This is a genomic window from Streptomyces sp. NPDC004539, from assembly GCF_040610055.1.
Lineage (GTDB): Bacteria > Actinomycetota > Actinomycetes > Streptomycetales > Streptomycetaceae > Streptomyces.
Genome location: NZ_JBEXLS010000001.1, coordinates 228,078 through 343,420 on the forward strand (window position 1 = coordinate 228,078; position 115,343 = coordinate 343,420).

Annotated in this window: 95 protein-coding genes (2 of these 95 cut by a window edge); 46 read left to right on the top strand and 49 right to left on the bottom strand. The window is 71.5% G+C overall.

The window, feature by feature from the left end:
• The 8 genes from ABZX85_RS00995 to ABZX85_RS01030 all read left to right on the top strand — a co-directional run.
• A protein-coding gene (locus ABZX85_RS00995; protein WP_355861286.1) for an amino acid adenylation domain-containing protein crosses the window boundary here: on the top strand, positions 1–1,303 show its final stretch. The gene continues 2,615 nt to the left of window position 1, outside the view; 1,303 of the gene's 3,918 nt are visible here — the last part of the coding sequence; the start codon falls outside the window, past its left edge; the stop codon is at positions 1,301–1,303.
• 12 nt (positions 1,304–1,315) lie between these two features.
• Positions 1,316–1,534, top strand: a complete 219-nt coding sequence (locus ABZX85_RS01000) for an MbtH family protein (protein ID WP_355861288.1) — start codon at positions 1,316–1,318, stop codon at positions 1,532–1,534.
• A complete protein-coding gene (locus ABZX85_RS01005) occupies positions 1,531–2,211 on the top strand; it encodes an alpha/beta fold hydrolase (RefSeq protein ID WP_355861290.1) in 681 nt (226 codons plus the stop codon). The genes ABZX85_RS01000 and ABZX85_RS01005 overlap by 4 nt, the downstream gene beginning before the upstream one ends.
• 17 nt (positions 2,212–2,228) lie before the next feature.
• Positions 2,229–3,053: an SDR family oxidoreductase gene (locus tag ABZX85_RS01010; RefSeq protein ID WP_355861292.1), complete on the top strand. Its 825-nt coding sequence runs from the start codon at positions 2,229–2,231 to the stop codon at positions 3,051–3,053.
• 139 nt (positions 3,054–3,192) lie between these two features.
• A complete protein-coding gene (locus tag ABZX85_RS01015) occupies positions 3,193–5,691 on the top strand; it encodes a non-ribosomal peptide synthetase (protein ID WP_355862292.1) in 2,499 nt (832 codons plus the stop codon).
• 57 nt (positions 5,692–5,748) lie between these two features.
• Positions 5,749–6,222, top strand: a complete 474-nt coding sequence (locus tag ABZX85_RS01020; RefSeq protein WP_355861294.1) for an SRPBCC family protein — start codon at positions 5,749–5,751, stop codon at positions 6,220–6,222.
• Positions 6,223–6,226: 4 nt separating this feature from the next.
• Positions 6,227–6,793 (top strand): hypothetical protein, encoded by a 567-nt coding sequence (locus ABZX85_RS01025; protein WP_355861296.1) that lies wholly within the window; start codon positions 6,227–6,229, stop codon positions 6,791–6,793.
• Positions 6,790–8,604, top strand: coding sequence for a hypothetical protein (locus ABZX85_RS01030; RefSeq protein WP_355861298.1), 1,815 nt, complete (start codon positions 6,790–6,792; stop codon positions 8,602–8,604). The genes ABZX85_RS01025 and ABZX85_RS01030 overlap by 4 nt, the downstream gene beginning before the upstream one ends.
• Positions 8,605–8,650: 46 nt before the next feature.
• Here ABZX85_RS01030 and ABZX85_RS01035 read toward each other — a convergent pair whose 3' ends face one another.
• A complete protein-coding gene (locus tag ABZX85_RS01035) occupies positions 8,651–10,942 on the bottom strand; it encodes an NB-ARC domain-containing protein (RefSeq protein WP_355861300.1) in 2,292 nt (763 codons plus the stop codon).
• Positions 10,943–11,089: 147 nt separating this feature from the next.
• On the opposite strand from ABZX85_RS01035, the gene ABZX85_RS01040 reads away from it, so the two are divergent.
• Entirely contained in the window at positions 11,090–12,067 is a 978-nt protein-coding gene (locus ABZX85_RS01040) for a hypothetical protein (protein ID WP_355861302.1), read from the top strand.
• 10 nt (positions 12,068–12,077) lie between these two features.
• On the opposite strand, the gene ABZX85_RS01045 is transcribed toward ABZX85_RS01040, so the two are convergent.
• The 6 genes from ABZX85_RS01045 to ABZX85_RS01070 form a co-directional block, all read right to left on the bottom strand.
• The gene (locus ABZX85_RS01045) at positions 12,078–15,902 is read right to left on the bottom strand and encodes an NACHT and WD repeat domain-containing protein (RefSeq protein WP_355861304.1); all 3,825 of its coding nucleotides are present in this window, start codon (positions 15,900–15,902) and stop codon (positions 12,078–12,080) included.
• A complete protein-coding gene (locus ABZX85_RS01050; RefSeq protein ID WP_355861306.1) occupies positions 15,899–16,327 on the bottom strand; it encodes a hypothetical protein in 429 nt (142 codons plus the stop codon). Before ABZX85_RS01050 ends, ABZX85_RS01045 begins: the two co-directional genes overlap by 4 nt.
• 274 nt (positions 16,328–16,601) lie before the next feature.
• Entirely contained in the window at positions 16,602–16,796 is a 195-nt protein-coding gene (locus ABZX85_RS01055) for a hypothetical protein (RefSeq protein WP_355861308.1), read from the bottom strand.
• A gap of 163 nt (positions 16,797–16,959) precedes the next feature.
• Positions 16,960–20,388, bottom strand: coding sequence for an AAA family ATPase (locus tag ABZX85_RS01060; RefSeq protein WP_355861310.1), 3,429 nt, complete (start codon positions 20,386–20,388; stop codon positions 16,960–16,962).
• Between the two features lie 359 nt (positions 20,389–20,747).
• Positions 20,748–21,410, bottom strand: coding sequence for an NAD(P)-binding domain-containing protein (locus ABZX85_RS01065; protein ID WP_355861312.1), 663 nt, complete (start codon positions 21,408–21,410; stop codon positions 20,748–20,750).
• A gap of 221 nt (positions 21,411–21,631) precedes the next feature.
• Positions 21,632–22,321, bottom strand: a complete 690-nt coding sequence (locus ABZX85_RS01070) for an FCD domain-containing protein (RefSeq protein ID WP_355861314.1) — start codon at positions 22,319–22,321, stop codon at positions 21,632–21,634.
• Between the two features lie 47 nt (positions 22,322–22,368).
• On the opposite strand from ABZX85_RS01070, the gene ABZX85_RS01075 reads away from it, so the two are divergent.
• Positions 22,369–23,193: an ATP-binding cassette domain-containing protein gene (locus ABZX85_RS01075; RefSeq protein WP_355861316.1), complete on the top strand. Its 825-nt coding sequence runs from the start codon at positions 22,369–22,371 to the stop codon at positions 23,191–23,193.
• A 49-nt stretch (positions 23,194–23,242) separates the two neighbouring features.
• Here the strand turns inward: ABZX85_RS01075 and ABZX85_RS01080 are convergent, their stop codons facing one another.
• Together ABZX85_RS01080 and ABZX85_RS01085 are read right to left on the bottom strand one after the other, a co-directional pair.
• On the bottom strand, positions 23,243–23,455 hold the full coding sequence (locus ABZX85_RS01080; protein ID WP_055723894.1) for an EF-hand domain-containing protein: 213 nt from the start codon (positions 23,453–23,455) through the stop codon (positions 23,243–23,245).
• A gap of 48 nt (positions 23,456–23,503) precedes the next feature.
• Positions 23,504–24,415, bottom strand: a complete 912-nt coding sequence (locus tag ABZX85_RS01085; RefSeq protein ID WP_355861318.1) for a MerR family transcriptional regulator — start codon at positions 24,413–24,415, stop codon at positions 23,504–23,506.
• Positions 24,416–24,490: 75 nt separating this feature from the next.
• Here ABZX85_RS01085 and ABZX85_RS01090 point away from each other — a divergent pair, with 75 nt between their 5' ends.
• Positions 24,491–25,126, top strand: coding sequence for a GNAT family N-acetyltransferase (locus ABZX85_RS01090; protein WP_355861320.1), 636 nt, complete (start codon positions 24,491–24,493; stop codon positions 25,124–25,126).
• A 4-nt stretch (positions 25,127–25,130) separates the two neighbouring features.
• Here the strand turns inward: ABZX85_RS01090 and ABZX85_RS01095 are convergent, their stop codons facing one another.
• From ABZX85_RS01095 to ABZX85_RS01105, 3 genes are all read right to left on the bottom strand, one after another.
• On the bottom strand, positions 25,131–25,721 hold the full coding sequence (locus tag ABZX85_RS01095) for an ADP-ribosyltransferase (protein ID WP_355861322.1): 591 nt from the start codon (positions 25,719–25,721) through the stop codon (positions 25,131–25,133).
• 87 nt (positions 25,722–25,808) lie between these two features.
• On the bottom strand, positions 25,809–26,972 hold the full coding sequence (locus ABZX85_RS01100) for a hypothetical protein (protein ID WP_355861324.1): 1,164 nt from the start codon (positions 26,970–26,972) through the stop codon (positions 25,809–25,811).
• Positions 26,969–27,787 carry a polysaccharide deacetylase family protein gene (locus tag ABZX85_RS01105; protein WP_355861326.1) on the bottom strand — a complete coding sequence of 273 codons (819 nt, stop codon included), beginning with the start codon at positions 27,785–27,787 and terminating at the stop codon, positions 26,969–26,971. Before ABZX85_RS01105 ends, ABZX85_RS01100 begins: the two co-directional genes overlap by 4 nt.
• 145 nt (positions 27,788–27,932) lie before the next feature.
• Here ABZX85_RS01105 and ABZX85_RS01110 point away from each other — a divergent pair, with 145 nt between their 5' ends.
• On the top strand, positions 27,933–28,367 hold the full coding sequence (locus ABZX85_RS01110) for a hypothetical protein (protein ID WP_355861328.1): 435 nt from the start codon (positions 27,933–27,935) through the stop codon (positions 28,365–28,367).
• Here the strand turns inward: ABZX85_RS01110 and ABZX85_RS01115 are convergent.
• Together ABZX85_RS01115 and glgX are read right to left on the bottom strand one after the other, a co-directional pair.
• The gene (locus ABZX85_RS01115) at positions 28,364–29,761 is read right to left on the bottom strand and encodes a sulfatase-like hydrolase/transferase (RefSeq protein WP_355861330.1); all 1,398 of its coding nucleotides are present in this window, start codon (positions 29,759–29,761) and stop codon (positions 28,364–28,366) included. The genes ABZX85_RS01110 and ABZX85_RS01115 overlap by 4 nt on opposite strands.
• Before the next feature lie 99 nt (positions 29,762–29,860).
• Positions 29,861–32,071 carry a glycogen debranching protein GlgX gene (glgX, locus tag ABZX85_RS01120; protein WP_355861332.1) on the bottom strand — a complete coding sequence of 737 codons (2,211 nt, stop codon included), beginning with the start codon at positions 32,069–32,071 and terminating at the stop codon, positions 29,861–29,863.
• Positions 32,072–32,260: 189 nt separating this feature from the next.
• On the opposite strand from glgX, the gene ABZX85_RS01125 reads away from it, so the two are divergent.
• The 4 genes from ABZX85_RS01125 to ABZX85_RS01140 all read left to right on the top strand — a co-directional run bounded on the left by ABZX85_RS01125 (position 32,261) and on the right by ABZX85_RS01140 (position 36,661).
• Positions 32,261–33,481, top strand: a complete 1,221-nt coding sequence (locus ABZX85_RS01125) for an Ig-like domain-containing protein (protein ID WP_355861334.1) — start codon at positions 32,261–32,263, stop codon at positions 33,479–33,481.
• A gap of 228 nt (positions 33,482–33,709) precedes the next feature.
• Positions 33,710–34,894, top strand: coding sequence for an Ig-like domain-containing protein (locus ABZX85_RS01130; RefSeq protein ID WP_355861336.1), 1,185 nt, complete (start codon positions 33,710–33,712; stop codon positions 34,892–34,894).
• Positions 34,895–35,062: 168 nt separating this feature from the next.
• Positions 35,063–35,830 carry an enoyl-CoA hydratase-related protein gene (locus ABZX85_RS01135; RefSeq protein WP_355861338.1) on the top strand — a complete coding sequence of 256 codons (768 nt, stop codon included), beginning with the start codon at positions 35,063–35,065 and terminating at the stop codon, positions 35,828–35,830.
• 327 nt (positions 35,831–36,157) lie between these two features.
• Entirely contained in the window at positions 36,158–36,661 is a 504-nt protein-coding gene (locus tag ABZX85_RS01140; protein WP_355861340.1) for an ATP-binding protein, read from the top strand.
• Positions 36,662–36,689: 28 nt separating this feature from the next.
• Here the strand turns inward: ABZX85_RS01140 and ABZX85_RS01145 are convergent, their stop codons facing one another.
• The 5 genes from ABZX85_RS01145 to ABZX85_RS01165 all read right to left on the bottom strand — a co-directional run bounded on the left by ABZX85_RS01145 (position 36,690) and on the right by ABZX85_RS01165 (position 41,028).
• The gene (locus ABZX85_RS01145) at positions 36,690–37,409 is read right to left on the bottom strand and encodes a response regulator transcription factor (RefSeq protein ID WP_355861342.1); all 720 of its coding nucleotides are present in this window, start codon (positions 37,407–37,409) and stop codon (positions 36,690–36,692) included.
• Complete coding sequence (locus ABZX85_RS01150) at positions 37,399–38,664, bottom strand: sensor histidine kinase (protein ID WP_355861344.1); 1,266 nt, start codon at positions 38,662–38,664, stop codon at positions 37,399–37,401. The genes ABZX85_RS01145 and ABZX85_RS01150 overlap by 11 nt, the downstream gene beginning before the upstream one ends.
• Before the next feature lie 40 nt (positions 38,665–38,704).
• Positions 38,705–39,556, bottom strand: a complete 852-nt coding sequence (locus tag ABZX85_RS01155) for an ABC transporter permease (RefSeq protein WP_355861346.1) — start codon at positions 39,554–39,556, stop codon at positions 38,705–38,707.
• Positions 39,553–40,458 (bottom strand): ABC transporter ATP-binding protein, encoded by a 906-nt coding sequence (locus ABZX85_RS01160; protein ID WP_355861348.1) that lies wholly within the window; start codon positions 40,456–40,458, stop codon positions 39,553–39,555. Before ABZX85_RS01160 ends, ABZX85_RS01155 begins: the two co-directional genes overlap by 4 nt.
• 174 nt (positions 40,459–40,632) lie before the next feature.
• The gene (locus ABZX85_RS01165; RefSeq protein WP_355861350.1) at positions 40,633–41,028 is read right to left on the bottom strand and encodes a Dabb family protein; all 396 of its coding nucleotides are present in this window, start codon (positions 41,026–41,028) and stop codon (positions 40,633–40,635) included.
• Positions 41,029–41,109: 81 nt separating this feature from the next.
• Here ABZX85_RS01165 and ABZX85_RS01170 point away from each other — a divergent pair, with 81 nt between their 5' ends.
• Positions 41,110–41,742 carry a TetR/AcrR family transcriptional regulator gene (locus ABZX85_RS01170; protein WP_355861352.1) on the top strand — a complete coding sequence of 211 codons (633 nt, stop codon included), beginning with the start codon at positions 41,110–41,112 and terminating at the stop codon, positions 41,740–41,742.
• 50 nt (positions 41,743–41,792) lie between these two features.
• On the opposite strand, the gene ABZX85_RS01175 is transcribed toward ABZX85_RS01170, so the two are convergent.
• From ABZX85_RS01175 to ABZX85_RS01190, 4 genes are read right to left on the bottom strand one after another with little or no spacing between them, the layout of a single operon-like run.
• A complete protein-coding gene (locus tag ABZX85_RS01175) occupies positions 41,793–43,556 on the bottom strand; it encodes an ABC transporter ATP-binding protein (RefSeq protein ID WP_355861354.1) in 1,764 nt (587 codons plus the stop codon).
• Positions 43,553–45,268, bottom strand: a complete 1,716-nt coding sequence (locus ABZX85_RS01180) for an ABC transporter ATP-binding protein (protein WP_355861356.1) — start codon at positions 45,266–45,268, stop codon at positions 43,553–43,555. The genes ABZX85_RS01175 and ABZX85_RS01180 overlap by 4 nt, the downstream gene beginning before the upstream one ends.
• The gene (locus ABZX85_RS01185; RefSeq protein ID WP_355861358.1) at positions 45,265–47,133 is read right to left on the bottom strand and encodes an ABC transporter ATP-binding protein; all 1,869 of its coding nucleotides are present in this window, start codon (positions 47,131–47,133) and stop codon (positions 45,265–45,267) included. Before ABZX85_RS01185 ends, ABZX85_RS01180 begins: the two co-directional genes overlap by 4 nt.
• Positions 47,130–49,631 carry an ABC transporter transmembrane domain-containing protein gene (locus tag ABZX85_RS01190; protein ID WP_355861360.1) on the bottom strand — a complete coding sequence of 834 codons (2,502 nt, stop codon included), beginning with the start codon at positions 49,629–49,631 and terminating at the stop codon, positions 47,130–47,132. Before ABZX85_RS01190 ends, ABZX85_RS01185 begins: the two co-directional genes overlap by 4 nt.
• Before the next feature lie 326 nt (positions 49,632–49,957).
• Here ABZX85_RS01190 and ABZX85_RS01195 point away from each other — a divergent pair, with 326 nt between their 5' ends.
• The 3 genes from ABZX85_RS01195 (at position 49,958) to ABZX85_RS01205 (ending at position 54,686) form a co-directional block, all read left to right on the top strand.
• Positions 49,958–51,988 carry a M4 family metallopeptidase gene (locus ABZX85_RS01195; RefSeq protein WP_355861362.1) on the top strand — a complete coding sequence of 677 codons (2,031 nt, stop codon included), beginning with the start codon at positions 49,958–49,960 and terminating at the stop codon, positions 51,986–51,988.
• Positions 51,989–52,430: 442 nt separating this feature from the next.
• Entirely contained in the window at positions 52,431–54,098 is a 1,668-nt protein-coding gene (locus ABZX85_RS01200; protein ID WP_355861364.1) for a M4 family metallopeptidase, read from the top strand.
• Positions 54,099–54,170: 72 nt separating this feature from the next.
• Positions 54,171–54,686 (top strand): DUF1990 domain-containing protein, encoded by a 516-nt coding sequence (locus tag ABZX85_RS01205; RefSeq protein ID WP_355861366.1) that lies wholly within the window; start codon positions 54,171–54,173, stop codon positions 54,684–54,686.
• Between the two features lie 91 nt (positions 54,687–54,777).
• Here the strand turns inward: ABZX85_RS01205 and glgP are convergent, their stop codons facing one another.
• A complete protein-coding gene (glgP, locus tag ABZX85_RS01210; RefSeq protein WP_355862294.1) occupies positions 54,778–57,342 on the bottom strand; it encodes an alpha-glucan family phosphorylase in 2,565 nt (854 codons plus the stop codon).
• Between the two features lie 250 nt (positions 57,343–57,592).
• On the opposite strand from glgP, the gene ABZX85_RS01215 reads away from it, so the two are divergent.
• The 5 genes from ABZX85_RS01215 to glgB all read left to right on the top strand — a co-directional run bounded on the left by ABZX85_RS01215 (position 57,593) and on the right by glgB (position 67,026).
• Positions 57,593–58,759 carry a S8 family peptidase gene (locus ABZX85_RS01215; RefSeq protein WP_355861368.1) on the top strand — a complete coding sequence of 389 codons (1,167 nt, stop codon included), beginning with the start codon at positions 57,593–57,595 and terminating at the stop codon, positions 58,757–58,759.
• Positions 58,760–58,982: 223 nt separating this feature from the next.
• A complete protein-coding gene (locus tag ABZX85_RS01220; protein ID WP_355861370.1) occupies positions 58,983–61,091 on the top strand; it encodes an alpha-1,4-glucan--maltose-1-phosphate maltosyltransferase in 2,109 nt (702 codons plus the stop codon).
• Positions 61,088–62,806: a maltose alpha-D-glucosyltransferase gene (gene treS / locus ABZX85_RS01225; protein ID WP_355861372.1), complete on the top strand. Its 1,719-nt coding sequence runs from the start codon at positions 61,088–61,090 to the stop codon at positions 62,804–62,806. The genes ABZX85_RS01220 and treS overlap by 4 nt, the downstream gene beginning before the upstream one ends.
• Positions 62,807–62,918: 112 nt before the next feature.
• Entirely contained in the window at positions 62,919–64,544 is a 1,626-nt protein-coding gene (locus ABZX85_RS01230) for a maltokinase (protein WP_355861374.1), read from the top strand.
• An 88-nt stretch (positions 64,545–64,632) separates the two neighbouring features.
• Positions 64,633–67,026, top strand: a complete 2,394-nt coding sequence (gene glgB, locus ABZX85_RS01235) for a 1,4-alpha-glucan branching enzyme (protein ID WP_355861376.1) — start codon at positions 64,633–64,635, stop codon at positions 67,024–67,026.
• Between the two features lie 21 nt (positions 67,027–67,047).
• On the opposite strand, the gene ABZX85_RS01240 is transcribed toward glgB, so the two are convergent.
• The 5 genes from ABZX85_RS01240 to ABZX85_RS01260 form a co-directional block, all read right to left on the bottom strand.
• On the bottom strand, positions 67,048–68,433 hold the full coding sequence (locus ABZX85_RS01240; protein ID WP_355861378.1) for a cytochrome: 1,386 nt from the start codon (positions 68,431–68,433) through the stop codon (positions 67,048–67,050).
• A gap of 54 nt (positions 68,434–68,487) precedes the next feature.
• A complete protein-coding gene (locus tag ABZX85_RS01245) occupies positions 68,488–70,731 on the bottom strand; it encodes a UvrD-helicase domain-containing protein (protein WP_355861380.1) in 2,244 nt (747 codons plus the stop codon).
• A 170-nt stretch (positions 70,732–70,901) separates the two neighbouring features.
• Positions 70,902–71,636: a hypothetical protein gene (locus tag ABZX85_RS01250; RefSeq protein ID WP_355861382.1), complete on the bottom strand. Its 735-nt coding sequence runs from the start codon at positions 71,634–71,636 to the stop codon at positions 70,902–70,904.
• Between the two features lie 131 nt (positions 71,637–71,767).
• Positions 71,768–72,100 (bottom strand): thioredoxin domain-containing protein, encoded by a 333-nt coding sequence (locus ABZX85_RS01255; protein ID WP_355861384.1) that lies wholly within the window; start codon positions 72,098–72,100, stop codon positions 71,768–71,770.
• Positions 72,094–72,507: a MerR family transcriptional regulator gene (locus ABZX85_RS01260; protein WP_355861386.1), complete on the bottom strand. Its 414-nt coding sequence runs from the start codon at positions 72,505–72,507 to the stop codon at positions 72,094–72,096. The genes ABZX85_RS01255 and ABZX85_RS01260 overlap by 7 nt, the downstream gene beginning before the upstream one ends.
• A 319-nt stretch (positions 72,508–72,826) precedes the next feature.
• Here ABZX85_RS01260 and ABZX85_RS01265 point away from each other — a divergent pair, with 319 nt between their 5' ends.
• Positions 72,827–73,567, top strand: coding sequence for a VOC family protein (locus ABZX85_RS01265; protein WP_355861388.1), 741 nt, complete (start codon positions 72,827–72,829; stop codon positions 73,565–73,567).
• A 2-nt stretch (positions 73,568–73,569) separates the two neighbouring features.
• On the opposite strand, the gene ABZX85_RS01270 is transcribed toward ABZX85_RS01265, so the two are convergent.
• Together ABZX85_RS01270 and ABZX85_RS01275 are read right to left on the bottom strand one after the other, a co-directional pair.
• Positions 73,570–74,334, bottom strand: coding sequence for a DUF2127 domain-containing protein (locus tag ABZX85_RS01270; protein WP_355861390.1), 765 nt, complete (start codon positions 74,332–74,334; stop codon positions 73,570–73,572).
• Between the two features lie 77 nt (positions 74,335–74,411).
• Positions 74,412–76,121: an MFS transporter gene (locus ABZX85_RS01275; protein ID WP_355861392.1), complete on the bottom strand. Its 1,710-nt coding sequence runs from the start codon at positions 76,119–76,121 to the stop codon at positions 74,412–74,414.
• 138 nt (positions 76,122–76,259) lie between these two features.
• Here ABZX85_RS01275 and ABZX85_RS01280 point away from each other — a divergent pair, with 138 nt between their 5' ends.
• Positions 76,260–76,922, top strand: coding sequence for a TetR/AcrR family transcriptional regulator (locus ABZX85_RS01280; RefSeq protein ID WP_355861394.1), 663 nt, complete (start codon positions 76,260–76,262; stop codon positions 76,920–76,922).
• Positions 76,923–77,097: 175 nt separating this feature from the next.
• Here the strand turns inward: ABZX85_RS01280 and ABZX85_RS01285 are convergent, their stop codons facing one another.
• Positions 77,098–78,528, bottom strand: a complete 1,431-nt coding sequence (locus tag ABZX85_RS01285; protein ID WP_355861396.1) for a cation:dicarboxylase symporter family transporter — start codon at positions 78,526–78,528, stop codon at positions 77,098–77,100.
• Between the two features lie 123 nt (positions 78,529–78,651).
• Between ABZX85_RS01285 and ABZX85_RS01290 the strand changes: the two genes are divergently transcribed.
• A complete protein-coding gene (locus ABZX85_RS01290) occupies positions 78,652–80,301 on the top strand; it encodes a sensor histidine kinase (protein WP_355861398.1) in 1,650 nt (549 codons plus the stop codon).
• A complete protein-coding gene (locus ABZX85_RS01295) occupies positions 80,298–81,053 on the top strand; it encodes a response regulator (protein ID WP_355861399.1) in 756 nt (251 codons plus the stop codon). The genes ABZX85_RS01290 and ABZX85_RS01295 overlap by 4 nt, the downstream gene beginning before the upstream one ends.
• A 95-nt stretch (positions 81,054–81,148) precedes the next feature.
• Here ABZX85_RS01295 and ABZX85_RS01300 read toward each other — a convergent pair whose 3' ends face one another.
• Complete coding sequence (locus ABZX85_RS01300) at positions 81,149–81,685, bottom strand: hypothetical protein (RefSeq protein ID WP_355861401.1); 537 nt, start codon at positions 81,683–81,685, stop codon at positions 81,149–81,151.
• 46 nt (positions 81,686–81,731) lie between these two features.
• On the opposite strand from ABZX85_RS01300, the gene ABZX85_RS01305 reads away from it, so the two are divergent.
• Complete coding sequence (locus tag ABZX85_RS01305; RefSeq protein WP_355861403.1) at positions 81,732–82,562, top strand: 5'-methylthioadenosine/S-adenosylhomocysteine nucleosidase; 831 nt, start codon at positions 81,732–81,734, stop codon at positions 82,560–82,562.
• A 145-nt stretch (positions 82,563–82,707) separates the two neighbouring features.
• Entirely contained in the window at positions 82,708–84,585 is a 1,878-nt protein-coding gene (locus ABZX85_RS01310) for a tetratricopeptide repeat protein (RefSeq protein ID WP_355862296.1), read from the top strand.
• A gap of 88 nt (positions 84,586–84,673) precedes the next feature.
• Here ABZX85_RS01310 and ABZX85_RS01315 read toward each other — a convergent pair whose 3' ends face one another.
• Positions 84,674–85,699, bottom strand: coding sequence for an ATP-dependent 6-phosphofructokinase (locus ABZX85_RS01315; protein WP_355861405.1), 1,026 nt, complete (start codon positions 85,697–85,699; stop codon positions 84,674–84,676).
• A gap of 249 nt (positions 85,700–85,948) precedes the next feature.
• On the opposite strand from ABZX85_RS01315, the gene pta reads away from it, so the two are divergent.
• The 3 genes from pta (at position 85,949) to pyk (ending at position 90,757) form a co-directional block, all read left to right on the top strand.
• Complete coding sequence (pta, locus tag ABZX85_RS01320; protein ID WP_355861407.1) at positions 85,949–88,039, top strand: phosphate acetyltransferase; 2,091 nt, start codon at positions 85,949–85,951, stop codon at positions 88,037–88,039.
• Entirely contained in the window at positions 88,036–89,244 is a 1,209-nt protein-coding gene (locus ABZX85_RS01325) for an acetate kinase (protein ID WP_355861409.1), read from the top strand. The genes pta and ABZX85_RS01325 overlap by 4 nt, the downstream gene beginning before the upstream one ends.
• 82 nt (positions 89,245–89,326) lie before the next feature.
• Positions 89,327–90,757 (top strand): pyruvate kinase, encoded by a 1,431-nt coding sequence (gene pyk / locus ABZX85_RS01330; RefSeq protein WP_355861411.1) that lies wholly within the window; start codon positions 89,327–89,329, stop codon positions 90,755–90,757.
• A gap of 211 nt (positions 90,758–90,968) precedes the next feature.
• On the opposite strand, the gene ABZX85_RS01335 is transcribed toward pyk, so the two are convergent.
• The 4 genes from ABZX85_RS01335 to ABZX85_RS01350 form a co-directional block, all read right to left on the bottom strand.
• Positions 90,969–92,303 (bottom strand): hypothetical protein, encoded by a 1,335-nt coding sequence (locus ABZX85_RS01335; RefSeq protein WP_355861413.1) that lies wholly within the window; start codon positions 92,301–92,303, stop codon positions 90,969–90,971.
• Positions 92,293–92,880 carry a DUF6114 domain-containing protein gene (locus ABZX85_RS01340; protein ID WP_355861415.1) on the bottom strand — a complete coding sequence of 196 codons (588 nt, stop codon included), beginning with the start codon at positions 92,878–92,880 and terminating at the stop codon, positions 92,293–92,295. Before ABZX85_RS01340 ends, ABZX85_RS01335 begins: the two co-directional genes overlap by 11 nt.
• Positions 92,881–93,011: 131 nt before the next feature.
• Complete coding sequence (locus tag ABZX85_RS01345) at positions 93,012–93,674, bottom strand: DUF6230 family protein (RefSeq protein WP_355861417.1); 663 nt, start codon at positions 93,672–93,674, stop codon at positions 93,012–93,014.
• 627 nt (positions 93,675–94,301) lie between these two features.
• On the bottom strand, positions 94,302–95,279 hold the full coding sequence (locus ABZX85_RS01350; protein ID WP_355861419.1) for a tetratricopeptide repeat protein: 978 nt from the start codon (positions 95,277–95,279) through the stop codon (positions 94,302–94,304).
• Positions 95,280–95,528: 249 nt separating this feature from the next.
• Here ABZX85_RS01350 and ABZX85_RS01355 point away from each other — a divergent pair, with 249 nt between their 5' ends.
• On the top strand, positions 95,529–96,158 hold the full coding sequence (locus tag ABZX85_RS01355; RefSeq protein WP_355861421.1) for a TetR/AcrR family transcriptional regulator: 630 nt from the start codon (positions 95,529–95,531) through the stop codon (positions 96,156–96,158).
• A gap of 72 nt (positions 96,159–96,230) precedes the next feature.
• On the top strand, positions 96,231–96,572 hold the full coding sequence (locus tag ABZX85_RS01360) for a DUF3817 domain-containing protein (protein WP_355861423.1): 342 nt from the start codon (positions 96,231–96,233) through the stop codon (positions 96,570–96,572).
• Positions 96,573–96,575: 3 nt separating this feature from the next.
• Here ABZX85_RS01360 and ABZX85_RS01365 read toward each other — a convergent pair whose 3' ends face one another.
• On the bottom strand, positions 96,576–97,049 hold the full coding sequence (locus ABZX85_RS01365) for a hypothetical protein (protein ID WP_355861425.1): 474 nt from the start codon (positions 97,047–97,049) through the stop codon (positions 96,576–96,578).
• 160 nt (positions 97,050–97,209) lie between these two features.
• Positions 97,210–97,719, bottom strand: coding sequence for a MarR family transcriptional regulator (locus ABZX85_RS01370; protein WP_355861427.1), 510 nt, complete (start codon positions 97,717–97,719; stop codon positions 97,210–97,212).
• A 173-nt stretch (positions 97,720–97,892) separates the two neighbouring features.
• Here ABZX85_RS01370 and ABZX85_RS01375 point away from each other — a divergent pair, with 173 nt between their 5' ends.
• The gene (locus ABZX85_RS01375) at positions 97,893–98,882 is read left to right on the top strand and encodes a glycoside hydrolase family 6 protein (RefSeq protein WP_355861429.1); all 990 of its coding nucleotides are present in this window, start codon (positions 97,893–97,895) and stop codon (positions 98,880–98,882) included.
• A 7-nt stretch (positions 98,883–98,889) separates the two neighbouring features.
• Here the strand turns inward: ABZX85_RS01375 and ABZX85_RS01380 are convergent, their stop codons facing one another.
• From ABZX85_RS01380 to ABZX85_RS01390, 3 genes are all read right to left on the bottom strand, one after another.
• A complete protein-coding gene (locus ABZX85_RS01380; RefSeq protein ID WP_355861431.1) occupies positions 98,890–100,839 on the bottom strand; it encodes a kelch motif-containing protein in 1,950 nt (649 codons plus the stop codon).
• A 2-nt stretch (positions 100,840–100,841) separates the two neighbouring features.
• Positions 100,842–102,611 (bottom strand): cellulose synthase catalytic subunit, encoded by a 1,770-nt coding sequence (locus ABZX85_RS01385; protein WP_355861433.1) that lies wholly within the window; start codon positions 102,609–102,611, stop codon positions 100,842–100,844.
• Positions 102,612–102,782: 171 nt separating this feature from the next.
• A complete protein-coding gene (locus ABZX85_RS01390; RefSeq protein ID WP_355861435.1) occupies positions 102,783–103,685 on the bottom strand; it encodes a matrixin family metalloprotease in 903 nt (300 codons plus the stop codon).
• Between the two features lie 175 nt (positions 103,686–103,860).
• Between ABZX85_RS01390 and ABZX85_RS01395 the strand changes: the two genes are divergently transcribed.
• From ABZX85_RS01395 to ABZX85_RS01410, 4 genes are all read left to right on the top strand, one after another.
• The gene (locus ABZX85_RS01395; RefSeq protein ID WP_355861437.1) at positions 103,861–104,595 is read left to right on the top strand and encodes a hypothetical protein; all 735 of its coding nucleotides are present in this window, start codon (positions 103,861–103,863) and stop codon (positions 104,593–104,595) included.
• A complete protein-coding gene (locus ABZX85_RS01400; RefSeq protein WP_355861439.1) occupies positions 104,592–105,272 on the top strand; it encodes a DUF4166 domain-containing protein in 681 nt (226 codons plus the stop codon). Before ABZX85_RS01395 ends, ABZX85_RS01400 begins: the two co-directional genes overlap by 4 nt.
• Positions 105,269–105,913, top strand: a complete 645-nt coding sequence (locus tag ABZX85_RS01405) for a TetR/AcrR family transcriptional regulator (protein ID WP_355861441.1) — start codon at positions 105,269–105,271, stop codon at positions 105,911–105,913. Before ABZX85_RS01400 ends, ABZX85_RS01405 begins: the two co-directional genes overlap by 4 nt.
• Positions 105,914–105,985: 72 nt before the next feature.
• Complete coding sequence (locus ABZX85_RS01410; protein ID WP_355861443.1) at positions 105,986–106,453, top strand: hypothetical protein; 468 nt, start codon at positions 105,986–105,988, stop codon at positions 106,451–106,453.
• Positions 106,454–106,460: 7 nt separating this feature from the next.
• On the opposite strand, the gene ABZX85_RS01415 is transcribed toward ABZX85_RS01410, so the two are convergent.
• Positions 106,461–106,754: an MTH1187 family thiamine-binding protein gene (locus ABZX85_RS01415; protein ID WP_355861445.1), complete on the bottom strand. Its 294-nt coding sequence runs from the start codon at positions 106,752–106,754 to the stop codon at positions 106,461–106,463.
• Positions 106,751–107,095: a DUF3817 domain-containing protein gene (locus ABZX85_RS01420; RefSeq protein ID WP_355861447.1), complete on the bottom strand. Its 345-nt coding sequence runs from the start codon at positions 107,093–107,095 to the stop codon at positions 106,751–106,753. Before ABZX85_RS01420 ends, ABZX85_RS01415 begins: the two co-directional genes overlap by 4 nt.
• Before the next feature lie 224 nt (positions 107,096–107,319).
• Here ABZX85_RS01420 and ABZX85_RS01425 point away from each other — a divergent pair, with 224 nt between their 5' ends.
• The 4 genes from ABZX85_RS01425 to ABZX85_RS01440 all read left to right on the top strand — a co-directional run bounded on the left by ABZX85_RS01425 (position 107,320) and on the right by ABZX85_RS01440 (position 109,986).
• Positions 107,320–107,952: an AIM24 family protein gene (locus ABZX85_RS01425; RefSeq protein WP_355862298.1), complete on the top strand. Its 633-nt coding sequence runs from the start codon at positions 107,320–107,322 to the stop codon at positions 107,950–107,952.
• Between the two features lies 1 nt (position 107,953).
• Positions 107,954–108,604: an AIM24 family protein gene (locus ABZX85_RS01430; protein WP_355861449.1), complete on the top strand. Its 651-nt coding sequence runs from the start codon at positions 107,954–107,956 to the stop codon at positions 108,602–108,604.
• A complete protein-coding gene (locus ABZX85_RS01435; RefSeq protein WP_355861451.1) occupies positions 108,601–109,401 on the top strand; it encodes an AIM24 family protein in 801 nt (266 codons plus the stop codon). Before ABZX85_RS01430 ends, ABZX85_RS01435 begins: the two co-directional genes overlap by 4 nt.
• 108 nt (positions 109,402–109,509) lie before the next feature.
• Entirely contained in the window at positions 109,510–109,986 is a 477-nt protein-coding gene (locus tag ABZX85_RS01440) for a MarR family transcriptional regulator (RefSeq protein WP_355861453.1), read from the top strand.
• Here ABZX85_RS01440 and ABZX85_RS01445 read toward each other — a convergent pair.
• Both ABZX85_RS01445 and ABZX85_RS01450 read right to left on the bottom strand, forming a co-directional pair.
• Positions 109,983–111,341 (bottom strand): HAMP domain-containing sensor histidine kinase, encoded by a 1,359-nt coding sequence (locus ABZX85_RS01445; RefSeq protein ID WP_355861455.1) that lies wholly within the window; start codon positions 111,339–111,341, stop codon positions 109,983–109,985. The two genes, ABZX85_RS01440 and ABZX85_RS01445, sit on opposite strands and share 4 nt — an antisense overlap.
• Positions 111,338–112,003 carry a response regulator transcription factor gene (locus tag ABZX85_RS01450; RefSeq protein ID WP_355861457.1) on the bottom strand — a complete coding sequence of 222 codons (666 nt, stop codon included), beginning with the start codon at positions 112,001–112,003 and terminating at the stop codon, positions 111,338–111,340. The genes ABZX85_RS01445 and ABZX85_RS01450 overlap by 4 nt, the downstream gene beginning before the upstream one ends.
• 112 nt (positions 112,004–112,115) lie before the next feature.
• On the opposite strand from ABZX85_RS01450, the gene ABZX85_RS01455 reads away from it, so the two are divergent.
• Positions 112,116–112,688, top strand: coding sequence for a PepSY domain-containing protein (locus tag ABZX85_RS01455; RefSeq protein WP_355861458.1), 573 nt, complete (start codon positions 112,116–112,118; stop codon positions 112,686–112,688).
• A 477-nt stretch (positions 112,689–113,165) separates the two neighbouring features.
• Here the strand turns inward: ABZX85_RS01455 and ABZX85_RS01460 are convergent, their stop codons facing one another.
• Both ABZX85_RS01460 and meaB read right to left on the bottom strand, forming a co-directional pair.
• Positions 113,166–114,389 carry an MFS transporter gene (locus ABZX85_RS01460; protein ID WP_355861460.1) on the bottom strand — a complete coding sequence of 408 codons (1,224 nt, stop codon included), beginning with the start codon at positions 114,387–114,389 and terminating at the stop codon, positions 113,166–113,168.
• 206 nt (positions 114,390–114,595) lie between these two features.
• Positions 114,596–115,343 carry the 3' portion of a methylmalonyl Co-A mutase-associated GTPase MeaB gene (meaB, locus tag ABZX85_RS01465; protein WP_355861462.1) on the bottom strand. 209 nt of this gene lie beyond the right edge of the window, so 748 of the gene's 957 nt are visible here — the last part of the coding sequence; the start codon falls outside the window, past its right edge; it ends in the stop codon at positions 114,596–114,598.

Below are 115,343 nucleotides of genomic sequence, written 5' to 3' on the forward strand. Positions count from 1 at the left end.
GTTGGGCGAGGTCGAGGCCGCGCTCTCAACACATCCGGCGGTCACCCGAGCCGCGGCGACGGTACGGGACGCCGGTCCCGGCGAGAAGCGGCTGATTGCATACGTCGTACCCGGCGGGCCGGTCTCCCCGGAGGAGCTGCGGGAGCACCTCGCCCGTGCACTCCCCGCACACATGGTCCCGACCGCGTACGTCACCGTTCCGGCCCTCCCTCGCACCGCGAGCGGCAAGCTGGACCGCAGGTCGCTCCCGGCACCGGACGCGCCCCTCGCCGCGCGGACCGCGCCGCGCACCCCGCGAGAGGAACGCATCCGGGGCATCTTCGCGGAGGTGCTGGGCCTGGACGCGTCCCAAGTCGGCGTCCACGACAGCTTCTTCGACCTCGGCGGTCACTCCCTGCTGGCCCCGCGCCTCACCTCCCGCATCCGGGCGGAACTCGGCATGGAACCTTCACTGCAGGCCCTCTTCGACACCCCGACGGTCGCCGCGCTGGCCCACGACCCCGCCGACAGCATCGCCGGACCAGGCAGCGCTCCCCTCGGCCCGCTCCTCCCCCTACGCGCCCGAGGCGACCGCGAACCCCTCTTCTGCCTCCCGCCCGCGACCGGCCTAGCCTGGGGATTCGCCGGACTCGCCCGCCATCTCGCCCCGAGACGACCGCTGTTCGGCCTCCAGTCGAGCGGACTCCTCCCCGGCGAGGCCCCGTCCGCGACGCTGGCCGGGGCGGTCGCCGAGCACATCGCCCGCATCCGGGAACAACAGCCCACCGGGCCCTACCACTTGCTCGGCTACTCGATGGGCGGACTCGTCGCGTACGAGGTGGCCGTCTCGCTCCAGGCCGCCGGGGAGAAGGTCGCCCTGCTCGCCGTCCTCGACGCCTTCCCCGGCACCTGGATCAAGCACGCACCCCCGGCAAACCGGCCCACCCTGCTGCGGAGCATCCTCACCGTCCTCGGCCGTCCGGCACCTCAAGACCCCCTCACCCACGAGAAGTTCGTCGACCTGGTCCGAAGCGTCCCCGACATGGCGGCCGGACTCACGGACGAGGAACTCGCGGCGCTGGTCGACGTGACGGCACAGAACGGGCGCCTGCTCCAGGAGTTCGCGCCCACCAGCTACGACGGTGACCTGCTCATGTTCACCGCCGCCGGGGACCCCGGCGCCGTACCCGGCCGGGTCGGCGACTGGAGCCCGTACGTCACGGGACGCGTCGTCGACCACGGCATTCCCTGCGCCCACGGGGAGTTGACCCGCCCCGAAGCGCTGGACCGGATCGGCCCCGTACTGGCCGAGCAACTCGCCTAGGAGAGAACAGAGATGACCACCAACCCTTTCGACGACGACTCCATCGAGCACTTCGTCCTCGTGAACGACGAGAACCAGCACTCCCTTTGGCCCGCCTTCGCGGAGGTCCCGGCCGGCTGGACGGTCGTGCACGGCCGGGCGAGCCGGGCGTCCTGCCTGGAGTACATCGAGGAGAACTGGACCGACATGCGCCCGCAGAGCCTTGCCGAAGCGATGGGAGACCGGGCGTGACCAAGCTGATCTGTCTCCCCTACGCCGGGGCCGGGGCCTCCTTCTACCGTTCCTGGTCCGGCGCGGAGTTGGAGATCGTCGCACCTCAACTGCCGGGCCGTGAGCGTCTCATCGACGACGAGCCGTACCGGGATGTGCATCGGGCCATCGACGGGCTGATGAGCCAACTGGACCTCGGTGGCGGACGGTTCGCGCTGTTCGGGCACAGTCTCGGTGCCGTGCTCGCCTACGAGCTGGCCCACCGACTGGTCGGAATGCCCGGTGTCGAGGTGGTCCACCTCTTCGTCAGCGGGTCTCCCGAGCCCGACCTCGGCCGGGAGCGGCGGGCGACCGGCCTGTCCGACGACGAATTCCTTGACCGGGTGGGCGAGTTCGCCGGATACCGGCATCCCGCGTTGGAGGACCCGGAGATGCGGGAGCTGCTGCTGCCGACGCTCCGTGCGGACGTCGAGATGCACGAGAACTACGTCCGCGGCACGAGCCTCCCGCTGGACGCGCCGATCACCGTGTTCCGGGGTGTGGACGACGAGTTGGTCAGCCGGGACGAGGCGTCGTCCTGGTCCAAGGCGACGAGCCGTGCCTTCGACCACGTCGAGATGCCCGGCGGTCACATGTATCTCACCGAGGCGGGGCCGGAGTTGGTCAGCGCCATCGCCGCCCGGCTCAAGTCCGTCTAGCAGTCAGGAAGTTCGGTATGCGTCTCGACGGCAAGTCGGTGTTGGTGACGGGGGCGGCGCGGGGGCTGGGGCGGGCGATCGCGGTGGCGTGTGCGGCGGAGGGGGCGGATCTGGCGTTGCTGGACGTGTGCGGGGATCTGCCGGGGGTGCCGTATCCGCTGGGTACGCGGGGGCAGTTGGAGCACACGGCCGCGCTGTGCCGGGAGGCGGGGGCGGCGGTGCTGGCGGTCGAGGCCGACATCCGTGACCTGCTCGCCGTGCGGGAGGCGGTGGAGCTGGCCTGCGACCGGTTCGGGGGTGTCGACGTCGCCGTCAACAACGCGGGGATCGCGGCGCCTTCGGGGAAGCCGGTGCACGAGATCGACGAGGACGAGTGGGCGCTGATGATCGACGTGGACCTGTCGGGGGCGTGGCGGGTGGTGCGTGAAGTGGGGAAGGTGATGTGCGGGCGGCGGTCGGGGAGCATCGTCAACGTGTCGTCGACGGCGGGGCTGGTGGGGTACCGGCATTTCGCCGGGTACGTGGCGGCGAAGCATGCGGTGGTGGGGCTGACGAAGGCCGCGGCGCTGGACTATGCGCCGCTCAAGGTGCGGGTGAACGCGGTGTGTCCGGGGTCGGTGCGGGACGACGCGCGGGTGGAGGGGCGGATGTTGGCGGAGATCGCGCGGGCGTTGGAGGTGCCGGTCCACGACCACGAGAAGACGTTCGTGGAGGCACAGCCGATGAACGCGCTGGTCGAGCCGGAGGACGTGGCGGGGGCGGTCGTCTTCCTCGCCTCGGACGAGTCCCGGCAGATCACGGGGTCCGTCCTGACTGTGGACGGTGGCTTCACCGCTCGCTGAATCAGCCGTCTGCTCGCGTCTACGCCCACACCGATTCGCTGAATCGGCTGCACCGAATCACTTTGCCCCGAAAGGAAGTTGTCCCGTGTCCCTCGCCGCCCGCTGTCACGCCCACCGCATCCCCTCACCCCCGGCCGGCATGACCGAGGGCGCTTGGACCCAAGATCTCCCCGTCCCCTCCGACCACCCCCTCGCCGCACGCCGCCGCGCCCTCGAACTCGCCCGGCCCGCCGAACGCACACGCCGTGTCCTGCTGCGTTACTCCGACGGCCACACCGACCTGATCACCGTTTCCCCTCGCGCAGGCGCCGAGCCGTCGGCGAGCGCGCCGCCTCCCGCCTGGGGTCTGCCCGATGACTCTCCGGTCACCCCACACGTCGTGCCGCTCGACGGACTCGGCGAACTCGGCGAACTCGGCGAACTCGGCAACGAGACAACCTGGTTGACCGCACTGCTCGTAACCCTGGCACGCTACGGAACCGAGGGCGCGGCCGTGGGCACGGATCACGGCGCCTACCGCCTCGGGGAGTTGAAGGACACGAACGCGAAGCCCGCCCCCACGAGCGGCCCCGTTCTCGCCGGGCTCCTCTTCGATGGCAGGGAGTCGGCCGGGGAGTACATACCGTGCCTCGCGCCGCCCTTCCCGTTGACCGTATCGGTCGTGCGGGACGCCGCCGGGGCGTGGCTGCGGTGCGATCGTCTGGGGAGTCACTTCTCGGCGGAGATCGCGGCTCAGTTCGTCCGGCATCTCGCGTATGTGCACCGGCAGATCCTCGACGAAGTTCCCCTGGAGGACGTCGAGTTGTTCGACGCCGAGGAGCGCGAGCGGGTGATCTCCCTGGGGCGGCCCAAGCGGGCGGCGGCTGTCGGTTCAAGTGCCGCCAGTGTTGTGGAAGCGTTTGCACACATCGCCGGGCAGACACCGGACCGGGTCGCGATGACCGACGGCACGGCGCAGATGACGTACCGCGAACTCGACCGCCAGGCGGCTGAGTTCGCGCGTGGCCTCGTACGACGAGGGGTGGTCCCCGGTGACCGGGTGGGCGTGTGTCTGGAGCGGTCCGCCGAGCTGGTCGTCGTCCTGTTGGCGGTGTTGAAGGCAGGTGCGGCCTATGTGCCGGTCGACCCCGCGTACCCCGCCGAGCGGATCGCGTACACGGTGCGGGATGCCGGGCTGCGGGTGATGGTGACGCGGATGCCGGGGTTCGACGGGGCGGTATCGCCGGACGAACTCCTCGGTGCAGAAGGTGTGTTGCCGATGCCGGGTGGCGATGCTCCGGCGTACGTGATCTACACGTCCGGTTCGACCGGACGCCCGAAGGGGGTCGTCGTCCCCCACCGCAACGTCATCGCCCTCGTGGACGCGACCCGGGAGGAATACGGGCTCGGCGGCACCGACGTGTGGACCTGGTTCCACTCCGCCGCGTTCGACTTCTCCGTGTGGGAGATCTGGGGATGCCTCCTGACCGGCGGACGCCTCGTCGTCGTCCCCCACCTCGTCTCCCGCGAACCCGACACCTTCCGGGATCTGCTGGTGTCCGAGAAGGTCACCGTGCTGAGCCAGACCCCCTCCGCCTTCGGGCAGCTGCTGAGCGTGGAGCACGGGGAGGTGGGGGTACGGCTGGTCGTCTTCGGGGGTGAACCCCTCGACACACGGGGACTGCTGCCGTGGATGGACCGGCACCCCGCCACCACCTGCCGGCTGGTCAACATGTACGGGATCACCGAGACGACCGTCCACGTCACCGAGCAGACTCTCACCCGCGCCCACGCCCTCACCGGCACCCGCTCGGTCGGCCCCGCACTCCCCGGCTGGCACCTCTACGTCCTCGACCCCGCCGGCCGCCTCCTCCCGCCCGGCGCCACCGGCGAGATCTGCGTCGGCGGCAAGGGCGTCGCCCACGGCTACCTCGGCCGCCCCGACCTCACCGCCCAACGCTTCGTCCCCGACCCCCACACCACCGACGGCAGGCTCTACCACAGCGGCGACCTCGGCCGACTGCGCCCCGACGGCCACCTCGACCACCTCGGCCGCATCGACACCCAGGTCAAAATCCGCGGCTTCCGCATCGAACTCGACGAAATCCGAGGCGTCCTCCTCGAAGACCCCCACGTACACACCGCCGCCGTCACCGTCCACCACCACAACCCCACCGACCCCGCAAGCGCCCGCATCCACGCCCACGTCGTACTGAACGGCGGGGACACGGCGGAAGTCCGGCGGCGGGCGGCGCAAATCCTCCCCGAGCACATGCTCCCGGCCACCATCACCGCCCTCGACGCCCTCCCCCTGACGGCCAACGGCAAGCTGGACGTTTCCCGGCTCGTCGCTGCCACCCCGGTCCGGGAGGTCAGCGAGGTCGGCAAGGCCCACGAGGCCCGTGAACAGAAACAGCAACAACAGGAACCGGTTACCGACGATCTCACCGCCCGCCTGACCCGCATCTGGAGCGACGTCCTCGGCACACCCGTCGGCCCGGACGACGACTTCTTCGAACTCGGCGGCAACTCCCTGTTCGCCGTCCGGATCACCGCCGCACTACGGGAACAGGGGCTCCCGGCCGTCCGGCTGCGGGAGCTGTACCGGCACCCGACGATCAGGGAGACCGTCGCCGGGCTGGAGCGGGCCGGAGCATAGGATTCCGGCGACCCCCAGAGAACCGGTAGCAACGGCTTACAGAAACGAGGGAGCAGCATGTCCGACGAGCGCTTCGAGGTGACCCGCGAGATAGCCGCGCCCCCGGCCCGCGTCTTCGCCGTCCTCACCGATCCGCGCGGTCACGTCTCCATCGACAGTTCCGGCATGCTCCAGTCGGCCGACGGGGAGCACGTGTCCAAGACCGGCGACTCCTTCGTCGTCCACATGGATCGTGAGGCTCTCAACGACCGTCCGATGGGCCGGTACGACGTGACGGTCGTGATCACCGCGTACGACGAGGACGCGCTGATCGAGTGGACCCCCACCTCCCCCGGTTTCAAGCCGGACATCGACCACCGGTACGGCTACCTGCTCCGCCCCACCGCCACCGGCACGCTCGTGACCTCCTACTACGACTGGAGCCAGATCCACGAGCGCTACCGCGCGGCCGGCATCTTCCCCATCCTCCAGGAGTCCGCCCTCCGCGCCACCCTCGGCATCCTCGCCCGCACGGTCGAGAACCCCGCCTGACTTGATGCCCGACGTCCTCGGCTTCTACGCCGAACTCGACCCCGGCATCGCCCTCAACGGCTCGCTCCACACGGCGGTACGGCCGACCGGCGAGCCGGACGAGCCGGCGCTCGTCGCCTACCTCGACGCCGGGCACATCCTGATCGACGTCATGGAGTCGGCCCCCGACGTCCTCACGGGCCTCCCTCACCGGCACTCCCCGGGCTGCTCCTCCCCTGTCACCGACGGGACTTGGTTCTGGCGTCTCGATCTGCCGCACTACGTCGAGACCCACCACGTCGTACTCCCCGAGGAGTTCCTCGCGCACGTCAGGAGTCTGGGCCACCGCATGCCGGCCCTCGTCGGCGAGCGGTTCGCCCCTGTCCACGACGCCAACATGCCGGTCATCGGCTGGAGTTCCGCCGTTCCCTGGCCGCTCCCGCACGTCGTCATCCAACCCGTGCCCCGACCCGTCGACACCAAAGCCCAGTTCGACGCCGGGCTCCTCGAACGATCCCGTGTCCGGCCGCGCGGCAGCTGGTCGCGGGCCCGCAAGCCGAGGTGGTCCGAACCGCCGGATAGCATCGGATGATCGCCCGCCGAACAGTGGGCGGCGGGCGAGTGGTGAGGGGGCGGGTGGGTGTGTCGGGTGGGGTGGGGTGGTTGCGGGTGCCGGTGGGGGAGGATGCGGGGCGGTGGGTGACGCGGGTGGGGTGTCGGCGGGTGTTGTTCGTCGTCCACAACGTCACTTCCGCGACAAGGTTGTTGGATGTGCTGCCGTTGTTCCACAGCGATGTGCGGGTGCAGTTGTTCGCGACGTGTACGGGGTCGTCGCCGTTTCTCGCCGGGGTGCCCGAGTTGTTGGCGGGGGTGGGGGTGCCGGTGCTGTCCTGGGAGCAGGCCAAGGAGACGGAGTTCGATCTCGCGGTGTCTGCCAGTTATGGTGGCGAACTGGGCGATATCCGGGCCAAGTTGGCCGTTCTGTCACATGGTGTCGGATATAATAAGAAGCTGGCAACGCCACAACGCCACAACGCCACAACGCCACAACAGTCAGAGCAGGCGCCGGTGTTCGGGCTCTCGCCCGAGTGGCTGTTGCGTGAGGACGGGAGTCCGGTCGCGGCGGCGACCGTGTTGTCGCATCCCGAACAGCTGGCCAGGCTGAGGGAGTCGGTGCCGCGGGCGGCGGGGACGGCGGTGTTGGCGGGAGATCCCTGTTACGACCGTATCCTCGCCGGGCTGCCTCAACGAGACCGGTTCAGGCGGGCGTTGGGTGTGGCGTCCGGGCAGAAGCTGATCGTGGTCAGCTCGACATGGGCCCCGCGCTCCCTGTTCGGCGGTGACGCCCGAGCCGGCGACGACCTCCTCCCCTGGCTGCTCTCCCGCCTCCCGGCGGACCTCCCGGCGGACGAGTACCGCGCGGTGGCGGTCCTGCACCCCAACATCTGGCACGGCCACGGCGAGGGCCAGATACGGGCCTGGCTGGACGGCGCATGCCGGGCGGGCCTGCATCCGGTGGACCCCCTCGAAGGCTGGCGGCAGGCCCTGATCGCGGCGGACTGCGTCCTGGGCGACCACTCCAGCGTCACGTACTACGCGGCGTCCATCGGCGTCCCCGTACTCCTCGGCGCCTTCCCCCAACAGGACTTGGCCCAGGACTCCCCCGTCGCCGCCCTGGGCCGCACGGCCCCACACCTCGACCGGCACACCGGCCTGCGCGCCCAGATCGACCGGACGATCGCCGAGCACGACCCCGCCCGCTACAAGGACCTGGCGGACCAGACGAGTTCGTCGCCCGGAGAGTCGGCCGCACTCCTACGACGCCTCTTCTACGACCTGTTGGGCCTCCCCGAGCCGTACGCGCATCCCCCTCTCCTGGCCCCCCTCCCGCTACCGCCCCACACTCCGCCCCAACTCACGTCACCGGTCCGCGTGTTCACCCGCCGCCGAGACTCCGGCCACCCGACGGTCGAGGTCACCCGGCACGCCGTGCCCGGCGACTCCCCCGACCCGGACATCACCGCAGACGCCGCCCACACGGTCGTCGACGAGGAGACCCGCGAGACCGGACGGCTGGCGCTCGCCGACATCGTCGTACGCCGCGCCGACGCGGACGACCTGCGCCTCGGCCCGCCCGCCATGTGGACGGCGGAGACGCTCGCGCGGTACCCGTACTGCGGGATGGCGGTGTACGTGGACGGCCCGGACCGGTGTGTGGTCGGGACCCGGGAGGGGGCGGTGGTACGGCTGGCGGCGGAGCGGGAGCCGGACGGGAGGGTGGACCTGTGCGATCCGGCGGCGTACGCGTCGGCGTTGTACGCGTGGCTGGCCGAAGGGGGCGGTGTGCCAGGCGAGTTGACGGTGTGGACGGGTGACCGGGCGCACCGGGTCACCCTCTCTTGAACCGAGTCGCCCTCCCCTGAACCGGGGCACGCTTCTCTGAAGCGCCTCACCCCTCCAGTACGGCCAGCCGCTCCCGCACCCGCTCCGCCCCCGCCGAATCCCCGTTCGCCTCGTAGCACTCGACCGCGAGCGCCAGATCAGCCGCCTCCTCCGCGACCCGGCCCGCGCGCCGGTACACATCGGCCCGCACCTCGACCGCGTCGGCCCGCTGGAGCCCGGCGCCCTCGGCGGTCATGACGTCGACGGCCTTGTCGAGGCAGACGAGGGCCTGTTCGAGGTTCCCGGCGCTGCGGTGCAGCTCGCCGAGGCACATGTAGACGCGCCCCTCGTTGTGGGCGTCCTTGAGTGAACGGAACGCCACCAAGGCGCCGTTGAGGCGGGTGAGGGCGGCGGGGAAGTCGCCCGCGCCGGTCTCCGCGCGTCCGGTGTGCAGGTCGAGGAGGGCGATCGCGCGCTCCTTGTCCCGCCGGCCGTCGTCGCCTTCGGAGACGCGTTCCCAGATCGCGCGGGCCTCTTGGAAGCGTCGGGCGGCCTCGCCCCAGTTCCACAGCCGGAGTTGGAGGAGTCCGGCCGTCTCCACGGCACTGGCCTCGCCCCGGTGGTGACCGCAGGCGCGGTCGGCGGCGACGGCCTCGGTGAGCGCCGTCTCGGCGTCGGCGGCCCTGCCGACTCCCATGTGTCCGAAGGCGAGTTGGACGAGCATCCGGCCCACCGCGCGGGGGTTCCCGAACTCCTCGGCCTGGCGGCGGGCGGCCTCGACGCCGAGGAGGTGGGTGTCGATCCACTGCGCGTGGAAGCCGAGCCGCAGGTGGAGACTCCAGGTCGCCTCGCACAACTGCCAGACGAGGTCGTCGAATCCGTGGTGCGCGGCGGCCCGGATCGTGGCGGCGATGTTCTCCCGCTCGCGGCTCAGCTCGTCCAACGCGCGTTTGCTGTCGCCGGGTTCGCCGTTCGGCCGGAGCCCGTTGTAGGCGGTGCCGATCCGCCACCGCAGCGGCATCACCCGGAAGTCGGCGCTCGCCGTGGACTTGAGGTATGCGACGGCGACTCGCCGTACCGCAGCGGCTGTTCGGCTGTGACCGTCCTCGGCGAGGGCCAACTCCCGTGCGTGTGCGCGGGCGGCGTCGTGGAAGCGGTAGCGCTCCTCCGCGATCTCGGTCAACAGGTGTACGCGGGCGAGGTGTTCGAGCTGGGTGCGGGCCTGGCCCTCGGGGATTCCGGCGGCCTGCGCGGCGAGGGGGACGGTGAGGGCGGGCCAGGCCCAGGAGCCGAGCGCGCGGTAGAACGTGGCGGTGTCCGGGGGGAGTTCGCCGTAGGAGACGTCGTGGGCATGGCGTACGGGGTTGTCGGTCATCGCACCGTCCTCCTCGGCCCGGCGCAGTTCCTGGGCCACGCGCGCCCAGCTCAGGTGGGTGCGTTCGGCGAGTCCGGCGCCGGTGGTGCACACCGCGAGCGGGTAGCCGCCGGTTCCTTCGGCGACGGCGCGGACGTCCGCTTCCGGGGCGGCTCTTCCCACCGTACGCGTCAGGAGGAGCATCGAGTCCTCGGTGGACAGGGGTTCGACGGTGCGGGGGCGGGCGCCGTGGTGGGCGATCAGCCGTGGGAGGCGGTGCCGACTCGTGACGAGGACCGTCGAGGTGGGCGAGGCCGGGATCAACGGCAGTACCTGGGCGTCGTCGTGCGCGTTGTCGAGGACGACGAGCAGGCGCCGGTCGGCGGTCAGGGTGCGGTACAGGTCGCGTTGGCGGGCCTCGTCGCCGGGCACCCGGTCGGGGGCCACGCCGAGTGCTTCGAGGAAGCGAGCGAGGACTTCGGAGGGGGTGAGGGCGGTGGCGGCGGAGTCTCCGGCGAGGTCGACGAAGAGGTCGCCGTCGGGGAGGCGTTCCCTCAGCCGGTGGGCGCCCCGGACGGCTACGGCGGTCTTGCCGATGCCGCCGGGGCCGGTGAGGACGCCGACGGCCGGGCCGCCGGTGTCGCCCTCGCCGGGCAGCGTCTCGATCCACTCGACGACGTCCTCGCGGTCCGTGAACACGGCGGTCAGCGGGGGCAGCATGCGGGGGCGGGGGGCGGCAGTCGACATGGTGCGGCGGTCGAGCCGGGACACCTCGCGCAGCCAGGCGGCGACCTCGTCGGCCAACTCCGGTGAGCTGTGGGCGAGTTCGACGAGGTCGCGGGCGGCTTCGGTGCGGTCGGAGTCGGTGACGGGAAGCGTGGTGTCCGCTTCGGGGCGGGCGCGGCCGAGCAGTCCGTGGAGGCGTTCGGAGATCCGTCGTCCCGCTTCGCCGCCGGCGCCGGACAGGGCGCCCGAGGCGACGGTGCCGACCGCCGAGATCGCCATGCCCATCAACGCTTCCACGCAGATCGCCCCCAACTCGCCGTTGCGGAAATCGTATCCACAAGATCTCTGTGCGTGGCGGCGAGGCTGAAGATAGCACTTTCCTTACTGTGTGCCATTACTCACGCACACTCCGCTACCGTTCCTTCTGTGACTGGCTTGCGAGCAGAGGACATGTACCTGGATGCGCACCCCCTCTCCCCACCCCGCCGGCTTCCCGGTCTCCTCACCACCCTCGCACTCGTCCTCACCTGCCTCACCACGGCAGCCGCGCAGGGCGTGCTTCCCACGCCCTGGACGGACAAGTCCCCTTCTGGGAGGGGTGCGTTGGAGGTGCGGTGGCGGGCTGTCGGGGAGTTGCGGGTTCGGGTCGGGGCCGAGCGGCTGGTGTTCTCGCCGGCGGAGAGGTGCCGTCTGCTGGTGGTCGGGGGTGGTGGGGTCGAGGCGTGGGACGTGGCCGATGTCGCGCGGCCGAGGAGGGGGTACGTCGCGCGTGTGCCGGATGCCGGCCCGATGTCGGCGCTGGGGATCGACGCGGACCGCCGGACGGTGCTCGCGGTGTCCGACGGGCAACTGATGAGCTGGGAGGAGGGGTTGGGGGTTCGCCCCGGGCTGGAGTCCGCCCCCGAGGTCAGGGACGTGAAGGCTCTGCGCAAGCGCGCCGAGACCCTCGATCTGGTCGTCCGCCGCTCACGGAACCTGACCGTCCTCCAGGAGGCCGCGACGGACGGGGGCGCGCGTGAGGGCTTCATGACGACGGCGAGTTTCCCGGAGGGCGCGCACGCCGCGCAGTTCTCGCCGGACGGCAACTCCCTGGCACTGGCGGACGACTTGGGCAACGTCCAGCTCTGGGACCTCTCCCGTAACTACGAACCCACCCCGAGGGGGCGCCCGTTGAACACCGGTGCCCGCCTTCCGCGCGCCCTCGCGTTCAGTCCGGACGCCTCTCTCCTCGCGGTGATCGGCGAGGACGGCGTCGTACGGCTCTGGGACATCGCGCGGCCGGAGCGGCCCCGTCATCTGGGCAGTCCGGCCGAACTCCCGGCCAGGGCGGTCGCGTTCAGTGCGGACGCGCGGCTGGTGGCGACGGTGGGGACGGACGGCGGGGTGTCGTTGTGGGGGCGGTGAGTACGAGGGGTCAGGCGCAGGGTGGGGTGTACGGGAGGTCCGCCGAGACGTGTTCGCGCCATGCCTCCTTCGTCATCGCGGTGCGGGTCGCCGCGCAGATGAGGGTGCGGGCCTGGGGGACGGCGGTCTGCCAGAGGCGGACGGTGCCGTCGCCGCCGGCGCTGAGGAGGGTGCCGCGCGGGAGGAAGCGCAGGCCGGAGACCGAGCCGATGTGGCCGGGGACGGGGGCGCCGTAGAGGGTGGCGCGGGTGGGGTCGGTGGTGCTCCAGAGGCGGATCTCGCCGACCGCGTCGCCGCTCGCGAGGAGTGTCCCGTCCGGGGAGAAGTCCGCGGAGTTGAGCATGGCGCCGGCGGTGAGGGTGGTGCCGGTCTTGCGCGGGGCGCCGGTGCCGGAGACGTTCCAGAGGTGAAGTCGGCTGTCTCCGCCCGCTGTTGCGAGGAGATGGCCGTCGCGGCTGAGGGCGACCGCGAAGACGACCTGGGGGGTGATGGCGTATCCGGTCATCACCGGAGCGGTGCCCCGGGTGGCCCGCCAGGCGCGGAGCAGGCCGATCATGTCCCCCGAGTAGATGCGGTCGTTGGCCGGGTCCGCCGCCAACGCCCGGACGGGGAGGGTGATTCCGCCGAGGTTGCCGCCAAGTGCCGTCGGGCGGGCGGGATCTGAGGTGTTCCAGGCGCGCAGGCCGCCCGCGTACCGGTTGCGGATCTCCAGGTAGCCGACGGCGAGGGTGGTGCCGTCGGCGCCGAAGGCGACCGCCGACACCGGGTCGCCGTTCCCAGTGAGCGGCGGCGAGAGGGCGACCGGGCGGGTGGGCGAGGTGACGTCCCAGAGCCGGACCGCACCGGTGAACTCGCCGGTGGCCAGCACCTGTCGGCTCCCCGGCCGGAACGCGAGCGCGTTCACCGAGCCGCCCAGCAAAGGGAGTTCACCGAGGCGCACGAGTCGGTCCGGGGCGGAGACGTCCCACAGGGTGACCCGGTTGCCGGTCGCGACGGCGACCCGGCGTCCGTCGGGCGTCACGGCGAGCGCCAGCACCTCGTCGCCGATCACCAACGCCGGTGGCAGCCGCCACAGTCGTACGACTCCGTCGGCGCCGCCGCTGACGACCGTACGGCTGTCCGGGCTGAAGGCGAGGGTGCTCACGAGGCCCGAATGGCCGCGCAAAGTGGGGGAGATGACGCGGGCGCGGGCCGGGGCGCGGACGTTCCAGAGGTTGACGCCGCCGGAGGTGTCGCCGGTCGCGAGGAGCTGTCCGTCGGGGCTGAAGGCGACCGAGTTGACGATCGAGCCGAGCATGAGCTGGTTGACGGGGGTGAGCCTGCCGGGGTCGGCGAGGTTCCACAGCAGGACGCGGTAGTCGCTGGAGGCGGTGGCGAGGGTACGGCCGTCGGGGCTGATCGCGATCTGGTTGACGACGACGTTGTGGCCGCCCTTCGGGTCGGGCAGCGGCTTCGGGTGGGCCGGGTCGGAGATGTCCCAGAGCTTCAACAGGGCTGCCCCGTCGCCTCCTTGGGCGGTGCCGCCGCTCGCCACGAGGACTTTCCGGTCGGGGGTCAGGGCGACGGACTGGACGCCTTGGCCGCGTGCGCTCAGGGGTGTGCTGAGCCGGCGTGGGGCGCGCGGGTCGGCGAGGCTCCAGAGCTGGACGTCGCCCGTCATGACGGACGGGACACCGGGTTTGGCGGTGCCCGCGACGGTGACGCCGACGGCGAGGGTGCTGCCGTCGGAGCTGAGCGCGAGGCTGTTGACCGTGCCCGGGGTGACCTTCACGGCCGCGGAGAGCGGTTGCGGGTGGGCGGGGTCGGAGACGTCGAGGACGCGGATCAGGCCGTCCGAACTGCCCCAGACCAGCAGGCCGTTGCGCTGGTCGTGGACGAGGGGCTGGATGCCGCCGACGGCGGTGCCCGCGCGGATCTCACCGGTGAGCGGGGTGGCCGACGCGGTGCGCGGGACGTTCCACAGGCGCAGCCTGCCGAGCGTGTCTGTGGGGGCGGAGGCGGCCGTCATGAGGTCGCCGCCGGGTCCGAAGGCGACGGTGTACACCGTGCCGAAGCGGCCGGGCAGGGTCTGCGGGAGGATGGCGCCCGACGCGGCGAGCAGCCGGGTGCGCAGGGTGTCCGTGGGCCTCATGTCGTAGGCCGCGAGGTCGAGTTGGGCGGCGAGCGCACTGTCCGTGCCGCGCAGCCGGTCGGCCTCGGCGGTGACCCGGTTGAAGATCGCCTCGTCGCGCTGTTCGACGGCCTCGCGGCGGCGGTCGAGCGCGTAGACGGCGAGCGCGGAGGCGATCAGGGCGAGCGCGGAGACGACGGCGACGGCGCCCTGGCGCAGCCGGCGGGAGCGGCGTTGCTGGGCGCCGGAGGCGTGCAGGAAGTCGGCGACGAGGCGGGTGACGTCGGCGGGGTCGGCGGCGGTCGACCAGTTGCGGGCATCGTCGAGGCGTTTGCCCCTGAACAGGACGTCCCTGTCCCGGTGTTCGCCGCCGGACCAGCGGGCGGCTGCCTCCCACACCTCCTGGCGGACCAGGGACTGCTTCTCGTCCGGCGCGATCCACTTGTGGAGTTGCTTCCACTCCCTCAGCAGCGCCTCGTGGGTGATCTCGACGGTCTCGCCGTCGGGTCCGCCGCCGTTCTGGGTGAGGAGCCGGGCCTCGGTGAACGCGTCGACCACGGGCGGGACCTGGGCCGGGTCGAGGGCCTCCTGGAGGAGTGCGCGGCGGGTGCGGCGGCGGAACGTGGTCTCGCCGCGTTCGTCGACCCGGACCAGACCGGTGAACAGGACGCGGGCGACCCGCTTCTGATCGTCCGTCAGGTTGCGGTACACGCGCTGGGCCGCCGAGTTGACCGCGTTGTCGATGCCGCCCGCCGCCCGGTAGGCGGCGAGGGTCATCCGGTCGTCGGTGCGCTGCTGCCAGGTGGAGTGCAGGGCCTGGGAGAGGAACGGCAGGCGGCCCGGCGGGTAGGCGTCCGGGCGCTGTCCGGCGCCCGCGCGCAGGTCGCGGACGATGACGTCGACGAGTTGGGGGTCGATCGAGAGGCCGCCCACGCCTCTTGTCGGGCCCTCGATCGCCTCGCGGATCTCGGCGTCGGACATCGCTCCGACGATCACGTCGTTGCGCAGGGCGCTCAGCAGATGCGGGTAGGGGGTGCAGTCGCCGTAGCGGTCGGCGCGCAGGCCGTAGACGAGCAGGGCGAGGGGGGTCAGGGAGGCGAGGGCGTCGACGAAGCGGGTGCGGGCGGATTCGTCGCGGCACTGGGTGAAGAGTTCCTCCAGCTGGTCGACGACGATGACGACCCGGTGGCCGGGCGGGAGTTGGAGGGTGGTGCGGAGCAACTCGCGGAAGGTGGCGGGGCCGTGGTCCAGGGCGGTGCGCCAGTCGTCGGGGTCGGTGTCGGTCAAGCGGGCGCAGGCTTGGGCGAGTTGTCCGACGGGGTCTTCCGTGGGGCGCAGCAGGAGCTGCGGCCAGTGCCGGGAGCCGGGGAGTATCCGTCCCTTCGTCAGTTCGGGGAGGAGACCGGCCCGCAGGAGTGAGGACTTGCCCGCGCCGGAGGGGGCGACGACCGCCGCGGGCGTGCCCTCGTCCACACAGCGGGCGAGCGTCGCCCCCAGCTCCACCAGCAGCCGCTGCCGTCCGAAGAACCAGTGAGCCGACTCCCGGTCGAACGCCTTCAGTCCGGGGTACGGGCACTCGTCGACGGCCGAGGGCCTGGCGTCGTAGGCGGTCGTGCCGTCGGCGTAGTGGTGGACGACGATGTCGCGGCCGGCCTGGATGACGGTGCTGTCGCCGGCCGCCCAGGCGGAGAGAGTGACGGCGACTCTGTCGTGACGGTCCGTCATGGCTGAGGGGGCCGGCCGAAGTTCATGTCGCCGGCCGCCTGGTAGACGCGGGAGGTGTCGTGGGACTCGGCATGGAAGGTGGGGCCGGTGGAGCCGACCGGCCCGGCGGGTCGGGTGGGTTCGGCGGTTTCGGCGAGTTCGGCGACGAGGCCGAGGAAGGCGCGGGCGGCGTCCGGGTCGTCGGCGATGAGGGTCCTGAACCTCTGCTGCCAGGCGGCCGTGAGGGCGGCGCGGTTCCTCGCGTTCGCCGGGTCGGCGAGCAACAGCTCGCGGTCCTCGGCGAGTTCGAGGGCGAGACGGCCGGTGTCGGAGGTGCCGCGCAGGCGGGCGATGAGGGTGCGGGCGCGCTCCCAGGTCTCGGTGGTGAGCGCGCCCACGAGTGCGTTCGCGGCGCTCGCCGCGAGAGTGGCCAGTTCGGTGTCCATATGTCCGCCCCCGTCGCGGTGTGGATGGTCTCGTGGGGACTGTTCTCGCACCGGCCGCGCCGGTCCGTGCGCGATGAACGCTCTTGGTGCGCTTCGGACCTGTCGTGACCGTTCGATGTGCGCGGGCCGACCGGACGGAGTCCCCCGATGCCGTTGTCACGGCTCCGCCGGCCGGCCCTGGGCGCGGATCACGCCCGTTTCCCCTGTGCGCGGGCCCCGCATCCGGCTCCCCGGGTCCGCCAGGTCAACGTACGGCGGTGGCCCGGCCGTGTCCTCAGGGGTCGCCCCCTGGTTCTGCGTCCGCACCTCCCGAGAAGCGTGCCCCTTCGGCGTCGTCCAGGTGGGCCTCCAGGGCGGAGACCAGGGAGACGACGCCGTGGAAGGGCCAACCCCCGTCCTCGGGGCCGGTCTTCACCGTCCCCTCCAAGTGGCCCTCCGCCGACCTGCGCAGTTCGATGAGGATCAGCACGCCGGACTCCGTTCCCTGCGGTCGCCGTTGTCGCACGGTAGGACGGGAGTCGGGGCGCCGCCTCGGGAGGACCCCCCGAGAAACCGGGCGGTCGCCCCTGGGGTGTACGGGGTCGGGGCCCCGGAAGTCGGGCTCGGCAGCGCCCTGTTGACGCCGGTGTTCCTCAGTCCTCCGCCAGCTTCAGCCCCTTCAGCTGTTCCCGGCTCAAGTGCAGCTTGTCGTAGGCGTGCTGGAGGTGGGTCTCGACGGTTTTCTCCGCGACGCCGAGGCTGCGGGCGATGGCCTGGTTGGAGAGGCCGGTGCGCATGAGGCGGACGGCTTCGCGTTCGCGTGGGGTGAGTCCGGCGAGGGCGGAGACGGGGCCGGTGAGGCTCAGGCCCAACTCGTCGGCGAGGCGCCGGGTCTGGGCCTCGTAGGCGTGGGCGCCGGCCTCGGTGAAGGTGTGCAGGGCCTCGCGTAATGCCGACTCCGCCGCCAGTCCCCTGCCCAGCGCCGCTGATTGACGTGCCGTCAGGAGCCGTACGCGGGCGCCCTCCAATGGCAGGCCCGCCTCCTTGGCCAGGGTGAGTGCCTCCTCGCAGGACGCGAGGGCGGCGGCCGGTTCGCCGCGGGCCTCGCTGATCTGGGCGCGGACGCGGGCCACGGCGAGCTGGGCGGACGTACGGTTCACGGAGTGGGTGCGGGCGACGAACGCGGCGAGTTCCCGGGCCGCCTCCCGGGTGCGGCCCAGCCGGGAGAGGGCGTCCGCGAGGACCGGGCCGAAGAGGTGGGCGCCGGGTTCGCGGGACGAGTAGTGCGCCTCGATCGCCTCGGCGGCGTCCAGGAGACCGGGGAGGTCCTCGGCGGCCTGGGCGATGGCGGCGCGGGCGCCTGCCGCGAACGCGAAGCTCATGGGGCTGGCGAGGAGCTGGGACCAGTCCGTGGCCTCCTGCGCGTGCCGGGCCGCCTCCTCCCAACTGCCCTGTGCGGCAAGGGGGTAGCAGGCGAGGGCGTGCAGCAGGGGGTAGTCCCAGACGCGGCCGTTCTCCGCCGCGTCCCCGATCGCCGACGCCGTCAGCCGGACGGCCTCCGCGAGGTTGCCCCGCCGGTACTCGGCCTCTCCGAGGAAGCCGAGTCCCTGCCCGATCCGCAGCGCCTCGCCCCGGGTCGCCCGCTCGACCGCGCTGGTCAGGTCCGCGTGCGCGCCGTCCAGGTCGTCCGTCCACAGCCGGATCATGCCGCGCGCCACCAGGCCGTCGAGCCCGGCCGCCGCCCCCGGCAGATGCACGGCCGCCAACTCCCGCAACGCCCTTGCCGAATCGCCCGCCAGCGCCGCCCCCACGGTCTTCGCGAACCACGCGAACGCCCTCACCCACGGCTCCCGCGTCCGTGCCGCGACCGCCGCGTCGCCGTAGAACACCATGTCCTGGTAGTCGAGTTGGACGACACCGATGATGGCGAGCTGCGTGGCGATACGGGCTTCGAGGTCGACGGGGGCGGAGGGCGTCGGGGGGTTGGGGCGGGCCGGGGGTTCGGGACGGGCCGGGGGTTCGGGACGGGCCGGGGGTTCGGGGGGAGCCGGGGGTTCGGGACGGGCCGGGGGTTCGGGGGGAGCCGGGGGTTCGGGGGGAGCCGGGGGTTCGGGGGGAGCCGGGGGTTCGGGGGGAGCCGGAGAGTCGGGGTGGGACAGGGTTTCGGGGTGAGTCGGCGCCGGGAGAAGGGGGGTCGTGTCCGGGTGGGCCGGCGCTGAGGGAAGAGGCTCGGCGTTCTGGGGAGCCGGCGCCGAGGGAAGGGGTGCGGTGTCCGGGTGGGCCGGGCCCGAGGAGGGGCGCGTGGTGTCCGAGGGGGCCGGACTGCCGTACAGGGGCGCCTCGTTGGTGGAGGGGAGTCGGCCGGGAGGGACCGCAGCCTGCGCCCGCGCCCCTTCCACACCGCCCGCGCCTCCCGCAGCACCCCCGGCACCCCCGGCACCCGCACCACCCGCACCACCCGCACCACCCGCACCACCCGCACCACCCGCACCCGATCCCACCACCTCAGCCTCAGCCTCCGACTCCACCGCCACCCCCTCCACCCGCACCCCCTCCAACGCCCGCAAGAACAACCCCCGAGCCTCCCCAATTCGCCCACCCAGCAACACCAGATACCCGTTCACGTAATCCACCCACGCCCCCGGCGCCAACGCCCCCAACTCCCCCTCGTACCGCCGAGCGGTGGACGCGTCGCCGCTCACCAGCAACGCCTCCACAGCGGTCAGCAACCGAGCCCGCACCTGCGGCCCGGGCGGCGTCAGTTCGAGCGCGTGCCCGGCATACACCGCGGCCAACCTCAGGTTCCCCAGGGAGAGTTGCCGCCGAGCCTCCCGCTCGGCCGCGACGGCTATGTCCTCGTTCCGCCCCTCGTCCGCGGCGATCCGATGCCACAACGCGTCGGGCCCCCCGAACTCCGCGGCGGCCCGATGCAGCCGACGCCGCCGCCCCGGGCTCATGTCGCTGTACACGTAGTCCCCGATCACCCCGTTGGGAAACGCCAGCGCACGCCCCCCGGTCCCCGGCACCTCGACCAACAACCCCGCCCGTACGGCCTCGTCGAGCGCCGCCCCCACATCGCCACCTCGCCCCACCGAACCCCCGTCACCAGCCCAGCCATCGCCCCCCACACCCCCGTCACCGACCCGACCACTCCCACCACCCCAACTACCGCCGCCCACACGCAAGTCACCGTCCAGCCCACCCCCTTCCACACTCACACCCACCCCCAACCCCGCCAACTCCCGTGCCTGCGCCAGCAGAAACCGCCGCCCCAACACCGCCCCCGCTGCCACGAGATCCCGAGTCCCCGGCGCACACGACCCCAACCGGGAGATCAGCGTCAACGGCATGGACCGATGCGCGGGCAACGGCCCCCGCCCGTACGCGAGCGCGTGCGGAGCAACCTGCTGGAGCAACTGCCGTGCGTGCAAAGGGTTCCCACCGGTCAGCTCATGCAGATGCGCCGCCCCGGCGGGAGACAGCCGAGGCTGCCCCCAGACCGGCGCGAGCCGCAGCAGCGCGTCCGCGGAAAGCCCCTCCAGCCGTACGACGGCCCCCTGTTCGGACTCGACGAGCCGCCGCCACCCCTCGTGCAGCCCCTCGTGCGCCCGCCCCCACGCCCTCCCCGGCGTGACGGCCGCGTCCGCCGGGACGTACGCCAGCAGGAACAGCACCGGCTCGCTGCGCAGCGACCGCGCGGCGAGCCGGAGCGCGGTCATCGACGGCCGGTCCCCCCAGTGCGCGTCGTCCACGACGACCACCACCGGCCCCGCCCCCCGCAGATCCTCCGCGAGCGCCCGCGCGACCAGCGCCGGATCGGCCTCCTCGGTCAACTCCCCGCCCCGCGCGCCCGGCAGCCCCTGGACGACCTGCCGCAGCACCTCCCAGGGCCGCCGCTCCCACGCCTCGTCCCCGTAGGACCGCGCGACGAGCGGCGGCGCGGCCTCCTGGAGGAACGCGGCGACGAGCGCCGACTTGCCGATGCCGGGCGCCCCTTCGACGACCACGACGGTGGGCCGCAGCCGCCTCGTCTGGCGCCACGCCTCCCGCAGCACACCGAGTTCGGCGCCGCGCCCGGCCAACGGAGAGGGATTCGGTACGAAAAGGTCACCACTGGCCGCCACGGAGCCGCCCCTTCCCCGCCGGAGGACGCCCAGTATGGCCGGATACGACCGCCCGGGAACAGAGTCAGGACAGCGGAGTCGGGACGGCAGCCCTCGACGGCGTACGACTCACCCCGGCCGGACGGCCGACAGCCGGCCCGGAGCCCCGCCCCGAACCGGCCGCAGACCTACCCCTAGGGGCTACCCGTACAACCCGGGGAACCCCTAAGGGCCACCCCCTACAACCCTGGCCCTGGGAACCCTTAAGGGCCATCCCCTACAACCCCAGGCCCCCTAGGAACCTCCAGAATCCCCGAGCCCCCCACCCCACCAACCCCTTATCCCCGGAACCCCTCAGGCCGCTCCGCCGAAGCCTCCGCCAGCGCCTTCCGTACCTCGTCCACCCCACCCCGAAGCCCGTACACCGGCGTCTCCGGCTGCTGACGCCACGACTCGTCGATCGACCCGGCGTCGACCGAGTCGAAGCCCAGCTCGTCGATCAGCGCGCGCACCTTCTCCTTGGCCGCCGCGTCGTCCCCCGCGACCGGCAGGGCGATCCGCTCGGGGTCCCCGGCGGGCCGGTGCCGGTCCAGGATGTCCTGCGCGAACGTCCCGTTGAACGCCTTCACGACCTCGCGCCCGAGCTGGTTCGACACCCACCGGCTCTCGGTGATGCCCTCGTCCTCGATGCCGTCGATCCGCCCGTCCCGCTGCTGCGGGTAGTAGTTGTTCGTGTCGATGACGACCGCGCCCTCGGCGGCACCGTCGAGCACGTCCCCCGGCAGCCCCGGGATCGCCTTGAGCGGGATCGTGACGACGACGATCTCGGCGCCCTTCGCGGCCTCCCCGACGGCGACCGGCACGGCCCCCGTCTCGGCGGCGAGGTCGGTGAGCGTCTGCGGCCCCCGGGAGTTCGCGACGGACACGTCGTGCCCGAGCGCGGCGAGCCGCCGGGTGAGGTTGCCGCCGATGTTGCCCGCCCCGATGATGCCGATCTTCATGACAGACCCTCCAGGTAGATGCACGTGCATTCAACCGGCCCCAACCGGAGCCCGGCCGTCCCTATTCCCGGCCGCACCGATTCCCGGCCACCTCCATCGCGGGCCGTATCCATCGCGGGCCGTATCCGGACCACCCCCATTCCCCCACCGCCCCGCACCCCTCGCCCCCGCGCTGCTCCAAACGGCCCCCTAGTACCCGTACTACTCCCTACCCCCCACCCCTACTCCCCCGCCTCCCCGAACGGGTCCTCCAACTCCCTCCGCACCACCTCCCCCGCCCGCTCCCCGTCCCCCTCCCGCACAGCCCGCACCAACGCCTCGTGCGCCGCGTCATGCGCCCCCGGGTCCCCCACCCGCATCCCGCTCAACGCCAGCAACTCCACCAACCCCTCCCGCAGCACCGGCACGAAATCCCCGAGCAGCCCCTCCAATACGGGATTGTGCGCGGCAGCCACCACCGCCGCGTGAAACGCGATGTCCGCCTCGACGAACGCCCGGTCGCCCCCGCCCGCAGCCGCCCGCCGCCCCGCGAGCGCCGCCTCGATCGCCACCAGGTCCTCCTCCGTACGACGCTCCGCCGCGAGCCGTGCCGCATGCGTCTCGACGGCCATCCGCACCTCGTACACGTCCCGCACCGCCGCCTTCCGCAGCCGGGCGGGCCACTCCTCGGCGGCCGGTTCGACGGCGACGACGAACACGCCGGCCCCCTGCCGGGCCCGCACGAACCCCTCCCCGGCGAGCCCGCGCAGGGCTTCGCGGACGGTGGACCGGCCGACGCCGAGCAGGGCCGCGAGGGTCGTCTCGCCGGGCAGCCGGTCGCCCACCGCCCACTCCCCGGCGACGATCCGCGCCCGCAGCAGCGAGGTCGCCTGCTCGACGAGAGGGCTGGGCCGGACGGGACCTAGTGACATAAGTGGCTCACTTGTCTGAGGACCTGAGGAGTGACTAGCGTACCGGCATGCCCGACACCCCGACCCCCGACGCCCCCACCCCCTTGGTCCTGCACGCCGAAGACACCCACGTCGTACGAGACGGCCGCCCGATCCTCCAAGAGGTCACCCTCCGAGTCCGCGCCGGCGAGCACTGGGCCCTCCTCGGCGCCAACGGAGCCGGAAAGTCGACCCTGTTGGGCCTCCTGGGCGCCCGTGTACACCCCACGCACGGCACGGTGGACGTCCTGGGCAGCCGGCTCGGCCGGGTGGACGTACGGGACTTGAGGTCGTACGTCGGACACGTCGACCCCCGGCACCCCCTGCACGACCCCCTGACCGTCCACGAGGTGATCCTCACCGGCGTCACCAACTCGGTGGCCCCGCTCCCCCGTTGGCGCCCCACCCCACAGCAGCGCGAGCGGGCGGCGGAGCTGGCGGGGACGCTGGGCCTGGCCGCCCTCGGGGACGCCCGCTGGCCGACCCTCTCGCAGGGCCAGCGCGGCCGTACGCTCATCGCCCGCGCCCTGATGCCGAGCCCACGTCTGCTGCTGCTCGACGAACCGGCGACCGGCCTCGACCTGCCGGGCCGGGAGCAGCTGATCGGCGCGCTGGGCACGCTCGCCGAGGAGCACCCCGCCCTGGCGACCGTCCTGGTCACCCACCACCTGGAGGAACTCCCGCCGCACACCACGCACGCCCTGCTGCTGCGCGACGGCCGCACCCTCGCCCAGGGCCCGGCGCCCGAGGTCCTCACCGCCGACCTGGTCGGCAAGTGCTTCGACCTGCCCCTCACCCTGGACCGGCACGACGACGGCCGCTGGAGCGTACGCATCCAGCGGCCGAAACGTTGAACAAGCCCGGAACGAGCCGGAACACCCCGGAACTGCCCGGAGCGGCCCGCTACTTGCTCAGGTGCGCCCAGAACTCGTCGAACGACAGCTTCTTGTCGCCGTCGAGGTCACGGCTCTTGATGATGGACTCGGCGACCGCCTCGGTGACGTTCCAGTCGCCCCCCTGCGCCAGGGCGGTCTTGAACTCGGCCGCGGTGATCTCGCCGTCACCGTCCGTGTCGATCCGGTCGAATTCCTTGCGCGCTTCTTCGATGCTGGCCACCGATCCGCCCCTTATCCACTGCTTGCTGTCGTGCTGACGCAGGTCAGACTAACCGGCCGCGGCGGCGCGCAGTGCGGCGACCACCCACGCGAAGTCCTCCGCGTGCGGCGGCGCGGGCTGCCGGTTGATCACCGCGATCAGCTCCCGGTAGCGCGCGAGCCGCTCGTCGAACCCGGCCGTCATCCGCTCCAGTACGCCGGAGAGGTCACCGTCGCCGAACAGCTCCCGCAGCGCCGCACGAGCCCCCGCCGCGTCCGGCGCGACCCCCCGCTCCCGCAACGGCGCGACCCGCTCGACGAGCTGTTTGGCGAACCACACCGTCTCACCCGGCGGTGAACTCGCCGACCGGTCCCCCGCGTTGAACTCCACCGCCCGCCGCATCTGCGCCCGGAAGGCCGGGTCCTGCACCATCTCCGCCAACTCCACCCAGGCGTCCACCTGTTCGGGCGTCGGATCGTCGGACAGCTCGACAGTCGTCCGCCGCATCCGCTCCTGGACGTCCGGGTCGACCTCCGGCAGCCCGTGCAGCGTCTCCGCCACGAACTCCGCCATGATCCGCTGCCGTTCGGCCGCGGACAGCTTCGCCAGCCTGTGCATGAGTGTCATCTCCTCCGTCGTGGAACCCCGTCGTGCGACGCTCGCCAGCACGGCCCGGATCACCTTCAGCGACCTGATCTGTACGTCGATGGCGGCGACGTGCGTCGCGGCCACCTCGGCGACGGTCCGCTCCCCGGCCAGCACCTCCCGCACGGCGTCGAGCCCGAGCCCGAGTTCGCGCAGCGTGCGGATCAGCTCCAGCCGGGCGGCGCCCTCGGCGTCGTACAGCCGGTAGCCGCCCGCCGAGCGGCCGACGGGGTCGAGGACGCCCTCGTCGGACCAGTAGCGGACGGTGCGGACGGACAGTCCGCTGGAGCGGGCCAGCTCGCCGATGGTGAACAGCCCCGTACCGTGGTCGACCATGTGTCGGAGTCTGGGCCTTCCAGTGGGTGGAGACTCAAGAGGAGGCGTCGGGAGACGCGAGAGAGGGACGTACGGGTGGAGACCTTGCGGGACATTCTCGACGGCGCGGCCCGGGGCGTCTTCCCGCCGCCGGACGGCGGGCTGACGGTCGTCCCCCAGATGTCCCCGCGCGACGCGGGCGTCCTGTCCTTCACGGCTCACGCCGTCGTCTTCCTCGACGAGGACCCCGACTGGGTGCGCGCCCAACTCGCGCGCGTGGACTGCGATCCGCTCTCGGCGCCGATGCATCCGGCTTTCCTGCACGCCCTGTTGGAGCGGACGGGCCGCAGCGCCGAGACGATCGACGTGATGCTGGTGGCGGCGCCCCGCGAGGGCGAACTCCCGTTGCCGCTGCGGGAGATCGAGGACGCCGGGCACCCTCGGGTGGTGTACGCCCTGGAGAGGCGCGACGAGGTCCGCGTCTGGGAGACGGCGGGCGGTGTGCTGGTCCTGGGGCGGGGGATCGGCGGGCGGCTGGAGGTGTCGGTGGAGGTCGACGACGCCGTACGCGGCCGGGGGCTCGGGCGGCAACTGGTGGACACGGCGCGGTACTTGGCCGGGGAGCCGGTGTGGGCGCAGGTCGCGCCGGGGAACGCCCGCAGTCTGCGGGCGTTCCAGGGGGCGGGCTATGTGCCGGTGGGCGGGGAGCTGTTGATGCTCAGCTCGTCGTGAACTCTCAGTGCCAGGGCTCGAAGTAGGGGTTGCTCTGGCAGTCGTCCATGATCTCGATCTTCTTGACCTTGTCGACCGGGCACACCCCGAGGATGTACTCGCGGGCGATCCCGCCGGGGAACGCCACCTCGACCTGGTCGGCCCACTTGTGCGTGTCGCCGATGGTCTTGTTGACGTCGACGCCGCCGGGGGCGTCGACGTAGTAGTTCCAGCCGGACTTGTACCAGGTCTTGTACAGGTCGTGGTCGTAGGTCGTGGAGACGTACGGGGAGGGCTGGTTGACCAGGACGTACTTCTCGACGTCGTACTGGCCGTTCTCGACGTCCTTCGGGTAGAAGCCGAAGGGGAAGATCTTGTCGGGGGTGCGGCTGTCGCTGCGGTAGAGGGTGCCGCAGGTGGTGCGCCAGACCGGGTCGGGGGTGATCCGGTCGAGGTGGACGTTCTTGTCGGCCGCGGCCTTCAGTTTGTCCTCGAACTGGGGGCACTTGGGGGCGGCGGCGAGCGTGGGGGCGGGGGCGGCGGCCGAGGTGGCGAAGACGGCGGTCAGGCACAGGACGACGGCGGCGGTACGCCGCCGCACGGAAGTGGTGATCATGCCGGGCAGCCTGCCGCGCGAACGGCGGACCGCCGGGGACCTTCACCCGTACGGCGGCGAGTCAACTGACCCTCGGTCAAGGAGGGTTCAGCGGAAGATGCCGGTGTGGCCCAGCGAGTAGCGGCCCGGCTGGGGGTACACCGCGAGTCCGTGCGGGCCGGAGCCGACCTTGATGCGGGCGAGCTGCTTGCCGGTGGTGGTGTCGATGGCGTACACCTCCGCGTCGTAACGCCCGGACAGCCACAGGACTTTGCCGTCCGCCGAGACGCCGCCCATGTCGGGGCTGCCGCCCTGCGGGAGGTGCCACTTCTTCGTCAGCTTGTTCTGCGTGAAGTCGAAGATGGAGATGGTGCCCTCGCCCCGGTTGGAGATGTACATCTCGCGGGAGTCGCGGCTGACGTACAGGCCGTGGCAGCCCTTGCCGGTGGGCAGGAACTCCGGTTTGCCGAAGGTCTTCCCGTCGACGATCCACATGCCGTCGGCCATCATGTCGGCGATATAGAAGCGCGTCCCGTCGGGCGAGATCTTGACGTCCTGCGGCATCGCCCCGTCGAACGGCAGCTTCTGCTGGCCGACGACCTTCATGCTCTCCGTGTCGACCTTCAGCAGCTCACCGCTGAACTCGCAGGAGACGATGAAGTACCGCCCGTCCAGCGAGAAGTCGGCGTGGTTGACGCCGTAGCAGGTCACCGGGACGGTCTTGACGCGCGCCATGGTGTGCGGGTCGCGGAAGACCAGCTCGCGGTCCATGGAGGCCATCACGACCGCGTACTTGCCGTTCGGCGTGAAGTACAGGTTGTACGGGTCGTGCACCTCGACGGGCTTGCCCGCCTTGCCGGTTCGCGGGTCGATCGGCGTGAGGGTGTGGCCCCGGTTGTTGTTGACCCACAGCGTCTTCATGTCCCAGGAGGGGACGACGTGTTGGGGCTGGCGGCCGACGTGCAGGGTCTCGACGATCTCGTACGTCTTCGGGTCGATGACCGTGACCGTGTCGGACTCGGTGTTCGGGACGTACACGCGCGACGGGAAGTCCTTGACGACCGGCGAGAGCCGGTTGGGCCGGTCGGCGGCGTACACGTCCTTCGGGTCGAGCACCGGCGGCATGCCGGGCAGCCCTTGCGGGGCAGCCTTCTTGACCGGTGCGGGGACGGCTTTGGTGGTCTCGGCGGCCTTCTGGCCGCTGTCCTGGGTGCCGCAGGCGGTGAGGGCCGCGGCGAGGGCGAGGGCGACGAGCGCAGGACGACTCTTCAACTGAGCAGCTCCGTGGTGGTGACCGCGCGCAGCCCGCGGCGGCCGAGTTCTTCCAGTACGACGGGGAGGGCGGCGACCGTGTCCCGGTAGCCGAAGTGCAGGCTGACGACGGAGCCGGGGCGGACGTCGGCCAGGACCGTCCGGGCCACCCGGTCCGCGCCCGGCGAGGTGAAGTCGAGCGAGTCGACGTCGTACGACAGGACGTGCGGGTACCCGGCCTCGCGGGCGAGCCGGACGACGAGCGGGGAGGCGCGGGCGGCCCGCGAGGGGCGGAACCAGTTCCCGACACCGCCGGTGAGCCGCTTGAGCCGCTGCGCGCACCCGGCGATCTCCGCGCGCGCCTCGGCCTCGGTCATGTCGTTGATGCCGAGGTGGCGGCGGGTGTGGTTGCCGAGGTCGTGGCCGCCGTCGAGAATCCGGCGGGCCATCTCGGGCTGCTCGTCGAGCCAGGTCCCGACGGCGAGCACGGTCACCCTCGCGCCGGCCCGTTCCGCCTCGCCGAGCAGCGACTTCGCGATGGCGGGGTCGCCGGCGCCGTGGAAGGTCAGGGCGACCTGCGGGCGGGTTCGGGGACCGGCGGCGATCTGGGCGGGCTGGTTCGGGAAGGCGCGGGGGGTGGGGACGGCGGTGAGGGGGCGCGCGGGGGCGTGCGAGGGGGGTGCGGGTGAGGTGGGGGCGGGCGAGGCGGGGGCGGCGCGCTCGCCGTGGGGCGTGTCGCCGCGCCCGGAACACGCGGCGAGGAACACGCCCCCGGCGACGAGCCCGGCACCCGCCCGCAGCGCGGCACGACGGTCGGTCGGAGTCACCTGGCCCATTTAAGGGGCACGGCGGCGGAAAACGGGTGATTCACCCGCCCGGGGGCGAGGAGATGGGGGTTTGGGTGAGGATGTCACTGGACGCGGCACGAGGGTTGGCCGATCATGCGACGACCATACGATCACCTCGACGAACGGCCACCGAGTGAATCCCCCGGGCCCCTACCGCCTCACCCGCCGCCAGATCAGGTTCCACCTCCTGATCGCCTACGGGCCTTGCCTCCCCGTCGTCGCGGCGATGGAGCTCTTCCTGGACCTGGGGCTCACCAGGGGAGACATCCTGTTCATCCTGTTCGGCCCCACCCTGGCCGTCCTGATCATGCCGTACGTCACCCGCCGGCATCGGGTGCGGCTCACTGAAGCGGGCATCCGGTTCCGCGGCGGCCTGCGTCACCATCACGTCCTGTGGACCGAGATCGCCCACCTGGTCCCCAGCCCCCTCCTCGGCGTCCGCAGAATCGTCATCCACACCACTCGCGGCAAGCGTCACGTCCTGCCCGCCCCGTTGTCGTTCGTCGACCCCGAGTTCGATCGCAAGGCGCGGGAGATCACCGACTGGTGGCACCAGCACCGCGCCTAGGCGTACGGCAGCAGCGTCGCCGCCGTCCGCTCCCACGCCGTCTTCAGCTCGGCCAGCAACTCCGGCTCGTCCGGGGCGAGATCGGCCTGTTCGCGGGAGTCGGCGGCGAGGTTGTAGAGGTGGTCGACCTTGTCCTTGTCCTGGTAGTACTTCCAGTCTCCGCGCCGCAGCGCCTTGTTGGCCCGCACGCGCCAGAACAGGTCGCGTTCCGGGACGGTTTCGCCGCGCAGGAGGTAGCCGGCGAGGCTCGTGCCGTCGAGGGGGTAGGCGGGGTCGGGGCGGGCGCCGCCCAGCTCCAGGAGCGTCGCCGTCCAGTCGGGGGAGAAGTTCGGCTCGTGGCTGACCTGCCGGCCGTCGACGCGGGCGGGCCAGCGCAGGATCGTCGGGACCCGGATGCCGCCCTCCAGGAGCTGGAACTTCTGTCCGCTCAACGGCCAGTTGTAGGAGTAGCGTTCGCCGCCGTTGTCGCTGGCGAAGAGGACGACCGTGTTCTCCTCCTGCCCGGAGCGGCGCAGCGCGGCCAGCACCTCGCCGACCGCCGCGTCCAGACTCTGCACCATCTCCGTGTACTTGGCGACCGAGCCGCCGTCGTAGTGGTTGAGCGCGACGGTGATGTCGAGCTGGCTCTTGGCCGCCCGGATCTTCGCGGCGATCTCCGCGCCGGTCTCCGCGTCGCCCTCGGCGAGCCAGGGCCAGTGCGGGGTGGTGAAGTTGAGGTTCAGCAGCCAGGGTTTGTCGTGCGCGCGGGAGACGTACTCGACGGCCCGTTCGGTGAGGACGGTCGTGTAGTAGCGCAGGTCCTGGTACTCGGCGTCGCCCTCGAAGAGGTCGTACTCGCCGAGCTGGCCCAGTTTGGAGAAGTACTCCAGGACACCGCCGTGGTTGCCGAAGAACTCGTCCCAGCCGGACTTGGTGGGGCTGTAGTCGGGCAGCCAGCCGCAGTGCCACTTCCCGATCAGGGCGGTCGCGTAGCCGGCGTTCCTCAACAGCGAGGCCAGGGTGGGGTGGTGGGGGTCGAGGCCCTGGGTGCGGCTCGCGACCGGCTCGGCGAGACCGCCGGGCGTACGGCCCGGGTAGCGGCCGGTGTAGAGGCTGAAGCGGGTGGGCGAGCAGGTCGCGGAGCCGGAGTAGGCGTCGGTGAAGCGGACCCCCTCGCGGGCCAGCCGGTCCAGGTTCGGGGTCCTGATGTGCGGGGCGCCGTACGACGAGAGGTCGGCCCAGCCGAGGTCGTCGCCGAGGATCACCAGGAAGTTGGGGCGCCCGCTCGTGCGGCGTGCGGCCCTGAACGGCCTTTCCGCAGGCGCGGCTTGAGCAGTTTCGGCCGTACCCGCGACGGCCGTGACCGCGCCGCCGCCCACCAGACCGCCGAACGCGCGACGGGATATCTCGGACATACGTCAACCTCGGCAGGGTATTCGCGAAGGGGAACGTCCCGAGGATGCGGACCGCCACCGGCCAGGGGCAAGATCGCGGCCACCGGATTCACGCAGAGTTCACGAACGCACCCGCAGCAGCAGCACCGTCCGCCCCGGTACGACCACTTCCGTACCCGCCGCCAACTCACCCCCGTCCCCCGGCTGTTCGCGCGAGGTGTCGACGACGACCTCGTACCGCTCCGCCCACGGCACCCCCGGCAGCACGAACCCCGCCGGCTCGCTCCCCGCGTGCAGCACCGCGAGGAAGCTGTCGTCGACGACCGGCTCGCCGCGCTCGTCCCGCCCCGGTATGTCGCGCCCGGACAGATACATGCCGAGCGTGGCGGCGGGCGCGTACCAGTCGTCGGCGGTCATCTCCGCGCCCCCGGGGGTGAACCACGCCAAGTCCCGTATCCCGTCGGCCGACTTGGCGCGTCCGGAGAAGAACGCCCGCCGTCGCAGCACCGGATGACGGTGTCTCAGTCCGATGAGCCGCGAGGTCAGCTCGAACAGCTCCCGCCACCCCGGTTCCGCCAGCAGCCCCCAGTCCACCCAACTCGTCGCGTCGTCCTGGCAGTACGCGTTGTTGTTGCCGCCCTGGGTGCGCCCCATCTCGTCCCCGGCGACCAGCATCGGCACCCCGGTCGACAGCAGGAGCGTCGTCATGAGGTTGCGCAACTGCCGCCTGCGCAGGGCGAGTACGGCCTCGTCGTCCGTCTCGCCCTCGGTCCCGCAGTTCCAGGACCGGTTGTCGTCGCTGCCGTCCCGGTTGCCCTCGCCATTGGCCTCGTTGTGCTTGCGTTCGTAGGACACGAGGTCGCGCAGGGTGTAACCGTCGTGCGCGGTCACGAAGTTGACCGAGGCGTACGGGCGCCGGCCGCCCCAGGCGTAGAGGTCGCTGGAGCCCGAGAGCCGGTAGCCCATCTCCCGGACGTCGGGCAGCGCGCCCCGCCAGAAGTCCCGTACGGTGCCCCGGTAGCGGTCGTTCCACTCCGTCCACAGCGGGGGGAACGCGCCGACCTGGTAGCCGCCCGAGCCGACGTCCCAGGGTTCGGCGATGAGCTTGACCCGGCGCAGCACCGGGTCCTGGGCGATCACCGCGAGGAACGGGGAGAGCATGTCGACGTCGTGCATCGAGCGGGCGAGGGCCGCCGCGAGATCGAAGCGGAAGCCGTCGACGCCCATCTCGGTGACCCAGTAGCGCAGGGAGTCGGTGATCAGGCGCAGGACGTGCGGCTGGACGACGTGCAGGGTGTTGCCGCAGCCGGTGTAGTCGGCGTAGCGGCGGGCGTCCGGCTGGAGCCGGTAGTAGCCTCGGTTGTCGATGCCCTTCAGGGAGAGAGTCGGGCCCAACTCCCCCGCTTCCGCCGTGTGGTTGTAGACGACGTCGAGGATCACCTCGATACCGGCCGCGTGCAGCGCGCGGACCATCCGCTTGAACTCGCCGACCTGCTGTCCGGTCGTCCCGGAGGCGGCGTAGGCGGCGTGCGGGGCGAAGTAGCCGATGGAGTTGTAGCCCCAGTAGTTGCGCAGGCCCTTGCGCAACAGGTGGTCCTCGTGGGCGAACTGGTGGACCGGCAGGAGTTCGACGGCCGTCACGCCCAGGGTGACGAGGTGCTCGATCGCCGCCGGGTGCGCCAGTCCGGCGTAGGTGCCCCGGAGTTCCTCGGGGATGCCGGGGTGCAGTTTGGTGAAGCCGCGGACGTGCAGCTCGTAGATGACCGAGTCCGCCCAGGGCGTCTTGGGCCGCTGGTCGTCCGCCCAGTCGTCCTCGTCCTGCACGACGACGCCCTTCGGGACGTACGGCGCGGAGTCGCGGTCGTCGCGGACGGTGTCGGCGACGTGCTGCTGCGGCCAGTCGCGGACGTGCCCGTACACCTCCGGGGGCAGGCCGCCGTAGTCGCCGTCCACGGCGCGGGCGTAGGGGTCGAGGAGGAGTTTCGCCGGGTTCCAGCGGGCGCCGGTCCAGGGGTCCCAGCGGCCGTGCACGCGGTAGCCGTAGCGGCGGCCGGGGCGGACGCCGGGGACGAAGCCGTGCCAGATCTCGTGGGTGAGCTCGGTGAGCCCGATCCGGGTCTCGGCGCCGTCGTCGTCGAACAGGCAGAGGTCGACGGCCTCGGCGCCGCCCGCCCAGAGGGCGAAGTTGGTGCCGGTGCCCCCGCCGGGGCCGGTGCGGAAGCGGGCGCCCAGCGGAACGGGGGCGCCGGGCCAGACGGGTGGGGTCCGCTGGTCGGAGCCGTCCGCCCCGGAACTGGGCGCCGCTGACTCCTGTTCGGCTGTGCTGGACACCGGTCGGCCCCTCTTCGTCCTGTCCGCCGCCGGAACACCCCGCCGGCTGGGTACGGCGTGGCGCGGCTCCCCGGCGGGTGGTCGTCGTCCTCCCCCTGTTCTGCCCAGCGGTCGTCGCGCCCAGACCGGGGCTCGTACTCGTGTTTCCTCTCCACGTTTCCCCGGGGTGCACCCGCTCGTTGAGTCGGCGTGAGGCATGGACATGGGCGCGCGCGGCGCGCGGGGGCCGCGCTGGCCGTCGTAGTGGCAGGGACAGGACTGGTCGCCGGGTGCACGTCCGGGGACGGGCGCAGCGGGATGGACCGGCTGCTGGGGAAACCGGCGGCGCCCGCGGACCTGATCCGGGTGACGCCGGAGGACGGGACGAAGGGGGTGCGCGCGGAGGGGCGGCTGCGGGTGCGGGTGCCGTTCGGGCGGCTGGAGTCCGTGCGGGTCGCGCGCGTGCAGGACGCGCAGGAGACCGTCGTACCCGGCAGGATCGTGGACGACGGTGCGGGCTGGCGGCCGGACGACGACCGGCTGGCGCTCGCCGCGCGGTACACGGTGGACGTCGTCGCGCGCGACGAGTCGGGCAACCGGCTGGCGCGGCACAGCACGTTCACGACGTTCGTGCCGGACGAGCGGTTCATCGGGTACGTCTCGCCGGAGAACCGGTCGACCGTCGGCACCGGGATGATCGTCTCGCTGGAGTTCAACCGGGAGGTCGTGCGCCGCGCGGACGTCGAGCGGGCCGTGCGGATCACCTCGGACCCGCCGGTGGAGGTGCGTCCGCACTGGTTCGGCGGGGAGCGGCTGGACTTCCGGCCGCGCGAGTACTGGAAGCCGGGGACCCGGGTGACCGTCGCGCTGCGGCTGCGGGACGTCGAGGGGGCGCCCGGGGTGTACGGGCTCCAGTCGAAGACGTTCTCCTTCACCGTCGGGCGCAGCCAGGTCTCCCTGGTGGACGCCGCCGAGCACACCATGGAGGTGCGGCGGGACGGGCACCTTCTGGCGACCGTGCCGATCACGGCGGGGTCTCCGAAGACGCCCACGTACAACGGGAAGATGGTCGTCACCGAGATGCTCGAAGTGACGCGGATGAACAGCCGGACGGTCGGTTTCGGCGGCGAGTACGACATCCCGGACGTCCCGCACGCGATGCGGCTGACCGACTCGGGGACCTTCCTGCACGGGAACTACTGGGCGCCGTACGCCGTTGGACGGGTGAACGTGAGTCACGGGTGTGTGGGTCTGAAGGATGTGAAGGGGGGATCTTCGGAGACTCCGGCGGGGTGGTTCTTCGACCGGAGTCTGATCGGGGACGTGGTGGAGGTGGTCAACAGCCGGGACAAGACGGTGGCCGCGGACAACGGGCTGGGCGGCTGGAACATGGGCTGGAAGGAGTGGGTCGCGGGGGGTGCGGTCGGGTAGGCCGTAGGTGGGCGGAGTGGGCGGGCAAGAGCGGGTGGGTCCTTTGCGACGAAACGGTGACGTTTACCTGACCAGATGGTCAAATGCGGCCGGTTAGGATGCGCCAGTGATCGCGCGGCGAGCGCGGGGGTGGGGGCCTGACCTGGGGCCTCGCGAGGGGAGAACGACTTGAACGTGCGGCCGATATCGGGGGCGTCGGTGCGAGGACGGAAGCGGGGGACGGCGCTCATGACGGGCGTCCTCCTGCTCGCCGTGACCGCGTGCGGCGGGAGCGGGGACTCCGGGACCGGGTCCGAGGGGTCCGGCAAGAACGACACGAAGGGCAAGGCGGCCGACACCGCGCAGAGCGGGCAGTCGGAGGCGGTCGTCAGCATCCTCCCCGCGAACGGCGCGACCGCCGTGAACACCAGCGGGACGCTCAAGGTCTCCGCGGCCAAGGGCAAGCTGACCGAGGTCACCGTCAAGGACCCGAAGGGGACGGCGGTCAAGGGCGCGATCTCCGCGGACGGCGCCGGCTGGACGCCCGCCACGCATCTCGCCGCGTCCACGAAGTACCAGGTGCACGCGGTCGCCAAGGACACCGAGGGACGGCAGGCCGCCGAGGACTCCACGTTCACGACGCTCAGCCCGAAGAACACGTTCATGGGCAACTTCACGCCCGAGGACGGTTCGACGGTCGGCGTCGGGATGCCGTTCTCGATCCGCTTCACGCGCGGGATCACCGCGCCGGACGCCGTCGAGAAGGCCATCGAGATCAAGACGGTCCCGGCCGTCGACGTCCAGGGCCACTGGTTCGGCAACGACCGGCTCGACTTCCGTCCCGAGCAGTACTGGAAGGCCGGTACGAAGGTCACCGTCACGCTCAACCTCGACGGCGTCGAGGGCCGCAAGGGCGTCTACGGCGAGCAGACCAAGACCGTCTCCTTCACCATCGGGCGCAACCAGGTGTCGACCGTCGACGCCAAGAAGCACACGATGACCGTCCAGCAGGACGGCAAGACCATCAAGACGATCCCCGTGACGACCGGCAAGCCCGGGTACGCCACCTGGAACGGGCAGATGGTGATGAGCGAGAAGTACGAGGTCACCCGGATGAACGGGGACACCGTCGGCTACGACGGCGAGTACGACATCAAGGACGTCCCGCACGCCATCCGCCTCACCGACTCCGGCACGTTCGTGCACGGCAACTACTGGGGCGGGGACGCGTTCGGCAACTACAACGCGAGCCACGGCTGCATCGGGCTGCGGGACGTGCGGGGCGGGTACGACAGCAAGATCGCCGCTGCCTGGTTCTACAACCACTCGATGATCGGCGACGTCGTCGTCGTGAAGAACTCGACGGACCCGGTGGTGAATCCGGGGAACGGGCTCAACGGGTGGAACATGTCGTGGGCGGAGTGGACGAAGTAGTTCGTTCCAGTAGGTAGAAGAGGGGCCTCGGTGCTGTGACTCACGGCACCGAGGCCCCTGTCGTTGGTCACCGTGCTGCACCTGCCCGGGGGACAACCCCCGGACCCCCGGCCGACTGTGTCCGACGGCACCGAGCCGGTTCCCGTTAGTCCCCGTTAACCTGCCTGCATGACCGTGAATCTCGAAGTCTCCGAAGGCGTCGGCACGCTGCGGCTCGACCGGCCCCCCATGAACGCGCTGGACACCGCCACGCAGGACCGGCTGAAGGAGCTCGCCGAGGAGGCCGGGCGGCGTGGCGACGTGCGCGCGGTGGTGGTGTACGGCGGGGAGAAGGTGTTCGCGGCGGGCGCGGACATCAAGGAGATGCAGGCGATGGACCACGCGGCGATGGTGCTGCGGGCCCGCGCCCTCCAGGACGCGTTCACGGCCGTGGCCCGTATCCCGAAGCCGGTCGTCGCGGCGATCACCGGGTACGCGCTGGGCGGCGGCTGCGAGTTGGCGCTCTGCGCGGACTACCGGATCGCCGGGGAGAACGCGAAGCTGGGGCAGCCGGAGATCCTCCTCGGGGTGATCCCGGGCGCGGGCGGCACCCAGCGGCTGGCCCGGCTGATCGGCCCGTCCAAGGCGAAGGACCTCATCTTCACCGGGCGGATGGTGAAGGCGGACGAGGCGCTGTCGCTCGGCCTCGTGGACCGCGTCGTCCCCGCCGACGAGGTGTACACGCAGGCGCACGCCTGGGCCGCGAAGCTCGCGCAGGGTCCGGCGATCGCGCTGCGCGCCGCGAAGGAATCGATCGACGTGGGCCTGGAGACCGACCTGGAGACGGGCCTCGCCGTCGAACGCAACTGGTTCGCGGGGCTGTTCGCGACCGAGGACCGGGAGCGGGGGATGCGGAGCTTCGTGGAGGAGGGGCCGGGGAAGGCGAAGTTCCTCTGACGGCACGGGTGTTGTGCCGTAAACCGGATCGGCCTGTGAGTTATCCCCTCCCCGAATTCCCGTACGGGGTCTTGCAATTGACGTGATGTCTCATCCGGGTCCCTCGAAGGGGCGGTTTGTGGGAGCCTTGAGGTGACCGTGAGCCCGCTCTGCCGAGGGAGCCGTCGATTGCCGCCGAGTGAGCCGTCGCCGCAGCTCAGCGGGGGTGTTGCGGACTCCCGACTGCCACTGTCATATGCCCCTGGCCCGGTGGACACCGGAAGCTTGCGGGGGGCCTATTCCCCGGGAACGGCCACGGGCGGCGCTCCGGGCGGCCATGATGGGGGCATGGCGGGGCTGGAGAGTTTCGAACAGCCGCGGGGACACGGGCGTGTGGACGCGGCGCGCTGGTCGCCCGCGATCGAGGACGAGCGGGCACTGAAGGCAGTAGAACTGTTCGGCGATCCCGCGGAGGCGGAGATTCCGCTCCCCTCGCGCCCCGAGTCAGCCGCCGCCGCCCGCCGCCTCACCCACTTCGTCGTCCTGCGCCAGTGGGGGCTGTCCCCCAAGCTCGCCGAGGACGCCGTCCTGCTCGTCTCCGAACTCGTCGGCAACGCCGTGCGGCACACCGGCGCCCGGGTCTTCGGGCTGCGGATGCGGCGGCGCCGGGGGTGGATCAGGGTGGAGGTGCGCGACCCCTCGCGCGGGCTGCCCTGTCTCATGCCCGTGCAGGAACTCGACGTCAGCGGGCGGGGGTTGTTCCTCGTGGACAAGCTGTCCGACCGCTGGGGGGTCGACTTACTTCCGCGCGGGAAGACGACATGGTTCGAGATGAGGGTCGGGGACAGGTAGCCCCGCCGTCCGTGCACACCCGGCTCCGCTAGCCGAGGATCTTCCGTTCGTACGCCACCGCGACCGCCGCCGCCCGGTCGCTCACGCCCAACTTGGCGTAGAGGTGGGTGAGATGGGTCTTCACCGTCGCCTCGCTGATGAACAGCTCCCGCGCGATCTCACGGTTCGACGTCCCCTTCGCCACGAGCGCCAGCACCTCCCGCTCCCGCCCCGACAACGGCTCACTGACCGGACTGCGGACGGCGCTGACGAGCCGGGTCGCCACCGCGGGCGACAGCACCGTACGGCCCTGCGCCGCCGCCCGCACCGCCGTGAACAACTCGTCGCGCGGGGCGTCCTTGAGGAGATAGCCCGTCGCGCCGGCCTCGATCGCGGGCAGCGTGTCGGAGTCCGTGTCGTACGTCGTCAGGACGAGCACCTTCGCGCGGGCCCCCGCGCGGGTGAGCCGCGCGATCGCCTCGACCCCGCCGCCGCCCGGCATCCGCAGGTCCATGAGGATCACGTCCGGGTCGAGCGCGGCGGCCCGCTCCACGGCCTCGACACCGTTCGCCGCCTCGCCGAGGACGCGGAAGCCGGGGGCCGCAGCGAACATGCCGCGCAGGCCGTCGCGGACGACGGGGTGGTCGTCGACGATGAGGAGGGAGATGGGGCGGCCGGCCGGGTGATCGGCGGGGTGGGCGCCGGTCGGGGTGTGGGGCTGGGCGTGGGACTGGGCGTGCGGCTGGGGGGCGGTCTGGTCATCGCTCATGGCGGACCAACGGTACGCGAGCCGACAGTGCGGTGCCCTGGCCCGGCTCCGACTCGACCGTGAGGGAGCCCGCGATGCGTTCGGCGCGGGCGCGCATGCCGTCGAGGCCGAAGCCGCCGGCGCGGGTGCGCTCGGGGAGGGCGAGGGGGTCGAAGCCCCGGCCGTCGTCGCGGATGTCGAGGATCACCTCGTCCCCCAGGTAGGAGAGGGTCACGCCGAGGCGGGTGGCGCGGGCGTGCCGGGCGGCGTTGGAGAGGGCTTCCTGGGTGATGCGCAGGAGGGTCGCGGAGACCTCGTCGTGGAGCTGCTCGGCGGTGCCGGTGACCGTGAACTCGGCCCGTACGCCCGTCCGTTCGCCCCATTCGGCGACCGTGTCCTTGAGCGCGTCCGGGAGTCCCGCGTCGGCCAGGGCGACCGGGGCGAGGTTGTGCACGGAGCGGCGGGCCTCGCCGAGGCTGTGCCGGGCGAGGTCGATGGCGCGGCCGGTGTGCTCGCGGGCCGTGTCCGGGTCCGGGGTGTTCGTGACGACCTGGAGCTGGGCGATGATGCCGGTCAGGCCCTGCGCGATGGTGTCGTGGATCTCGGCCGCGAGGCGTCGGCGCTCGTCGGCCACGCCCGCCTCCCGCGCCTGGACGAGGAGCTGGGCGTGCAGCGCGGCGTTCTCGTCGAGGGCCTGCTGGAGGGCGGCGTTGGTGCGTTCGAGTTCGGTGATCGTGGCGGTGCGTTCGACGGCGCGGCGGGCGTCCTGTTCGGTGAGGTGGGCGATCACCGACTGGAGGGCGAACTGGAAGAACAGCAGCGCGACGAACACGGCCGTCTGGCCCAGGTTGCGCGGCGGCATCCCGCCCGCCTGCGCGCCCGCCACCGGGACCGCGCTCAGGAACAGGCCGACCCTGCGCCATCTGCCGGGCAGGAGTTCGTCGGCGTCCATGTAGCCGGTGGCCGCGTAGAACGCGAAGAACGGGTTGAGGAGGGTGAGGACGAAGGCGAGGGCCCAGCGGACCAGGTAGTAGACCGAGCCCGCCGGGGAGGGGGTACGGCCGCGGTTCGGGCGGCGGTGACGGGTGGCGTGCCACCAGAGCTGGAGCGCGAGCGCGACGACGACGAGGGCCCCGGCGGCGTACCAGGCGGCGGGGCCCGCCATCAGGCCGGCCGCGATCGTCCCGAGGACGACGCTGATGCCGAGCATCGCGTAGGGGCCCCAGACGTGCAGTTGCTCCCAGCGCTGGTCGATCTGGCTGTCCCTCGCGGTCATGTGCCCAGTCTGCACGGCCGTGTCCCCCATGTGCCGCTCCCTACTCCCAGCGGAACCAGCGCGCGGCGGCGGCCGTGAGCAGGACGATCCAGGCGGCCGACACTCCCAGGTGGCCCCAGCCGGGCCAGTCCCCCGCCGCCGCCTGGTTCAGGGCCTCGGCCGCCGCGCCGAACGGGGTGTACCCGACGGCCGTCGCGAGGCCGTGCGGCATCGTCTGGACCGGCATCCACACGCCCGCGCAGAACATCGACGGGAAGAACACGGCCGACCCGATGGCCCCGGCGATCTTCGTCGTCCGTGACAGGGAGGAGATCACCGCGCCGAGGGCGAGGGCCGCGAGGAGCGTCAGGAGCAGCGCGAGGGCGTATCCGGACGGCTGCCTCGGCAGCGTCACGTCGAACGCGAGCCGGCCCACCAGGAGCGCCAGCAGCGCCGAGGCGAGCGCCGCGATGCCGTAGACCAGCATCTGGGCGGCCAGCAGGGCGGTGGGGCGGACCGGGGTCGCCGACATCCTCCGCAGGATGCCGCGCTCCCGGTAGCCGGTGAGGGTCTGGGGCATCGACTGGACTCCGCCGACGATCAGCCCCAGCAGCACGGCCACCGGGACGTACGCGTCCACGGGGCGCAGGCCGCCGAAGGAGGCGTCCGGCTGCCGGAAGGAGGGGATCGAGCCGAGGATCACGAGGAGGAGGGTGGGGAAGAGCAGAATCCAGAAGAGCGCGCCGGGTTCGCGGCGGAAGAGGCGGAGTTCGGTTTTGAGGACGGCGGGGACGAGAGGGAAGGGGGTGCGGGCGGTGAGGGCACGGGGGGCGGGGTCGGGGGTGGCGAGGTTGGGGCCGGGGGTGGCAGAGCTGGGAGTGGCGGGGCTGGGGGTGGCAGGGGTGGGGTTCATGCCGTCGCCTCCTTCGTGAGGTCCAGGAACGCGTCGTCCAAAGTGGCGTCGGTGACGCGGAGTTGGTGGGCGGTGATGTGGCGGCGGGCGAGGAGGGTGATGACGGCGTTGACGGTCTCGTCGGTGCCGGAGAGGGTGAGGCGGCCCTCCTTGTGCTCGACGGAGGAGAGGGCGGGGAGGGCGGCGAGGTCGGTCTCGTCGAGGGGGGTGGAGGGGGTGAAGCTGATGACCGTGGCCCCCGCGGAGCGGCGGATCAGGCCGGAGGGGGTGTCGAGGGCGGCGACCCTGCCCTTGTCGATGACGGCGATCCGGTCGCAGAGGCGCTGGGCCTCCTCCATGAAGTGCGTGACGAGCAGGACGGTGACGCCGTTCGCCCGGATGTCCTCGATCAGCTCCCAGGTGTCGCGGCGGGCCCGGGGGTCGAGGCCGGTGGTGAGTTCGTCGAGGACGACGACCCTGGGGTCGCCGATCAGCGCGAGGGCGATGAACAGGCGCTGCTTCTGTCCGCCGGACAGCTTCGCGAACCGCGTCGTCAGCTTGCCGGTGAGCCCGAGCCGCTCCGCGAGGGGCCGCCAGTCCGCCGGCCGCGTGTAGAAGGAGGCGTACAGCTCCAGTGCCTCCCGCACGGTCAGCTTGGGCTGCAACTCGCTCTGCTGGAGCTGCGCCCCGAGCAACTGGGCGACCCGCGCGTGCTCGGCGACGGGGTCGAGCCCGGCGACCCGGACCCGCCCCGCGTCGGGCACGCGCAGCCCCTCTACGCACTCGACCGTGGTGGTCTTCCCGGCCCCGTTCGGCCCGAGCACTCCGAAGATCTCCCCCTCCTCCACGGCGAAGGAGACCCCGTCCACCGCCCTGTGGGCGCCGTACGTCTTCCGCAGATCCATGACTTCGATGACGGCCATGCGTCCAGGCTCCCGCCCCGCCCCCACCCCTCACATCGGCCGAAGAGCCAGACCCCGCCTCCTCCGTTCACCCGTCCGGCATCAACCGATCGGCTGATGCGCGGGTACGACCTGGGGGGCGACCATGGACACCGGCACACCGCCCGGCCGAGCCCCCTCAGAAACCCACCCCTCTCAGAACCGCGCCTCCGGAATCTCCGCCAACCGCCGGGCCCAGGCCGGATACTTCGCCGCCTTCGCCTCATGGAGCGCGCCGACCTTCGCCCGTACGTCCGGGTCCGGGTCGTCGGTGAAGCGGACGGCCGTGATGCGCTGGATGTGCGGAAGGATCACGTCGTCACCGGTGAGGTGGACGGGATCGTGCATGTAGCGCTCCAGGGCGGCCAGGTCGGGGACGCCCACGCAGTACGTGTGCGTGTAGCCGTCCGCCGGGTCGCCCATGTCGTCACCGACGACGCCGAACGCGGCGGACTCGACCGTCGAGGTGCGGCGCATCGCGGCGAGGACCGTCGCCTGGTCCTCCTCGCTCGTACCGGGCCTGAAGCTGAACCGCAGGATGTTGACGATCACTCGGTCTCCCCACACACGACTGAACCAGTGAGTTCAAGTTACTGGTCCAGCAGGTTCAGAACAAGGCGATAGCCTGCACAGGTGACTTCGACGACCACGGCCGCACGCGGGCGCATCGACAAGCGGCAGGCCATCCTGGAGGCGGCCTTCGACGTCTTCGCGCGGCGCGGTTACGCGCAGGCGTGTGTGAAGGAGATCGCCGAGGCGGCGAAGGTCGCGAAGCCGACCGTCTACAACCACCTCAACGACAAGGAGACCCTGTTCCGGCAGGCCCTGGAGCGTGCGGCGGACGCCGTCGCGGCGGACGCGGTCGCGGCGCTGGACCCCCTGCGTGCTCCCGGCGACGACCCGCGCGCAGCCTTCCTAGACACGGCCCGCCGGCTCCTCGCGGTGTTCACCGCCGACCGCGCGCGCTCGCTGCGCTGGCTGACGTACGCGCAGGTCGGCGTCTTCCCCGACCTGGTCGAGACGGTCACGTCCCGCACCCAGACCCGCCTCGCCGAATCCCTCGCCGACCGGCTGGCCCGCCTCGCGCTCTCCGGCCACCTCCACCGGACCGACCCCACGACAGCGGCCGAACACTTCCTGGCCCTGCTCACCGGCCCCTTGGAACACCGCAGCGCCCTCGGGACACGGGAGGTGACCCCGGCGGAGGTGGAAGCGGTGGCGGAGGCAGGGGTGAAGGTGTTCCTGCGGGCGTACGGGGCGAGGTAGAAACCCACCCCGTTCAGCTCACCCCGCCCGTCCAGCTCACCCCGCCGAGCTCACCCCGCCCGCTCCCCATGCCAAGTCCCCCACAACTCCGCATACGCACCCCCCGCGTTCACCAGCTCCTCGTGCGTCCCCAGTTCCGTCACCCGCCCGGCCTCCATCACCGCGACCCGGTCCGCGTCGTGGGCCGTGTGCAGCCGGTGCGCGATGGCGATGACCGTCCGGTTCTCCAGGACGGCGGCGAGGGCGCGTTCCGTGTGGCGGGCGGTCGTGGGGTCGAGGAGGGCGGTCGCCTCGTCGAGGATGAGCGTGTGCGGATCGGCCAGCACCACCCGGGCCAGCGCGAGCTGTTGCGCCTGGGAGCCGTCCAACGTCCGCGCGCCGGTGCCGAGTTCGGCGTCCAGGCCGCCCGGCAGCTCGGCCACCCACTCCCCCGCCCCCACGGCCCGCAGCGCGGCCCACAACTCCTCGTCGCTCGCGGCGGGTTCGGCGATGCGGAGGTTGTCGCGGACGGTCCCGAGGAAGACGTGGTGCTCCTGGGTGACGAGGACGACCTGACGGCGCAGCTGCTCGGGCCCGAGGCCGGCGACGGGCACCCCGCCGACGGTGACCGTGCCCTCGGTGGGCGCGTCCACCCCCGCGAGGAGCCGGCTGAGGGTCGTCTTCCCGGCGCCGGACGGGCCGACGACGGCGAGCCGCTCGCCGGGGCGGACCGTGAGGTCGACCCCGCGCAGGACCTCGCCGCCCCGCTCGTACGCGAACCGCACACCGGTGACGTCGATCCGGTCGTCGGCCGGGTCGGGCGCGTCCTCCAGGACGGTGCCCGGCGCCTGCGCGATCCCCTCGACGCGGGCGAACGACGCCCCGCTGCTCTGGAGTTGCTCGACCCGGACCAGCACCTGGTCCAGCGGTTCGAAGAACTGCCGGGTGTAGAGGGTCGCGGTGACGACCGCGCCGAGGCTCACCGCGCCGCGCGCGTGCAGCACCCCGCCGAGGACGAGGATCGCCGACACCGGCAGCGTGTAGGACACCTCGACGACCGGGAAGAAGACGCTGCGCAGGAAGAGGGTGTGGAAGCGGGTGCGCCGGGACGCCTCCAGCGCCTCGCGGCTCGCCGCCGTACGCCGTTCGTCGAGCCGGAACGCCTCGACGGTCCGCGCGCCCCCGGCGGTCGCGGCGAGGATCTCGGAGACCTCGGAGGTCGCGGCGCCTTCGGCGAGGTAGCCGGTGCGGGCCCGGCGCAGGTACCAGCGCAGTCCGGCCCAGATCGGCGCGAGCCCGAGGGCGGCGACCAGGCCGAGCAGCGGGTCGACGAAGAAGACGGCGGCCAGCAGGAACAGCGCCTGCGCCCCGCCGACCATGATCTCGGGTCCGGCGTCCCGCAGGGTCGTCCCGACGGTCGCGACGTCGGCGGTGCCGCGCGTGGTGAGATCGCCGGTGCCGGCCCGCTCGACGACGGACGCGGGCAGCGCGAGCGCCCGGTCCACGAACTCCTCCCGCACCCGCGCGAGCGTCCGCTCCCCGAACCGGTGCGCGACGTACCGACCCCACCGCGCCAGCAGCAGCTGTGCGACGGCGGCGGCCAGAATCCCCAGCGCCAGCCGGTCGACGGCCCCGGTCCCGGCCCCGCCCCGCACCTCGTCGATGATCCGCCCGAGCAGCCACGGCCCGACGAGCCCGGCGACGGCGGCCAGCACGTTGACGCCGACGACGATCCCGAGCGCCCGCCGGTCCGCCCGCACCAGCCGCCCGAGCGCCCGCCGCACCTCCCGGGCCCCGGCCACGGGCAGCCGCCCGGCCTCCCCCGCACCGCTCACCGAACCGCCCCTTCCGTCTCCTCGGCGTCCCGCGCGACCAGCGCCCGGTACCCCGTCTCCCGCTCCAGCAGTTCCCGGTGGGTGCCCGTCGCGGCCACCCGACCGTCGACGACGTACTGCACCCGGTCCACCCGGTCGAGCAGCAGCGGCGACGTGGAGGTGACGACCGTCGTCCGCCCGGCCCGACTCTCCCGCAGCCGGGCGGCGATCGCGGCCTCGGTGTGGGCGTCGAGCGCGGACGTGGGTTCGACGGCGAGCAGCACCTCGGGCTCCGCGAGCAACGCCCGTACCAGCCGGACGCGTTGGCGCTGGCCGCCGGAGAGGCTGCGGCCCTGTGCGGAGACGGCGGAGTCGAGGCCGTCGGGCAGTCCGCGCACGATGTCCTCGCAGGCGGCGGCCCACACGGCCCGGGTGACGGCGTCGGCGTCGCGCTCCTCGCGCCCCGACACCATCTCGCGCAGCGTCTCGGCGAACAGGTCGGCCTCGTTGTCCGCGACGAGGACCCGCCTGCGGACGTCCGCCAACGGCACGGCGTCCAGCCGGACTTCGCCCCAGGTGACGTCCGACGGCAGATACCGCCCGAGCCGGTCGACGATCACGGCGCCGTCGGCCGGCCGCCCGCAGACCACGGCGGTCAACTCGCCCTCCCGGACCCGGACTCCGGACATCGGGTCGCGCAACTCGGCGGCCTCCGAAGGGGCTTGGGCGGTCGGGTGGTCGGGGTCCGGTTCGAGGCCGAGCAGCCGTACGACCCGGCGCGCGGCGACGACGCCCCGGCTGAGCTGGTAGCCCATCTCGACGAGGAAGGACACCGGGACGACGAGGACGGCCACGAAGCCGTAGACGGAGACGAGTTGGCCGACCGTGATCTCGCCCTGCGCGGCCAGCCGGGCGGCGAGCCAGGTGACGACGGACAGGAACAGCGTGGGCAGGCCGACCCCGAGCGCCTGAATCCAGCTCGTCACCGCGCCGACCCGGTACCCCTGTTCCCGCAGGCTCGCCGAGTCCCGCCGGAACCCGTCCGCGAACAGCCCTTTGCCGCCGAGGCCGTTGAGGACGCGCAGCCCGCTCGCGAGGTCCCCGATCCGGGCGGTCAGCAGGCGCTGGCGTTCGCGGTACTCGGTCTCCGCGCCCTGGAGCCGGGCCATCAACGGGCCGACAAGCAGGGCGAGTACGGGCATGCCGGTGAGGACGACGACGGCGAGCAGCGGTGAGACGTCCAGCAGGAGCACGGCGACGACGGCGTACATCACGATCGACCCGAAGCCGGGGCCGAGGGCGGTCAGGGAGAACGCGATCGTCTGGACGTCGCCGACCCCGATGGTGACGACCTCCCCGGCGACCGTCCGCCGGGGCAGCGCGGCCCCGAGCCGGACCGCCTGTCCGACGACCACCTTCACCGTGCGGAAGTTGGCGTCCATCCGCAGCCGGGTCATCGTGCGGTGGCGCATGACGCTGAGCCAGGCGTTGAACGCGCCGACGGCGAACAGCGCGACGCTCCAGCCGACCAGAGCGCTCATGTTCCCCGGTTCGAGCCCTTCGTCGACCGCCTTGGAGATCATCCAGGGGGCCGCCGCGAGCAGCGCCATCCAGACGGACGCGAGGGTCGCCCCGGCCAGCGCCCGGCCGGGCTGGCGCCGGGTCAGCCACCACAGGTAGCCGAGGCCGCCCCGGCAGTCGGGGTCCCCCGGGTCCGCGTACGCGTCGATCATGTCCCCTCCCCCGTGCGGGCCAGGCTGTCGCGCCAGGCCCGGTGCAGTCCGGCGAACCGGCCGGTCCCGGCGATCAGTTCGGCCGGCGTGCCGTCCTCGACGATCCTTCCCCCCTCCATGACGAGCACGCGGTCGGCGATCTCCACGGTGGACAGGCGGTGGGCGATGACGACGGCGGTCCGGCCGCGCAGGACGGTGGACATGGCGCGCTGGACGGCCTGTTCACCGGGGACGTCGAGGGAGCTGGTGGCCTCGTCGAGGATGAGGACGGCCGGGTCGGCGAGCAACGCCCGCGCGAACGCGACGAGTTGGCGCTGACCGGCGGAGATCCGGCCGCCGCGCTTGCGGACGTCCGTGTCGTAGCCGTCGGGGAGGGCGCTGATGAACTCGTGGGCGCCGATGGCCTTCGCGGCGCGTTCGATGTCCTCGCGGCCGGCGTCGGGGCGGCCGATCGCGATGTTCTCGGCGACGGTGCCGGAGAACAGGAACGCCTCCTGGGTGACCATGACGACGCCGCGCCGGAGTTCGGGGACGGGGAGGTCGCGCAGGTCGACGCCGTCGAGGGTGACGCGGCCGGTGGAGGGGTCGTAGAAGCGGGCGAGGAGTTTCGCGAGCGTCGACTTCCCGGCGCCGGTGGAGCCGACGACCGCGACGGTCCGGCCGGCCGGGAGGGTCAGGTCGAAGCGGGGCAGGATCTCGCCGCCGGTGCGGTAGCCGAACGAGACGCCGGTGAACTCGACCGTGCGGCCCGGGAGTTCGCCCTGGCGGACGGGGAGTTCGCGGGGGTCGGCCGGTTCGGGGACGGAGGGGGTCTGGGCGAGGAGTCCGGCGATCTTCTCCAGGGAGGCGGCGGCCGACTGGTAGGAGTTGAGGAACATGCCGAGGCGGTCGATCGGGTCGTAGAGGCGGCGCAGGTAGAGGACGGCGGCGGCGAGCACGCCGAGTTCGAGCGAGCCGTCCGAGACGCGGTAGGCGCCCCACAGGACGATCACGGCGACGGCGGTGTTGGCGATCAGGCGGGAGCCGGTGACGTAGCGGGCCATCTCCAGGAGGGCGTCGCCGTTGGAGCGTTCGTGGGTGCGGTTGAGGGCCGCGAACTCGGTGTCGTTGACGGTCTCCCGGCGGAAGGCGCGGACCGGGCGGATGCCGTTCATCGTCTCGACGAACTTGACGATGACGGCGGCGATGGCGGTGGACCGCTTGCGGTAGACGCGGCCGACGCGGCGCCGGTACATCCGGACCATCAGGTAGAGCGGGCCGAAGGAGGCGACCGCGACCGCGCCGAGGCCGAGGTCGAGCCAGAGCAGCATCGCCGAGATGTAGACGAAGGAGAGGATGACGGTGACGAGTTCCTGGAGGCCCTCGCTGAGGAGTTCGCGCAGGGATTCGACGTCCGTCGTCGAGCGGGAGATGAGGCGGCCCGAGGTGTAGCGCTCGTGGAAGTCGATGCTGAGCGCCTGCGCGTGCCGGAAGATGCGGCCCCTGAGGTCGAGCAGGACGTCCTGGTTGACGCGCGCGGAGGTGATGATGAACGCGTACTGGAGCATGCCGGACAGCAGCGCGCACCCCAGGTATCCGGCTCCCGCCGCGATCAACGGCCCGTTGTCGCCGCCCCGGTAGGCCGGTACGGCCGTGTCGATCGCGTACGCCACCAGCAACGGGCCCACCTGCACGGCCGCCTGCTGCACGAGCAGCAGCAACGCCGTCAGCCCCGCCCGCGCCTTCATCGGCGCGAGCAGCGACCGCAGCAGCGCTCCCGTCGCCCCGGGCGGCGTGGGCAGATCGTCCTGGTCGAACGGGTCCGCCCGCACGTCCGTCCCCTTCCCCTTGCCCGCGGGCACCGGAGTATCCGTGGAAACACTCATCGCCGAACGTCCTCCTGCTCCCGAGGGGTGGGGGTTTCCTGAGAAACGGGGGCTTCCCGAGGGGTGGGGGCTTCCCTGGAGCCGGCCTCGCCCTGCGGGGAGCGCCGGTCGGACCGGTCCCGGGCGGGGGGCCGCTGCGACGCGCCACCGCCGGCGTCCCCGCCGGACGGCCCGGACAGCTCGGACGGCTCTCGGTCCGCCGCCCGCTGCGCCACACCCGCCTCCCCGGCGGACGGTTCCCCGGCCCCCGCCCGCCGCAACGCGCCGTTCCCGGTCCGCGCAACAACACCCGGCTCCGACCCGGCGGCATCCGCCTCCCACCCGCTACCGTCCGACTCCACCCCGGCAGCACCCGGCTCCGGTCCGACGACACCCGGCCCCGACCCGGAGGCATCCGCCTCCCACCCGCTACCGTCCGACTCCACCCCGGCAGCATCCAGCTCCGGTCCGGCGACACCCGGCCCCGACCCGGAGGCACCCGCCTCCCACCCGGCGGCACCCGGCCCCCACCCAGTGACGTCCGCCCCCGACCCAGCAGCGGGCGCCCCCCGGTCCGGCCCCTCGTCCTCCCCCTGTGCCCCCGCCATCAGATACGCGTACTCCGGGTTCGTCCGGAGCAGTTCCTGATGGGTGCCGATCGCCTTGATCCGACCCTCGGAGAGCAGCGCCACGCGGTCCGCGAGGAGGACCGTGGAGGGGCGGTGGGCGACGATGAGGGCGGTGGTGGTGGCGAGGACATGGCGGAGGGCGGCCTCGACGGCGGCCTCGGTGTGGACGTCCAGCGCGGAGAGCGGGTCGTCGAGGACGAGGAACGGGGGCCGGCCGACGACCGCGCGGGCGAGCGCGAGCCGCTGACGCTGGCCGCCGGAGAGGCTGAGCCCCTGCTCACCGACCTGCGTGTCGACGCCGTAGGGAAGGCCGTGCACGAAGTCCGCCTGGGCCACGTCCAGCGCCCGGTTCAGGTCGCCCTCTCCCGACGCCGCACCCATCAGCACGTTCTCCCCGACGCTCGCGGAGAACAGGGTGGGCTCCTCGAAGGCGACGGCGACCCGGGAGCGCAGCTCCGACCGGGTCATCCCCTCGATGTCCTCGCCGTCGAGGGTGATCCGGCCCCCGCTGACGTCGTACATCCGGGGCACCAGCGCGGTGAGCGTCGTCTTCCCGCTGCCGGTCGCCCCGACGAGCGCGAGCGACTCCCCGGAGCGGATGTGCAGATCGATCCCGGCGAGCACGGGGGCGGACCCGGGATCGGCGTCGGGATACCGGAAGGACACCCCTTCGAACCGCAGCCCGTCCCCGGCCACCGCCACCTCACCCCCGGCAACCGCCGACCGGCCCCCGGCAACCGCCGGCTCACCCCCGGCCACCACCGGCCCGTCCCCCTCGTACCGCGACTCGCCCCCGGCCCCGGCCCCGGCCCCCGGCGACACCCCCACGGCACCCACGACACCCGCCCCCGACAACGTCGTCACCACACCCGCGCTCTCCCCCTTCTCCCTCTCCTCCTCCTTCTCGTCCATCACCTCGAAATACCGAGCCGTGGCCGTCGCCGCCTCCTGGCTCATCGCCAGCAGGAACCCGATCGACTCGACGGGCCACCGCAGCGCGAGGGCCGTGGAGAGGAACGCGACCAGCGTCCCCGCGGACAGCGCCCCGTCGGCGACCTGCACGGCCCCCACGACCAGCGCGACCGCGATCGCGACCTCGGGCAGCGTCACGATGACGCCCCAGATCATCGCGAGGAGCCGGGCCTTGCGCAGCTCCGTCCCCCGCAGCCGCCCCGACAACTCGCGGAAGACCCGGGCCTGGCTGCGATGCCGTCCGAACCCCTTGATGATCCGAATCCCGAGGACGCTCTCCTCGACGACGGTCGTCAGATCCCCGACCTGGTCCTGCGCGAGCCGCGCGACCCGCGCGTACCGGGACTCGAAGACGACGCACGTGACGACGACGGGGACGGCGGGCCCGAGGATGACGAGCCCGAGCGTCCAGTCCTGGAGCAGCATGATGACGACGCCGACGACGATGGTGACGGCGTTGACGAAGAGGAACGTCAGCGGGAAGGCGAGGAACATGCGCAGGAGCATGAGATCGGTGGTCCCGCGCGAGAGGAGCTGCCCGGAGGCCCACCGGTCGTGGAAGGAGATCGGCAGCCGCTGGAGCCGCCGGTAGAGGCCGGCCCGCATCTCGGCCTCGACATGGGACAGCGGCCGGGCGACGAGCCAGCGCCGCAGCCCGAACAGCAGCGCCTCCGCGAACCCGAGGAGGAGCAGCCACAGCGCGCCGAGCCAGACCCCGCCGGTGTCGCCGTCGGCGATGGGCCCGTCGACCATCCACTTCAGGACGAGCGGGATGACGAGGCCGACGCAGGAGGCGAGCACGGCGACGAACGCGGCGGTGAACAGCCGCACCCGCGCGGGTCTGACGTAGGGCCACAGCCTCAGGAGTGTGCGGACGGCTGACCGTTCGGTGGGGGGTACTGGCTCGGCTCGGGTCACGCTGGCGAGCCTACGGACCGGCACTGACAACGCCCACCGAGTTTCGGCCGGTACCTCCTCGTCCGCTGGTCCTACGACCTGCGGTTTTCCTCGGGACTCAGGGGTGTCTCAGGGGTACCGCCCCGCAAGATCCCAGGGTCGTCCCGGGGTCCGTGCGGAGATCACCAAGAATTCTCCAGCTCTTGGTCAAGGAAAGGTTTCCGGCCAACTTCTTGATGCGCTCATGACACGGCACCCCATCCCCTGCCACCCTTCCCACAACCGCTGCACAGCAACCCCACAGCACCACCACCCGAGTTGACCGACGGTCTCCCTGAAGGAGTTCAGTGGTGAGCAGCAGTCCCTCCAGACGTACCCCCCACTCCCCCTACCGCAGAACAGCCGCCGCGGCCCTCATGGGCGTGGCGGCTCTCGTCGCCACGGCGATCCAGTCCGGCGCGGCGACGGCGGCCCCCGAGCAGTCCCGGACGAAGACCGAGTCCGTCCAGCTGACCCCCTCCCAGCGCGCCGAACTGCTCCGCGACGCGGACGCGGACAAGGCGGCGACGGCGAAGACGCTGGGCCTCGGCGCCCAGGAGGCGCTGATCGTCCGTGACGTCGTCAAGGACACCGACGGCACCACGCACACCCGTTACGAGCGGACGTACGCCGGTCTGCCCGTGCTCGGCGGCGACCTGGTCGTGAAGGAGAATGCGTCCGGTGTCGCGCAGGGCGTCGTCAAGGCGACGAACGCGACGGTGAAGGTCGCCTCCCTCACCCCGAAGATCGCGGCCGGCGCCGCCGAGAAGCAGGCCCTGTCGCGCGCGGCGGCGGAGGGCGCCGAGGGCGCGGACACCAACCGGGCGCCCCGCAAGGTGATCTGGGCGGCGAACGGCACCCCGGTGCTCGCGTACGAAACGGTCGTCGGCGGCCTCCAGCACGACGGCACGCCGAACGAGCTGCACGTGATCACGGACGCCAACACGGGCCAGAAGCTGTACGAGTACCAGGCCGTCGAGACCGGCACCGGCAACACGATGTACAGCGGCTCGGTCACGCTGGGGACGACGCAGTCGGGGTCGTCGTACACCCTGACCGACGCCGGGCGCGGCAACCACCGTACGTACAACCTCAACCGGGGGTCCTCGGGCACCGGGACGCTGTTCTCGAAGTCGAGCGACACGTGGGGCAACGGTCTGCCCTCGAACCTGGAGACGGCGGGCGCGGACGCGCACTACGGCGCCGCGGTGACGTGGGACTACTACAAGAACGTCCACGGCCGCAACGGCATCCGGGGCGACGGGGTCGCGGCGTACTCGCGGGTCCACTACGGCAACGCGTACGTCAACGCGTTCTGGCAGGACTCCTGCTTCTGCATGACGTACGGCGACGGCGCGGGCAACAACAAGCCGCTCACCTCGCTGGACGTGGCCGGGCACGAGATGTCGCACGGCGTCACCGCCAACACGGCCCGCCTGGTGTACAGCGGCGAGTCCGGCGGCCTGAACGAGGCGACGTCCGACATCTTCGGCACGTCGGTGGAGTTCTACGCGAACAACGCCTCGGACGTCGGTGACTACCTCATCGGCGAGAAGATCGACATCAACGGCAACGGCACGCCGCTGCGTTACATGGACCGGCCGAGCAAGGACGGCTCGTCCAGGGACAGTTGGTACTCCGGTCTCGGCGGTCTGGACGTGCACTACTCGTCCGGTCCGGCGAACCACTTCTTCTACCTGCTGAGCGAGGGCAGCGGCACCAAGACGATCAACGGTGTCACCTACAACTCGCCCACCTCGGACGGGCTTCCGGTGACCGGCATCGGCCGGGACAAGGCGGAGAAGATCTGGTTCCGGGCGCTGGCCACGAAGTTCACGACGAACACGAACTACGCGGGCGCCCGCACGGGCACGCTGGCGGCGGCCGGTGAGCTGTACGGCACGACGTCGGCCGAGTACCGCGCCGTACAGGACTCGTGGGCGGCCATCGCGGTCGGCGCGCGCTCCACGGGCGGCGGTGGCGGGACCGGCACCTCGTTCGAGAACGGCACCGTGGTGGCGATCCCGGACAACGGGGCGGCGGTCACCTCGTCGATCGCGGTGACCGGGCGGACCGGCAACGCGCCGTCCAACCTGTCGGTGTCGGTGGACATCACGCACACCTTCCGGGGCGACCTGGCGGTCAACCTGGTGGGGCCGAGCGGGACGGCGTACCTGCTGAAGGCGTTCAGCTCGTCGGACTCGGCGGACAACGTCGTGGCGACGTACACGGTCAACGCGTCGAACGAGACGGCCAACGGCACCTGGCAGCTGCGGGTCCAGGACCAGGCCGCGCAGGACACCGGGCAGATCAACAGCTGGAAGGTCACCTTCCCGTAAGCCGTTGATCTCCTGAAGTCCGGGCGCCGTCCCCTCGGGGGCGGCGCCCGATCGTTTCCGGTCAACGCGCTTCGGGCGGCGCGGGGTTCACCGTTCACTACTGACCGGTAGGGGTGAACAGGGCGGCCGGAATCCGACGTTCCGGCACACAGCCCATCGTAAGGACAGCGTAAGGGGCCTCCCAGAGACGTAAACCTGGCGTTTACCAACTCCCCTTTTTTGCCAGCCCCTTGCCAAGTTCCTGTTGGGTCTTTACCGAGGTCAGCCGGATTTACACGCCAGAAACGTTTACCGGACAGGCGGTTTTCGGCCAACATCGATTCAGGGTCCTGACATGTACGCGCCCTCGGTGTCACTCTTCCCCCACCCGCCGCACAACTTCACGACTACTCCGGCCGGCAGTTCCCCACGCCGGTCCGGACTCCCCCACGAAGGAGCTTGTGTGACCCCCGTCTACACGCGTCACAAGCGCGCCACTCTGGCCATCGCGACCGCTGTGGCCGCCGGAGCGCTGCTGACCACCGGGCTGACCACGGCCAACGCGACCGACGTCAAGGTCGACGCGAACAAGGCCGCCCGGACCCTCGCCGCCGCCCCGTTGCAGCTCTCGGCGCCCGCCCGCGCCGCCCTGATCAAGGGTCAGCAGGCGGACGCGGCCGAGACCGCGCAGCAGATAGGTCTCGGCACCAAGGAGGCGCTGGTCGTCCGTGACGTCGTCAAGGACGTCGACGGCACCACGCACACCCGCTACGAGCGGACCTACGCCGGTCTGCCCGTGCTCGGCGGTGACCTGGTCGTCCACCAGACCGCGGCAGGCGCCAACAAGGGCGTCACCAAGGCCACTTCGGCCACCGTCAAGGTCGCCACGCTGACCCCGAAGGTCACCCCGACCACCGCCGAGAAGCAGGCCGTCGGCCTCGCGAAGGCGGCCGGCTCCGCCGAGACGACCGCGGACGCGGCGCCCCGCAAGGTGATCTGGGCCGGCAACGGCTCCACCCCGACCCTCGCCTTCGAGACCGTCGTCGGCGGCCTCCAGGACGACGGCACCCCCAACGAGCTGCACGTCATCACCGACGCGGCCACGGGCAAGAAGCTGTACGAGTGGCAGGGCATCGAGACCGGCACCGGCAAGAGCCTGTACTCCGGCACGGTCACCCTCGGCACCACCAAGTCGGGTACGACGTACAACCTGACCGACGGCACCCGCGGCGGCCACAAGACGTACAACAAGGCCCGCTCGACGTCGTCTTCGGCCGGCACGCTGTTCACCGACGCGGACGACACCTGGGGCACCGGCACCGCGTCCAGCTCCTCCACGGACCAGACGGCCGCCGTCGACGCCGCCTACGGCGCGCAGGTCACCTGGGACTTCTACAAGAACACGTTCGGCCGCAGCGGCATCAAGAACGACGGCGTCGCCGCGTACTCCCGCGTCCACTACGGCAACGCGTACGTCAACGCGTTCTGGGACGACAGCTGCTTCTGCATGACGTACGGCGACGGCGCGGGCAACACCGACCCGCTGACCTCGCTCGACGTCGCCGGTCACGAGATGACGCACGGCGTCACCTCCAACACCGCGGGCCTCAACTACTCCGGCGAGTCCGGCGGGCTGAACGAGGCGACCTCGGACATCTTCGGCACGGCCGTCGAGTTCTACGCCAACAACGCCTCGGACCCCGGTGACTACCTCATCGGCGAGAAGATCGACATCAACGGCGACGGCACCCCGCTGCGCTACCAGGACAAGCCCAGCAAGGACGGCTCGTCCAGGGACAGCTGGTCCTCGACCCTCGGCAACCTGGACGTGCACTACTCGTCCGGCCCGGCGAACCACTTCTTCTACCTGCTGTCCGAGGGCAGCGGCGCGAAGACCATCAACGGGGTGTCCTACAACTCCCCGACGTCCAACGGCTCCACGATCACCGGCATCGGCCGCGCCAAGGCCGTCCAGATCTGGTACAAGGCGCTGACCTCGTACATGACCTCGACGACCAACTACAAGGGCGCCCGCACCGCAACCCTGAGCGCGGCGTCGGCCCTGTACGGCGCCAGCTCCACCGAGTACGCGACGGTCGCCGCCGCGTGGTCGGCCGTGAACGTCAGCTAGTGGTAACAGTCGTGTGAACAGGGCGGCACCCGGGACGAAGGCATCCCCGGGTGCCGCTCTACTCTTGCGCCCATGTCCGAACGGCCTTTCTCGTACGACGACGTGGGCGCGACCCGCGACCCCCACTTCTGCCCTCCCGGCTTCCACCACCTCCGTGAACGCACGCGGATCGGCGAGGGCGAGGCGGTCTTCCGGCGGGCCTCCGAGGCGGTGCTGACCTGGGAGATGCACCGCGCGATGGGCGTCGGCATCAACGCCTCCGCCGACCGCGCCGCCCTCGACGTGGACGTCACGGTCTCGCTGGCCGGGGTCATCAAGGCCCCCTGCCGGATCGTCTGGACGGTCGAGGAACCCCGGCGGTCCGGCTGGGCGTACGGCACGCTCACCGGCCACCCCGAGTGCGGCGAGGAGTCCTTCCTCGTCGACCGCACCGGGGACGGCACGGTGTGGCTGACCGTGACGGCGTTCAGCCGCGCGGCCAAGTGGTACGCGAAGGCGGGCGGCCCGGCGGTGCGGGGCCTCCAACTCGCGTACGCCCGCAGGTGCGGGAAGGTGCTGAAGGGGTTGTGCGCGGAGGCCGACAGCTGACGGCGCTGTGCGCGGAGGCCGACAACCGACGGCGCTGTACGCGGGGGCCGACAACCGACGCCCCTCAGCCCCCGGCCCCCGCCGCCCCCCTCTAGCGCATCAACACCCCGCCGCCCTCCACGAGTTCCTCCGACGGCACCGCCACGAGCCCCAACTCGGCCGACGAGGACAGCAGTCGGTGCGCGGGCAGTACCCGGACCGTGTAGCCGAACGGCCCGGTCCGGTCCAGTGCGAGCGGCCCCTCGTACGACCAACCCCCTTCGCCGTCCGGCCCATTGACCGGCTTCAGCGGGACGGGGGTCGCGTCGGTGATGCGGTCCTCCGCGTCGACGCGCCCGGAGAGCGCCTGCACCTGGACGTCCTCGGGGCGCAGGTCGCCGAGGCGGACACGGACGCGCAGGGCGAGCGCGGAGCCGAGTTCGGGGGTGGAGGTGGTGGTGGACGTCTCGACGTGGTCGACGGCGACCCGGTACCAGGCCGCGCGCACCCGGCCCTTCCAGTCGGCGAGTTCACGGGCCCGGTCGGGGGTCATCGCGCGGTGCGCGTGCGCCGCCGGGGTGTAGAGGCGGTCGACGTACTCGCGGACCATCCGGTCGGCGAGCACCTTCGGACCGAGCCGGGTGAGGGTGCGGCGGACCATCTCCGTCCAGCGGTCGGGGAGTCCGCTCTCGCCGCGCTCGTAGAAGCGGGGGGCGATGCGCCGCTCCAGGAGGTCGTAGAGCGCGTCCGCCTCAATGTCGTCGCGCCGGTCCTGCTCCAGGGTGTCGCCGTCGGCGGTCGGGATGGCCCAGCCGAAGTCGGGTTCGAACCATTCGTCCCACCAGCCGTCCAGGACCGACAGGTTGAGACAGCCGTTCAGCGCGGCCTTCATCCCACTCGTACCGCACGCCTCCAGGGGCCGCAGCGGGTTGTTGAGCCAGATGTCGCAGCCCGGGTAGAGCCTGCGGGCCATCGCCATGCCGTAGTCCGGCAGGAACACGATCCGGTGGCGCACCCGGGGATCGTCCGCGAACCGCACCAGCTCCTGCACGAGCCGTTTCCCGCCGTCGTCCGCCGGGTGCGCCTTGCCCGCGACGACGATCTGCACGGGCCGCTCCGGATGCAGCAGCAGCTGCGTCAGCCGGTCCCGGTCCCGCAGCATCAACGTCAGCCGCTTGTACGACGGGACGCGCCGCGCGAACCCGATCGTCAGGACGTCCGGGTCCAACACCTCGTCGACCCAGCCCAGTTCGGCGGTCCCCGCGCCGCGCTGCCGCCACGACGCCCGCAGCCGCTCCCGCACCTCCGCCACCAGCTGCCCGCGCAACTCCCGGCGCAGCGCCCACAGTTCGCCGTCCGGCAGCGCCGCGAAGTCGTCCCCGGAGCCGAGCCGCAGCACCTCGGGCGCCACCCACGTCGGCGCGTGCACCCCGTTGGTGACGGACGTGATCGGGACCTCCTCGGCGTCGAACCCGGGCCACAGCCCCGCGAACATCTCCCGGCTCACGTCGCCGTGCAGCAGCGACACCCCGTTGGCCCGCCCCGCCAACCGCAGCCCCATCACAGCCATGTTGAAGAGGCCCGGCTCCCCGCCGGGGTAGGTCTCCATGCCGAGGCCGAGCACGTCCTGCACGTCGATCGCGGGCAACTCGGCCTCGGCGCCGAAGTGATGGGCGACCAGCTCGCGGTCGAAGCGGTCGATGCCGGCCGGGACGGGCGTGTGCGTGGTGAACACGGTCCCTGCCCGCACCGCCTCCAGTCCCGCCGCGAAGTCCAGTCCCTCGGCGCGCAGTTCGGCGATCCGCTCCAGGCCGAGGAACCCGGCGTGCCCCTCGTTGGTGTGGAACACCTCGGGCGCCGGATGCCCGGTGATCCGGCAGTAGGCGCGTACCGCACGCACGCCCCCGATGCCGAGCAGCATCTCCTGGAGCAGCCGGTGTTCGCTGCCGCCGCCGTACAGCCGGTCGGTGACGCTCCGCTCCCCGAGGTCGTTCTCCTCGACATCAGAGTCGAGCAGGAGCAGCGGGACGCGGCCGACCTGGGCGACCCAGATCCGGGCCCGCAGCAGTCTGCCGCCGGGCAGTGCGAGGCTCACCCGGGCCGGGCTCCCGCCGTCCTCCTGGAGCTGGGTCAGGGGGAGTTCGTGGGGATCGAGCACGGGGTAGTGCTCCTGCTGCCAGCCGTCCCGGGAGAGGGTCTGGCGGAAGTAGCCGTGCCGGTAGAGGAGTCCGACGCCGATCAGCGGGACCCCGAGGTCGCTGGCGGTCTTGAGGTGGTCTCCGGCGAGGATGCCGAGGCCACCGGAGTACTGGGGCAGGGCGGCCGTGATGCCGAACTCGGGTGAGAAGTAGGCGACGGCGGCGGGGAGTTCACCGGCACCGGGCTGCTCCTGGTACCAGCGCGCGCCGGCGGCGTACGCGTCGAGGTCCGCGGCGGCTGCGGCCAGCCGGGCCAGGAACCCGGTGTCCTCGGCCAGTTCGGCGAGGCGCCGCGGGGGGACCGCGCCGAGGAGGCGTACCGGGTCCCCGGCGGTCTCCCAGCGGTCCGGGTCGACCTCGCGGAACAGCTCGCGGGTCTCCGGGTGCCAGGACCACCTGAGGTTTCTCGCCAACTCGGCCAACGGCCGCAGTGCTTCGGGGAGTACGGGCCGAACAGTGAACCGCCGGATCGCCTTCACATCCACCTCGCCACGCGTACGGAGGGCCGACACACCGCGCTGTGCGTCTTCTCGTCTCGTCCGACGGTAACGGCTGGGCGCGGAAGCGTCCGAAAAACACCGCAACCCTTTGCTCGTCCCGCTCGGAGCGATATGGCCGATTCCTTCCCCGTAGGCCACCTTGTGACTCCCCCCGGCGCACGAGAGGGTGCGGGAAGGGGTGCGCTCGGGCGGTGTCGCGGGCGCCCGAGCGAGGAGGGGTGGGAGAGCCATGGGACGAAGTCCGGCCGGGGTCCTCGCGGCCGTACTGCTGGCAGCGACGGCCGTGACCGCCGTGCCCGCGCACGCCGCACCGGAGGGGGTCGTCGTCGGCGCCGGTAAGTCCGGTGCAGTGGACGGGAGTTACCTGGTCACGCTGAGAGCGGGCACCTCCGCCGAGGCGGGCCGCGAGATCGCCGCCGCGTACGGCGCGCACATCACCCACGCGTACGGCACGGTCCTCAACGGCTATGCCGTGCACGCCGGTCCGCGGCAGGCCCGGCGCCTCGCGGCCGACCCGGGGGTCGCGTCGGTCGTGCAGGACACCCGGGTGAACGCCGAGGCGGACGCGGCGAGTTGGGGTCTGGACCGGATCGACCAGCGGTCCCTCCCGCTGGACGGCTCCTACAGCGCGCCCGCGTCGGAGGGGGCCGGTGTCACGGTGTACGTGATCGACACGGGGATCAGGATCAGCCACAAGGAGTTCGGCGGGCGCGCGAGTTACGGCTGGGACTTCGTGGGGAACGACCGCTGGGCCGGGGACGGCAACGGGCACGGCACGCACGTCGCCGGGACGGTCGCGGGCGCGACCCTGGGCGTCGCGAGAAAGGCGCGGGTCGTCTCCGTGCGCGTCCTGGACGACGCCGGCGCCGGGACGATCGCGCAGACCGTCGCCGGGATCGACTGGGTCACCCGGCACGCGCGGAAGCCTGCCGTCGCCAACCTCAGCCTGGGCGGGCCGCCCAACGCCGCGCTCGACGCCGCCGTACGCACCTCGATCCGGGCGGGGGTGACGTACACGGTCGCGGCGGGGAACGACGGGCGGCCGGCGGGCGGGTTCTCGCCGGGGCGGGTGCGGGAGGCGATCACGGTGGGGGCGACGGACCGGGGGGACACGCGGCTGGGCTACTCGAACTACGGTCCGTCGGTGGACCTGTTCGCGCCGGGCGGGTCGGTGGTGTCCGCGTCGAACGTGAGCGACACGGCGCGGGAGGTGCGGTCGGGTACGTCGATGGCGGCGCCGCACGCGGCGGGGGCGGCGGCGCTGTATCTGGCGGACCACCCGAAAGCCACGCCGGCCCAGGTCGCCGGGGAACTCGTACGGGACGCGGTGAACGGGAAGGTTTCCGGCCGGGGGACGGGTTCGCCGGACAAACTCCTCCAGGTCCCGGCGCCGTAGCGAAGGACTGCCGTGGACGCCGCCGTTCACCCGAACGGCGGTGTCCCGGGCGGCCGGAGTACGCGCGAGTAGTTGGCCGCGCAGCGGATTGCCCACCCGAATAGGGTGGGAAGGCTCCTCCGGTACTACCCCGCCACTACTCAGGTATCCGACTCGCACCACCCCCGCAGGCCCACCTCCCCACACTCTCCGCCCACCCTCGTTGACGCGGACAGGAGCGGTCATGCCCGCCACACAACGCCCGTCGGCACCCCCGACACCCCGTCCCGAACCGGAGCGACCCTCCGGTCCCCGAACCGTTCCCCCGGCGGCCTCCCGACCGGACGCGCCACCGGGCTCCCCGACGACGCCGGACTCCCCGGCGCCCGCCGCCCCGCCCCCCGTGACCGGCCGGATACCCGTGCTGGACATCCGCCCGGTCGTCCAGCGGGGCCGCAGGCCCGCCAAGGCGGTCACCGGCGAGACCTTCGAGGTCTCGGCCACCGTCTTCCGAGAGGGCCACGACGCCGTGGCCGCGAATGTCGTACTCAAGGACCACACGGGCCGCACGGCCCCCTTCACCCGGATGCGGGAACTCGCCCCCGGGACCGACCGGTGGGGCGCGGAGGTCACCCCCGACGCCCCAGGACTCTGGACGTACGCCGTCGAGGCGTGGAGCGACCCGATCGCCACCTGGCGGCACCACGCCCGCATCAAGATCCCGGCCGGGCTCGACGTCGAACTGGTCCTGGAGGAGGGGGCGCGGCTGCACGAACGCGTGCCCGCTAAGTCCACGGCCCTGGACGTCGCCGTCGTGGCTCTCAGGGACGACACCCGCTCCCCCGCCGACCGGCTGCGCGCCGCCCTCACCCCCGAGGTCGACGCGGTCCTCGCCGCGCATCCGCTGCGCGAACTGGTCACCTCCTCCGAGGAGCTGCCGCTGCTGGTGGAGCGGGAACGGGCCCTGTTCGGCTCCTGGTACGAGTTCTTCCCGCGTTCGGAGGGGACGCCGGAGGAACCGCACGGCACGTTCCGCACGGCGGCCCGGCGCCTCCCGGCGATCGCCGCGATGGGCTTCGACGTCGTCTACCTCCCCCCGATCCACCCCATCGGCAGGACGTTCCGCAAGGGCCGCAACAACTCCCTCACGCCGGACGCGGACGACGTCGGCGTGCCGTGGGCGATCGGCTCCGCGGAGGGCGGTCACGACGCGGTGCACCCGGCGCTCGGCACCCTGGACGACTTCGCGTGGTTCGTGGCGCGGGCGGCCGGTCTGGGCCTGGAGATCGCGCTCGACTTCGCGTTGCAGTGCTCGCCGGACCACCCGTGGGTCGAGAAGCACCCGGAGTGGTTCCACCACCGCGCCGACGGCACGATCGCGTACGCCGAGAACCCGCCGAAGAAGTACCAGGACATCTACCCCATCGCGTTCGACGCGGACCTGGACGGCCTGGTCGCGGAGACGCTGCGGGTGCTGCGGCACTGGATGGCGGTCGGCGTACGGATCTTCCGCGTCGACAACCCGCACACGAAACCGGTGGTGTTCTGGGAGCGGGTGATCGGCGAGATCGGCCGCACCGACCCGGACGTCGTGTTCCTCGCGGAGGCGTTCACCCGGCCCGCGATGATGCGCACGCTCGGCGAGATCGGCTTCCAGCAGTCGTACACGTACTTCACCTGGCGCAACTCCAAGGCCGAACTCACCGAGTACCTGACGGAGTTGTCGCAGGAGACGGCCGCGTCGATGCGGCCGAACTTCTTCGCCAACACCCCGGACATCCTGCACGAGTACCTCCAGCACGGCGGCCGTCCGGCGTTCGAGGCACGGGCGGTGCTGGCGGCGACCCTGTCCCCGTCGTGGGGGGTGTACAGCGGCTACGAACTCTGCGAGAACACGCCGCTGAAGCCGGGCAGCGAGGAGTACCTCGACTCGGAGAAGTACCAACTCCGGCCCCGGGACTGGGAGTCGGCGCCGAGCATCGCGCCGCTGCTCACGCGCCTCAACGAGGTCCGCCGGTCCAGTCCGGCGCTGCGGCAGCTGAGGAACCTGCGGTTCCACGAGGCCGACAAGGACGCGGTGCTCGTCTACTCGAAGACGTCCGGGTCGAACACGGTGCTGACCGTCGTCAATCTCGACCCCCACCACACCCAGGAGGCTACGGTCTCGTTGGACATGCCGTCGCTCGGCCTGGACTGGCACGAGCGGGTGCCGGTCCGCGACGAGCTGACCGGCGAGGTCTATCACTGGGGCAGGACCAACTACGTACGCCTGGAACCGGGTTCCCGGCCGGCGCACGTCCTCACGGTCCTGCGACCGTCCTACCCGCAGAGCGGAGGGTCAGCCACACGATGATGGTCAACGAACCCGTACCGGACACCTTCGAGGACACCCCCGCGAAGGACCGCGACCCCGAGTGGTTCAAACGCGCCGTGTTCTACGAGGTGCTGGTCCGCTCCTTCCAGGACTCCAACGGCGACGGCGTCGGCGACCTGAAGGGGCTGACCGCCAGACTCGACTACCTCCAGTGGCTCGGCGTGGACTGCCTGTGGCTCCCGCCGTTCTTCAAGTCGCCGCTGAAGGACGGCGGTTACGACGTCTCCGACTACACGTCGGTGCTCCCGGAGTTCGGTGACCTGGCCGACTTCGTGGAGTTCGTGGACGCCGCCCACCAGCGCGGGATGCGCGTCATCATCGACGTCGTCATGAACCACACGAGCGACCAGCACCCGTGGTTCCAGGAGTCCCGCAAGGACCCCCAAGGCCCGTACGGCGACTACTACATGTGGGCCGACGACGACAAGAGCTACCCGGACGCGCGGATCATCTTCGTCGACACCGAGGTCTCCAACTGGACCTTCGACCCGGTCCGCAAGCAGTACTTCTTCCACCGGTTCTTCTCCCACCAGCCGGACCTCAACTACGAGAACCCGGCCGTGCAGGACGAGATGATCTCGGCGCTGAAGTTCTGGCTGGACCTCGGCATCGACGGCTTCCGGCTGGACGCCGTGCCGTATCTGTACGCCGCCGAGGGAACGAACTGCGAAAACCTTCCTGCAAGCCACGAGTTCCTCAAGCGGGTGCGCAAGGAGATCGACGCGAGCTACCCGGACACCGTGCTGCTCGCCGAGGCCAACCAGTGGCCCGAGGACGTCGTCGACTACTTCGGCGACTACTCCTCCGGCGGCGACGAGTGCCACATGGCGTTCCACTTCCCCGTCATGCCCCGCATCTTCATGGCCGTGCGGCGCGAGTCGCGCTACCCGGTCTCGGAGATCCTCGCGAAGACCCCGGCGATCCCCTCGAACTGCCAGTGGGGCATCTTCCTGCGCAACCACGACGAGTTGACGCTGGAGATGGTCACCGACGAGGAACGCGACTACATGTACGCGGAGTACGCCAAGGACCCTCGGATGCGCGCCAACATCGGTATCCGGCGCAGGCTTTCGCCGCTCCTCGACAACGACCGCAACCAGATCGAGCTGTTCACCGCCCTGTTGCTGTCGCTGCCGGGCTCGCCGATCCTCTACTACGGCGACGAGATCGGCATGGGCGACAACATCTGGCTCGGCGACCGGGACGCGGTGCGCACCCCGATGCAGTGGACGCCGGACCGCAACGCGGGCTTCTCGTCCTGCGATCCGGGCCGGCTCTACCTGCCGACGATCATGGACCCGGTCTACGGCTACCAGGTCAGCAACGTCGAGGCGTCGATGTCGTCGCCGTCGTCGCTGCTGCACTGGACGCGCCGGATGATCGAGATCCGCAAGCAGAACCCGGCGTTCGGGCTCGGCTCGTTCACGGAACTGCCGTCCAGCAACGCGGCGGTGCTGGCGTTCCTGCGGGAGGCCCCCGTGTCGAAGGACGGCGGGGACGACGTGGTGCTGTGCGTCCACAACTTCTCGCGGTTCGCGCAGCCCACCGAGCTGGACCTCAGCCGGTTCGGCGGACGGCATCCGGTGGAGCTGTTCGGCGGGGTGCGGTTCCCGGCGGTCGGTGAACTGCCGTACCTGCTCACGCTCGCGGGACACGGTTTCTACTGGTTCCGGCTGCGGGGGAACCCCGGCTGACGCCTCCGGCAGAAGGTCCGGGCGGGGCGGTTTCCGCCGCCCCGCCCGGGGCACGCTCACTCACACCCCTACCCCTTCGGCCCGTTCGGGTCCCCGGGGAAAGGACGACGTCATGGTGGACACGGCTCTGCGTCCCGGCCCCGACCTGCTCCGGTCGCTGGCCCCCCTGCTGCGCGAATGGCTGCCCCGGCAGCGGTGGTTCGCGGGGAAAGGGCTGCCGGTAACCGGTTTCACCCCGGTTTCCGTGACGGAGCTACTGCCGACCGGCGGACGCCTCGCCCTCCACCACGTCCTGGCCCGCGCGACGCAGGGCGACGGCCCCGGTGACTGCTACCAGCTCCTCATCGCCGCGCGCGAGACCCTGCCGCCGCATCTGGCGCCCGCCCGGATCGGCGAGGTCGACGGCCGTACCTACTACGACGCCCTCCACGACCCCTGGCCGGCCGAGGTCCTCCTCGAAGCGATCCGCTCCGACGCCCGCGTGGGCGATCTGCGGTTCGCCCGCACCCCCGGCGCCGAGATCCGCCCCGGCCTCGTCCCCCGCATGGTCACCGCCGAGCAGTCCAACTCCTCGGTGATCTATGGAGATACGTTCATCCTGAAGCTCCTGCGCCGAGTCGTCCCCGGCGTCAACCCCGACCTGGAACTCCCCCTCGCCCTCACCCGCGAACACTGCGACCGCGTCCCCGACCCCGTCGGCTGGATCAGCGCCGAGGTCGGCACCGAGCCCTGGGTCCTCGGCGTGGCCCAGCGGTACGTCCCCGACGCGGTGGACGGCTGGGAACTCGCCCTGCAAGGGGTGGGCAAGGAACTCGGGGAGTTCGAGACAGGGGCGTACGACGCCGACGGGTACGACACCGTCGAGCGCACCGGCGCCGACGGGTACGACGCCTTCGAGCCGCCCCCCGCCACGCCTCCCGACGCCACACCTCCCGACGCCCGGCGGACCGGCGCCCCGGACGCCCCCGGCGTGCTCCCGCCGCCCGGCCGAATACGCGGGCCGGCCGACCGGAACTCCGCCGACGGCCGGGGTCTCACCGCGGACGACCGGGAGTTCACCGACGTCCCCCTCCCCCCTCACGCCCAGCCCGTCCGCTTCGCCGAGGACGCCCGCGCGCTCGGCCGGGCCACCGCCGAGGTGCATCAGGCGCTGGCGCGCGCGTTGCCGACCGTCACGCTCGGGCAGGCCCAACTGGGGCCGCTGGTCGAGGGGATGGTGCGGCGGCTGGAGGCGGCGGTGGCGGCGGTGCCGTCGCTGCGGCCGTACGAGGCGGGGCTGCGGACGGCGTTCGGGGCGCTCGGGGAGCTGGCGGGCGAGGGGCACACCTGGGTGGCCCAGCGGATACACGGCGACCTGCACCTCGGGCAGTGTCTGCGGACGCCCGCCGGGAGGTGGCTGCTCATCGACTTCGAGGGGGAGCCCGCGCGGCCCCTCGCCGAGCGGCGGATGCCCCAGCCGGCCGTGCGGGACGTCGCCGGAATGCTGCGGTCGTTCGACTACGCGGCGCACTCCGCGGAACCGCCCGTACCGCAGTGGGCGACGGCCTGCCGGGCGGCGTACTGCTCGGGATACGCGCAGGTCACCGGCGTCGACCCGCGCACCGACCCGGTACTGCTGCGGGCGTACGAGACCGACAAGGCGATCTACGAGGTGGTGTACGAGGCCCGGCACCGCCCCGACTGGCTCCCCGTCCCCCTCTCCGCGATCCGGCGGCTCGCCGCACACGAACCCACCTGACCCCCTCGACTCCCCTAGCCCCCTTCGCCCCCCTTCGCCCTCTCTCGCTCCCCTTCGACTCACCTCGACTCCCCAGGAGGCCCCGCCCGTGACGTCCGGTGCGCCGAACCCGAAGAAGAAGCCGGCCGCGAAGAAGGCGGTGCCACAGAAAGCGGCGCAACAGAAAGCGGTGCCACAAAAGGCCGCGGCGAAGAAGGCGACGCCCAAGAAGGCCCCGGCGAGAAAGTCGCCTCCCGAGGAGACGCCCGCCGCGCAGGCCACCGCGCGGGCCGCCGTACCGCCCCCCGTCCCCGCGCCCCCCTTCGACCCGGCCGTCCCCCGCCCCGACCAGGACCGGCTCCTCACGGGCACGCACCACGCCCCGCACTCCGTCCTCGGCGCCCACCCGGCCCCCGCCGGCGGGACCGCGATCCGTGCCTTCCGTCCGTACGCCCGCGCGGTCACCGCCGTCACGCCCGACGGCATCCGCCACCCCCTGCAAGACGACGGAAACGGTTTCTTCTCGTTGCTGCTGCCGGACCCGGCCCCGGCGACCCCCGCCTACCGCCTGTCGATCGAGTACGACGGCACCACGCACGACACCCACGACGCCTACCGCTTCCTCCCCACCCTCGGCGATCTCGACCTGCACCTGATCGGCGAGGGCCGGCACGAGCAGCTCTGGACGGCGCTCGGCGCGCACCCCACGACCCACGACGGCGTCACCGGCACCCGGTTCGCGCTCTGGGCGCCGAACGCGCGGGGCGTCCGTATCGCCGGCACCTTCAACTTCTGGGACGGCACCGGCTTCCCGATGCGCTCCCTGGGCTCCACCGGCGTCTGGGAGCTGTTCGTCCCCGGCATCGGGGAGGGCGAGCTGTACAAGTTCGAGATCACCCGCCCCGACGGTTCGAAGACCCTGCGCGCCGACCCAATGGCCCGCCGCACCCAGGTTCCGCCCCAGACGGCGTCGATCGTCACGGCCTCGCACTACGCGTGGGGCGACGCCGACTGGCTGGCGCACCGCGCGGACACCCCCGTCCACGAGGCCCCGTTCTCGGTGTACGAGGTCCATCTCGCGTCCTGGCGCCCGGGGCTGACGTATCGTCAACTGGCAGATCAGCTCCCCGCCTACGTGCGCGAACTCGGCTTCACGCATGTCGAGTTCCTCCCCGTCGCCGAGCACCCCTTCGGCGGCTCGTGGGGCTACCAGGTCACAGGCTTCTACGCGCCGACGGCCCGCCTCGGCTCCCCGGACGACTTCCGGTACCTGGTGGACGCGCTGCACCGGGCCGGGATCGGCGTCCTCATGGACTGGGTGCCGGCCCATTTCCCGCGCGACGACTGGGCGTTGGCCGAGTTCGACGGGCGTCCGCTGTACGAGCACGAGGACCCGCAGCGGGCCGCGCATCCCGACTGGGGGACGCTGGAGTTCGACTACGGGCGCCGGGAGGTGCGCAACTTCCTGGTGGCGAACGCCGTGTACTGGTGCGAGGAGTTCCACATCGACGGGCTGCGCGTGGACGCGGTCGCCTCGATGCTGTACCTGGACTATTCGCGCGAGCCGGGGCAGTGGTCGCCGAACGCGTACGGCGGCCGGGAGAACCTGGACGCGGTGGCGTTCCTCCAGGAGATGAACGCGACGGTCTACCGGCGCTGCCCGGGGGTCGTGACGGTCGCCGAGGAGTCCACGGCGTGGGACGGCGTGACGCGGGCGACGGACTCGGGGGGCCTCGGGTTCGGCCTGAAGTGGAACATGGGCTGGATGCACGACTCGCTGGACTACATGGCCCACGACCCGGTCCACCGCGCCTACCACCACGGCGAGATGACGTTCTCGATGGTCTACGCGTACAGCGAGAACTACGTGTTGCCGATCTCCCACGACGAAGTGGTGCACGGCAAGCGGTCGCTGGTGTCGAAGATGCCGGGCGACTGGTGGCAGCAGCGGGCGAACCTCCGCGCCTACCTGGCCTTCATGTGGGCCCACCCCGGCAAGCAACTCCTCTTCATGGGCCAGGAGTTCGCGCAGGGCGCGGAGTGGTCGGAGGCGCACGGCCCGGACTGGTGGCTCCTGGACCCGGCGTACGGCGCGGAGGCGGACCACCGGGGGGTGCGGGACCTGGTCCGCGACCTGAACGCGGCCTACCGCGCGCATCCCTCGCTCTGGCAGCGCGACACGACCCCGGACGGCTTCGAGTGGATCGCGGGCGACGCGGCCGACGACAACGTCTTCGCGTTCCTGCGCAGGGCGGCCGACGGCACCCCCCTCCTCGCGGTCACCCACCTCTCCCCCACGGTCCGCCCCGACTACCGCGTCGGCGTCCCGGACTCGGTCCCGGCCTGGACCGAACTCCTCAACACCGACTCGGCGGTGTACGGCGGCAGCGGGGTCGTCCACCCCGACGAGCTGAAGCCGGAGTCGACGCCGTGGCACGGCCGCCCGGCGTCCCTCACCCTGACCCTGCCCCCGCTGTCGACGGTCTGGCTGCGCCCGGCGTAGGCCGTCGCGCGTCCACGGGCGTCAACTCTCCTTCTTCGCCCCGAACATGACCCTCCGCAAAGCCGCCAGCAGCCCCTTCCCCTCGGCCCCCGGCTCCCGCGCCGGCTCGGCCCGCCGGATCACGGTCCCCGGCGCCAGCTCGTACCGCACGGGCAGCACTCGCAGCCCCCGCACGACCGCGCCCGATCTCCAGGGCAACTGGTCGTGCGGGAGGGCGAGTTCGAGTCTGGTGAAGTGGTCGAAGAGCTTGCCGACGGCGGTGGTGACCAGCAGGGTGCCCAACTCGCGGGCAGCGGTGGGGCATTGGTGGGGTCCGGCGCCCCAGCCGAGGTGGGCCCGGGTGGAGACGGTGGAGCCGACCATGTGGGAGGCGCCGATCTCCAGGAGGTCCTGGTGCGCGGCGGCGGCCGAGGGGCAGACGACGTCCCCCGCCCGGATGAGGTAGCTCCCGAGCCGGGTGTCGCGGGCGGCGAACCGGAAGCACATGTTGGCGACCGGCGGATTGGCGAGCGCCGCCCGGTTGACGGTCTCCCCCAACTGCCCGGCGGACAGGCTGCGCCGGACGGTCGCGTTGCCGCGCAGCACTTCGAGGAGCGTGTTGAGGACCATGTTCCCGGTGATGTCGTTCAGGTACACGGCGTGCATGAACAGCTCCCGGCCGAGCTGTTCGTCGCTCAACTCGGGGTCGGCGAGCAGGAGATAGGAGGTCAGGTCGTCGCCGGGGCGGGCCCTGCGGTGGGCGGCGAGCCGGGTGAAGGCGCCGAGGGCGCGGGCGGTGGCGGCACCGGCGTCGGGTCCGCCGTCGAGCATCCGCCAGAGGTCCATGACGAGTTCGTCGCCGAGGTCGACGGGGCAGCCGAACAGCTTCGTGGTGACCATGAGGAGCAGCGGCCGGGTGTACTGCGCGCCGAGGTCGGCGTGGCCGGTCGTGCCGGACTCGGCGGCGAGCAGGGTGACCAGTTCGTCGGCGTACTTGGCGACCGCCGTGCGCAGTTCCCAGCCCTCGGGGCTGCGGGCGTTCTGGAAGGGGCCGAGGGCGGAGTGCAGGACGGTACGGGCGGACTGGTGCTCGTCGCCGTCCATGAACATGGTCTGGCGGACCTCGTACCCGGCCAGCAGGGGCCAGTCCGGCGGGAGTTCGCCGTGGGCGCGGGCCCGCCAGTACCGTACGTCGCGCCGCCAGAGGGTGTCGTTGCGCAGCACCTCCAGGACGTCCCGGTAGTCCAGGACGAGCCACACCGGCACCCCCATCAGCCCGACGGGCGCGACGGAGCCGTAGGTGCCGCGCAGCCGGGTGTAGACGGCGCCGGGGTCGGCGTCGAACTCGGCGGTGAGCAGCGGTTCCACGGGGAGGGAGCCGAGGGCGGGGCCGTCGGCCGGTGGGGTGGGGTGTGCGGGGGTGTTCATGTGCCCACGCTTACCGCACCGGCCGTGCACGCGCAGTGACGCTCACATGAACTGTTACGCCGGTGTGATCCCCCGTGACTCAAGTGTCCCGGCGAGCGCCTTCGGCAGCTCATCGGTATGGACCACGCCGAGCCGCTGGGTGGCCCGGGTGAGCGCCACGTACAGGTCGCTCGTGCCGTACGCGCCGGGTTCGACGACGAGGACGGAGTCGAATTCGAGCCCCTTGGACTGGCGGGGGTCGAGGAGGACGACAGTCCGGGTGAGGTCGGGTTCCGTCCCGGCCGTGACGCCGTCGAGCCGTGCGGCGATCTCCTGGTGCAGGGCGCGCGGCGCGACGACCGCCAACCGGCCCTCGGTGGGCGTGAGTTCGGCAACCGCCTTCTCCACGGCGGCCGGCAGGTCGTCCGTGCGCCAGGACCAGGGCCGGACTCCGGTGGCCCGTACGGACCTCGGGGGTTCGAAGTCGGGCCGCTCGGCGCGGACGACGGCCGCCGCGACGTCCATGATCTCGGCGGGCGTGCGGTAGTTGACGCCGAGCCGGGCGTGTTCCCAGCGGTCCTCGACGTAGGGGCCGAGGATGCCCTGCCAGGAGCCGACCCCGGCGGCCTCGGCGGTCTGCGCGGGGTCGCCGACCAGGGTCATGGACCGGGTGGGGCTGCGCCGCATGAGCAACCGCCAGGCCATCGGGGAGAGTTCCTGCGCCTCGTCGACGATGATGTGCCCGAACGCCCAGGTCCGGTCGGCCGCCGCGCGCTCGGCGGCGCTGCGGAAGTCCTCCTCCTCCTGCCGTTCGGCGAACCGTTCGGCGTCGATGATGTCGTGCGCCGACAGCACCTCGGAGTCCTCCTCGTCCTTGTCCTCGAACTCGTAGGTCCGGGACGCGTAGGAGACGTCCAGCACGCCCTGTGCGTAAGCGACCTGCTCTTCCCGTTCCCGGTCGGCCAGCTCCCGGGCCCGGCGTTCGTCGATGCCGAGGAGTTCGGCGAGTTCGTCGAGCAGCGGGACGTCCGCGACCGTCCACCCCCGGGTGACCGGGCGCCTGATCGCGGCGGCGTCCTCGTCGTGGACGTACGCGTCGGGCTCCGCGAGGAAGTCGGCCAGGACCCGGCGCGGGGTCAGCAGGGGCCACAACCGCTCGATGGCCGACCAGACTTCGGGGTTCTCGGCGAGTTCGTCGCGGATCTGCGTGATGTCGCTCGCGTCGAGGAGGCTGCTCCCGTCGTACGGGTCGGTGCCGACGCGTTCGGCGTACAGCTCGGTCAGTGTGTTGAGGATGTGCCCCTCGAAGTGTTCGCGGGCCACGTTGTGCGGCAGCCGCGCGGCCCGGGTGCGTTCGCGCGCGACCTTCACCAACCCGTCGTCCAGCATGAGGACTTCGCGGTCGTGGACGACGGCGATCACCGGATCGGGCAGCGCCTGCCGGTCGCGGACGACGGCGGCGAGGACGTCGGCCATCGCCGGACTCCCCTTCACCGCGGCCGACTCGGGGGTGTCGGTGGCCGTCGCCTTCACGCCCGGGTACAGCTCGCCGACGGTCGCGAGGAGCACGCCGGTCTCGCCGAGCGCCGGCAGCACCTCGCCGATGTAGCCGAGGAAGGCGGGGTTGGGGCCGACGATGAGGACGGCCCGCTTGGCGAGCAACTCCCGGTGTTCGTACAGGAGATAGGCCGCGCGGTGCAGGGCGACGGCGGTCTTGCCGGTGCCGGGGCCGCCCTCGACGACCAGGACGCCCTTGTGCGGGGCGCGGATGATCTCGTCCTGTTCGGCCTGGATGGTCTGCACGATGTCGTTCATGCGGCCGGTGCGGGCCGCGCCGAGGGCGGCGAGCAGGACGGCGTCGCCGGTCGGGTCCTCGTGGCCGGTGCGCTCGTGGTCGCCGAGGTCGAGGATCTCGTCGTGCAGCGCGGTGACCGTACGGCCGTCGGTCGTGATGTGGCGCCGTCGGCGCAGGCCCATCGGGGTGTGGCCGGTGGCGAGGTAGAAGGGGCGGGCGACGTCCGCGCGCCAGTCGATGAGGACGGGGGTGCGCTCGGCGTCGTCCAGGCGCAGCCCGATCCGGCCGATGTGGTGGACGTCACCCTTCGCGAGGTCGATCCGGCCGAAGCAGAGCGAGCCGTCGACCGCGTTCAGCGCGGCCAGCAGGCCCGAGCGCTCGGCGACCAGGATGTCCCGCTCCAGCCGCGCCTGCATCGGGGTGTTGCCCTGGGCGAGGGCGGTGGTGACGGACGTCTCGGTGTCGCCGCGCAGGGCGTCGACCCGCGCGTACAGGCCGTCGATGAATTCCTGCTCCGCGCGCATTTCACCGTCTTGAAAGTCGGTGTTTGACAATTCCACTCCCGGCCGGATATACTGTGCTCGTCGAGCTTCTTCTGTGATTTCCGTGAAGGAAGTCACGAACCATTGAATATACGCCGTGAAAACCCCCGAGCGCAATCTCGCTCGGGGGTTTTCCGCATTCCGGGATGCGGTCAGTTCTTCGGCTTCGCCGACAGCTCCGCGCCCTGGCGATAGCCCGGCCGCGCCAGGTGGATCACGACGTGGCTCGCGGCGGGCGGGTTCGCCGTACCGCCCTGGCCGTTGCACATCGACTTGCGCTCGTTCGCCGTCATCGGGCGGGAGTCGACCGTGGCCGTCGAGAACTGCATCTCGTCGGGGTCGTACTGGGTGAGCGTCGGGTACGCGTACCACTCGTAGTGGCCGTGGCGGCGCTTCGGATAGTTGATGACCATCCGGCCCGTCACCCGCTGATAGGCGGGGGCGAGCGTCACCAGCCCGATGGAGTACGGCGGCACCTCGCCGTTGACCTCCTCGGTCTCCGAGGTGGAGTACGACCAGGAGTGGCCGTAACTCGTCTGGATCGAGGCGCTGAATATCTTCGACAGGCCCGCCTCGACGCCGGCCGAGACGCTGATGCTGTCCTCTTCCGTGCGGGACTCCGTCGTCTGGCGGCCGACGCCGACCTTCGTGGAGCAGGCGTGCACCGTCGAGCCGACCTGTCTGGCGGCGCCGGTGAACACCTCGCGCTTCGCCGGTTCGAACCGGCAGCGGTCCGCCTTGCCGAGGCCGTCCACGTTCTGCTGGCAGGACGTGAGCAGTGCCGACTGGTCGTACCAGTTGTCGTCCGCCGCGTGCGCGCCCGCCGCGCCGGCCAGCAGGAAACCGGTGGCGGCGAGCGCCGTGACGCCTGTGAAAAGCGACTTCACGTAAAGGGCCTTTCGTGGGGGGATGCGTGGGAGGGCTCCCACGTCCGATCGACCTGAAACGTATATCGATTTTCAGGGCGCCAGAAAGGTCGAAAAGGTAAAACAAAATCAAAGCGCGGGAAGTTCAATATTCATGCACTACTGGGCACAATCACCTCTTCGAGTTCCGCGAGAATCCGCCGCTTCGGTCGCGCCCCCACCATCGCTTTCACCGGTTCACCATTCCTGAACACCAAAAAGGTGGGCATGGAAAGGACTTTGTACGCGTTCGTCGTCAACGGATTGCGGTCCACGTCGAGTTGTACGACCTTCAGCCGCTCGCCCTCTTCCGACGCCAGCGCCTCCAGCACCGGTTTCATCTGCCGGCACGGGGGACACCAGTCGGCCGTGAACTCCACCAGCACCGGCAGTTCCGCCCGGATGACCTCGTCCTCGAAATTCCCGTCCGTCACGTCGATCACCATGTTCCGCCTCCCATTTCGCATTCCGGTTCCGTCAACTCCGCGGCGAGCGCGTCCTTGGCCCGCTCCGCGCGGTCGAGCTGTCCCGCGACCTTCTCCCGCACCGCCCGCAATTCCCCGATCAGCGCGTCGAGTTCGTCGAGCTTGCGGCGGTACACCGCAAGTGACGCCGGACAGGAATCCCCTTCCGGATGCCCCGCCCGCAGACACTCCACGAACGGCCGCGTCTCCTCCAGCTCGAACCCGAAGTCCCTCAGCGTCCGAATCTGCTGAAGCAGCCGCACGTCCTCCTCGCCGTACGCCCGATGCCCCTGCCCGTCCCGCCGCGCGGGGAGCAGCCCCCGTGCCTCGTAGTACCGCAGTGCCCGTGTCGTGGCGCCCGTGCGGGCGGCCAGCTCGCCGATTCGCATGTCCACGAACGTAGGGGTTGACGCGGGCGTCAAGGCAAGGGGGTTGGGGGTGGGGTGGCGTTCTGTGGAGTCGCGTGGGGGGCCTTCCTTGACGATTTCGCTGGTCGCGGGGGGGGCGGCCGGGCGATCGGCCTGACTGCGGGCGCGTCACGCGGGGATGCCGGCGAGCCGGTCGCGGAGGGGCACCTGACGGGTTGGGGGAAGGCGGCGGAGAGCCGGTGGCGGCGGAAGGCACGTTCTCCACCCGGCGTGGTCCGCAACCTGGCACGTTTCACCGCGAGGCCCATGCCGCCGCGAGGCGCCCCCATAGGATCGCCCCATGCCGCTGCGCCCCGCCCACATCAACATCAAGGCCCTCGACGCCCCGGCGGTCGGGCGGTTCTGGGCGCAGGCGCTCGGGTGGACGGCGTACGCCCCTGAAGTGACGACGTACGTCGGTCCCCCGGGCGGCCTCGTCTGGCCGGACCCGGTTGTCCTGGGCATCGATGTCGTCCCCGTCCCGGAGGCCAAGGCGGCGGTGAAGAACCGGGTCCACCTCGACCTCGCCACGAACTCCCCCGCGCATCAGCGCGAGTTGACCGCCCGCCTCCTGTCCCTCGGCGCGACGCCCGCCGACGTCGGCCAGGGGGAGGACGTGCCGTGGACGGTTCTCGCCGACCCCGAGGGCAACGAGTTCTGTGTGCTGGAACCCCGGGAGATCTACCGGGACACCGGACCGATCGCCGCGGTGGTCGTGGACTGTGGTGACCCGCGTGACATGGCCCGCTTCTGGGGTGCGGCGCTGGGTCGGCCGGCTCTCGAACTCGGCGACGATCAGGCGACGTTCCGCCCGCTGGAGGGGACCGGCCCGTATCTGGAGTTCCTCCGGGTGCCGGGTCCGAAGGCCGTCCCGGACCGGGTCCACCTCGACCTGCTGCCGTGTCCCGGCGAGGACAGGGCGGCGGCGGTGGACCGGCTGGGTGCCCTCGGTGCGGCCGGTCTGGACGTCGGCCAGGGGGACGCCGCGTGGACGTGTCTGACGGACCCGGACGGGCACGAGTTCTGCGTGCTGGCGCGGTAGCGCTAGGCGGTCACCCCGGCAGACTGCTCGACCTCCAGCAGTGAGGCACTCCGCCGTTCCTCCTCGAAGGCGCGGCGCCCGCCCCGGAGTCCGAACAGGCGTTTGGCGACCGCGATGTAGAGGACGGCGAGGAGGTTCAGCACGAGGGTCGCGATCTTCAACGCGCTGACCCGCTCGGTGAGTTCGTAGATCTCCAGCGGGAGGAAGGCGGCGGTCGCGACGACCGTCAGATACTCCGCCCACCGCTTCGCGTACCAGAGCCCGACCGCCTCGACGAGCTCGATCAGCGCGTAGGCGAGGAGGAGGACGGCGACGAGGACGAGCGTGCTGTGCCGGTATCCGAAGACCTTCTGCACCGAGCCGACGACCGGGGAGTGGTCGAGGTCGTAGTGGAAGTGCCGGAAGACCGGCCGGAAGACGTCCAGATACTCGTCGAACAGCCTGCGCACCGAGTCCTGGCTGTTGCTGAACTTCCACACGGCGACCGCGACCAGCACGATGAACACCCCGCGCACGGCCCGCTCCACCGCCAGGAACCGCAGGATGAACAGATCCCGCAGCACCTTCCCCCGCGCCACGAGCGGCGCCTCGGCCGCCGGCCCCGACCCGTGCGGCTCCCCCAGCGCGAAGTCCCCGCACCGCAGACACCGCCACGCGTCCCCCAGCACGGTCACCGCGTGCAACCGCTCCGCGAACCGGCCCTCGTCGGGCGCGTAGGTCACATGCCCCTTCCGCGCACACGTCCGCCGGTCCCAGTCGATCTTCATCCCCCGCGCCTCCACACGTCTACCGGTACTTCCAGGCGCGGAGGCTAGCCGTCCCAGGTGAGAACTCGACGTGAGAATCAGCGCGCCGCGCTGTCGGCGGTCCCCTTCTCAAGAACCGCTGCCTCTTTCTCAGCAACCGTTTCCACAACAGCCCCCTCACCGGCGCCCTCCCTCGGCTTCCGCGGCAGCAGCACCGTCACCAGCACCGTCCCCACCCCGAGAATCACCGCCCCGATCAGACTCGTGTGCGCCACCGCGTCCGAGAACGACGACCCGACCGCGTCCGCCATCTGCCGCGCGCCCTGCGCGAGTTCGGCCGCCTGTGCCTTCAACTGGGCCGCCTGCTGAGGGTCGGTGGCGTGAGCGGCGCGCACGGCGACCGCCTGGGCCTGCTCCGCGACCCCCTGCGCGACGGCGTATCCGGCGCCCACGGAGTCCTGCGCGGTGGACAGGGTGCCGGCGGAGAGCCCGCTGCCCTGGGCCGCGTCCGCGAGGTGGCCGGCGTACGAAGTCCCCAGCAGGGAACCGAGGATGGCGATCCCGAGGGAGCCGCCGAGTTCGAGGGACGTGTCGTTCACCGCGCCCCCGACGCCGAGTTCGGACTCGGGGAACGCGCCCATGATCGCGTCGGTGCAGGGCGAGAGGGCGAGGCCGATCGCCAGGCCGAGGATGACGAGGGGGGCGACGAGGTCGGCGTACGAGGACGCCGCGTCGATCCGCGTGAGCAGCGCCAGGGCCGTCGTACCGCCCAACATGCCCGCTCCGACGGTCCACTTCATGCCGAGGCGCGGGGTGAGGACGGCGGTGAGGGCGGAGCCCGCGAAGACCGCGCCGGCCAGCGGGAGCATGCGGACGCCGGTGTCGAACGCGTCGTAGCCGAGGACGAACTGGAGGTGCTGGGTGAGGTAGTAGAAGGCGCCGAAGACCGCGAGGAAGAAGAGGGCGACGGCGAGGTTGGACCCGGCGAAGCCGCGGTTCGTGAAGCGGCGGACGTCGACGATCGGGTGCGGCGTACGCAGCTCCCAGACGATGAAGAGGAGCAGGCCGGCCGCCGCCACGACCGCGGCGGTGACCGCCTTGGCGTGCCAGCCGAAGTGCGGGCCTTCGATGATCATGTAGACGAGGGCGGCGATCCAGACGACGGACAGCAGGCCGCCGACGTAGTCGACGCGGCCCTTGCCGTGTGCCTTCGACGGCGGGACCAGGACGAGGGCGCCGACGATCGCGAGGGCCGCGATGGGGACGTTGATCAGGAACGTCGAGGACCAGCCGTGGTCCTTGAGGAGCGCGCCCGCGACCAGGGGGCCCGCCGCGATGGCGACGCCCGCCGTGGCCGTCCAGAGGGTGATCGCCTTGGCGCGTTCGGCGCGCGGGAAGGTCGCCGCGAGCAGGGAGAGCGTGGCCGGCATGATCATGGCGGCGCCGACGCCCATCACGGCGCGGGCGGCTATGACGGTCGTCGAGGAGTCCGCGAGGTAGCCGAGGATCGCCCCGCCGCCGAAGACCGTGAGGCCGAGGACCAGGGCGCCGCGCCGGCTGTACTTGTCGCCCAGCGCGCCGAGGACGAGCATCAGCGCGGCGTACGGGACGGTGTAGCCGTCGATCACCCATTGCAGGTCCGCGCCGGAGAGGCCCAGGTCACGGGTCATGTCGGGGGCGGCGACCGTGAGGGCGGTGTTGGCCATCACGATGATCAGGAGGCTGAGGCAGAGGACGAGGAGCGCCCACCAGCGGCGGGCGTAGGGCCGCTCCGTCCCCTCGACCGGCTGGTTGATGACGAGTCGCATGGGGGGTCGCCTTCTTCGTAGCGGGCAGGGGTGCTTGCCCGTCGCCAGGCAATTGCACAACACTGTGAAAGTTACGCTCACTGCACAGACGTGTGCAAGTTGATCTGCACAGTGATGTGCAACTCATGGGAGGGCAGAATGACCGCCATGACCCCCGCGAGCCCGCCACCGACCCCACCACCAGCCACCGCACCCGCCCCCGCCGCAGGCACCCGCGCCGACGCCAACCGCCGCCGCATCCTCGACGTCGCCCTCGCGGAGCTGCTGCGCGACCCCGACGCCTCGATGGACCAGATCGCGCGCGCGGCCGGCGTCGTACGACGGACCGTGTACGGCCATTTCCCGAGCCGTGAGGCGCTGATCGCGACGCTCGTCGACGAGGCCGTCCAGTCGCTGGCGGCGGTGCACGACGCGGCCTGCGAGGGGGTCGACGACCCGGTGGAGGAGTGCGCGCGGTCGGTGCTGGCGGTGTGGACCGTCGCCGACCGCTACCGGCTGCTCGTCGCGCTCGCACAGCGGACGGTCACCGTGCAGGGCATCCGCGAGCGGCTCGGCCCGGTGCGCGCCGACACCGTACGGAGTCTGCAACGCGCCCTGGACGAGGGGCTGTTCGTGTCACCGCTGGGCGCGTCCGCGCTCGCGTACGTGCACGAGCAGATCCTGTTCGGGCTGATGGAGGCGGTGAACGACGGGCATCTCGACACCGGGGCGGCCGGGCGCTCGGCGGCGGTGACCGTGCTGGCGGCCTCGGGGGTGCCGGTGGGGGTGGCGCAGGAGCTGGTGGAGAGGGTGTCGCGGTAGACGCGTTTCAGCAACCGCATACCCCGGCAACCGCACGTCTCAGTAGCCGCGCGTCTCAGCAACCGCATACAGAAACCCCGGACCACAGGTGGTCCGGGGTTTCTGTCTTCTCTCTGCCGGGTGTCCGGCCCCGGTTCAGGCGGGGCCGGACACCCGGAGTCTCATGAGCGCGCGCTCACGCCTTGGCGAGTTCCTTCTCGCCGCCCGCGCGCTGCTCGCCCGCCTCATCGTCGTCGTCCGCGACAGCGGAGGCGTGCTCGTCGAGGAGGGTCTTCTCGTCGAAGGGCAGCTCGCCCGCGAGGACCTGCTGGACGCGCTCCTTGTCGATCTCCTTGGTCCAGGTGCCGATCAGGACCGTGGCGACGGCGTTGCCCGCGAAGTTCGTGAGGGCGCGGGCCTCGCTCATGAAGCGGTCGATGCCGACGATCAGGCCCATGCCGTCGACCAGCGCCGGCTTGTGGGACTGGAGACCGCCCGCGAGGGTCGCGAGACCGGCGCCGGTGACGCCCGCCGCGCCCTTGGAGGCGACGAACAGGAAGAGCAGCAGCGGGATCTGCTCGCTGAGGGCCATCGGCGTGCCCATGGCGTCGGCGATGAACAGGGACGCCATGGTCATGTAGATCATGGTGCCGTCGAGGTTGAAGGAGTAACCGGTCGGGACGGTGATGCCGACGACCGGCTTGCTGACCCCCAGGTGCTCCATCTTCGCGATGAGCCGCGGCAGCGCGGACTCGGAGGAGGAGGTGGAGAGGATGAGCAGGAACTCCCGGCCCAGGTACTTGAAGAGCGTGAAGATGTTCAGGCCGGTGACCAGCTTCAGGATCGTCCCGAGGACCACGAAGACGAAGAGGAAGCAGGTGATGTAGAAGCCGATCATCAGGACGGCGAGGCTCTTCAGCGCGTCGATACCGGCCGAACCGGTGACGGCGGCCATCGCGCCGAACGCGCCGACCGGAGCGGCCCACATGATCATCGCGAGGACGCGGAAGACGAGGCGCTGGATGTGCTCGACCCCGCGCAGGACCGGCTGTCCGGCCTTGCCCATGGCCTGGAGCGCGAAGCCGCAGAGCAGGGCGACGAACAGGGTCTGGAGGACCTCGCCCTCGGTGAACGCGGAGACGATCGTCTTGGGGATGATCCCGAGGAGGAACTCGGTGGTGTCCTTGGCCTCGGCCGCGACCTGCGACTGACCGGACTCGCGGACCGCCTCGGTGATGTGCAGACCGCTGCCGGGCTCCAGGATGTTGCCGACGACGAGGCCGATGGTCAGCGCCGCGAACGACATGACCACGAAGTAGCCGAGCGCGATCCCGCCGACGGCGCCGACCTTGGCGGCCTTGCGGACGGACCCGATGCCGAGCACGATCGTGCAGAAGATGATCGGGGAGATCATCATCTTGATCAGGTTGACGAAGCCGGTCCCGATCGGCTTGAGCTCGACGGCGAAGTCGGGGGCGATCAGACCGACGGCGATACCGAGGGCGACCGCGGCGATCACGGCGATGTACAGATAGTGGGTGCGGTCCCGCTTCACAGCGGGAGCGGCAGGTGCCGTATCGGGGGTGCTGGCGGCCACGGCTGCCCTCCTTGACGTCTTCGTCGGCATCTCACCGGCGTGCGGCTCACGTCCGGGGGATAAGGGGAATGCGGTGACTATCTCCCGCCCTGTGAGGGCGGTCACCCTTCCGTTCATTTAGTTCACGCCACGGACGGAAGGCAGACTGGCCACATGCACCTCCGCGTCCCCCGTCCCCGCAGCCTCGCCGGCCAGCTCTTCGGTATGCAGGCGGTGCTGATAGCGGTGGTCGTGGCGGGATACGCGCTGTTCAGCTACATCAGCGACGAGCGCCAGGCGGAGGACGCGGCACGCCGGCAGGCGATGGCCGTCGCCCGTTCGGTGGCCGATTCACCGTCGGTGCGGGAGGCGATCGGGACGGCCGATCCGTCGGGGACGCTCCAGCCGTACGCGCTCAAGGTCATGAAGGACACCGAGGTCGACTTCATCACGATCATGAATCCGAAGGGGATTCGATGGACGCACCCCGATCGGACGCAGATCGGGCAGAAGTTCCTGGGGCACATCGAGCGGGCGCTGAAGGGGCAGTCGTTCACGGAGAAGTACACGGGGACGCTGGGTGAGTCGGTGCGGGCGGTGACGCCTATCTGGGCGAGCGACGCGGCGGAGGCTTCAGGGGTCGGGGGCGATGATCGGATCATCGGCCTGGTGAGCGCCGGTATCAAGATCGAGGTGATCAGCAAGCGCGTACAGGAACAGGTCACCGCCCTCCTCGGCGTCGCGGGCGGGGCCCTCGCGCTGGGCGGTGTCGGTACGTACGTCATCAACGCGCGCCTGCGCCGGCACACCCACGGCATGAACGCCGGCGAGCTGAGCCGGATGCACGACTACCACCAGGCCGCCCTGCACGCCGTGCGCGAGGGGCTGCTCATGCTGGACGGGCAGTACCGGGTGGCGCTGATCAACGACGGCGCGCGGGAGCTGCTCGGGGTGGGAGCCTCCGGCGTCGTAGGGGACTCGGTCGCCGAACTCGGCCTCCCCGCGCCCCTCACCGGCGCGCTCCTCTCCTCCGAGCCCCGCGTCGACGAGGTGCACCTCACCGCCGACCGCGTCCTCGTCGTCAACACTTCCCCGGTCTCCGGCGGCGAGCGTCGCGGTACGGTCGTCACGCTCCGGGACGTCACCGAACTCCAGTCCGTCATGGGCGAGTTGAACTCGGAGCGGGGCTTCACGCAGGCGCTCCGCTCGCAGGCCCACGAGGCGGCGAACCGGCTCCACACGGTCGTCTCCCTGATCGAGCTGAACCGGGCCGGCGAGGCGGTCGAATTCGCCACCGCCGAACTGGAGTTGGCCCAGGCGCTGACCGACCAGGTGGTGGCGGCGGTGAGCGAACCCGTCCTGGCCGCCCTGCTGCTCGGGAAGACGGCCCAGGCGAACGAGCGGGGTGTGGAGCTGGAGGTCTCCTCGTCGAGCCGGCTGGACGACGGTGTCCTGCCCGAGTCCCTCCCGGCCCGAGACCTCGTGACGATCCTCGGCAACCTCATCGACAACGCCGTGGACGCGGCGCAGGGCAGCGTGGGCGCGCGTGTCTCCGTAACCGCTTACACAACCGACGCCGAGCTGATCCTCTCCGTCTCCGACACCGGCACCGGAGTCGCCCCCGACGACACGGAGCGCGTCTTCGAACGCGGCTTCAGCACGAAACCCTCCGGTCCCGGGGGGCGCGGTCTGGGCCTCGCTCTGGTACGACAGGCCGTACACCGGCACGACGGGACCCTGTCGGTGTCCGCCGCCGAGGGGGGTGGCGCGGAATTCGTGGCGCGCCTGCCGTTGCACGCGCCGGTCGCTGGAGGCAGAGGATGAGTGCGGGTGCGGGTGCGGGTTCAGGTACCGGTGGGGGCGCCGGAGCCGCGGGGTCGGGTGCGGGCTCGGGCGGTCAGCCGATCCGGGTGCTCGTCGTCGAGGACGACCCGGTCGCGGCGGACGCGCATGTCCTGTACGTCGGACGGGTGCCCGGTTTCGTCGCGGTCGGGAAGGCGCACACGGGCGCGGAGGCCCGGCGCCAGCTGGACCGTACGCCGGTGGACCTGCTGCTGCTGGACCTGCATCTGCCGGACGGGCACGGGTTGCAGCTGGCCCGTTCGCTGCGGGCCGCCGGGTATCACGCGGACGTCATCGCGGTGACGTCCGCGCGGGACCTGACGGTCGTACGGGAGGGCGTGTCGTTGGGGGTCGTGCAGTACGTACTGAAACCGTTTACCTTCGCGACGCTGCGGGATCGATTGGTGCGGTACGCGGAGTTCCGGGGAGCCGCCGGCGAGGCGAGCGGTCAGGACGAGGTGGATCGCGCGTTGGCAGCGCTTCGGGCGCCGAGTCCTGCGGCTCTGCCGAAAGGGTTGAGCGGGCCGACACTGGAGAGGGTGACCGGTGCTCTGCGAGAGGCCGGGGAGGGGTTGACTGCGGCGGGGGTGGCCGAGGCGGTGGGCATCTCCCGGATCACCGCCCGGCGGTACCTGGAGCATCTGGTGGAGGCGGGGAGAGCGGAACGCCAGCCGCTGTACGGGCAGGTGGGGCGGCCGGAGCTGGTGTACCGGTGGGTGCGGGGAGGACGCTGAGGCGGCCGGCCGGCACAGCCCTCACCGCCTTCGGCTCCCGCCCGGCACAGCCCTCACCGCCCCTTCGGCTCCCGCCCCACGCACCACCCCCTCCGTCAGGACTTCGCGTACACCACCACCTGCGCCCCCAGCCCCACCACCGTCAACGCCTCCACGCCCGACAGCACGACCAGCAGCGGCTGCCCGCCCGGGTCCACCCAGAACACCGCCAGCGCGGCGAGCGGTACGACGCAGAACGCCATGAGATCCACGGCGAGTTGAAGCCGTTTGCGGGATGCGCGCCGGGCGTCGCCCCGGTGGGCGGTCTCCCATCCGAACGCGGTCGACCCCGTGCCCGGTGAGGCGAGTTCGGCGAGGCGCGGGCCCAACTCCTCGCGTACGTAACGCCCGATCGCCGAGATCTTCTCGTCGTTGACGAGGTACGTCCACCCGAGGACCACGCACACCGGCGGCAGGGCGAGCAGCATCTCCGCCCGCTTCGCCTGCGCGGCGGCGGCGATCACGGCGGCGACGACGGTCAGCGTCACGTACAGCAGATTGTCCCGGAACCCGATCCGCGCCTTCTGCTCGTCCTTGATGCTCTCGTACTCCGCGAGCAGCAACTGCCCCACGGTCACGTCTTGTTCGGACATGTCCGTCCCGCCCCTTCCCCCGACGACTTGGCAGTACCTTAAAGGGGTGTCGCCCATCGCCGTGATCCTCACCGCCCTGCCCCTCGAATACGACGCCGTGCACCCGTACATCGAGGCCCCCGAGGAGATCGTCCTCTCCGACGGAACCCGCCTGGAAAAAGGCCGACTTGAGGGAACCGACTGGACCCTCGCCCTCGCGGAACTGGGCGTGGGCGCGCTGAACACGGCGGTCCTGGCGACGCGGATCATCAACGAACTGAAGCCCCGGGCCCTGCTGTTCGTCGGTGTGGCGGGCGGCCTCAAGGACGACCTCCGGCTCGGGGACGTCGTCGTGGGGACGAAGGTGTACGCCGTCCAGGGCGGCAAGATCACCCCCGAGGGCCACCAGGAGCACCCGGAGTCCTGGCACGGCTCGCACAGCCTCGTCCAGGCGGCCCGCTCCGCCCTGCGCGACCTGCGCCCCGGGGTACGCGGCCACCTCAAGCCGATCGCCTGCGGGGACGTGGTCCTGGCGGACCAGCGCTCCGACTTCGCCACCAGAATCCGCCGCTCCTACAACGACGCCTACGCCATCGAGATGGAGGGCTCCGGCGCCTCGCACGCGGCCCACCTCAGCGGCCGGTTGGACGCCCTGGTCATCCGCGGCATCAGCGACTTCGCGGACCCGGACAAGTCCTCCGCCGACGCCTCGGGTTCCCAGGAACTCGCAGCCGGACAGGCGGCGAAGGTCGCCGTCCAGATCCTCCGCAGGCAACAGCCCGGCTCTCAGGAGGGGCCCAAAAGCGCCGGAGCCGTCACCTACGCCGGCGACCACATCGACTTCCGCGGCGGCACCTTCCACGGCCCGGTCACCGGAAAGCAGACCGGCACCCCGTAACCACGGCCCGGTCCCCCGCGCCACCGCCACCCTCCCGCCCCGCCCGCCCGGCTTCACCGGCCGCGGCACCGAACTGGCCCGTCTCCTGCCCCACTTGAGTCCCGGCTCGACGACCACGCCCGTCCTCGTCTTCGCCGTCACCGGCATGGGCGGCATCGGCAAGACGGCCCTCGCCGTCGAAGCCGCGCACCACGCCCGCGCCCAGGGCTGGTTCCCCGGCGGCACCCTCTTCGTCGACCTGCGCGGCTACGACGACGACCCGGTCACCGCCGACCAGGCGGTGCTGGCGCTCCTCGACACACTCGGCGTCGAAGGCCGGGAGCTCCCCTCGACGGCGGACCGCCGGTACGACCGGTACCACGCGCTCCTGACCGCACGCACCGAGCCGACCCTGCTGATCCTGGACAACGCCTCGGACCCGTCCCAGTACCTCCCCCTCCTCCCGGCCACCGACCGCCACCGCACCCTCATCACCTCCCGCGACCGCCCCGACTCCCTGCCCCTGCGCCTGATCGACCTGGAGACCCTGGCTCCGGACGACTCCGTCGCCCTCCTCACCCGCGCCCTGCGCGACTCCGACGAACGCGACGAACGCCCGGCACAGGAACCGGCCGCGCTCCGTGAACTCGCCGCCCTGTGCGGCCACTTGCCGCTCGCACTCCAGATCGCGGCGGCGATGCTGCGCAGGCGCCGGGGCCGGGACATCGCGTCGCTGGTGACCGAGATCCGCGAGACCGGCGACACGGCGACCGTCCTGGACGGCGCGAACCCCGGCACGGACCTCCACGGCCGTTCCCTCGCCCTGCACCCGGTACTCGAGACGTCGTACCGCCGCCTGCCCGGCGAACTCGCGCGCCTGCTGCGGCTGTTGTGCGTGGCGCCGGGGACGGAGACGGGTACGGACGCGGTCGGAGCGCTGGCCGATCTCGATGCCGGGGCGGCCGTACGGCTGCTGGAGGACCTCTCGGCGAGGTGTCTGGTCACGGCGGTCGAGGGGGGACTGTGGCGGGTGCACGACCTGGTGCGGGCGTTCGGCGCCAAGGCGGTGGAAGAGGGGGAGGAAACAGCGGCCCGCGAACGGTTGTTGGGGTTCTACCTCCAGTGGGCGCGGGCGGCGGACACCTGGCTCAACTGGTACCCGGACGTGGTCGAACCCGATGTACTGGGCGACCGCACAGGGGCGTTGCGGTGGCTCGACGGCGAGCGGGCGGGACTGGTCGCGATGGTGCCGTGGGCTCTTCGTCACCGGCTCTCCGCCGAGGCGGCCAAGCTGGCGGCGTATCTGGCGAGCTACCTGGACGGGCGGCGGCACTTCGAGGACTGGCTCCTGGTCGCCACCGCCGCGCAGGAGGCGGCCGAGCGGATCGGGGAGCCGGACGAGGAGGCCGCCGCGTGGAGCTATCTCGGCAACGCCCTACTGCGGACGGGCGACACCGAGGAGTCGATCGCCGCGCACACCCGGTCCTGCGAGCTGCTCCGGACGTCCGAGGACCGCTACTACCGGGCCGCCTCGTGGAACAACCTCGGTGTCGCCCTGCGCGAGGCGGGCCGGCCGGACGAGGCCGCCGAGGCACACACCGAGGCCCGTGATCTGAGCCGGGAGATCCAGGACCGCCACCACGAGGCGATCACCTGGTGCAACCTCGGTGACGCCTTGCACGATGCGGGCCGGCTGGACGAGGCCATCGACGCCCACACCCGGGCGCGCGACATGTTCCGGTCGTTCGAGGACCGGCGGTCGGAAGCCTCCGCGTGGGAGGGGCTCGGCATGAGCCTGGTCCGAGCGGGCCGACCGGAGGAGGCCGTGAGGGCGTTCGAGGAGTCCTTGGCGGATCTCCAGGGCTTCGAGGACCCCTACGCCGAAGGCACCACCCTGAACCGCCTCGCCCGGGCCCGGGCCTCCGCCTCCCACCCCGCCGAAGCCCGCACCGCCTACCTCCGCGCCGCCGAAGCCTTCACCCGCGCCAACTCCCCCACGGAAGCGGCCGAAGCCCGAGCCGAAGCCGCCGGGCTGCCCGCCTGACCCGGGATCACGGCCGGGGTCTCATTCCGGCGCACGGAACCGGCTTCGGGCAGAGCGTCCGCGGAGGACGTCTGCCCGGACACCACCCCTAGAAGACCGACTCCGCCTCGTCCATCCGGTCGACGGGAACCCGCTTCAGCTCCGTGACCGCCTCGGCCAGCGGCACCATGACGACGTCGGTGCCGCGCAGGGCGGTCATGCGGCCGAACTCGCCGCGGTGGGCGGCCTCGACGGCGTGCCAGCCGAAGCGGGTGGCGAGGACGCGGTCGTACGCGGTGGGGGTGCCGCCGCGCTGGACGTGGCCGAGGATGACCGGCCGGGCCTCCTTGCCGAGGCGGCGTTCCAGCTCGCGCGCGAGCGCCGTGCCGATGCCGAGGAAGCGTTCGTGGCCGAACTGGTCGATCGCGCCCTTGGCGTAGTCCATGGAGCCCTCGGCGGGGTGCGCGCCCTCGGCGACGCAGACGACGGCGAACTTCTTGCCGCGGGCGAAGCGCTCCTCGACCATCTTGACGAGATCGGCGGGGTCGAAGGGGCGTTCGGGGAGGCAGATGCCGTGCGCGCCCGCGGCCATGCCGGATTCGAGGGCGATCCACCCGGCGTGCCGCCCCATGACCTCGACGACCATCACACGCTGGTGGGACTCGGCGGTGGTCTTGAGCCGGTCCATCGCCTCCGTGGCGACCCCGACGGCCGTGTCGAAGCCGAACGTGCGGTCGGTGGAGGAGATGTCGTTGTCGATGGTCTTGGGGACGCCGACGACGGGCAGCCCGGCGTCGGAGAGCATCCGCGCGGCCGTCAGCGTGCCTTCGCCGCCGATCGGGATGAGCGCGTCGATCCCGAACTCGTGGATCATGTCGGACGCGTTCTCGCAGGCTTCGCGCAGCCGGTCGCGCTCCAGCCGGGAGGAGCCGAGGATGGTGCCGCCGAGGGCGAGGATGCCGCTGACGGACTCCAGGTCGAGGGCGCGGTAACGGCCGTCGAGGAGGCCGGAGTAGCCGTCCTCGAAGCCGATGACCTCGTCGCCGTAGTTGTCGATCGCCCGGTGCACGACCGACCGGATCACTGCGTTCAGGCCGGGGCAGTCGCCGCCCGCTGTGAGGACTCCGATGCGCATCGTGCTGTGTCTCCTGCTCGCTGATGGGTACCGATGAGACTTCTTCGATTCTTTCATGCCGCTGTGTGCACGAAAGAGCCACCACGTCCCCCTCGCCTCTCTCGACACTGACGGGCGCCTTATCCAGGCCCAGAGGTATTGTCAAGAGGATTCCGCTCACCCCTGTGGGCGAATTCCGGTGAACCGATCGAGCCACTCGGAACGATCCCCTCGCAACAGCACCAGACCGACAGGAAACGGAGACGACGGGTGACGCGCAGTGTGTACGTGACCGGGATCGACCGCGGCGACGGCCGCCAGGTAGTCGAGCTGGGGGTCATGGAGCTGCTGACCCGCCAGGTCGACCGCGTGGGCGTCTTCCGCCCCCTGGTGCACGACGGCCCGGACCGCCTCTTCGAACTCCTGCGCGCCCGCTACCGGCTGGCCCAGAGCCCGTCGTCGGTGTACGGCATGGACTACCACGAGGCGTCGACGCTCCAGGCGGAGCGGGGTACGGACGAGCTGGTGTCGACCCTGGTCGACCGCTTCCACAAGGTCGCCCGCGAGTACGACGTCGTCCTGGTCCTCGGCACGGACTACGCGGACACCCAGTTCCCGGACGAACTCTCGCTCAACGCCCGCCTGGCGAACGAGTTCGGCGCGTCGGTGATCCCGGTGGTCGGCGGTCGCCGCCAGACCGCGGAGTCGGTCCGCGCGGAGACCCACAACGCGTTCCGCGCGTACGACGGCCTGGGCTGCGACGTCCTCGCGATGGTCGTGAACCGGGTCGCCCGCGAGGACCGGGACGAGATAGCGGACCGGCTGGCGGGCAGGCTCCCGGTGCCGTGCCATGTCCTGCCGGACGAGCCCGCGCTCTCGGCGCCGACGGTCTCCCAGGTCCAGCACGCGCTGGGCGCCCGCGTGCTGCTGGGCGACGACTCGGGGCTCGCCCGGGACGCGCTGGGTTTCGTCTTCGGCGGCGCGATGCTCCCGAACTTCCTCTCCGCCCTGACCCCGGGCTGCCTGGTGGTGACGCCGGGCGACCGCGCGGACCTCGTGGTCGGCGCGCTGGCCGCGCACAGCGCCGGGACCCCGCCGATAGCGGGCGTGCTGCTCACGCTGGACGAGGTCCCGGGGGAGAACGTCCTGACGCTGGCCGCCCGCCTCGCCCCGGGCACCCCGGTGCTGTCCGTGCCGGGGACGAGCTTCCCGACCGCCGAGCAGCTCTTCTCCCTGGAGGGCAAGCTGGGCGCGGCGACCCCGCGCAAGGCGGAGACCGCGCTCGGCCTGTTCGAGCGGTACGTCGACACGGCCGACCTGCTGAAGAGGGTGAGCGCCCCGAGCAGCGACCGCGTGACGCCGATGATGTTCGAGCACAAGCTCCTGGAGCAGGCCCGCTCGGACCGCCGCCGCGTCGTCCTCCCGGAGGGCACGGAGGAGCGCGTCCTGCACGCCGCGGAGGTCCTGCTGCGCCGCTCGGTGTGCGACCTGACCCTCCTCGGCCCGGTCGACCAGATCCGCAAGAAGGCCGCCGACCTGGGCATCGACCTGGGTGACGCCCAGCTGATCGACCCGGCGAAGAGCGAACTGCGCGACCGCTTCGCGGAGGTGTACGCGTCCCTGCGCGCTCACAAGGGCGTGACGGTCGAGCTGGCGTACGACGTCGTCTCGGACGTCAACTACTTCGGCACCCTGATGGTGAAGGAGGGCCTGGCCGACGGCATGGTCTCCGGCTCGGTCCACTCCACGGCGGCGACGATCCGCCCGTCCTTCGAGATCATCAAGACGAAGCCGGAAGCCTCGATCGTGTCGTCCGTGTTCTTCATGTGCCTGGCCGACAAGGTCCTGGTCTACGGCGACTGCGCGGTCAACCCCGACCCGGACGCCGAGCAGCTCGCGGACATCGCGATCCAGGCGGCGGCGACGGCCTCCCAGTTCGGCGTGGACCCCCGGATCGCGATGCTGTCGTACTCGACGGGGACGTCGGGTTCGGGGGCGGACGTCGACAAGGTCCGCGAGGCCACGGAGCTGGTCCGCGCCCGCCGCCCCGACCTCAGGATCGAGGGGCCGATCCAGTACGACGCGGCGGTGGAGCCGTCCGTCGCGGCGACCAAGCTGCCCGGGTCGGAGGTGGCGGGGCAGGCGTCGGTGCTGATCTTCCCGGACCTCAACACCGGCAACAACACGTACAAGGCGGTGCAGCGGTCGGCCGGCGCGATCGCGGTGGGCCCCGTCCTCCAGGGGCTGCGCAAGCCGGTGAACGACCTGTCCCGGGGCGCGCTGGTCCAGGACATCGTCAACACCGTCGCCATCACGGCGATCCAGGCCCAGACCCCGCTCGCAGAGAAGGCAGCCCAGTGACCGCGTCCCGTGTCCTCGTCCTCAACTCCGGCTCGTCGTCGGTCAAGTACCAGCTCCTCGACATGGCCGACGACGCCCGGCTCGCGACGGGCCTCGTCGAGCGGATCGGCGAGGAGACGTCCCGCCTGAAGCACACGGATCTGACGAGCGACGTCACCCGTGAGCGCACCGGCCCGATCGCCGACCACGAGGCCGCGCTCAAGTCCATCGCGGAGGAGCTGGCGGCGGACGGCCTGGGCCTCGACTCCCCCGAGCTGGCGGCGATCGGCCACCGCGTGGTGCACGGCGGCCAGACGTTCACGAGGCCGACCGTGATCGACGACGCCGTCCTCGCGGAGATCGAGCGCCTCATCCCGGTCGCCCCGCTGCACAACCCGGCGAACCTGACCGGCATCCGCACGGCCCGGGCGCTGCGCCCGGACCTCCCCCAGGTCGCCGTGTTCGACACGGCGTTCCACACGACGATGCCGGAGTCGGCCGCCCGGTACGCGATCGACGTGGCGACGGCCGACGAGTACCGCGTCCGCCGCTACGGCTTCCACGGCACGTCGCACGCGTACGTCTCCCGGGCGACGGCCGAGCTGCTGGGGAAGGCGCCGGAGGAGGTGAACGTGATCGTGCTGCATCTGGGCAACGGCGCGTCGGCGTCGGCGGTGCGCGCGGGGCGGTGCGTGGACACGTCGATGGGGCTGACGCCGCTGGAGGGGCTCGTGATGGGGACCCGTTCCGGGGACCTGGACCCGGCCGTCATCTTCCATTTGGCGCGGGTTGGCGGGATGTCCACGGACGACATCGACACTCTCCTCAACAAGAGGAGCGGTCTCGTCGGACTCTGCGGCGACAACGACATGCGGGAGATCCGGCGGCGAATCGACGAGGGCGACGAGGCGGCGGAACTCGCCTTCGAGATCTACGTCCACCGGCTGCGGAAATACATCGGGGCGTATTACGCGGTGCTCGGAAAGGTCGACGCGGTCGCGTTCACGGCCGGGGTCGGCGAGAACGCGGCGGAGGTGCGGGCGGCGGCGTGCGCGGACCTGGAGGGCCTCGGCCTCGCGGTGGACCCGGCGCGCAACGCGGTCCGGGGCGACGGGGCGCGGCTGATCTCGCCGGAGGGGTCGCGGGTCGCGGTGGCCGTCGTCCCGACGGACGAGGAACGCGAGATAGCGACGCAGACGTACGCACTCGTCGTACCCCACGAGTAATGCAACTGAGCGCGAACCCGCACATTTGTAGATTCCGCCAGACGGAATATTCCGAAGCGAAACAAACCGATAGGATCGACTCATGCGCCGTTCGAAAATCGTCTGTACTCTCGGCCCCGCGGTCGACTCCCACGACCAGCTGGTGTCGCTGATCGAAGCCGGCATGAACGTGGCCCGCTTCAACTTCAGCCACGGCTCCCACGCCGAGCACCAGGGCCGGTACGACCGGGTCCGCGCCGCCTCCAAGGAGGCCGGCCGGGCGATCGGCGTCCTCGCCGACCTCCAGGGCCCCAAGATCCGTCTGGAGACCTTCGCCGAGGGCCCCGTCGAGCTGGTGCGCGGTGACGAGTTCACCATCACCGCCGAGGACGTCGCGGGCGACAAGACGATCTGCGGGACGACGTACAAGGGCCTCCCCGGTGACGTGGCGCCCGGCGACCAGATCCTCATCAACGACGGCAACGTCGAGCTGAAGGTCCTCTCGGTGGACGGGCCCGCGGTGCGGACGACCGTCATCGAGGGCGGCGTCATCTCCGACCACAAGGGCATCAACCTGCCGGGCGCCGCGGTGAACGTCCCCGCGCTGTCCGACAAGGACATCGAGGACCTGCGGTTCGCGCTGCGGATGGGCTGCGACATGGTCGCGCTGTCCTTCGTCCGGGACGCGAAGGACGTCGCCGACGTCCACCGTGTGATGGACGAGGAGGGGCGCCGGGTCCCCGTCATCGCCAAGGTGGAGAAGCCGCAGGCGGTGGAGAACATGGAGGACGTCGTGATGGCGTTCGACGCCGTCATGGTGGCCCGCGGCGACCTGGCCGTCGAGTACCCGCTCGAAAAGGTCCCGATGGTGCAGAAGCGCCTCATCGAGCTGTGCCGGCGCAACGCCAAGCCGGTGATCGTGGCGACCCAGATGATGGAGTCGATGATCACCAACTCCCGTCCCACGCGCGCGGAGGCGTCCGACGTCGCCAACGCGATCCTGGACGGCGCGGACGCGGTCATGCTCTCGGCGGAGTCGAGCGTCGGCGCGTACCCGATCGAGACGGTCAAGACGATGTCGAAGATCGTGACGGCGGCCGAGCAGGAGCTGCTCTCCAAGGGCCTCCAGCCCCTCGTCCCCGGCAAGAAGCCGCGTACGCAGGGTGGTTCGATCGCCCGCGCGGCCTGCGAGATCGCCGACTTCCTCGGGGGCCGCGGCCTCGTCGCCTTCACGCAGTCCGGCGACACGGCCCGCCGCCTGTCCCGCTATCGCGCCCAGCAGCCCATCATCGCCTTCACCACGGACGAGAACACCCGCAACCAGCTCACCCTGAGCTGGGGCGTGGAGTCCCACGTCGTCCCCTTCGTCAACTCCACCGACGAGATGGTCGAGGTGGTCGACCAGGAGATCGCCAAGATCAACCGCTTCACCCCCGGCGACACGGTCATCATCACCGCCGGCTCCCCTCCCGGCGTCCCCGGCACCACGAACATGCTCCGCGTCCACCACATCGCGGGCGGCTCGACGGACTGACATCCGGACCCGAACAGCCTTGAGGGCGCCCTCTGTCGGACAGGGGGCGCCCTCGGTCGTCACCCACAGAACCCCGGTGCCCTCCATAAAGGTGAACAGCCCTCTACAAAATGATCATGAGCTTGACAAAGAGTGATGGCCCGGTCCCCCGGTGAAATCCGAGGGGGACCGGGCCATCACTCGTGTGCGGCTCCCGGAGAGGTTCGGGTGATCAGGTGATCGACTGCGTCATACCGGGGATGTGCAGGGTCCCGCCGAACTGGCCGGCCTGGGTGACCTTGACGTTGCTGAAGTAGATCAGGGGGATGTTCAGGGGCGGCGGGCTCTTGGGGCTGAAGGTGACCGGGAGCAGACCGAAGAGGTTTCCGGAGATGCTCTCGGTGTACATGATCGTGTCGCCCTTGGTGATCGTGGACTTGGAGCCCTTCGCACCCTTGACGTGGTAGGTCTTGCCCGCCTGCTTGTCGATCACCGTCTGGTGCAGATCGTCGATGTCGGTGCCCCCGGAGATGACGTACTTCAGCACCTCCTTGACGGTGCCGTTGGCGGTCTTGACCTTCACGACGCCCTGGTAGTCCGCGCCCTTGAGGAGCAGCCCGCTGGCGTTCAGGTACCAGGGGTCGTCCGGCAGGCGCATCTTGTTGTCGATGCCGCCCTCGTCGTCCGTGGCGACCGGGCAGTCCGCCACGTCCGTGCTCGCGCTGGGCGAGGGGCTCGGGGAGGCGTCAGCCTTCTCGTCGTCGGAGGAGGAGGACTCGCTCGCGGACGGCGAGGGGGACGGGGACGCCTTCGAGTCGTCGTCCGCCGCCGGGGACTCCTTCGTGGCGTCCTCGGTGGTGTCGGCGGCCTTCTTCTCCGTCGACGCCGACCCCTTCCCGGCAGCCGCGTCCGGCGAGGCGGACGGCGTGGCCGACGGGCTCGGGCTCGCCTCCGACGCCGTACTCCCGCTGCCCCCGGTGAACACGTCCGTCAGCGCGTCGCCGATGGTCTCCAGCAGCCCCTTGGACTCCTCGGAGGCCGACGGGGACGGGCTCGGCGAGGCCGCCGCGTCGTCGCCACCGGACTCCTCGGTGGTACCGCCGGAGGCGGACGGGGACGGGGACGGCGTACCGGCCTTGTCGTCGTCCTTCTCCTCGGACCCGGAGGAACCCTTGTCGTCGGAACCTGAATCCGACGCGGAGTCGTCCTTGGCCGCGGAGTCCTTCTTGTCGCCCTTGTCGTCCTTGTCGTCGGAGGACGAGGCGGACGACTCGCTCGCGGACGGCGACGGCGACGCGGTCGGCTCCTTCGCCATCGCCTCGACGCACGCCTGGTACTCCTCGGCCGTCAGACTCTTCGAGACCGGCTGCTGTCCCTCGGCGCGCGCGAGCGTCGAGGTGAGCCCCATCCCCACGAGGACCGTCGGCATCGCGGCCAGGGCTATCGCCCTGCCCGCCGGCACATGGAGCCGGGCGAGCAGCGGTTTCCTGGGCGCCGCGTGGCGCGGTCCGGTTCTCTCCCGGGACGCGTCGGCGTCCACCCCGTGGGTGTCCTCGTCAGTCGGCACTGCGCCTCCCGTTCGACCCGTTGGCCGGGCTCGTTCCTGACAGGTCCTTCGGCTCGGCGACCGCGGCCTCGGTCTCCGGCGCCTCTGCGGCGACCCGAGGCGTCTCGTCGTCGGCCGGTGCGCTCTCCTGCGCCGTCGTCTGCTCGGGCGCCTCCCCCACCGGCTCCCCGGCCGTCTCCTCGACCGGCTTGCCCGGCACCCACGACACGGCCATCGCCCCGCCGAACAGCGCGAGGAGGAAGCCGACGACGAAGCCGCCGAAGTTCGACACCGGGAGGGAGACCAGGGCCAGCAGGATCGCCGCGACGCCCGCGAAGGTACGGATGTGCTGCTGGAACCAGAGGCTGATCCCCAGGGTGACGAGCAGCACCCCGATGATCAGGGAGCCGGCGCCCGCGGTGGTCGCCATCGCCACCGTCAGATGACCGATCTGGAGGTGGGCGTAAGGGAAGTACATGATCGGGAAACCGCTGAGCATGACATAGAGGCCCGCCCAGAACGGCCGGGTGCCCCGCCAGACCTTGAAGCGCGACCTCCCTCGGGCGAACAGGCCGGGGGCGGCAGAGATGGCGCTCATGGAAAACAGCTCCCTGGTGCGGCTTTGCTGTGGTGAAAGTGGTGTCGCGGTTGCGAGGGGAGTGTGTACTTCGGCCGGATAGGGGGAACGGGCGGGAGAGCCCGAAGGCACCCCCGCCCGTCACCTCGTGCCTAGTAGCACTCCTTGCCGTTGAGCGCAAGCTTCATCTTCAGCTTGGGCAGCGTGAAGGTTCCGGCGGTGGTCGCCCACGCCGTCTGCTTCACACCGGTCAGCACGGCGGTGTCGGCCTGCTGGGCGAAACCGTACGGGTTCGCCTGCTCCTTGCCGCCCTTCATGCCGGTACCCTTGCCGCCCTTGTCGGCGCCGGTTTCACCAGCGGCAACACCGATGTCGATGTTGCCGAACGTCGCGCTCGTGGTCTCCAGGTCGGCGATGTCGATGAACAGACGGTCGGCAGAGACCTGCTCCGTCTTGTTATCGCTGTTACCGGCCGTGAGGGTCAGGGTGACCGACCCGATGAGCGGGATGTTCGGGGTCACGACCGACTGGCACAGGTTCTTGATCGTCGCCGTCTTGAACGACGAGACCGCCACCGGGTGGCCGGTCTTCTCACCGGTGAGGGTGTATCCCGTGTCGACCGCGCCGTACTGGCTGAAACCCGTGCCGTCGAGCTCGTCGGCCGTGACCTTGAACGACTGGCCCGACACGCTGAACGACGCCGCGAGCGCGCCCTGTGCGAGGGCCACGCCTATGCACGCCGTAGCGGCGACGCTGGGCACCATCACCACAGCGAAGCGCTTCCATCTGGTCCCGCCACGCACCTGGGACTCCATCATTTCCTCCTTCTCGGACGTACATCCCGCTCCGGCTCGCCCCGTGAACGGCGGCTCGGCCGGGCAGGGATGGGAGAAGTGCTACGTCCTCGGGAATGGGGAGCGCCTGTGCCCGAAAAGCGCGAACCGCGCCTGAGATCACCGGCGATCACCCCCGAGCGACTACCACTGGCCGTGCCTGACACGCATCACGCACAACCTTGCCGGACAGGCTCCGCCCTCGGGCGAAGACCCCCCTGCCCTGAAGAACCGGCGGCGTTGCCGTCGGCTCTGCCCGGTGGGGACCCATCAGGCCCGCGTCCCGACCGGCTGTCGGGGAACGGGAATGGACCGAGCGTCGCCGATCGTGGTGCATTCTCGCCGCCCGCACAAGGGGGTTCGTTACTGGCTAGTAACGGCCGGATAACCGTCCGACGACCCACAGGTCTCGACCGGCGACCGAGCGCGACATCCCTGCCCAGGACAAATCACTTGACAGTGGGACAGAATCCGGCAGACCAACGGCCCTGACTTACTGGAAGTAACAGCGGCCACGTTTACCAAGATTTGGCAAAGCGTGGCCGCAAAAGCGCTCAACCGACCGGACTTTCACTCCGGTACCTCGGTACCGGTAGGTTTAGCGACTGGTCAGAACAGCGCGCGGGCCAGTGCGCGCCGCGCCGCCGCGACCCGGGGGTCGTCCGGACCGATCACCTCGAACAGCTCCAGCAGCCGGACCCGTACGGCGTCCCGGTCGTCACCGGCCGTGCGCCGGACCGTCTCGATCAGCCGCCCGAAGGCGTCCTCGACATGACCGCCCACCAGGTCCAGATCGGCGGCGGCGAGTTGGGCGGCGGCGTCCCCGGGCTTCTCCGCGGCGTCCCGGCGGACGGCCTGCGGGTCGAGCCCCTGGATGCGGTGGAGCAACTCGGCCTGCGCGAGGCCGAGTTTCGCCTCCTCGTTGCCCGGGTCGTCGGCCAGTACGTTCTGGTACGCCTGGACCGCGCCGCCCAGGTCGCCCGCGTCCAGGGCGTCGACGGCGGCGGCGAGCAGGGCGTCGTACGGGCCCGCCGGGATCTCGGCGGGGGCCGCCGGGGCCGCGCCGGGCTCCGCGTCGGGGTCGACCGTCAGGCCCGTGATGCCGAAGCGCTCCTCGGCGACCTGGACGAGCTGGTCGAGGGTCTGGCGGATCTGCGTCTCGGGGGCGGCGCCCTGGAAGAGGGGGAGCGCCTGGCCGGCCACGACCGCGAAGACCGCGGGGATGCCCTGGATGCCGAACTGCTGCATCAGCATCTGGTTGGCGTCGACGTCGATCTTGGCGAGCAGGATGCGGCCGTCGTACTCGACGGCGAGCCGCTCCAGGACCGGGCTGAGCTGTTTGCAGGGCTGGCACCACTCGGCCCAGAAGTCGATGACGACGGCCACCTCGGCGGACCGCTGGAGGACCTGGGTCTCGAACCCGGCCTCGTCGACGTCGATCACGAGATCGGCCGGGGAGATCGCCCCCGCGCCGCCCTGGCGGGCCGTTTCGGCGCGCGCCTGCTCCGCCTTCGCCTTGGCCTCCTGGGCCGCCTTCACCGCGGCGAGGTCGACGACTCCGCTCATGGACATGTTCCGTGGCTGCATGCGTCTATCCTCCCCCGATCCCGCGCGTGCGCGAAAAGCGGTCCCCGGACCGCCGTCGGCCCTGGCCCCCTAGCTTTCGCTACGACCCGTAGCGTAATGCCTGTCCGGGGTCCACCGGGAGTCCTTCCCGGTGATCTCCCTCACGACTCCACAATCTTCGCGCGCCCCGCTCACAGGGCTCCACCGAATAACGCGCGGATGTGAAACGCGAGGGGCGACGGCCGCGGGGGCGGCGGTTATGGTCTTGCGATGCAGAGCCGCAGCCCCGCCCCCCGTCCGGGCCGACCCGGGCGTCCCCGCAGCGCCGCCACGGACACCGCGATCCTGGCCGCGACGCGGGAGGCGCTGGTGGAGCTGGGGTGGTCGAAGCTGAGCATGGGGGACGTCGCGCAGCGCGCGGGCGTCGCGAAGACGACGCTGTACCGGCGCTGGGCCGGCAAGAACGAACTCGTCGTGGACGCCGTCGCCGAACTCTTCGACGAGCTCCGCCTGCCCGACCGGGGCAGCCTCACCGCCGACATCGAGGGCGTCGTCCTCCAGTTCGCGGCGATCCTCGCGCTCCCGGAGGCCCGCAGCGGCCTCATGGCCGTCCTCTCCGAGTCCACCCGCGACGACGCGCTGCGCGAGCGCATCCGGCACTCCATCGTCGACCGCCAGAAACGCCTCGTCCTGGAGGGCCGCTCCCGCGCCCAGACCCGCGGCGAACTCCCCCCGGAGACCGACCCCACCGAGTCCGCCCGCACCGTCGACCTCATCTTCGACGTCGTCGCGGGCGCGGTCGTCCACCGCACCCTGGTCAGCGCGGAACCGGCGGACGAGCAGTGGGTACGGACGTTCACGCGGCTGCTGCTGGGCGGCCTGCCTGCGGCCACGGCGTGAGGTAAAGAGATCACCAAGCGAAGGGGGTACCGGCGCGCAGGGCGGTGAAGGCCACCGGCTACGCTCGACGGCATGAAAAAGAGCGTCTTGACCCGTTACCGGGTGATGGCCTACGTCACCGCCGTCCTCCTCGTCCTGCTGACGATCGGCGTGATCGGCAAGCGCGTCCTGGACCTGGACGGATTCGGCAGTTTCGTGACGGTGGTCGGCGTCGCTCACGGCTGGCTGTACATCCTCTACCTGGTCTTCGCGTTCGACCTCGGCACGAAGGCGAAGTTCCCCCTTCCCCGGCTCGCCTGGGTCCTCCTCGCCGGCACCGTCCCGACGGCAGCGTTCTTCGTCGAACGCCGGATCACCCGCGAGGTCACCCCCCTCGTCATCGACGACACGGCGACGAAGACGGCCGCGGCCTGACCCTCACCGCGTCACGAAGTGACACTGGCTGCCCCGCAGCCCGCCGTTGACATAAAACCGCGCACACGCCTTGCCGAACTTCGGCAAGGTCCGCGCGGCACCTTCCCGCAGCAGCCCCGCCTCGCACTCGGTGTGCGTGGCCCCCCGGGACGTCAGATACGTACGGTCGTCCGTGTCCGCGTAGGTGAAGTCGATACGCCAGTTGCAGAACCGGGAGAAGGCCGCGGCCGGCCCCACGCAGTCGACGCCCGCCCGCTGCCCGGTGATCCGCCGCCCCGACCCCTCGATCCGGTGGGTGAGGAAACACCCCACGGGGACTTTCACAGCGGCCCCGCGCACCTCGTAGCTGAACGTCCCGATCGCGGTCGTACCGATGGCACTCGCGTTCGCCGTGCCCGGTGCCCCCAGCGCCGTCGCGGTCACCAGCAGCCCCGTGAGCACCGCACGCGCCACACCCCATGTCTTCGTCCTCGGCATGGTGTCTCTCCCGTCGTCGGTCGCCCGACCGCTGTCGGCCGGACTGCGGTCGCACAGGCTGGCACGCCGTCTCTCGGCATGAACGTTCCAGCCCGACGGGCCGACCCGCGGTCACCCTCTTGAGGGACGTGTGCGGCCGGGAAACAGGGTGCGAGGGCGGTTACTCCTCCTCGAAGTCCCCCGAAGCCACCCGCAGTGGGCGGAGCATGGCGAAGATCTCGGCGCATTCCTCCGCGTCGTAGACGCCGAGGCCGAAGTCCATGGACATGAGGTCGCGGGTGGCGGCCTCGACGACCTCGCGGCCCTTGGGGGTGATGGAGGCGAGGGTGCCGCGGCCGTCGTTGGGGTTGGGGCGTTTGGCGACGAGGCCGGAGCGGACGAGGCGGTCGACGGTGTTGGTGACCGAGGTGGGGTGGACCATCAGGCGCTCGCCGATCTTCGACATCGGCAGCTCACCCGCCTTGGAGAAGTTCAGCAGGACGAGCGCCTCGTAGCGCGCGAACGTCAGCCCGTACGGTTTGACGACGGCGTCGACCTCGGCGAGCAGGATCTGCTGGGCCCGCATGATCGAGGTGATCGCGGCCATGGACGGCACGTTTCCCCAGCGCTGCTTCCAGAGCTCGTCCGCGCGGGCGATGGGGTCGAAGGGGAGACTGAGGGGCTTCGGCACGCCACCAGACCCTACCCGCCGGTCACATTCCGGTCAGCCACGTCTCGCCTTTCGGGCCGGAAACGGCTTCCTGAGCGATGTTCCCCCACCGGGCGGCGATTTGGCTTGGTACGCCGCCCCGCACGCGTTATGCACGAGTGATCCCGGTTCCCCCCTCCGTCACAGGGAGCGGCATGCCCCGTCCGACGCACACCCTCACCGCCCTCCTCACCCTCGCCCTCACCGCCGCCTGCGCCTCCTCCTCCCCCACGGCCGAGGAGGCGTCGGTGGTGAAACCGCCGAAGGCCGCCGAGCGGACCTCCCCCTTCTGGGTCGACCCCGACAGCAACGCCGCACGGCAGACACAGCTCTGGCGGCGCGAGGGCCGCAACTCGGACGCGGAACTGCTGCGCCGGATCGCCGAACAGCCCGTCGCCCTGTGGCCGGCGGGCGAGATCGACCCGGGCCCCACGGTCTCCGCGGCCACCGCCTCCGCGAGCCGCGACGGCCGTACGGCGCTCTTCGTCGCGTACGACATCCCGCACCGCGACTGCGGACAGCACTCGGCGGGAGGCGCGGCGGACGGGGACGCGTACCTCGCGTGGATCGGGAAGTTCGCCGCGGCGATCGGGGACGCGAAGGCGCTGGTGGTGCTGGAGCCGGACGCGGTGGCGCACATCGTGGACGGCTGTACGCCGGGTGAATATCACGGCGAGCGCGAACAGTTGCTCAGCGGGGCGATCGCGCGGCTCAAACAGCAGCCGCACACGAAGGTGTACCTGGACGCCGGCAACCCGTCCTGGATTCGCGAGCCGTGGAAACTGGTCGAGCCGCTCAAGCGGTCCGGCGTCGACGCGGCGGACGGCTTCGCGCTGAACGTCTCCAACTTCCAGCCGGACGACGCCGTCAAGCGCTACGGCCTCGACCTCTCCGGCCAACTGGGCGGGAAGCACTTCGTGGTGGACACCAGCCGCAACGGCAACGGCCCGCTCCCGGGGGTGTGGTGCAACCCTCCGGGGCGGGCCCTGGGCACCCGGCCGACCACCGAAACCGGGGAACCCGCTCTGGATGCCTACCTGTGGATCAAACGGCCGGGCGAGTCGGACGGCACCTGCGAGGGCGGCCCGAACGCGGGGCAGTGGTGGCCGGCGTACGCCCTGGAGCTGGCACGCAACTCCCGCTGAGCGCCGCTCACTTGACCTGCACCCACTTCGCCTCGGACGGCGTCCCCGCCGCGTCCGTCACGAACAGCATGTACCAGCCGGGCGGCACGAGCGCCGCGTCGTCCGGCACGGTGACCGTGACGGCCCGGCCCTCCTTCGTCAACTCCAGCGCGATGGAGCGCTGTTCGACGTCGGTGGTGTGGGTGACGGCGCTGGGCCGCATCAGCCGGGCGGCGACGATCCGCTCGGGGTGATCGGTGCGGTAGGTCAACTGCCGGTCGGCGGGCAGTTGTTCGGGGCCGTCGTCGAGAACGGGACGGTCCTTGCCGTTCTTGTGCAGCGCGGGCGGGGTGAAGACCTCCATGCGCTGCTCGAAGTGGCCGAGTTTGGTGTTCTGCCGGTCGTCGTAGAGGGGGTCGGAGCCGAAGGTGGCGACGCGGCCGTCGGGCAGCAGGAGCGCCTCGGAGTGGTAGTTGCGGCCGACGGCGGGTTCGGCGGCCTCGCGGAAGACGTTGCCCTTGGGGTCGTAGAACTGCGCCTTGAGGATGTTGCTGGCGCCGCGCCCCCGGTAGTCGGCGGAGCCGTTGGAGGTGAAGACGGTGTCGTCCGGCATGATCACGCTGTTCAGGTACCGGGTGCCCTGGGGCAGGTTCGGCCCGTCCTTGAAGGAGGGGCTGTCCTCCTTGAGGTCGACGACGGCCGTGCGCGGGGTCGCCTTCTTCGACTCGCCCACTCCCCCGCCGCCGAGGATCATGACCCGCTGGTCCTGCGCGGGCGGCAGCAGCACGGACGCCGAAGTCTCGGTGGCGTCCGCGTCCTTGAGGCCGGGCACCTTCTGGAACGTGTTGGTCCTGAGGTCCCAGATCCCGGGCTCCCGGCCCTGGTCGGCGGGCCCGTACCCGGCGTTGGAGGCGGGGTAGAACAGCTTCCCGCCCTTGGTGAGGAACAGCGCAGGATAGGTGGGGAAGTACCGCTTGGGGCCCGGCGTCCACTTCTTGGTCTTCGGGTCGTAGATCTCGTTGTCCCCGGGGTCGACGACACCGACGTCGTCGAGTCCGGAGACGGCGAGGACGCGGCCGTCGTCGAGGCCGACGAGGGTCGGGTACCAGCGGGCCTTCTTCATCGGGTCGACGGGGACGTACCGCTCGGCGAGCGGGTCGAACTCGTAGGCGGCGCGGATGCCCTGGAAGTCCTGCTTGTCGAGGGTGATCTTCTCGCTGAGGCCGTACGTGTTGTCGGCGTCCTTGCCGGTGAGCCCGACGATCTCGTACTGGGACTGCTTGTCGGTGGCGGACATGGGGCCGTTCTCGGTGGCCTCGACGAAGACGCGGACCTCGCTGGCGGTGACCTGGGTCTGCCAGGGCTGCATGACGCCGCGCTTGTTGTAGGTGACCTTGAAGCCGCGTTTCGCCTTCGGGACGGTGACGTCGAACTTGCTGACGTACTCGACGCCGGCGGGCGAGCGGAACCGGGTGCCCTTCTTGAGGACCATCGGTTTGTCGGGGTTCTCGTTCTTGACGCGCATCCCGCCGGCGGCCCGCTGGACCTCCCCGTCGAGGAGTTCGTAACGGGCCGTCCCGCCCGCCACCAGGAGCCGCCCGTCGGGGAGTTGGGCGTGTCCGCCGCAGAAGAAGTCCTCGGGGGTGGGGATCTTCTTGAAGGTGTCGTTCTTCGGGTCCCACAGGACGGTGTCGAAGGACCCGGCGTCGAATTTCTTCTGCTCGTTGCCCGATCCGGCGACGATCAGGACCTTCCCGGTGTGCAGGAGCGCCGCGTGGATCGCGTTGGTGCGGTAGCGCTCGGGGATGTCGACCTGGTCCCAACTGCCGTACTTGGCCTGGTACTCGGGCTGGGCGATCTTGTAGGCGTGGTACTGCTCGCCGACGAAGTCCAGCGCGGCGGGGGCGTTGAGGCTCGCGAGGACGACGACGCCGCCGATGCCGAGGACGGTCTTCTTGGTCTTCTGCTGGAAGGCCATGGCTAGTTGCCTCCTGTCGGGGTGCCGGAGACGGGGGCGAGGGCGGGTTCGACGGCGGGCGGCTCCAGTACCGGAGCGGTACGGGTACGGGGCCGGGCGAGCCGCTCCCTGACCGCCGTGCCGAGCCACACCGCGAGCGGCGCCAGGGAGATCGCCGTCGCGAGGACCGCCCAGGTGCGCATGGCGACGTGGGTGTGGCCGAGGACGGCGGAGGCGGCGAGGGACGCGATGAGGACGGCGGCCCAGAAGAGGTGGATGCGGAAGGTGGCCAGGCGGTCGGCGCTGACGCCGGCGCCCTTGGGGGTGACGACGAACCGGCTGGGGCGGCGCAGCAGGGCCGCGCCGAAGGACTTGAGGTAGATCGGCGCGGAGAGCGCGGACATGCCCATCCCGGCGAGTCCGCCGGAGCCCTCGGGTTCGTGCGGGGAGACGTTGTGGCGGCGGTTCCAGAGGTACAGGCCGATCTGGAGGGCGGCGGCGTCGCTGTAGAGCATCAGCCACACGGAGGCGGCGACCTGCGTGCCGGACGCGCCGAACCACAGGAAGAGCACGCAGCTCACCATGCCGAGCAGCCAGTTGACGGCCGTCATCGGGTAGTAGACGAGCATCATCGTGTACGAGAACAGCCGCCCGGGAGGCATCGTGAACGGCGCCTTCCAGTACTGCTTGAACAGCGTCTCGTAGGTCCCGCGCGACCACCGCATCTGCTGGGTGAAGAAGTCCGTCCAGGACGCGGGCCCCTCGCCGACGGCCAGCACGTCCGGCGTGTACACCGACCGCCACTTCCGCCCGGTCACCGGATTGCGCCGCCGGTGCAGCTCGAACCCGGTCGCCATGTCCTCGGTGATCGAGTCGTACAGCCCGCCGATCTGCTTGACGGCGGCGATCCGTACGACGTTGTTGGTGCCGACGAACATCGGCGCCCGGTAGCGGTTGCCCGCGCGCTGGATCAGGGCGTGGAAGAGGAACTGCTGCGACTCGGCGGCCTTCGTCACCGGATGGTGGTAGTTCCCGTACACCTGGGGTCCTACGACGAACGCGACGTCCGGGTCGCGGAAGTACCCCATCATCCGTTCGAGGTAGTCCGGGTGGGGGACGTGGTCGGTGTCGACGGAGGCGAAGAAGTCGTAGTCGTCGCCGTGCGCGGCGATCCAGGCGTTGTAGTTGCCGTGTTTCGTGCGGGCCTTGTGGACGCCCTTGGGCCGGTTCCACTCGGGGACGCCGTGCCGGGTGAAGTGCCGGACGCCGAGCTCCGCGCAGAGGGCCTTGGCCTGTTCGTCGTCGCCCTCATCGAGGAGCCAGACGTCCAGGGGGCCGCGGTGGTGGATGCGTACGGCGCCTTCGAGGGTGGCCCGGACCATGGAGAGGGGCTCGCGCCCGGGCACGAACGTCGTGAGGAACGCGACGCGGGTGCCGCTCTCGGGTACTACGGGTACGGGGTCGCGGGCGACGAGGGTCGCGTGCGCGACGGACGCGACGTTGACGACCATGAACAGCTCGATGAGGCCGATGGCTATGAGCATCGCGATGTCGAGGCCGACCATCCACTCGTCGCCGCCCTCGCGCTCCACCCAGTGGCTGGGCCACACGAGGTACACGAGCAGCAGGGCCGTCAGCACGGGGGCGAGGCTCATCAGCAGGATGGCGCGTATTCGGTGGGGCTCGCGGGAGAGCAGCGATATGTACTGCACCCGGTACGACGCTCCGGCCGGCTCCGTGAGCGGCCCGGCCAACCTGCTGTGGGTGTCGTAGTCGTAGCCCTCAGGCCGCACAACGCCCTCCAATGAGTGAGGAGTGATCGCGGCCCGGGGGGTCACTCTGAGCAGTTCCTGTCAGGGCGAACCTGACGGGCCGATACCCACACGAAAATGGACATATCGGACAGTGTCGAACGGGGTGCGGCCAGGAGAGTGGGAGGTTCACCCGACAGGGGTGCGCGGATCTCAGCGATAGAGGGCCCGAAGCCCCAGCACGTCCCCCCTCCCCAGCGTCCGCGCGCGGGTCGAACAGGTGTAAGAGTTCGTGTACATCGTCAGGTTCTCGTGGCCGGTGCCGACATGGCCGAGGCCGAAGACGTGGCCCGCCTCGTGGGTACCGACGGCGCGGACGTCGTAGGCGTCGGAGCAGCGCTCGCCCGGGGTGTCCGTGAACCGGTGGTGGCGGGTGTTGAAGCGGACGTCCGCCTCGATCAGGTCGTTCGGACCGCCGTCCGGCATCGTGACGGCCCAGGAGCAGGTGACGGCGACGACGTCCTGGGGCAGCTCGCCCGCGTCCCAGACGCTCACCCCGTCCCGGGTGGAGCAGCGCCCCGCCCGGTCGATCCCGGCCTCCCGGTCCGTCGCCGACAGGTACCGCGCCTGCGGACCGCCCGTCCCGGCGAGCCCGCAGTCGTTGCGCTCCGCCGTGATGGTCCCGATGGACTCCTCGAACACCTTCCGCGCGGCGTCCCGGGTGAGCCCGCCCGGCATCGGCCCGTCCCCGACGTGCCAGAGGTAGGTCCCGTACTCCTTGTGCCCGGCGGTCGAGTACGCGGTGTCGGCACAGGCGGCCCGCGCGGGGCTCGCACCGGGCTCGGCACCCTCCGCCCGCCCGGCGGCCGACGTACGCCCGGGAGCCGACGCCTCCGTCTCCGCCTCGTACGACACCCTCCCGTCCCGCCCCACCCGCACCGTCAGCCCTCGTGCCCGCCCGTCCGCCGTCAGCGCCTCGACGCCGACGGTCTCCCCGCGCCCCGGCACGACCGCGCCGACCCCGCCGTACTCGACGACCTGTTGGGCCGGCCGGCCCGCCACCAGCGAACCCAGCAGCGCGACCACCGCCCCCACCCTGCCCAGCAGCCCCACCACTGCGACGCCTCCCCTGATACCGCCTCTTGCGTGAACGCGGCAGAGCCTAACGGCGCCCACCGGTACGCCGGTTCACGCGAAATCCGGCGTTGAGCACTCGCTCAAACACGTGTACCGTCACTCGCAGAGACTTTGAGCGAGTGCTCAAAGTCCGTCTCCACCTGGGGGAATGACGATGGGGCTCTATATAGAGGCGCGTATTCACGCCGAGTTGGACCTCCTGTGGGACCGCACACAGGACCCGGCGCAGCATCAGCGCTGGGACCTCCGGTTCACCACAATCGACTACCTCCCGCGCGCGGAGGGCGAGCCTCAGCACTTCCGGTACGCCACGCGCGTGCTGCCGTTCCTGTCCGTCGCCGGCACGGGAGTCAGCGCCGGCGAGACCGAACGCCCGGACGGCACCCGGACGTCGGCGCTGCGGTTCGCCTCCCCGCATCCGCTGTCGCTCCTCAAGGAGGGCGGCGGGTACTGGCGTTACGTCCCGGAGGGGGACGGGGTCCGCTTCCTCACGGGGTACGACTACCGGCCGCGCTGGGGCCGGTTCGGGAGGGTCGCGGACCGGTTCCTGTTCCGTCCGCTGATGGTGTGGGCGACGGCGTGGTCGTTCGACCGGCTGCGGCTGTGGCTGGAGAGGGGGATCACCCCGGAGCGGGCCCTGTGGAACTGGCTGGCGGAACTCGCCGTCCGGGCGCTCGTGTTGACGGCGGCCTGCGTGGGCATCTTCCAGGGCCCCGGGCATGCCGCCTCGCTGATGTTCGCCATCCCCCCGCTCCTCCTCGTCGCCGCCTGTCTGGCGCTCTTCGCATCGCCCCTGCCCTGTGTCCCCGCCGCCCGCCGCTGCGTCCGCCGCGCACCGGCACGCGCGCGTGCGCCCCGCCTGACGCGCACCCTGGAGACCCCGCGATGACCTCCATCTTCCGTACGGCCATGGGCGACGACGCCTTCGAACGCCTCCACCCCGAGCTGCGCCGACGCTTCTCGGTGGGCCTCGCGAGCGGGGAGGCGTGCACCGGGCGGGGGGTCATGTCCCGGATCTGGCACGGGCCCTCGTTCGTGAAGCCGTTCCTCGCGCTCGGGACGACCCGCAACATCCTGGTACCCCGCGCGGGCCGCGATGTTCCGTTCGTGATCGAGAATGTCCCTTACCTCGACTCCTACGGGCGGGAAACCGTCAGTTTCGTGCGGACGTTCGCCTTTCCCGGGCGGCCTCGGCGGTTCGACGCGCAGATGGTGCTGGGGCCCGAGGGGCGCATCCTCGACTACCTCGGCACGCACCAGCACCTCGCGACCGACCTCACCTTCCACGCCGAGCCCGACGGCTCACTCCTCATCCGCTCGGGCGAACACCGGTTCCGGGAGGGGCCGGTGGACGTGCGGGTGCCCGAACTGATCGGCGCCGACGCGGAGGTGCGGGAGTCGTTCGACGAGGCGTCCGGGCGGTTCCGGATTCGCGTCCGGGTCGTCAACCGGCGGTTCGGTCCGCTCTTCGGCTACGAGGGGTCCTTCCGGGCCGAGTACGGCGACGTACGACACTGCGGGGTACGGGCCGGGCTGCGGCCGGTACGAGAGGAGGCGCGCGCATGAGTCCGTCGCAGGAGACGCGGACCAAGCTGCTGGAGGGGGCGCTGCGGACGCTGACCGAGCAGGGCATCGCCAAGACGTCCGCCCGGTCCGTCGCGACCGCCGCCGGCGTCAACCAGGCGCTCGTCTTCTACCACTTCGGGTCCGTCGACGAGCTGCTCGCGGCGGCCTGCCGGTACGGCGCCGAACAGTCCGTCTCGCGCTACCGGGAACGCTTCGAGGAGGTGACGTCCCTCTCCGAACTCCTCGCGCTCGGACGCGAGATCCACACCTCCGAACGCGAGTCCGGTCACGTCGCCCGCCTCGGCCAGCTCCTCGCGGGCGCCCAGACCCACCCCGCCCTCGGACCGGCCACCGCCGCCGGCCTCGACCTGTGGATCGTCGAGATCGAGCAGGTACTGCGGCGGGTACTGGCGGCCACCCCGTTCGGCGAGTTCACCGACCCCGCGGGGCTGGCGCGCGCGGTGGCGGCCTCGTTCGTCGGGATCGAGCTGTACGAGGGGGTCGACGCGGAGGGGGCCGGTTCGGCTCTGGACGCCCTGGAGCAACTGGGGTTGCTGGTGGGGGCGCTGGAGGAGCTGGGGCCGATCTCGCAGCGGGCGGTGCGGCAGTATCTGCGGCGGGCTTCGGGGCGGGAGCGGTGAAGTGACGGGCGGTGAGGTGGCGGGGGCGCTGCCGGGAGGGCCTTGTCACACCCCCCGCCTACAGTGCCCCGCATGAGCGACGACGTGCTTTCCGTCATACCCGACGACCCTCGCTGGCAGCCCTCGAAGGACGCCGCCGCGCGCGCTCACGCCCTGGTCGCCTCCTGGTTCCCCGAGAACCCCGAGGGGTTTGAGCCGTACGTCGAGACCACGTGGTACGACGCGGTCAACGCCGTCGACTGCGGGGAGAACCTCGACCGGATCGGGTGCCCGGTGTGCGGCGGGGAGATCGACCTCCAGTGGTGGTGTGACCTCGGGGAGGCGCACGCCGAGAGCGGTTTCACCGATCTCGGGGTGACCGTGCCCTGCTGCGGGGCGGCCCTCTCCCTGGACACCCTCCGCTTCGAGGCCCCCTGCGGGTTCTCCCGGTTCGAGATCGCCGTGTGGAACCCCGAGCGCGACGCGTTCGGCGGCGGTGAACTCGCCGCGCTCGCCGACGCGCTCGGGCATCCCGTCCGGCAGATCCGGGCTCACATCTGAGGGGCGGCTACTGCGCCAGGTGGCGTTCGACCGTCTCGACCTTGGAGGTCAGCCCGTCCGTGACGCCGGGGCGGATGTCGGCCTTGAGGACGAGGGAGACGCGGGGGGCGCGTTCCTCGACGGCGGCCACGGCGCGTTTGACGACGTCCATGACCTCGTCCCAGTCGCCCTCGATGGACGTGAACATGGCGTCGGTGCGGTTGGGGAGACCGGACTCGCGGACGACGCGGACGGCGTCGGCGACGTACTCGCCGACCTCCTCGCCGACGCCGAGGGGGGTGACGGAGAAGGCGACGATCATGCGCTCACGACGCCTTCCTGGCGGGCGCGGGAGGCGATGACCGCGTCCTCGGCCTCACGGCGGAGCTTGCGCTCGGCGAAGAAGCCGCCGAGGGGCAGGACGGAGAGGACGAAGTAGAGGGCGCCGGTCTTCAGGGGCCACTTCGTCCGGTTCCAGGCGTCGGCCCAGAACAGCACGTACAGGATGAACAGCACGCCGTGGACCATGCCCATGACCGGTACCGCGTTGAAGTCCGTGGTCCGCTTGAGGACGGAGCACACGAGCAGGAGGAGGAAGGAGATGGCCTCGGGGGCGGAGACCAGGCGGAGGCGGCGGAGGGCGGAGGCTGTCTTCAGGTCCACGGGGTCACCTTCGAGAAGGGGGCATAGAGGGGCGCAGATGATGGGGTCATCACACTGCTGAGCTGGCGGTTTGCGGAAAACACCCGCCGTGCGCCTTGTGAACGCACGCACAAGCGTTCGTCCATTGTGGCAAACCCTGCCCCTAGGGGTCCCTTCAGGGTCGGTATCCACCCGTGGGACCTGTTCTCTCCACCCCCCGAGCGGATACCTTCGGCGTCGTGGCGATGTTCCGATTGCAGGACAGCAAGGTGCTGGCCGTCGAGATGACCGGCGATGCCGTGAAGGCCAAGAACGGCTCGATGGTCGCCTACGACGGGCAGATGGCGTTCAAGAAGCTCAGCGGCGGCGGTGAGGGTCTGCGCGGGATGGTGACCCGCCGGCTGACCGGCGAGCAGATGACGGTGATGGAGGTGAAGGGGCACGGAATCTGCTGGTTCGCCGACCGCGCCTCGGAGATCAATCTCGTCGGTCTCCAGGGCGACAAGCTGTACGTGGAGTCGAGCAACCTGCTCGCGACGGACGCCGGCCTCAGGACCGGCACGACCTTCACGGGCCTGCGCGGCGCCTCCCAGGGCAACGGCCTGTTCACGACGACCGTCGAGGGCCACGGCCAGGCGGCCATCACGTCCGACGGCCCCGCGGTGGTCCTGCGGGTCACCCCGCAGTACCCGCTGACGGTCGACCCGGGCGCGTACGTCGCCCACCAGGGCAACCTCCGCCAGTCCTTCCAGGCCGGTGTGACGTTCCGCACGCTGATCGGCGAGGGCGGCGGCGAGGCTTTCCAGATCCGCTTCGAGGGGGACGGCCTGGTGTACATCCAGCCCAGCGAGCGGAACACGATCGCGGGGGACGTGTGAGATGACCTTCCGTGAGATCAACTCCAAGATGGTCGAGGCGACGGTCGCGCCCGGCCAGCGCCTGTTCAGCCAGCGCGGCGCGATGCTCGCCTACAAGGGCGAGGTGTCGTTCACGCCGAACATCCAGGGCGGCCAGGGCGGGGTGATGTCGATGCTGGGCCGCCGCCTGGCCAACGAGGACACCCCGCTGATGACGGTCGAGGGCAGCGGCACGGTCCTGTTCGGGCACGGCGGCCACCACGTCCAGGTGATCAACCTCGCCGGGGACACGCTCTACGTGGAGGCCGACCGCCTCCTCGCCTTCGAGGGCACCCTCCAGCAGGGGACGATGTTCATGGGCTCCCAGGGCGGCGTCATGGGCATGGTCCGCGGCCAGGTCAGCGGCCAGGGCCTGTTCACGACCACGCTGAAGGGCCACGGCGCGGTGGCCGTCATGGCGCACGGCGGCGTCTTCGAGGTCCCGATCACCCCGAACCGCCCGGTCCACGTCGACCCCCAGGCGTACGTCGCCCACCACGGCGACGTCCGCAACAAGCTCTCGACGGCCCTCGGCTGGCGCGACATGGTCGGGCGGGGCTCCGGAGAGGCGTTCCAACTCGAACTGAGCGGCAACGGCACGGTGTACGTCCAGGCGTCGGAGGAGAAGCTGTGAACCACTACGCGGGCGCGGGCCCGGTGGTCTACGACCCGATGTCGTTGCCGGTCGACGACAACGTCAACTCCTACACCTTCTGCGTGGAGCTCAAGGGGAGCCAGTGGTTCCTCCAGAAGGGGAAGATGATCGCCTACTACGGGTCGATCGACTTCAACGGCATCGGGCACGGCAGGCTGGACCGCCTGGTGCGGACGTCGTTCCATTCGCCTCTGCACGCGAGCGACTGGGTGGTGGCGGAGGGCTCGGGCAAGATGCTCCTCGCCGACCGGGCGTTCGACGTCAACTCCTACGACCTGGAGGACGGCAACCTCACCATTCGCTCCGGCAACCTCCTCGCGTTTCAGCCAAGTCTCGCGCTGAAGCAGTCGATCGTGCCGGGGTTCCTGACGCTGATCGGGACGGGCAAGTTCGTCGCCGCGTCCAACGGCCCGGTGGTGTTCATGGAGCCGCCGATCCGGGTGGACCCGCAGGCGCTGGTCGGCTGGGCGGACTGCCCCTCGCCCTGCCATCACTACGACCACGGCTACATGACGGGCCTGCTGGGCGGTCTACGTGCGATGACGGGCCTGGGCGGCGCCTCGGGAGAGGAGCACCAGTTCGAGTTCGTCGGCGCCGGGACCGTCCTCCTCCAGTCGACCGAGGCGCTCATGGCCGAGCAGGCGACCGGGGTGGTGCCGGGTGAGCCGGGCGTCCCAGGCGGCGGGGCGCACGGCGGGCAGGGGCACGGCGGCCAGCCGGGGTCACCGCGCCTTCCCGGACAGCTCGGTGATCTCCAGCGGCGCTTCGGTCTGTGAGCGGTAGTCTGCGGAGTGTGACGTCGAACGGATGCGCGCCGTCACACTCCCGGTGCGCCCCGTCACGCCCTCTCATTAATATTTCAACTTTTTAGGTAGACTTCTTTTATGGAGACCGAGACGGCCACACGCTGGCTGACCGAAGCGGAGCAGTGCGCCTGGCGCACCCAGCTGGAGGTCAACCGGCTGCTGATGCACCAGTTGGAGAAGGATCTCCAGCCGTTCGGGCTGACGATGAACGACTACGAGATCCTGGTCAACCTCTCCGAATCCCCCGACGTCCGCATGCGGATGAGCGACCTCGCCGCCGCCACCCTCCAGTCCAAGAGCCGCCTCTCCCACCAGATCACCCGCATGGAGAACACGGACCTGGTCCGCCGGGAGAACTGCGAGTCCGACCGGCGCGGGCTGTACGCGGTCCTCACCGAACGCGGCCTCGAAGTGATGCGGGAGGTCGCGCCGTTCCACGTCGCCTCCGTCCGCCGCCACTTCATCGACCTCCTCTCCCCCGAGTCGATGCAGCAGCTCAGCAAGGCCCTCGGCCCGGTCTCCGACCACCTCCGCGAGAACCGGGGCCGGCCCTAACTCCCGTCGGCCAGATCCCTCACGGGCAGCCGCAGTTCGAACAGCGCGCCGCCCGTCGCGGCCTCGCCGACCTCCAGGCTCCCGCCGTGGCGTACGGCGATGTCGCGGGCGATCGCGAGACCGAGACCGGCGCCGCCGTCGTCGCGGCTGCGGGCGTCGTCGAGGCGGACGAAGCGTTCGAAGACGCGCTCCCGGTCCCCGGGCGGGACCCCGGGGCCGTCGTCCGCGACCGTGAGGACGGCGTCGGTGCCGTCTCTGCGGACCGTCACCGAGACCTCCGTACGGGTGTGGCGGGCCGCGTTGTCCAGGAGGTTGGCCAGGACTCGGCTCAACTGGCTGCGGGAGCCGGTGACTTCGACGCCGGGTTCGGTTTTCAGGCGCGTTCCCTTGCGGGGGGCCGTCGTCTCCGTCGCCAGGGCGGCCAGGTCCACCGGAGTGTGCGGGGGTGTCTCGCCGGCGTCCAGGCGGGCCAGCAGCAGGAGGTCGGCCGCCAGGTGCTGGAGGCGGACCGTGTCCTCCACCGCGCCGTCCAGGTCCAGCAACTCCGGGTGGGCGGCGGCCACTTCGAGCTGGGTGCGCAACGACGCGATGGGGCTGCGGAGTTCGTGCGAGGCGTCGGCGACGAAGCGGCGCTGGCGGTCCACGGAGGCTTGCAGGGCGGCCAGCGTCTCGTTCGTCGTGCGCGCGAGGCGGGCCACCTCGTCCCGGGCGGCCGGTTCGGGGACGCGGCGGGCCAGGTCCTGGGAGGCGGTGATCGCGGCCAGTTCGCGGCGGATGCCCTCCACGGGGCGCAGTGCGCGCCGGGTGACCAGCCAGGTGACGCCGGCGACCAGGGCCAGCAGCAGGGGCAGGACGACCAGGAGGACCGTCAACGCCGTGCGGACGGCGGACTGTTCGGTGGCGAGGGGGGCGCCGGCGTGGACGGTGAGGGGGCCCTGGGCCGGGGTGCCGACGGTGAGGCTCGCGAACCGGTAGTCCGCCGTGCCGTCGTCGCCGAGGGTCGCGACGCCGGTGGAGTAGGAGACGTCCCCCGTCTCGCCGATGTCGACGTCGTCGTCCGTGGCGGCGAACTTCGAGGAGACGTACCCGAGTTCCTCGCTGCGCGCGACCGTCGCGCCGGTCGCCGTCTCGACCAGGACCGGGACGTCGTCGTCCAGGTCGAGCTTGTCGTAGGGGGTGCCGGCGGCGAGGTGGGCGGCGACCGTGCGGGCCGTGCGTTCGGCGGCGGTGTCGGCCTGGCCGCGGAGGTTCGTCCACAGCGACAGGACGACGACCGCGCCGGCCGCGACGAGGGCGACCGCGACGACGAGGGTCGCGGCGAGGGTGGTGCGGGCGCGGACCGAGCGGGCTCTCATCGGCCGGCCTCCAGCCGGTAACCGGCGCCGCGTACCGTCCTGATGAGGGCCGGGTCGAGCTTGCGGCGCAGTGAACTGACGTACACCTCCACGATGTTGGGGTCGCCGTCGTACGCGAAGTCCCAGACGTGCTCCAGGATGTCCGCCTTGGGGACGACCTCGCCGGGGCGCAGGGCGAGGTGTTCCAGGACGGCGAACTCCTTGGCGGTGAGGGTGACTTCGGTGTCCCGGAGGTGGACGCGGCGGGCCGCCGTGTCGACCCTCAGGTCGCCGAGGACGTGCACCGGGGAGCCGCCAGCCTGGCCCCGGCGGCGCAGCAGCGCCTTGACGCGGGCGACGAGGACGACGTACGAGAACGGTTTCGTCAGGTAGTCGTCCGCGCCCGTGTCGAGGCCCTCCGCCTCGTCGTACTCGCCGTCCTTCGCGGTCAGCATCAGGATCGGGACGTCGTGGCCCGCCGCGCGCAGGGCCGCGCAGACGCGGTAGCCGTTGAGGCCGGGGAGCATGATGTCGAGGATCAGCAGGTCGTACGTGCCTTCCGTGGCCCGGTGCAGGCCCTCGCGGCCGTCGTGCACGACGTCCACGGCGTAGCCCTCGGCGGTGAGGCCCCGGGCGAGGGACTGGGCGAGGCGTTTTTCGTCCTCGACGATCAACAGGCGCATGCGTACAGGGTGGCAAACGGAACCTGAAGATCCCTTCAGGTGGCTTCAGCTTGCGTTCAGGGTCGGTCGGCGAGTGTGAGTGGCGTCGGAACGGAAACCTTGGAGGAACCCCATGAAGCGCAGTCTCGCCATCACCGCCGTCGCCGTGACCGCAGTCCTCGCCGGAGGGACGGCGCTGGCGTTCGCCGGTGACGACGGCCGCGAGCGTGAAGGGGCGGCGCAGCCGGTCCGGGTGGCCGCCGCCGCGCAGGAGCAGCCGACGGTGATCACCACCACCACGAACCTCACCGCCGCCCAGGCCATCGACGCGGCCCTCAAGTCCCGCCCCGGCACAGTCCTTTCGGCGGACCTCGACACGGACGACGACGACGCCTCCGGCCGGGGCTGGGACATCGAGATCCTCGGCACGGACAGGACCACGTACGACGTCCTCGTCGACCCGGCCACCGGCAAGATCCTCTCGACCCGCGTCGACACCGACAACGACGACAACCGCACCCCCACCGGCCTCACCGCCCGCCAGGCCGCCGAAGCCGCCGCCCCCAAGGGCACGGTCCTCTCCATCGACGTCGACGACGACCGCCCCGGCCTCTGGGAGATCGAGACCCGCGACGCCCAGGGTCTGGAGCGCGACTGGACGGTGAACGCGGCGAACGGGACGGTCTCGGCGGACCGGGACAACTGAGAACGGGGCGATGGGGAGGGCGAAGCCGGGCGGCGGTGGGCCGGGGCAGCCTGGACGAAAGCGCCGGTATGAGCGGGGCCGAGGAGCCGGGCGGGGTGTGGGCGTCCCGGACCGGCCCCGACGCCACGCGGCTCGCCCCGGGGCAGCACCGGACCGGACCGACTCCGCCGACGGCGAGACCCGCCCCGGGGGCACCGGGCGGAACGGACCGGGAGGACCGAGGACGGGCACGAGAGGCTGCGCGGAGTGCGGGTGGGGTACCAGGCCGGGCCAGGCGTCACCCCCACCCCCTCGGGCCCGGCACCGTCGTCGCTGCGGAGCCGTCGCCGCTGGACAGGGCGGCTCGCAGCTCCGGGGTGATCGTGGCGGACCGAGCGGGGTGAGAGGGCGGCACGGCGTTCAGCACCGCCCCGATGGTCCCGTCCGCCTCCGCCCGGACCCACTCAACGCCCCCGCCCCGGCCCCTGCGGCCCCGCCCTATCGCCTCCCCCATCCCCCCTCCGCCCAAGCCCCGCCCACCCCGGTCACCAGCGCCACCAAGCCCGCCGCTGCGAAGCAGACGCTCAGAGGGGCCCTCGACAGGAGGAGGCCCGTGGCTGCCGCGCCCGCTGAACTGCCCGCGTTCATCGCCGTGTTGATCCAGGCGGTGGATCGGGTGCGGGTGGCGGGGGAGGCCGTTTCGTCGGCTATGAGGTAGGCCGTGGTGAGGACGGGGCTGATGAAGGCGCCGGCGAGGGTGAGGAGGGCTGTCAGGGTGAGGAGGTCGGGGGCCGCGCCGGCCGCGGTCAGGAGGAGGCCGAGGGCTGCCGCCAGGCGGGGGAGGCGGGTTCGGGCGGGGGTCCGCCAGTCGACCGCGCCGTTCAGGAGACCGCCCGCCGCGCTGCCCGCGGAGAGCGCCGCGAGGGTCCAGGCCGCCGCGCCGGGGGCGTGGCCGTGCTGGCGGGCGAACGCGGTGACCAGGAGGTCGGCCGCGCTGAGGGCGAGACCGGCGGCGGTGGCTGTCGCGAGGGGGATCAGGAGGGGGCGTCGGGGGGAGGTGCGGTACGCCGTCGCGGGTACCGGCGCGCTGTGTGCGGGGCGAGCCTCATCGTCGTACGCCACCCCCTTCCCGAACCCCCGCACCCCCGGCGACCGCACGAACCCCCACGTCCCCACCGCCATCACGCCCGCGCTCGCCAGGACGCCCACCACCGGTGAGGCGATCCCGACGAGGACCCCCACGAGGACGGGGCCGGTGACGAAGAGGAGTTCCTCGGCGACGCTGTCGAGGCTGTAGGCGCGTTGCAACAGGGGTTTGTCGGGGGACAGTTGGGACCAGACCGCGCGCATGGTGGGGCCGAGGGGCGGGGCGCAGGCGCCGGTGAGGGCGATGAGGGCGCACAGGAGGAGCGGGGGCGGGGAGGGGCGGACGGCGGTGAGGGCGAACGCGGTCAGGAGGGCCGCGTACAGCAGCGCCATCGGCGGGAGCGCGCGGCGCGGCCCGTACCGGTCGACCAGTCCGGCCCGCAGCGGCGTGAGGACGACGACCGTCCCGCCGAAGACGGCCATGACGACACCGGCGGTCGCGTACGAACCGGTCGCGTCGACCGTCGTGAGGAGGACGGAGAGGGAGACGAGGCCGTAGGAGAGGCGGGCCAGGAGGGCGGAGACGAAGGTGCGCAGGGCGTACGGGAGCCGGAGCACGGCCGCGTAGGACGACATGCGGGAGTTCCTCGGGGAGACGTGGGTGAGGGGACGCCGAAGGACGCGGTCGCCGGGGACCGCGTGGGCGTCTCGCTACACACAGGGGAGGAACATGACGTCAACGTAACAGCGGGCCCGCCGAGTTGACCAGCACTTATCCCTCACGCTCCCCCGCCGGACCGACCGGCCCCGCCGGCCCCAGCCTCCGCCCTCTCCGCCCCCGCCTACCTCTCCGTGATCCCCGCCACCAGCTCGTCCGCCGCCCGGTACGGGTCCAGCGCCCCCGACACCACCTTCTCCGCCAGCGCCCCCACCCGCCGGTCCCCCCGCAGATCCCCGATCCGTTCCCGCAGGGCCGTGACCGCGATCATCTCGATCTCGTGGGCGGCCCGGGCGCGCCGGCGGTCGGTCAGGACGCCGCGTTCCGTCATCCACAGCCGGTGTTTCTCCAGCGCCTCGACGACCTCGTCGACCCCCTCGCCCCGGGAGGCGACGGTCTTGACGATCGGCGGGCGCCAGTCGCCCGGCGCCCGGGACTCGCCGAGCCCGAGCATGTGGTTCAGCTCACGGGCGGTCGCGTCGGCGCCGTCGCGGTCGGCCTTGTTGACGACGTAGACGTCGCCGATCTCCAGGATTCCCGCCTTGGCGGCCTGGATGCCGTCCCCCATGCCGGGGGCCAGCAGCACCACGCTCGTGTCGGCCTGGGCGGCGATCTCCACCTCCGACTGCCCGACCCCGACCGTCTCGACGAGGACGACGTCGCAGCCGGCCGCGTCGAGGACCCGGATCGCCTGCGGGGCGGCCCAGGCGAGCCCCCCGAGGTGCCCCCGGGTCGCCATCGAGCGGATGTAGACGCCGGGGTCGGAGGAGTGGTCGGACATCCGGACCCGGTCCCCGAGGAGCGCTCCGCCGGAGAACGGCGAGGACGGGTCGACGGCGAGGACACCGACCCGTCGGCCCTGCCGCCGGTAC

Coding starts and splice junctions, on each gene's coding strand:
- ABZX85_RS01000 (WP_355861288.1), top strand. CDS start 1,316: ATGACCACCAACCCTTTCGACGACGACTCCATCGAGCACTTCGTCCTC.
- ABZX85_RS01010 (WP_355861292.1), top strand. CDS start 2,229: ATGCGTCTCGACGGCAAGTCGGTGTTGGTGACGGGGGCGGCGCGGGGG.
- ABZX85_RS01015 (WP_355862292.1), top strand. CDS start 3,193: ATGACCGAGGGCGCTTGGACCCAAGATCTCCCCGTCCCCTCCGACCAC.
- ABZX85_RS01020 (WP_355861294.1), top strand. CDS start 5,749: ATGTCCGACGAGCGCTTCGAGGTGACCCGCGAGATAGCCGCGCCCCCG.
- ABZX85_RS01025 (WP_355861296.1), top strand. CDS start 6,227: ATGCCCGACGTCCTCGGCTTCTACGCCGAACTCGACCCCGGCATCGCC.
- ABZX85_RS01030 (WP_355861298.1), top strand. CDS start 6,790: ATGATCGCCCGCCGAACAGTGGGCGGCGGGCGAGTGGTGAGGGGGCGG.
- ABZX85_RS01035 (WP_355861300.1), bottom strand. CDS start 10,942: ATGGCGATCTCGGCGGTCGGCACCGTCGCCTCGGGCGCCCTGTCCGGC.
- ABZX85_RS01045 (WP_355861304.1), bottom strand. CDS start 15,902: ATGACGGACCGTCACGACAGAGTCGCCGTCACTCTCTCCGCCTGGGCG.
- ABZX85_RS01050 (WP_355861306.1), bottom strand. CDS start 16,327: ATGGACACCGAACTGGCCACTCTCGCGGCGAGCGCCGCGAACGCACTC.
- ABZX85_RS01065 (WP_355861312.1), bottom strand. CDS start 21,410: ATGAAGATCGGCATCATCGGGGCGGGCAACATCGGCGGCAACCTCACC.
- ABZX85_RS01070 (WP_355861314.1), bottom strand. CDS start 22,321: ATGTCACTAGGTCCCGTCCGGCCCAGCCCTCTCGTCGAGCAGGCGACC.
- ABZX85_RS01075 (WP_355861316.1), top strand. CDS start 22,369: ATGCCCGACACCCCGACCCCCGACGCCCCCACCCCCTTGGTCCTGCAC.
- ABZX85_RS01085 (WP_355861318.1), bottom strand. CDS start 24,415: ATGGTCGACCACGGTACGGGGCTGTTCACCATCGGCGAGCTGGCCCGC.
- ABZX85_RS01095 (WP_355861322.1), bottom strand. CDS start 25,721: ATGATCACCACTTCCGTGCGGCGGCGTACCGCCGCCGTCGTCCTGTGC.
- ABZX85_RS01105 (WP_355861326.1), bottom strand. CDS start 27,787: ATGGGCCAGGTGACTCCGACCGACCGTCGTGCCGCGCTGCGGGCGGGT.
- ABZX85_RS01115 (WP_355861330.1), bottom strand. CDS start 29,761: ATGTCCGAGATATCCCGTCGCGCGTTCGGCGGTCTGGTGGGCGGCGGC.
- ABZX85_RS01130 (WP_355861336.1), top strand. CDS start 33,710: ATGACGGGCGTCCTCCTGCTCGCCGTGACCGCGTGCGGCGGGAGCGGG.
- ABZX85_RS01135 (WP_355861338.1), top strand. CDS start 35,063: ATGACCGTGAATCTCGAAGTCTCCGAAGGCGTCGGCACGCTGCGGCTC.
- ABZX85_RS01140 (WP_355861340.1), top strand. CDS start 36,158: ATGGCGGGGCTGGAGAGTTTCGAACAGCCGCGGGGACACGGGCGTGTG.
- ABZX85_RS01145 (WP_355861342.1), bottom strand. CDS start 37,409: ATGAGCGATGACCAGACCGCCCCCCAGCCGCACGCCCAGTCCCACGCC.
- ABZX85_RS01150 (WP_355861344.1), bottom strand. CDS start 38,664: ATGACCGCGAGGGACAGCCAGATCGACCAGCGCTGGGAGCAACTGCAC.
- ABZX85_RS01155 (WP_355861346.1), bottom strand. CDS start 39,556: ATGAACCCCACCCCTGCCACCCCCAGCCCCGCCACTCCCAGCTCTGCC.
- ABZX85_RS01160 (WP_355861348.1), bottom strand. CDS start 40,458: ATGGCCGTCATCGAAGTCATGGATCTGCGGAAGACGTACGGCGCCCAC.
- ABZX85_RS01180 (WP_355861356.1), bottom strand. CDS start 45,268: ATGATCGACGCGTACGCGGACCCGGGGGACCCCGACTGCCGGGGCGGC.
- ABZX85_RS01185 (WP_355861358.1), bottom strand. CDS start 47,133: ATGAGTGTTTCCACGGATACTCCGGTGCCCGCGGGCAAGGGGAAGGGG.
- ABZX85_RS01205 (WP_355861366.1), top strand. CDS start 54,171: ATGTCCGAACGGCCTTTCTCGTACGACGACGTGGGCGCGACCCGCGAC.
- ABZX85_RS01215 (WP_355861368.1), top strand. CDS start 57,593: ATGGGACGAAGTCCGGCCGGGGTCCTCGCGGCCGTACTGCTGGCAGCG.
- ABZX85_RS01220 (WP_355861370.1), top strand. CDS start 58,983: ATGCCCGCCACACAACGCCCGTCGGCACCCCCGACACCCCGTCCCGAA.
- treS (WP_355861372.1), top strand. CDS start 61,088: ATGATGGTCAACGAACCCGTACCGGACACCTTCGAGGACACCCCCGCG.
- ABZX85_RS01230 (WP_355861374.1), top strand. CDS start 62,919: ATGGTGGACACGGCTCTGCGTCCCGGCCCCGACCTGCTCCGGTCGCTG.
- ABZX85_RS01240 (WP_355861378.1), bottom strand. CDS start 68,433: ATGAACACCCCCGCACACCCCACCCCACCGGCCGACGGCCCCGCCCTC.
- ABZX85_RS01245 (WP_355861380.1), bottom strand. CDS start 70,731: ATGCGCGCGGAGCAGGAATTCATCGACGGCCTGTACGCGCGGGTCGAC.
- ABZX85_RS01255 (WP_355861384.1), bottom strand. CDS start 72,100: ATGGTGATCGACGTGACGGACGGGAATTTCGAGGACGAGGTCATCCGG.
- ABZX85_RS01260 (WP_355861386.1), bottom strand. CDS start 72,507: ATGCGAATCGGCGAGCTGGCCGCCCGCACGGGCGCCACGACACGGGCA.
- ABZX85_RS01265 (WP_355861388.1), top strand. CDS start 72,827: ATGCCGCTGCGCCCCGCCCACATCAACATCAAGGCCCTCGACGCCCCG.
- ABZX85_RS01270 (WP_355861390.1), bottom strand. CDS start 74,334: ATGAAGATCGACTGGGACCGGCGGACGTGTGCGCGGAAGGGGCATGTG.
- ABZX85_RS01275 (WP_355861392.1), bottom strand. CDS start 76,121: ATGCGACTCGTCATCAACCAGCCGGTCGAGGGGACGGAGCGGCCCTAC.
- ABZX85_RS01280 (WP_355861394.1), top strand. CDS start 76,260: ATGACCGCCATGACCCCCGCGAGCCCGCCACCGACCCCACCACCAGCC.
- ABZX85_RS01285 (WP_355861396.1), bottom strand. CDS start 78,528: ATGCCGACGAAGACGTCAAGGAGGGCAGCCGTGGCCGCCAGCACCCCC.
- ABZX85_RS01290 (WP_355861398.1), top strand. CDS start 78,652: ATGCACCTCCGCGTCCCCCGTCCCCGCAGCCTCGCCGGCCAGCTCTTC.
- ABZX85_RS01295 (WP_355861399.1), top strand. CDS start 80,298: ATGAGTGCGGGTGCGGGTGCGGGTTCAGGTACCGGTGGGGGCGCCGGA.
- ABZX85_RS01300 (WP_355861401.1), bottom strand. CDS start 81,685: ATGTCCGAACAAGACGTGACCGTGGGGCAGTTGCTGCTCGCGGAGTAC.
- ABZX85_RS01310 (WP_355862296.1), top strand. CDS start 82,708: ATGGGCGGCATCGGCAAGACGGCCCTCGCCGTCGAAGCCGCGCACCAC.
- ABZX85_RS01315 (WP_355861405.1), bottom strand. CDS start 85,699: ATGCGCATCGGAGTCCTCACAGCGGGCGGCGACTGCCCCGGCCTGAAC.
- pyk (WP_355861411.1), top strand. CDS start 89,327: ATGCGCCGTTCGAAAATCGTCTGTACTCTCGGCCCCGCGGTCGACTCC.
- ABZX85_RS01340 (WP_355861415.1), bottom strand. CDS start 92,880: ATGAGCGCCATCTCTGCCGCCCCCGGCCTGTTCGCCCGAGGGAGGTCG.
- ABZX85_RS01345 (WP_355861417.1), bottom strand. CDS start 93,674: ATGGAGTCCCAGGTGCGTGGCGGGACCAGATGGAAGCGCTTCGCTGTG.
- ABZX85_RS01350 (WP_355861419.1), bottom strand. CDS start 95,279: ATGCAGCCACGGAACATGTCCATGAGCGGAGTCGTCGACCTCGCCGCG.
- ABZX85_RS01355 (WP_355861421.1), top strand. CDS start 95,529: ATGCAGAGCCGCAGCCCCGCCCCCCGTCCGGGCCGACCCGGGCGTCCC.
- ABZX85_RS01360 (WP_355861423.1), top strand. CDS start 96,231: ATGAAAAAGAGCGTCTTGACCCGTTACCGGGTGATGGCCTACGTCACC.
- ABZX85_RS01365 (WP_355861425.1), bottom strand. CDS start 97,049: ATGCCGAGGACGAAGACATGGGGTGTGGCGCGTGCGGTGCTCACGGGG.
- ABZX85_RS01375 (WP_355861429.1), top strand. CDS start 97,893: ATGCCCCGTCCGACGCACACCCTCACCGCCCTCCTCACCCTCGCCCTC.
- ABZX85_RS01380 (WP_355861431.1), bottom strand. CDS start 100,839: ATGGCCTTCCAGCAGAAGACCAAGAAGACCGTCCTCGGCATCGGCGGC.
- ABZX85_RS01395 (WP_355861437.1), top strand. CDS start 103,861: ATGGGGCTCTATATAGAGGCGCGTATTCACGCCGAGTTGGACCTCCTG.
- ABZX85_RS01400 (WP_355861439.1), top strand. CDS start 104,592: ATGACCTCCATCTTCCGTACGGCCATGGGCGACGACGCCTTCGAACGC.
- ABZX85_RS01405 (WP_355861441.1), top strand. CDS start 105,269: ATGAGTCCGTCGCAGGAGACGCGGACCAAGCTGCTGGAGGGGGCGCTG.
- ABZX85_RS01410 (WP_355861443.1), top strand. CDS start 105,986: ATGAGCGACGACGTGCTTTCCGTCATACCCGACGACCCTCGCTGGCAG.
- ABZX85_RS01415 (WP_355861445.1), bottom strand. CDS start 106,754: ATGATCGTCGCCTTCTCCGTCACCCCCCTCGGCGTCGGCGAGGAGGTC.
- ABZX85_RS01425 (WP_355862298.1), top strand. CDS start 107,320: ATGTTCCGATTGCAGGACAGCAAGGTGCTGGCCGTCGAGATGACCGGC.
- ABZX85_RS01430 (WP_355861449.1), top strand. CDS start 107,954: ATGACCTTCCGTGAGATCAACTCCAAGATGGTCGAGGCGACGGTCGCG.
- ABZX85_RS01440 (WP_355861453.1), top strand. CDS start 109,510: ATGGAGACCGAGACGGCCACACGCTGGCTGACCGAAGCGGAGCAGTGC.
- ABZX85_RS01445 (WP_355861455.1), bottom strand. CDS start 111,341: ATGAGAGCCCGCTCGGTCCGCGCCCGCACCACCCTCGCCGCGACCCTC.
- ABZX85_RS01450 (WP_355861457.1), bottom strand. CDS start 112,003: ATGCGCCTGTTGATCGTCGAGGACGAAAAACGCCTCGCCCAGTCCCTC.
- ABZX85_RS01455 (WP_355861458.1), top strand. CDS start 112,116: ATGAAGCGCAGTCTCGCCATCACCGCCGTCGCCGTGACCGCAGTCCTC.
- ABZX85_RS01460 (WP_355861460.1), bottom strand. CDS start 114,389: ATGTCGTCCTACGCGGCCGTGCTCCGGCTCCCGTACGCCCTGCGCACC.